The organism is Candidatus Pelagibacter sp. HIMB1709 (assembly GCF_052047635.1).
Classification (GTDB): Bacteria; Pseudomonadota; Alphaproteobacteria; order Pelagibacterales; family Pelagibacteraceae; genus Pelagibacter.
The window spans coordinates 173,014-257,651 of the sequence record NZ_JBNAJW010000002.1; the positions used below are offsets into that span (position 1 = coordinate 173,014).

At 29.3% G+C, this 84,638-nt stretch carries 89 protein-coding genes, 2 tRNA genes, 1 rRNA gene and 1 other RNA gene (1 of these 93 running past the window's edge); 23 read left to right on the forward strand and 70 right to left on the reverse strand.

From position 1 onward, the window contains the following. Both ACTTAR_RS07065 and ACTTAR_RS07070 read right to left on the reverse strand, forming a co-directional pair. A protein-coding gene (locus ACTTAR_RS07065) for an amino acid ABC transporter substrate-binding protein (RefSeq protein ID WP_440681101.1) crosses the window boundary here: on the reverse strand, window positions 1-38 show its 5' end (the start). The gene continues 1,201 nt to the left of window position 1, outside the view; 38 of the gene's 1,239 nt are visible here — the first part of the coding sequence; the start codon lies at window positions 36-38; its stop codon lies off the left edge, out of view. An 84-nt stretch (window positions 39-122) separates the two neighbouring features. Continuing rightward, window positions 123-737, reverse strand: coding sequence for a LysE family translocator (locus ACTTAR_RS07070; protein WP_440681103.1), 615 nt, complete (start codon window positions 735-737; stop codon window positions 123-125). A 124-nt stretch (window positions 738-861) separates the two neighbouring features. On the opposite strand from ACTTAR_RS07070, the gene ACTTAR_RS07075 reads away from it, so the two are divergent. Both ACTTAR_RS07075 and grxC read left to right on the forward strand, forming a co-directional pair. Next, window positions 862-1,158 (forward strand): TIGR03643 family protein, encoded by a 297-nt coding sequence (locus ACTTAR_RS07075; RefSeq protein WP_440698121.1) that lies wholly within the window; start codon window positions 862-864, stop codon window positions 1,156-1,158. 3 nt (window positions 1,159-1,161) lie between these two features. After that, window positions 1,162-1,419, forward strand: a complete 258-nt coding sequence (gene grxC, locus ACTTAR_RS07080) for a glutaredoxin 3 (protein ID WP_440681104.1) — start codon at window positions 1,162-1,164, stop codon at window positions 1,417-1,419. An 8-nt stretch (window positions 1,420-1,427) separates the two neighbouring features. On the opposite strand, the gene msrB is transcribed toward grxC, so the two are convergent. The 23 genes from msrB to hflK form a co-directional block, all read right to left on the reverse strand. After that, entirely contained in the window at window positions 1,428-1,802 is a 375-nt protein-coding gene (gene msrB / locus ACTTAR_RS07085) for a peptide-methionine (R)-S-oxide reductase MsrB (protein ID WP_428079619.1), read from the reverse strand. After that, on the reverse strand, window positions 1,803-2,696 hold the full coding sequence (locus tag ACTTAR_RS07090; protein WP_440681106.1) for a histone deacetylase family protein: 894 nt from the start codon (window positions 2,694-2,696) through the stop codon (window positions 1,803-1,805). It abuts the gene before it with no gap. A 2-nt stretch (window positions 2,697-2,698) separates the two neighbouring features. Next, window positions 2,699-3,649 (reverse strand): D-2-hydroxyacid dehydrogenase family protein, encoded by a 951-nt coding sequence (locus ACTTAR_RS07095; protein WP_440681107.1) that lies wholly within the window; start codon window positions 3,647-3,649, stop codon window positions 2,699-2,701. Next, window positions 3,642-4,544 (reverse strand): DMT family transporter, encoded by a 903-nt coding sequence (locus ACTTAR_RS07100; protein ID WP_440698122.1) that lies wholly within the window; start codon window positions 4,542-4,544, stop codon window positions 3,642-3,644. Before ACTTAR_RS07100 ends, ACTTAR_RS07095 begins: the two co-directional genes overlap by 8 nt. Further along, window positions 4,545-5,786 carry an NAD(P)/FAD-dependent oxidoreductase gene (locus tag ACTTAR_RS07105; protein ID WP_440681109.1) on the reverse strand — a complete coding sequence of 414 codons (1,242 nt, stop codon included), beginning with the start codon at window positions 5,784-5,786 and terminating at the stop codon, window positions 4,545-4,547. 62 nt (window positions 5,787-5,848) lie between these two features. Then, complete coding sequence (gene rodA / locus ACTTAR_RS07110; RefSeq protein ID WP_440681110.1) at window positions 5,849-6,976, reverse strand: rod shape-determining protein RodA; 1,128 nt, start codon at window positions 6,974-6,976, stop codon at window positions 5,849-5,851. Then, window positions 6,977-8,881 carry a penicillin-binding protein 2 gene (gene mrdA / locus ACTTAR_RS07115; RefSeq protein ID WP_440698123.1) on the reverse strand — a complete coding sequence of 635 codons (1,905 nt, stop codon included), beginning with the start codon at window positions 8,879-8,881 and terminating at the stop codon, window positions 6,977-6,979. After that, on the reverse strand, window positions 8,874-9,392 hold the full coding sequence (gene mreD, locus ACTTAR_RS07120) for a rod shape-determining protein MreD (protein WP_440698124.1): 519 nt from the start codon (window positions 9,390-9,392) through the stop codon (window positions 8,874-8,876). The genes mrdA and mreD overlap by 8 nt, the downstream gene beginning before the upstream one ends. A gap of 2 nt (window positions 9,393-9,394) precedes the next feature. Next, the gene (mreC, locus tag ACTTAR_RS07125) at window positions 9,395-10,240 is read right to left on the reverse strand and encodes a rod shape-determining protein MreC (protein WP_440698125.1); all 846 of its coding nucleotides are present in this window, start codon (window positions 10,238-10,240) and stop codon (window positions 9,395-9,397) included. 3 nt (window positions 10,241-10,243) lie between these two features. Next, a complete protein-coding gene (locus ACTTAR_RS07130; RefSeq protein ID WP_440681114.1) occupies window positions 10,244-11,278 on the reverse strand; it encodes a rod shape-determining protein in 1,035 nt (344 codons plus the stop codon). Next, on the reverse strand, window positions 11,278-12,849 hold the full coding sequence (locus tag ACTTAR_RS07135) for a 2-isopropylmalate synthase (protein ID WP_440681115.1): 1,572 nt from the start codon (window positions 12,847-12,849) through the stop codon (window positions 11,278-11,280). Before ACTTAR_RS07135 ends, ACTTAR_RS07130 begins: the two co-directional genes overlap by 1 nt. Before the next feature lie 101 nt (window positions 12,850-12,950). Next, entirely contained in the window at window positions 12,951-14,630 is a 1,680-nt protein-coding gene (locus ACTTAR_RS07140) for a dipeptide ABC transporter ATP-binding protein (protein ID WP_440698126.1), read from the reverse strand. Next, window positions 14,627-15,559 carry an ABC transporter permease gene (locus ACTTAR_RS07145; protein ID WP_440681117.1) on the reverse strand — a complete coding sequence of 311 codons (933 nt, stop codon included), beginning with the start codon at window positions 15,557-15,559 and terminating at the stop codon, window positions 14,627-14,629. Before ACTTAR_RS07145 ends, ACTTAR_RS07140 begins: the two co-directional genes overlap by 4 nt. Continuing rightward, window positions 15,552-16,535, reverse strand: a complete 984-nt coding sequence (locus ACTTAR_RS07150; protein WP_440681118.1) for an ABC transporter permease — start codon at window positions 16,533-16,535, stop codon at window positions 15,552-15,554. Before ACTTAR_RS07150 ends, ACTTAR_RS07145 begins: the two co-directional genes overlap by 8 nt. A gap of 62 nt (window positions 16,536-16,597) precedes the next feature. Next, the gene (locus tag ACTTAR_RS07155; RefSeq protein ID WP_440698127.1) at window positions 16,598-18,160 is read right to left on the reverse strand and encodes an ABC transporter substrate-binding protein; all 1,563 of its coding nucleotides are present in this window, start codon (window positions 18,158-18,160) and stop codon (window positions 16,598-16,600) included. Between the two features lie 80 nt (window positions 18,161-18,240). Beyond that, a complete protein-coding gene (gene ilvC, locus ACTTAR_RS07160) occupies window positions 18,241-19,263 on the reverse strand; it encodes a ketol-acid reductoisomerase (RefSeq protein ID WP_440681120.1) in 1,023 nt (340 codons plus the stop codon). A gap of 17 nt (window positions 19,264-19,280) precedes the next feature. Beyond that, window positions 19,281-19,829 carry an acetolactate synthase small subunit gene (gene ilvN / locus ACTTAR_RS07165; RefSeq protein WP_440681121.1) on the reverse strand — a complete coding sequence of 183 codons (549 nt, stop codon included), beginning with the start codon at window positions 19,827-19,829 and terminating at the stop codon, window positions 19,281-19,283. A 5-nt stretch (window positions 19,830-19,834) separates the two neighbouring features. Next, window positions 19,835-21,601, reverse strand: a complete 1,767-nt coding sequence (locus ACTTAR_RS07170; RefSeq protein ID WP_440681122.1) for an acetolactate synthase 3 large subunit — start codon at window positions 21,599-21,601, stop codon at window positions 19,835-19,837. Window positions 21,602-21,653: 52 nt separating this feature from the next. Next, window positions 21,654-22,562 (reverse strand): tRNA (adenosine(37)-N6)-dimethylallyltransferase MiaA, encoded by a 909-nt coding sequence (miaA, locus tag ACTTAR_RS07175; RefSeq protein ID WP_440698128.1) that lies wholly within the window; start codon window positions 22,560-22,562, stop codon window positions 21,654-21,656. Between the two features lie 2 nt (window positions 22,563-22,564). After that, complete coding sequence (locus ACTTAR_RS07180; protein ID WP_440681124.1) at window positions 22,565-23,980, reverse strand: Do family serine endopeptidase; 1,416 nt, start codon at window positions 23,978-23,980, stop codon at window positions 22,565-22,567. 1 nt (window position 23,981) lies between these two features. Next, the gene (locus ACTTAR_RS07185; RefSeq protein WP_440681125.1) at window positions 23,982-24,167 is read right to left on the reverse strand and encodes a DUF2065 domain-containing protein; all 186 of its coding nucleotides are present in this window, start codon (window positions 24,165-24,167) and stop codon (window positions 23,982-23,984) included. Between the two features lie 7 nt (window positions 24,168-24,174). Next, window positions 24,175-25,047, reverse strand: a complete 873-nt coding sequence (hflC, locus tag ACTTAR_RS07190) for a protease modulator HflC (protein WP_428079577.1) — start codon at window positions 25,045-25,047, stop codon at window positions 24,175-24,177. Window position 25,048: 1 nt separating this feature from the next. Further along, window positions 25,049-26,158 (reverse strand): FtsH protease activity modulator HflK, encoded by a 1,110-nt coding sequence (gene hflK, locus ACTTAR_RS07195; RefSeq protein ID WP_440681127.1) that lies wholly within the window; start codon window positions 26,156-26,158, stop codon window positions 25,049-25,051. Window positions 26,159-26,209: 51 nt separating this feature from the next. Between hflK and ACTTAR_RS07200 the strand changes: the two genes are divergently transcribed. After that, window positions 26,210-27,034, forward strand: coding sequence for an Mrp/NBP35 family ATP-binding protein (locus ACTTAR_RS07200; RefSeq protein ID WP_440698129.1), 825 nt, complete (start codon window positions 26,210-26,212; stop codon window positions 27,032-27,034). On the opposite strand, the gene thyX is transcribed toward ACTTAR_RS07200, so the two are convergent. Continuing rightward, window positions 27,015-27,962, reverse strand: coding sequence for an FAD-dependent thymidylate synthase (thyX, locus tag ACTTAR_RS07205; RefSeq protein ID WP_440681129.1), 948 nt, complete (start codon window positions 27,960-27,962; stop codon window positions 27,015-27,017). The two genes, ACTTAR_RS07200 and thyX, sit on opposite strands and share 20 nt — an antisense overlap. Window positions 27,963-27,966: 4 nt before the next feature. Between thyX and ssrA the strand changes: the two genes are divergently transcribed. Next, window positions 27,967-28,264, forward strand: a transfer-messenger RNA (tmRNA) gene (ssrA, locus tag ACTTAR_RS07210). Here ssrA and ACTTAR_RS07215 read toward each other — a convergent pair. The 5 genes from ACTTAR_RS07215 to ACTTAR_RS07235 are packed head-to-tail and all read right to left on the reverse strand — an operon-like array spanning window position 28,265 to window position 34,873. Further along, window positions 28,265-28,471: a DUF1737 domain-containing protein gene (locus tag ACTTAR_RS07215; RefSeq protein ID WP_440681130.1), complete on the reverse strand. Its 207-nt coding sequence runs from the start codon at window positions 28,469-28,471 to the stop codon at window positions 28,265-28,267. A 10-nt stretch (window positions 28,472-28,481) separates the two neighbouring features. Then, entirely contained in the window at window positions 28,482-31,142 is a 2,661-nt protein-coding gene (gene ppdK / locus ACTTAR_RS07220) for a pyruvate, phosphate dikinase (RefSeq protein WP_440698130.1), read from the reverse strand. After that, window positions 31,142-33,208, reverse strand: a complete 2,067-nt coding sequence (gene glyS / locus ACTTAR_RS07225; RefSeq protein WP_440698131.1) for a glycine--tRNA ligase subunit beta — start codon at window positions 33,206-33,208, stop codon at window positions 31,142-31,144. The genes ppdK and glyS overlap by 1 nt, the downstream gene beginning before the upstream one ends. Then, a complete protein-coding gene (locus ACTTAR_RS07230) occupies window positions 33,208-34,104 on the reverse strand; it encodes a glycine--tRNA ligase subunit alpha (RefSeq protein WP_440698132.1) in 897 nt (298 codons plus the stop codon). The genes glyS and ACTTAR_RS07230 overlap by 1 nt, the downstream gene beginning before the upstream one ends. Next, window positions 34,070-34,873, reverse strand: coding sequence for a S49 family peptidase (locus ACTTAR_RS07235; protein ID WP_440698133.1), 804 nt, complete (start codon window positions 34,871-34,873; stop codon window positions 34,070-34,072). Before ACTTAR_RS07235 ends, ACTTAR_RS07230 begins: the two co-directional genes overlap by 35 nt. A 114-nt stretch (window positions 34,874-34,987) precedes the next feature. Here ACTTAR_RS07235 and ACTTAR_RS07240 point away from each other — a divergent pair, with 114 nt between their 5' ends. Continuing rightward, on the forward strand, window positions 34,988-36,001 hold the full coding sequence (locus ACTTAR_RS07240; protein WP_440698135.1) for a polyprenyl synthetase family protein: 1,014 nt from the start codon (window positions 34,988-34,990) through the stop codon (window positions 35,999-36,001). Here ACTTAR_RS07240 and pdxH read toward each other — a convergent pair. Continuing rightward, entirely contained in the window at window positions 35,998-36,624 is a 627-nt protein-coding gene (pdxH, locus tag ACTTAR_RS07245) for a pyridoxamine 5'-phosphate oxidase (RefSeq protein ID WP_440698137.1), read from the reverse strand. The two genes, ACTTAR_RS07240 and pdxH, sit on opposite strands and share 4 nt — an antisense overlap. Before the next feature lie 33 nt (window positions 36,625-36,657). Between pdxH and aroC the strand changes: the two genes are divergently transcribed. Next, window positions 36,658-37,740: a chorismate synthase gene (gene aroC, locus ACTTAR_RS07250; RefSeq protein ID WP_440698138.1), complete on the forward strand. Its 1,083-nt coding sequence runs from the start codon at window positions 36,658-36,660 to the stop codon at window positions 37,738-37,740. A 4-nt stretch (window positions 37,741-37,744) separates the two neighbouring features. Here the strand turns inward: aroC and dxs are convergent, their stop codons facing one another. The 3 genes from dxs to ACTTAR_RS07265 are packed head-to-tail and all read right to left on the reverse strand — an operon-like array spanning window position 37,745 to window position 40,763. Next, window positions 37,745-39,661, reverse strand: coding sequence for a 1-deoxy-D-xylulose-5-phosphate synthase (gene dxs, locus ACTTAR_RS07255; RefSeq protein ID WP_440681140.1), 1,917 nt, complete (start codon window positions 39,659-39,661; stop codon window positions 37,745-37,747). Then, window positions 39,658-40,530, reverse strand: a complete 873-nt coding sequence (locus ACTTAR_RS07260) for a polyprenyl synthetase family protein (protein WP_440698139.1) — start codon at window positions 40,528-40,530, stop codon at window positions 39,658-39,660. The genes dxs and ACTTAR_RS07260 overlap by 4 nt, the downstream gene beginning before the upstream one ends. Further along, a complete protein-coding gene (locus ACTTAR_RS07265; protein ID WP_440681143.1) occupies window positions 40,527-40,763 on the reverse strand; it encodes an exonuclease VII small subunit in 237 nt (78 codons plus the stop codon). The genes ACTTAR_RS07260 and ACTTAR_RS07265 overlap by 4 nt, the downstream gene beginning before the upstream one ends. A 20-nt stretch (window positions 40,764-40,783) precedes the next feature. Here ACTTAR_RS07265 and ACTTAR_RS07270 point away from each other — a divergent pair, with 20 nt between their 5' ends. The 3 genes from ACTTAR_RS07270 to ACTTAR_RS07280 are packed head-to-tail and all read left to right on the forward strand — an operon-like array spanning window position 40,784 to window position 43,232. Beyond that, complete coding sequence (locus ACTTAR_RS07270; protein WP_440698140.1) at window positions 40,784-41,719, forward strand: L-threonylcarbamoyladenylate synthase; 936 nt, start codon at window positions 40,784-40,786, stop codon at window positions 41,717-41,719. Continuing rightward, window positions 41,716-42,444, forward strand: a complete 729-nt coding sequence (locus ACTTAR_RS07275) for an ABC transporter ATP-binding protein (protein ID WP_440698141.1) — start codon at window positions 41,716-41,718, stop codon at window positions 42,442-42,444. The genes ACTTAR_RS07270 and ACTTAR_RS07275 overlap by 4 nt, the downstream gene beginning before the upstream one ends. Then, window positions 42,441-43,232 carry an ABC transporter permease gene (locus ACTTAR_RS07280; RefSeq protein ID WP_440698142.1) on the forward strand — a complete coding sequence of 264 codons (792 nt, stop codon included), beginning with the start codon at window positions 42,441-42,443 and terminating at the stop codon, window positions 43,230-43,232. Before ACTTAR_RS07275 ends, ACTTAR_RS07280 begins: the two co-directional genes overlap by 4 nt. 1 nt (window position 43,233) lies before the next feature. Here ACTTAR_RS07280 and ACTTAR_RS07285 read toward each other — a convergent pair. After that, a tRNA-Arg gene (locus ACTTAR_RS07285) sits at window positions 43,234-43,310 on the reverse strand. A gap of 23 nt (window positions 43,311-43,333) precedes the next feature. Between ACTTAR_RS07285 and ACTTAR_RS07290 the strand changes: the two genes are divergently transcribed. Together ACTTAR_RS07290 and rpoH are read left to right on the forward strand one after the other, a co-directional pair. Continuing rightward, window positions 43,334-44,314 (forward strand): RluA family pseudouridine synthase, encoded by a 981-nt coding sequence (locus ACTTAR_RS07290; RefSeq protein WP_440698143.1) that lies wholly within the window; start codon window positions 43,334-43,336, stop codon window positions 44,312-44,314. Window positions 44,315-44,367: 53 nt separating this feature from the next. After that, a complete protein-coding gene (gene rpoH, locus ACTTAR_RS07295) occupies window positions 44,368-45,249 on the forward strand; it encodes an RNA polymerase sigma factor RpoH (RefSeq protein WP_440681149.1) in 882 nt (293 codons plus the stop codon). Here rpoH and ACTTAR_RS07300 read toward each other — a convergent pair. The 18 genes from ACTTAR_RS07300 to ACTTAR_RS07385 all read right to left on the reverse strand — a co-directional run bounded on the left by ACTTAR_RS07300 (window position 45,246) and on the right by ACTTAR_RS07385 (window position 61,177). Further along, a complete protein-coding gene (locus tag ACTTAR_RS07300; RefSeq protein ID WP_440698144.1) occupies window positions 45,246-46,538 on the reverse strand; it encodes an adenylosuccinate synthase in 1,293 nt (430 codons plus the stop codon). The genes rpoH and ACTTAR_RS07300 overlap by 4 nt on opposite strands. Next, window positions 46,538-47,350 carry a bifunctional hydroxymethylpyrimidine kinase/phosphomethylpyrimidine kinase gene (thiD, locus tag ACTTAR_RS07305; protein ID WP_440698145.1) on the reverse strand — a complete coding sequence of 271 codons (813 nt, stop codon included), beginning with the start codon at window positions 47,348-47,350 and terminating at the stop codon, window positions 46,538-46,540. The genes ACTTAR_RS07300 and thiD overlap by 1 nt, the downstream gene beginning before the upstream one ends. A 1-nt stretch (window position 47,351) precedes the next feature. Next, window positions 47,352-48,683 carry a phosphoglucosamine mutase gene (gene glmM / locus ACTTAR_RS07310; protein ID WP_440698146.1) on the reverse strand — a complete coding sequence of 444 codons (1,332 nt, stop codon included), beginning with the start codon at window positions 48,681-48,683 and terminating at the stop codon, window positions 47,352-47,354. Then, window positions 48,683-49,735, reverse strand: coding sequence for a dihydropteroate synthase (gene folP / locus ACTTAR_RS07315; RefSeq protein WP_440698147.1), 1,053 nt, complete (start codon window positions 49,733-49,735; stop codon window positions 48,683-48,685). Before folP ends, glmM begins: the two co-directional genes overlap by 1 nt. 4 nt (window positions 49,736-49,739) lie before the next feature. Then, window positions 49,740-51,647 (reverse strand): ATP-dependent zinc metalloprotease FtsH, encoded by a 1,908-nt coding sequence (ftsH, locus tag ACTTAR_RS07320; protein WP_440681154.1) that lies wholly within the window; start codon window positions 51,645-51,647, stop codon window positions 49,740-49,742. 63 nt (window positions 51,648-51,710) lie between these two features. Continuing rightward, the gene (tilS, locus tag ACTTAR_RS07325; RefSeq protein WP_440698148.1) at window positions 51,711-52,739 is read right to left on the reverse strand and encodes a tRNA lysidine(34) synthetase TilS; all 1,029 of its coding nucleotides are present in this window, start codon (window positions 52,737-52,739) and stop codon (window positions 51,711-51,713) included. Further along, the gene (gene ybgF, locus ACTTAR_RS07330) at window positions 52,699-53,706 is read right to left on the reverse strand and encodes a tol-pal system protein YbgF (RefSeq protein WP_440698149.1); all 1,008 of its coding nucleotides are present in this window, start codon (window positions 53,704-53,706) and stop codon (window positions 52,699-52,701) included. Before ybgF ends, tilS begins: the two co-directional genes overlap by 41 nt. Before the next feature lie 81 nt (window positions 53,707-53,787). Beyond that, window positions 53,788-54,348: a peptidoglycan-associated lipoprotein Pal gene (gene pal, locus ACTTAR_RS07335; RefSeq protein WP_440698150.1), complete on the reverse strand. Its 561-nt coding sequence runs from the start codon at window positions 54,346-54,348 to the stop codon at window positions 53,788-53,790. Between the two features lie 118 nt (window positions 54,349-54,466). Beyond that, window positions 54,467-55,804, reverse strand: a complete 1,338-nt coding sequence (gene tolB / locus ACTTAR_RS07340; protein WP_440681159.1) for a Tol-Pal system beta propeller repeat protein TolB — start codon at window positions 55,802-55,804, stop codon at window positions 54,467-54,469. Window positions 55,805-55,818: 14 nt separating this feature from the next. Beyond that, entirely contained in the window at window positions 55,819-56,685 is an 867-nt protein-coding gene (locus ACTTAR_RS07345; RefSeq protein WP_440681160.1) for an energy transducer TonB, read from the reverse strand. A gap of 5 nt (window positions 56,686-56,690) precedes the next feature. Beyond that, window positions 56,691-57,107 (reverse strand): protein TolR, encoded by a 417-nt coding sequence (gene tolR, locus ACTTAR_RS07350; RefSeq protein ID WP_440681161.1) that lies wholly within the window; start codon window positions 57,105-57,107, stop codon window positions 56,691-56,693. Further along, entirely contained in the window at window positions 57,108-57,782 is a 675-nt protein-coding gene (gene tolQ, locus ACTTAR_RS07355; protein ID WP_440681162.1) for a protein TolQ, read from the reverse strand. A gap of 70 nt (window positions 57,783-57,852) precedes the next feature. Next, window positions 57,853-58,341: a crossover junction endodeoxyribonuclease gene (locus ACTTAR_RS07360; RefSeq protein ID WP_440698151.1), complete on the reverse strand. Its 489-nt coding sequence runs from the start codon at window positions 58,339-58,341 to the stop codon at window positions 57,853-57,855. Next, complete coding sequence (locus tag ACTTAR_RS07365; RefSeq protein ID WP_440681164.1) at window positions 58,341-59,063, reverse strand: YebC/PmpR family DNA-binding transcriptional regulator; 723 nt, start codon at window positions 59,061-59,063, stop codon at window positions 58,341-58,343. The genes ACTTAR_RS07360 and ACTTAR_RS07365 overlap by 1 nt, the downstream gene beginning before the upstream one ends. A gap of 6 nt (window positions 59,064-59,069) precedes the next feature. Continuing rightward, window positions 59,070-59,873 (reverse strand): TIGR00282 family metallophosphoesterase, encoded by an 804-nt coding sequence (locus ACTTAR_RS07370; RefSeq protein ID WP_440698152.1) that lies wholly within the window; start codon window positions 59,871-59,873, stop codon window positions 59,070-59,072. Then, window positions 59,870-60,415: a 5-formyltetrahydrofolate cyclo-ligase gene (locus ACTTAR_RS07375; RefSeq protein WP_440681166.1), complete on the reverse strand. Its 546-nt coding sequence runs from the start codon at window positions 60,413-60,415 to the stop codon at window positions 59,870-59,872. The genes ACTTAR_RS07370 and ACTTAR_RS07375 overlap by 4 nt, the downstream gene beginning before the upstream one ends. 4 nt (window positions 60,416-60,419) lie before the next feature. After that, window positions 60,420-60,866, reverse strand: coding sequence for a cell division protein ZapA (locus ACTTAR_RS07380; protein ID WP_440698153.1), 447 nt, complete (start codon window positions 60,864-60,866; stop codon window positions 60,420-60,422). Then, window positions 60,854-61,177 (reverse strand): 5-formyltetrahydrofolate cyclo-ligase, encoded by a 324-nt coding sequence (locus ACTTAR_RS07385; RefSeq protein WP_440681168.1) that lies wholly within the window; start codon window positions 61,175-61,177, stop codon window positions 60,854-60,856. Before ACTTAR_RS07385 ends, ACTTAR_RS07380 begins: the two co-directional genes overlap by 13 nt. Window positions 61,178-61,230: 53 nt before the next feature. Between ACTTAR_RS07385 and tkt the strand changes: the two genes are divergently transcribed. From tkt to ACTTAR_RS07445, 12 genes are all read left to right on the forward strand, one after another. Next, a complete protein-coding gene (gene tkt, locus ACTTAR_RS07390) occupies window positions 61,231-63,183 on the forward strand; it encodes a transketolase (protein ID WP_440698154.1) in 1,953 nt (650 codons plus the stop codon). Between the two features lie 10 nt (window positions 63,184-63,193). Beyond that, window positions 63,194-64,201, forward strand: a complete 1,008-nt coding sequence (gene gap / locus ACTTAR_RS07395) for a type I glyceraldehyde-3-phosphate dehydrogenase (RefSeq protein WP_440698155.1) — start codon at window positions 63,194-63,196, stop codon at window positions 64,199-64,201. Further along, the gene (locus ACTTAR_RS07400; RefSeq protein ID WP_440698156.1) at window positions 64,201-65,376 is read left to right on the forward strand and encodes a phosphoglycerate kinase; all 1,176 of its coding nucleotides are present in this window, start codon (window positions 64,201-64,203) and stop codon (window positions 65,374-65,376) included. The genes gap and ACTTAR_RS07400 overlap by 1 nt, the downstream gene beginning before the upstream one ends. A 1-nt stretch (window position 65,377) precedes the next feature. Beyond that, complete coding sequence (locus ACTTAR_RS07405; RefSeq protein ID WP_440698157.1) at window positions 65,378-66,388, forward strand: class I fructose-bisphosphate aldolase; 1,011 nt, start codon at window positions 65,378-65,380, stop codon at window positions 66,386-66,388. Continuing rightward, on the forward strand, window positions 66,375-66,989 hold the full coding sequence (locus tag ACTTAR_RS07410; protein ID WP_440698158.1) for a thiamine phosphate synthase: 615 nt from the start codon (window positions 66,375-66,377) through the stop codon (window positions 66,987-66,989). Before ACTTAR_RS07405 ends, ACTTAR_RS07410 begins: the two co-directional genes overlap by 14 nt. Further along, window positions 66,986-67,546, forward strand: coding sequence for an elongation factor P (gene efp, locus ACTTAR_RS07415; RefSeq protein WP_440681174.1), 561 nt, complete (start codon window positions 66,986-66,988; stop codon window positions 67,544-67,546). Before ACTTAR_RS07410 ends, efp begins: the two co-directional genes overlap by 4 nt. 4 nt (window positions 67,547-67,550) lie before the next feature. After that, entirely contained in the window at window positions 67,551-68,291 is a 741-nt protein-coding gene (locus tag ACTTAR_RS07420; protein WP_440698159.1) for an inositol monophosphatase family protein, read from the forward strand. 113 nt (window positions 68,292-68,404) lie between these two features. Beyond that, on the forward strand, window positions 68,405-69,526 hold the full coding sequence (locus ACTTAR_RS07425; RefSeq protein WP_440698160.1) for a Wzz/FepE/Etk N-terminal domain-containing protein: 1,122 nt from the start codon (window positions 68,405-68,407) through the stop codon (window positions 69,524-69,526). Between the two features lie 136 nt (window positions 69,527-69,662). Beyond that, window positions 69,663-69,893: a 50S ribosomal protein L31 gene (gene rpmE / locus ACTTAR_RS07430; protein WP_440698161.1), complete on the forward strand. Its 231-nt coding sequence runs from the start codon at window positions 69,663-69,665 to the stop codon at window positions 69,891-69,893. Beyond that, entirely contained in the window at window positions 69,893-70,474 is a 582-nt protein-coding gene (locus ACTTAR_RS07435; RefSeq protein ID WP_440698163.1) for a cell cycle transcriptional regulator TrcR, read from the forward strand. Before rpmE ends, ACTTAR_RS07435 begins: the two co-directional genes overlap by 1 nt. A 63-nt stretch (window positions 70,475-70,537) precedes the next feature. Next, on the forward strand, window positions 70,538-70,732 hold the full coding sequence (gene rpsU / locus ACTTAR_RS07440) for a 30S ribosomal protein S21 (protein ID WP_075521090.1): 195 nt from the start codon (window positions 70,538-70,540) through the stop codon (window positions 70,730-70,732). A gap of 6 nt (window positions 70,733-70,738) precedes the next feature. After that, window positions 70,739-70,815 (forward strand) — tRNA-Met (locus ACTTAR_RS07445). A 6-nt stretch (window positions 70,816-70,821) separates the two neighbouring features. On the opposite strand, the gene ACTTAR_RS07450 is transcribed toward ACTTAR_RS07445, so the two are convergent. The 16 genes from ACTTAR_RS07450 to ACTTAR_RS07525 all read right to left on the reverse strand — a co-directional run. Further along, the gene (locus ACTTAR_RS07450; protein WP_440698164.1) at window positions 70,822-71,520 is read right to left on the reverse strand and encodes a transaldolase family protein; all 699 of its coding nucleotides are present in this window, start codon (window positions 71,518-71,520) and stop codon (window positions 70,822-70,824) included. 5 nt (window positions 71,521-71,525) lie between these two features. Beyond that, window positions 71,526-72,920, reverse strand: a complete 1,395-nt coding sequence (locus ACTTAR_RS07455) for an NAD(P)(+) transhydrogenase (Re/Si-specific) subunit beta (RefSeq protein ID WP_440698165.1) — start codon at window positions 72,918-72,920, stop codon at window positions 71,526-71,528. 3 nt (window positions 72,921-72,923) lie between these two features. After that, on the reverse strand, window positions 72,924-73,232 hold the full coding sequence (locus tag ACTTAR_RS07460; RefSeq protein ID WP_440698166.1) for a proton-translocating transhydrogenase family protein: 309 nt from the start codon (window positions 73,230-73,232) through the stop codon (window positions 72,924-72,926). Window positions 73,233-73,236: 4 nt separating this feature from the next. Continuing rightward, window positions 73,237-74,325 carry an NAD(P) transhydrogenase subunit alpha gene (locus tag ACTTAR_RS07465; RefSeq protein WP_440698167.1) on the reverse strand — a complete coding sequence of 363 codons (1,089 nt, stop codon included), beginning with the start codon at window positions 74,323-74,325 and terminating at the stop codon, window positions 73,237-73,239. Window positions 74,326-74,345: 20 nt separating this feature from the next. Beyond that, complete coding sequence (locus ACTTAR_RS07470; protein WP_075506037.1) at window positions 74,346-74,456, reverse strand: aa3-type cytochrome c oxidase subunit IV; 111 nt, start codon at window positions 74,454-74,456, stop codon at window positions 74,346-74,348. Window positions 74,457-74,460: 4 nt separating this feature from the next. Beyond that, window positions 74,461-74,586, reverse strand: a complete 126-nt coding sequence (gene ykgO, locus ACTTAR_RS07475) for a type B 50S ribosomal protein L36 (RefSeq protein WP_008545413.1) — start codon at window positions 74,584-74,586, stop codon at window positions 74,461-74,463. Beyond that, window positions 74,576-75,469, reverse strand: coding sequence for an NAD-dependent epimerase/dehydratase family protein (locus tag ACTTAR_RS07480; RefSeq protein WP_440698168.1), 894 nt, complete (start codon window positions 75,467-75,469; stop codon window positions 74,576-74,578). The genes ykgO and ACTTAR_RS07480 overlap by 11 nt, the downstream gene beginning before the upstream one ends. Window positions 75,470-75,478: 9 nt before the next feature. Continuing rightward, window positions 75,479-75,593 (reverse strand): 5S ribosomal RNA (rrf, locus tag ACTTAR_RS07485). A gap of 106 nt (window positions 75,594-75,699) precedes the next feature. Further along, window positions 75,700-76,950, reverse strand: coding sequence for an O-antigen ligase family protein (locus ACTTAR_RS07490; RefSeq protein WP_440698169.1), 1,251 nt, complete (start codon window positions 76,948-76,950; stop codon window positions 75,700-75,702). A 20-nt stretch (window positions 76,951-76,970) separates the two neighbouring features. Beyond that, window positions 76,971-78,947, reverse strand: a complete 1,977-nt coding sequence (locus ACTTAR_RS07495; RefSeq protein ID WP_440698170.1) for a polysaccharide biosynthesis protein — start codon at window positions 78,945-78,947, stop codon at window positions 76,971-76,973. A gap of 189 nt (window positions 78,948-79,136) precedes the next feature. After that, entirely contained in the window at window positions 79,137-79,670 is a 534-nt protein-coding gene (locus ACTTAR_RS07500) for a sugar transferase (RefSeq protein WP_440698171.1), read from the reverse strand. Then, window positions 79,654-80,628, reverse strand: coding sequence for an NAD-dependent epimerase/dehydratase family protein (locus ACTTAR_RS07505; protein WP_440698172.1), 975 nt, complete (start codon window positions 80,626-80,628; stop codon window positions 79,654-79,656). The genes ACTTAR_RS07500 and ACTTAR_RS07505 overlap by 17 nt, the downstream gene beginning before the upstream one ends. Window positions 80,629-80,667: 39 nt before the next feature. Further along, window positions 80,668-81,552, reverse strand: coding sequence for a glycosyltransferase family 2 protein (locus ACTTAR_RS07510; protein WP_440698173.1), 885 nt, complete (start codon window positions 81,550-81,552; stop codon window positions 80,668-80,670). 61 nt (window positions 81,553-81,613) lie between these two features. Further along, window positions 81,614-82,606 (reverse strand): NAD-dependent epimerase/dehydratase family protein, encoded by a 993-nt coding sequence (locus tag ACTTAR_RS07515; protein ID WP_440698174.1) that lies wholly within the window; start codon window positions 82,604-82,606, stop codon window positions 81,614-81,616. Between the two features lie 105 nt (window positions 82,607-82,711). Beyond that, window positions 82,712-83,824: a glycosyltransferase gene (locus ACTTAR_RS07520; RefSeq protein ID WP_440698175.1), complete on the reverse strand. Its 1,113-nt coding sequence runs from the start codon at window positions 83,822-83,824 to the stop codon at window positions 82,712-82,714. Further along, window positions 83,821-84,638: glycosyltransferase (locus tag ACTTAR_RS07525; RefSeq protein WP_440698176.1), on the reverse strand; the 818-nt coding region annotated here is incomplete at its 5' end. The genes ACTTAR_RS07520 and ACTTAR_RS07525, both read right to left, overlap by 4 nt.

Consider the following 84,638-nt stretch of genomic DNA (forward strand, 5'->3'; position numbering starts at 1 on the left):
GCAGAAACAAAACTTAAAATTATTTTATTTAACTTCATTTTATTTCCCCTTTAATTAATTAATACATAATTAAATAAAGAAATTTCATACAATGCAAGTGGCAATAAAGACTTAGTTTGGGTTTAATATTGTTGTGTAATAACAATAATTCCAGCAATAATTACTAAAACACTCGCTGAAATTGTATTAATCGTTTTAGGATTTGCTGTAATCCATTTAATTAATTTTTGCGCAAGTATTGCATAACCTATCAAAGATAAAAAATCTAATACAATGTAAGTTGAAATTAAAATTATAAATTGACCTAAAAGATTAGAACTAAAATCAATAAATTGTGGAAATATAAAAGGAAAAAACATCCATGCTTTAGGACTGGTTCCTGCAACTAAAAACCCATCTCTAAAAAAAGATAAATTGCTTTTTGTAATTTCTTCCTTGTCTTTTAAATTTTTTGGGCGGGACTTATAAATATCATAAGCAAGATACAAAATGTAAAGAACTCCAATCCATTTGAAAATATTAAGAATTAATGAATTTTCAGAAAAAAAAGAACCTAATACAAAAATTACTAAAGTTGCTTGAATTAAATTTGCAGTAACATCACCTAGCGCTGACCAAACACATTTTCCAACACCGTAATTCATTGAGTAAGAAATTATGACTATTCTAGGAGTGCCAGGAGTAATGAATAAAAAAATGATAATTTGTAAGTAAAGTATAAATTCTAATGGAAGCATATTTTTATAGAGAAGATAGTCCTTAAAAACCGGGAGCTAAAGATGGCTAAGAAGGACTATCAATATAATAATATCAGAGGGTAAAAAAAATGCATTAAATTTTTTTTTCAAATATAAAGGATTTATGAAAAAAAAAGGCTACACCCCTGTAACCAAAGTTAAAAATCCTGAGCCCAGTATTCATGATCCTGACTGGGTAATTTGGGCAGCATGGGCAGACCGGATTACTTTTGAGGAAATTGAGAAAAAAACTGGTAAGCGAGAATCTGATGTAATTAAAATTATGAGAAGATCTCTGAAACCTTCTTCTTTCAGATTATGGAGAAAAAGAGTAAATCAAAAAAGTATTAAACATAGAAAAAAATTTGAATATTCTAGAAAAGAAATCACTAGCAAAATTAAAAAAGGTGACTATCTATAGTGTATGAAAAAAATTACTATGTATACAGGTCCACTATGTAACTATTGTGAGGCTGCAAAAAGATTACTGACAAGAAACAACGCTCCATATAACGAAATTGATATTTCAAAAATTGAAGGTGCAATGGATGAAATGATTAAGAAAGCAAATGGAAAAAGAACAATTCCACAAATTTTTTTTGATGAGCAACATATAGGTGGCTATGACGAAGTTCGAGCACTAGAAAAAGAAAATAAACTTCAAGAGTTGCTAAAAAATTAAAATTATTCTTAAGTTTTTGGTTTAAAAACTAAACAGACACCATTGTTACAATATCTTTTTCCAGTTGGTTCTGGACCATCATCAAATATATGTCCATGGTGACCACCACATTTTTTACAATGATATTCTGTTCTTCCATAACCTAAATGATAATCTGTTTTTGTTTCAAATACATCTGGCAAAGACTCATAAAAAGATGGCCAACCAGATCCACTTTCATATTTAGTATTTGAATCAAATAATTTCTCACCACAATTTGCACAATGAAAACTTCCTTCTCTTTTTTCATGATTAAGCTCACTTGATCCAGCAAGTTCTGTACCCTCCTCAAACAAAATTAATTTTTGTTCAGCTGTAAGGTTAGGGTTAATTTTTTTTGTCATTTAAATATATTTAGCACAAGTTTGATGTAACATAGAGTGTAATTCTACTAATTTATTGAAATCTTTGTTGTATCCTCCTCCTAAAACACCGCAAAAAGGTATTCTTTGTGAATAAAAGTTTTCTACAATAAGTTCATCTCTCAATTTAACACCTTCGTCAGAAATTTTTAGTTTTCCTAATCTGTCATTAAAATGAATATCTACTCCTGCAATATAAAAAACAAAATCAAAATTTTCTTGATTTAACTCTTTTAGATAATGTTTTAACATTTTAATGTAAGTATCATCTTCCATATTATCTTCTAACTCTACATCTAAGTCACTAATAGATTTTTTTGCAGGATAATTGGTTTTTGAATGCATACTAAATGTAAAAACATTTCTATTTTCTTTAAAAATATCTGAATTTCCGTTCCCTTGGTGAACATCAAGATCAACTATTAAAATTTTATTTGCAAAACCTCTATTAAGCAAATAATGAGCAGCAACTGCTACATCATTAAATACACAGTAACCGGCACCACCATTGTAATTAGCATGGTGGCTTCCCCCTGCAGTGTTACAAGAAATTCCATAATTTATTGCAAGTTTTGATGCCAAAACAGTTCCTCCTGTTGCAACTAAAGATCTCTGAACAACACTGTCTACTAAAGGAAAACCTATTTTTTTAACACCATCTTTGTCTAAAGTTTTGTTTTTAATATCTGTTATATATTTTTCTGAATGAGCAAACTTTAATGTTTCAGATGAACAGGGATAAGGTTTATGAAACTTTTTGACCAAATTTATTTTTACTAAATAATTCGCAAGCTCACTAAATTTGTTTATTGGAAATTTATGATCATCTCCAATTTTTGCAAAATAATCTTCGTGATTTACAACTGGCAACTCCATGGTTACTCTAAAACTCTAATCGGCTTTCCATTAACACAAGCCTCTAATCCCTCGATCATTTGATTGTAAAAAATACTGTAATTTTCTGCTGTTACATATCCTATGTGCGGAGTTAACAGGGCATTAGGCAAAAATCTTAATTTATTATTTTCAGGCAAAGGTTCTTTTTCATAAACATCAATTCCAGCTCCAGCAATTACATTAGTAGACAATGCAATAATTAAATCGTCTTCATTTACTATTGGACCTCTTGATGTATTAATTAAAAAAGCTGTCTTCTTCATATTGTCTAACTCTTTTAATGTTATGCAATCTTTGTATCTTTCTCCTCCTTGAACATGAATTGAAATAACATCGGAGTTTTTAATCAAATCATCTTTACTGCAAGGAAGAACATCTAATTCTTTACATTTGTCTAAACTTAAGTTTTCACTCCACGCCATAACTTGCATTCCGAAAGCTTTTCCAATTTTAGCAACTTCACTACCTACTCTACCTAATCCAATTAAACCTAATATTTTTCCTTTTAATTCAACACCAATGGTAGTTTGCCAATACCCTTGGTACATATTATCAAGCTCTTCCTTGAAATTTCTTGCTAAACCAAGAATTAAAGCCCAAGTTAATTCAGGTGTTGGGTTGATATTTATTTCTGTGCCACAAACAATAATTTTTCTTTTCTTGGCAGCATCAAGATCAATAGATCGGTTTCTTAATCCGCTAGTAATAACAAATTTCAAATCATTTAAATTATCGATTAAATTTTTTGTAATAGGAGTTCTCTCTCTCATTATTAAAAGAGCTTCAAAATCAGCCAACTGTTCAATTGCATCTGCTTCATCTAAAAAGGGTTCACTAAAGATCTTGAACTCATATTTTCCAGATAGCTTTTCTAAATCAACAAATTCTTGAGCGACGTTTTGGTAATCATCTAATATAGCAACTTTAAGCATTTTTAACTTTCTTATTTGACAACAATATTCCTGTAATTATAAAGCAAGCGCCTAAAATATGATAAAACATAAATTTTTCACTAAAAAAAAACATAGCCATTATTGCACTTAAAATTGGCATAAGATGTAAAAAAACACCTGATCGATTAGCACCAATCATGGATATACCTTTGATCCATAATAGAAATGAAGCTAAACCTGGAAATAAAACAACATAGGATAATATTAGTATAAACGGTAATTCTAAATTTATTCTAAATCCTACTTGATATTCAATAAAATAAATTGGAATTAAAAAAATCAATCCAAAAGTTATGACTACTTGAAGTAATGACAACTGAGATAGTTCATATTTTTTTCCTTTAAGTAATGTAGAATAAAGTGCCCATGAAAACATGGCTACAACCATTGTTAAATCACCTTTATTAAAATCTAAATTTTTTAATATTTCAAAATCTGCTTTAGTTATAATCATCAATACACCTAAAAAAGAAAAAATTACCCCAATGATTTGAAAGATATTTGTTTTTTCAATTTTTAAAATTGATGAAAATAACATAATCATTACTGGTATAGTTGATATCATCAATACTCCACTGATTACTTGAGTAAAATTTAAGGAGTAATAAACAATAGAATTAAATATAGTAATGCTAGTAACGCCTAAAATAATAAACAATTTATAATTCTGAAATATATAATTTTTTTTGCTTAATATTTCTGGGATCGTAAATGGTGCCAAAATCATCCAGGCAAAAAACCAACGATAGAAGTTTAAAGAAAAAGGTGGAACCTCATAAAAACTAGCTAATTTTCCAACAACAAAGTTACCTGCCCAAAATGTAACTGTCAAAAATAGATATAGATACGCTAAATAATTATTATCTTGTCTCACCTAATTAAATCTTAGTGAGCTATAAGGTTTTAAATCCAAATTTGTATTTTCATTTGCAATCATTCCAGAGACGATCTTTCCAGATATTGGTCCTAAAGTCCATCCTAAATGATGATGACCAAAACAATAATAAACATTTTTATAATTTTTGGATGGACCCATTACAGGCAAAAAGTCAGGTAATGTAGGTCTAAAACCTAACCATTCATCCTCATGTTCAGGTAAATCACCAAGCATATATTTTGCATTATTGATTAAGTTTTTAACTCTAGATTTAGATAATGGATTATCTAAGCCTCCAAATTCAACAGTACCTACAACTCTTAATCCTTGCTCCATAGGAGTTATTCCAAATCCTCTATTAGAAAAAATTACAGGTCTACTTAATAAGTGATCACAATTCTTAAAATGAACATGATACCCTCTCTCAGTATCTAATGGAATTTTTTCACCAAGATTATCAGTTAATTTTTTTGAAAAAGCACCGCAAGCAATTACAATTTTATCAAAATTATAACTTTGAGTTTCGGTTTTAAACACAGGTTTTTCTTCATCAAAACTAATATCTTTGATGTTTACTTTGTTAAATTTTCCACCTTTCTTTAAAAACAAGTCAAATAATTTTAGAAGAATTCTTTTTGGGTTTCTTGCATGTCTTGCATAGGGATAAAATACACCTGCATGATAAAAAGGTTTTATATGCGGTTCAAGATCATGTATTTCAGCCTTATTAACTAATTGCTGCTTAACGCCTAATTCATCTCTAACTCTGATTTCTAGCTCTCTACTTTTCAAATCTTTGTCATTCCAAATATAAAGTATGCCTTTATTTTCTACTAAACCTTCTAGATCTATTTCATCAAATAACTCATCATAAGCCGGTAAGGCTAAATCTAAAATTTGATGCATGTTTTTAGCAGTATGCATCATCTTATTTTTTGTAGTGTTCATTATAAATTTTAAAAACCAAGGAATCATTTTTGGAACGTAGTTCCATTTTAAAGCAAGTGGTCCTGTAGAACTTAAAAGCATTGCTGGAACATCTGCTAGTACATCAGTTCTGTTAAGAGAAAGTGAAGCATAAGGTGAAAAGTGACCTGCATTACCATATGAAGCAGCTTGGCTTCCAGGATTGTCTCTATCAAAAATAGTTACATTGAAACCTTTTTTTTGGAGAAATAAAGCATTAGATACTCCTTGTATTCCTGCCCCAACTATTCCAATCTTAATATTTTTATTCATGGAATTTTTATATAAGAAAAAATTAAAAAATTAGAGTGACAAATTATACAGGCAATTAATTTTTACTGAGGAATTGTTTGTTTATGATTAATTTTTGCGCTTAATACGATACCAAAACCAATCATGGTAGCTAGCATCGAAGAACCACCATAAGACATGATCGGCAAAGGGGATCCTACTATTGGAAGTAAGCCAAGCACCATGGATAAATTTACAACTATGTAAATAAAGATTGCAAAAGCAAAACCGAAACAAAATAACCTAGCAAAATTACTTCTTGAAATTGCTCCAATTCTAATAATCCTAAAAATAATTATTGAATATAAAATTAATAAAAGAACAGAACCTATAAAACCGAACTCTTCAGAGAAAAGAGTAAAAATAAAATCTGTATGTTTTTCGGGCAAGAAATCTAAATAACTTTGAGTTCCTTTTAAAAAACCTTTTCCATCTAAACCACCAGATCCTATAGCTATTTTTGATTGTATAATTTGATAACCAGCACCTAATGGATCTCTATCTGGATCTAAAAATGTAAGTATTCTTAACTTTTGGTAAGGTTTAAGAAATGAAATAACAAAAGGCAATGAAATTAAAAAAACAATAAAAGAATATATAAAGTATTTTATCTTTACCCCACCTAGCCACAAAATTATAAGTCCACTTAGAACTATTAATATTGATGTTCCAAGATCAGGCTGGGAAAGTACCAGCATAACTGGAGCAACAATTATTGATAAAACAATTGCCATACTAAACAAAGAATTAACATTTTCTATTTTTAATCGATGGTAAAATTTTGCTAAACACAAAATAATAGCAATTTTCATTAATTCAGATGGTTGCAATACAAAAAAATAAAGATCCATCCATCTTTGTGACCCTGAGGATTTAATTCCAAAAAAAGAAACCCATATTAACAAAAGTATAACTGCCAAATAAATTATATAAGAAAAATTATACCAAAATCTTAAATTAAAAAAAGCTAGCACGATCATTACTGGGAAAAAAACTACCAGTTTAAAAAAATGATTTTTTGTATGAAATAAAATTTCACCACCATCTGTGGAATACATCACAAATAAACTAACCACAGATAATATAAGTACACAAAAAATTAAAAAATAATCTAATTCTTTTACTTTTTGAAAAAAAGTAATTTCATTATTTAATCTATCATGCTGAAACATTTAAATACTGATTTCCTCAAAATTAGACTGCTGGTTTCGCAATTCATGTCTATCAATAATTAGTTTAAAAAGCTCTTTAGCTATTGGTGCCGCTGTTCTGCTTCCAGAACCACCATGTTCAACTATAATACTAAGTGCATACCTTGGATTAACATAAGGCCCATACGCAACATATAAAGCATGATCTCTATCCTTATATGGAATTTGTTCAATATCTAAATCAAGTTCACGTTCTCGCTTACTAATTCTCTTAACCTGAGCAGTACCAGTTTTTCCTGCAAATTGATATTTAGGATCATCTATTCTAGATCTATAGGAAGTTCCAAATCTTTCATTTGTAGAACTAAACATAGTTTCTTGGATAATTTTTATATTTTTTTCATTTTTAAATAACTTTTTATTTGGATTTTTTTGTGCCTCTTCAAGCATTAAGTTTTTTGCTTCCTCAAGTGACAAAGGATTATTATTAACAACTATTTTTGGTTTAATTGGATATCCTCCATTAGCTATTTGTGCAGTCATCAGGCATAATTGTAAAGGTGTTGTTTGAATATAACCTTGACCTATACCTGTGATTAAAGTCTCTCCTAAAACCCACCCTTTACCTAAATTATTTTTTTTCCATTTTGTGTTTGGAAATAAACCTGATTTTTCTATTTCAAAATAATCTCCAAGAACTTTTTTTCCTAAACCAAATTTTTCAGCAGTAACATTTAATCTATCTACACCTAACAATCTTGCAACTTCATAAAAGTAAGTATCACATGATTGCTTCATTGCATTTTTTAAACTTACCACTCCATGTCCTTTTTCTTTCCAACAGTGAAATGTTTGTCCATATAACTCCATTTTACCTGTGCACTTTACTTTGAAATTTGTATCAACAACGTTGTTTTCAAGAGCCGATAATGCAACTATTGGCTTTATCGTAGATCCTGGCGAATATAATCCTGAAAGAGATTTATTAATTAGTGGTTTTAAAGGATTATTTCTTATCAGTTCCCACTCATCATTACTTATTCCGAACAAAAACAAATTAGGATTGTAAGATGGTGAAGAATACATTGCAATAATATCACCTGTAAAGATATCCATTACACTTATAGATCCCGCTCTATTATTAAGTAGTTTGGCACAAGATTTTTGAATTTCTGTATCAAGAGTTAATCTCACTCTAGATCCCTGTTCACCTTTTTGAAATTCTAGTTGATTTATTCTTTTACCATAGGCATTAACTTCATATCTTTGAATTGGATTTGTTCCAATTAAATAATTTTCCAATCTTTTTTCTAAGTTTAATTTACCTATTTTCATTCCTGGAACAAATCGCTCTGCAACAATATCATTGTTTAAAATTTCTTCTTCATTTGGTTGGCTGACATATCCTAGGACGTGAGTGTACATATCATTAAAAGGATAATTTCTAGAAATAGTCATTACTGGCTTTACACCAACTAAATCATACAAATAATTATTAATTTTTAAAAACTGACTCCAAGATAAGTTCTCAGAGACAATTATGCTTTCCCAAGGTTTGATCTTTTTTTTTGTTTTAATGATATTTTCAATTTTTTTGTCGCTTAATTCTAAAAGAGCTTTTAATCTTGAAATTAAATAATTAAAATTTTCTATTTGCTCTGGAATTATATGTAGTTGGTAAACTTTTAAATTTCCTGCAATAACATTGCCAAAATAATCAACTATATCCCCTCTAGTAGGTGGTAATTTCCATTCTCTAATTCTATTTTTATCAGAAAGGGTAAGGTATTTTTTATTTTCATTAATTTGTAGAGAAAATAATCTTGCCACTATTCCAGCGAATACAATAAATTTTGCAGCCCCAATAATAAACATTCTTCTATTGATAACATCAGTTTTTCTTATAATTGAGTTCTCTTTAATCATTTGGTTTTAATGAAATTTTATCGTTTATGAGATTAAAAAATAAATAAAATATTGGATAAAATATAAATGTAAATCCAGAATTAATTAAATAACGCATATAATCAACTTCAATTAAAAATATTAAATCTAGTATTATGACCTGAATAGAATTTACTAATAGAATGGCTACTATAAATGCAAACCAATCATTAATAAATTTGGGGCTTAATGTTATTTGTCTAATATATGAAGTAAAAACACAAATTAATAAATAACAGAAACTACTTATTCCAATAGGCAAACCAACTACTACATCATTAATTATTCCAGCTAAAAATACTGAAAAATATCCTAAATCTTCAGAACCTCTCAATGTCCAATAAAAAACTAAAATATAAACAAAATTAAATGAAAAATTATCAATTTTTAGATAATTTAAGTCAAACTCATTCAATACTGAAAAAAATAAAAAAAATAGTGGCAAGTATGAAATTAAAGATTTAAGAAAATTACTTTTATTTAAAGATGCCATAACTAATTTTTACCTAAATTAAATTTTACAATTTTTACATAATCCAACTGACTAAAATCTGAGAAAAATATTATTTTATTACCTGAGTCTTTATAAATTCTTCCAATAGGTATTCCAGATTTAAACATACCTCCTAATCCTGATGTATAAATTATTCGATCCTGTTCACTTAAATCATAATTGATGTCATCTTTGGTAAACTCAATAATTCCATAATCTTTTCCTGTCCCTGAAGACACAGCCTGAATAGAAGGAGGTTGAACAATAACTGGTATTTTACTGTTTAAATCAGACAAAAGTAGCGCTCTTGAATTTGTAAAATTGACTTCAATAATTTGACCAACAAGAAAACTATTATCTATTATAGCCATCCCCAATTTAACGTTATCTTTTGAACCTCTGTTTAAAATAACTGATTTTAAAAACGGGCTATCTTTATCGGTTATAACTTTAGCTAAAATTTCATTTGAGCTAACATTTTCATTAATTAAAGATCTTAACTTTTCATTTTCTTGCTTTAAATAATCAGCAGATAATTTATTCTGCTTTAAATCCTCTAGTTCTTTTTTAATACTTTTATAATCATCATACAAAGTCAGATGTTCAGATAATTTTATTTTGAGCTCCCCTAATTTATTTTCTGGTATAGAAACGAAATATGAGGATCTATAGATAACTTCGTTAATTCCTATTCTAATATTTTGAATTAACTTAAAATTTAAATTGCTTAATATTATTATCAATATTGATAAAAATATTAAGGTTATTAAAGAAAATTTTTGTTTATCTTTTTTTTTAAAAAATGCTGATCTTAAGGCGGTTACAAATTCATCTCTGCCTAAAGCCATCTTTTAATATTCAGATAACATAGTAGAGAAAGTTTCCTCTTGATCTAAAGCCTTACCTGTACCAACTGCTACGCATGATAATGGATCATCTGCAACATGGACTGGTAGACCAGTCTCTTTCGCAAATCTTTTATCTATATTTTTTAATAAAGCTCCACCACCTGTTAATGTTAATCCCATATCTACTAAATCAGCTGATAATTCAGGAGGTGTATTTTCTAATGCTTCTTTAATTGCATTAATCATTTCTTTCATTATGTCGTTAAGAGCTTCTGCGGTATCCTCTTCTGTAATATTTACTTCTTTAGGAGTACCTGATCTTAAATCTCTTCCTTTAACTGGATAAGTATTTGTTCCAGTTGGAATAGCTGTTCCCATTTCTTTTTTAATTTTTTCAGCTGTAGTATCACCTATCAATAAATTATATTCTTTTCTCATATAATTAACGATAGCAGTATCCATTGCGTCTCCTGCAACTCTCAAAGATTTAGAATATACTAAGCCACCTAAAGACATCACTGCAATCTCACTAGTACCACCACCTATATCAACTATCATTGAACCAGTTGCTTCTGAAATTGGAAGTCCCGCACCAATTGCTGCAGCAATTGGTTCTTCAATCAATTGGACTCTTCTAGCACCTGCTGCTAATGCACTATCTTGAATAGCTTTTCTCTCGACTGGTGTAGAGCCTGTTGGTACACAAATTAAAATTCTAGGATTTGCAAAAGTACTTCCTTTGTGCACTTTTTTAATAAAATGTTTAATCATTTCTTCAGTCACAATAAAGTCTGCAATAACTCCATCACGTAATGGTCTAATGGCACTAATGTTTCCTGGAGTTCTTCCAAGCATTGTCTTAGCTTCGTCTCCAACAGCTAGAACGTTTTTCTTGCCGCCTTGATCAACAATTGCAACAACAGAAGGTTCATTTAGTACAACACCTTTTCCTTTTAAAACTACTAAAGTATTTGCCGTTCCAAGATCGATCGCCATGTCTTGGCTCCAAATTTTTTTTACACTATCAAATAATCCCATTATATTCCTTTTACCTTTTGACTTTCTTGCTCCATAGGAGCTGTTTTATCTCGTTTAATTATCATTTTATTTAATGCATTAATATAAGCATTCGCTGATGCAACCAGCGTATCCGTATCAGCTGCTTGACCAACCGTTGTCTTTCCTTTTTCCTCAATTTTAACACTCACTGTAGCTTGAGCATCCGTTCCCTCAGTAACAGCATGAACTTGATATAATTGTAAATTCACATCGTGGGGATAGAGTGTTTTAATGCACTTAAATATGGCATCAACTGGGCCATCCCCAGTTTCAGTAGCATTTTTAATATCTCCATAAACATCAAGTGTCATTTCTGCTTTTTGGGGTTCGCCTGTACCAGCAAAAACCTTTAATGATTTCAAGCTTATAGCATTAACTTTATTATCAGTAATTAAACTATCATCCACTAATGCAATAATATCTTCATCATAAACATGCTTTTTCTTATCTGCTAAGACTTTAAATTTTGCAAATGCATTTGCCACAACATCATCTGTCAAATCTGGATAACCCAAACTATTCATTTTATCTTTAAAAGCATGTCTTCCAGAATGTTTACCCATTACTAAAGAAGTTTGTTTTACTCCAACACTTTCGGGTGTCATGATTTCATAAGTCTGTCTATTTTTTAACATTCCATCTTGATGAATTCCTGCTTCATGAGCAAAAGCATTTTTTCCTACAATTGCTTTATTGTATTGAACAGGAAAACCAGTAGCATTCGAAACAATTTTTGAAGCTTTGCTTAAAAGCGTAGTATTAATCCCTGTCTCATACGGCATTAAATCAGGTCTTGTTTTGATTGCCATCACAACTTCCTCAAGTGCAGCATTTCCAGCTCTTTCACCTAAACCATTTATTGTACACTCAATTTGCCTTGCTCCAGCTTGAACTCCAGCTAAAGAGTTAGCCACAGCTAAACCTAAATCATTATGACAATGGGTTGATAAAATTGCTTTATCTATATTTGGAACTTTATTTAATAAAGTTTCTATTATTGTAGTAAATTCAGATGGTATCGTATAACCAACAGTATCAGGAATATTAATTGTTGTTGCTCCATTTTTAATTGCTAGCTCTACTGTTTTGCACATATAGTCCATATCTGTTCTTGTTCCATCTTCACAAGACCACTCAACATCGTCTGTAAATTTTCTTGCATAAGCAACGTGTTTACCAATTGACTCATAAACATCCTCTGGAGACATATTTAGTTTATGTTTCATATGAAGAGGACTTGTAGAAATAAATGTATGAATTCTAAATCTTGGTGCATGCTTCAAAGCTTCATAAGCTCTATCAATATCTTTAACTGAATGTCTTGATAATCCTGCAGGAATAGAATTTTTTAAAATTTTACTTACTTCAGAAACCGCTTCAAAATCACCTGGCGAAGCTATTGGAAATCCTGCTTCAATAATATCAATACCTAACTCATCAAACACTCTTGCAATTTGAATTTTTTCTTCCAAACTCATAGATGCACCTGGTGATTGCTCACCATCACGCATAGTAGTATCAAATATAAAGACCCTATCTTTATCGCTCATAATAAAATTTTTAGAAAATCTATAATACAATCTATAAGAGAGATTGCAAAATAATTAGTAAAATTGATCCTTTTTGACCAGATATTTTAGTTTGGTTGAAATTAATTATAAATAGACTCAATTTTAGGCATTAAATGTAAAAGTTCTTTTGTGTATTCATGATTGGGGTTTTCGAACAAATCCTCAGTATTAGAAACTTCGCATAATTTGCCATCTTTTAATACACCTATTCTATCACACATTTGTCTAACAACAGGTAAGTCGTGACTGATAAACAGAATAGTTAAATTCAATTGCTCCTGAAGATCTTTTAACAAATTTAATATTTGAGCCTGGATACTAACATCTAATGCAGATGTAGGTTCATCGCAAACTAAGAGCCTCGGCTGAGTTGCTAAAGCTCTTGCAATCGAAATTCTCTGTCTTTGGCCACCAGAAAATTCATGTGGATACCTATCTGCAGATTTTTGAGTCATTTCAACAGAGTCCAATAAATCGTAGACGTAATTATTTAGGTCAGAATTAGATATTGAAGGATTGTGAAGTGTAATTGGCTCAGAAATAATATCTTTTACTTTCAATCTACCATTTAGTGATGAATAAGGATCTTGGAAAATCATTTGTATTTGTTTTCTAAATTTCATCAGTTCTGATCTATTTTTTATTTTTGTAATACAAGTACTATCAAAAAATATATCTCCTGAAGAAGGTTTGAATAAATTTACAATCATTTTTGCAATTGTAGATTTGCCACTTCCACTTTCACCTACAAGACCAAAAGATTCACCTTCTTTAATTTCAAATGAAACATTATTTACAGCTAACACAGAATTTTTAGAATTTTCTGTAAAAAAATTATCGTCAAAACTTTTATTTAGATTTTTTACCTGTACTAAGTCTTGTTTGGTTATTTCTTTTTTAGTCCATCTATTCAATATTTTAATATTATTTTCTTTATTTTTGCTTTCTTTTTCTACTATTACAAATCTTGAAATTTTCTTATTGGTAGGTGGAACTGAACTTACAAGACTTTTTGTATAACTTTGTTGAGGAGTTGTTAATATTTTTTTTGTTTCACCAATTTCGACTAAATTTCCACTTTTCATCACAGCTACACGATTAGCTGTTTCAGCTATAACACCCATATCATGAGTGATTAAAATCACAGCTAAGTTTCTTTCTTTTGTGAGTTTTTTAATTAAATCTAGAATCTGTGATTGAATAGAAACATCTAAAGCTGTTGTGGGTTCATCTGCAATTAATAATTCCGGCTCACAACATAACGCTAAAGAAATTACTACCCTTTGTCTCATTCCTCCTGAAAATTGATGAGGGTAATTATTAAATCTTTTTTCAGCATCTTTAATTCCAACTTCTTTTAATAGATTAATAGATTTATTTTTTGCTTCCTCTTTGCTTAAATTTAGATGAGTTTGTATAGTTTCAATTAATTGGTCACCAACTGTTAATATTGGATTTAAAGATGTTTGTGGATCTTGAAATATTAATCCAATTTTATTACCCCTATATTTAATGATACTTTCTGAATTTTCATGAATATTTAAATCTCCAAGTATTACGGAGCCACTTGAAACATTTCCTGGCTCATCAATTAAATTAATTATAGCGTTTCCAACGGTACTTTTTCCAGAACCAGACTCACCGACTAATCCTAAAATTTCACCTTTATTTACCTCAATATTAACATTTTTAGCCGCGTAAACAGTCTCTTTACGCATTTGGTAATCAACACTTAGATTTTTAATTTTTAAAAAACTCATTTTTTTAATTTTGGATTTAAAGTATCTCTCATCCAATCTCCTAATAAATTGATTGAAAAAGCTAAAATTACCAAAAAAATTGCTGGGAAAAATGTAATCCACCATTCTCCTGAAAATAAAAAATCATTTCCTAATCTTATTAATGTACCTAAAGAAGGAGTTGTTGGAGGAACCCCAACACCCAAAAAACTTAAAGTCGACTCTGCCAAGATAGCAAGAGCTAAACCAATTGTACCAATAACCAAAACTGGTCTCATAATATTCGGTAGAATATGTTTAAACATAATTACTATATTTGAAACACCAATTATTGTTGAAGCAGATACATAATCTTTATTTTTTTCTACCAAAGTTGCTGCTCTTGATACTCGTGCAAACTGTGGCCATTCTGAAATCCCAATAGCAAATATCAAAACATAAATAGCCATTTCATCATGCATTTCTCTTGAAATTAACCCTCTTGCTATTCCATCAACCAAAAGCGCCATCAATATACTTGGCACTGTCAATTGAACATCAGTAAGTCTCATTACTACCATTTCATATTTGCCGCCAAAATATCCAGCTGTTAATCCTAAACCAACTCCAAGAATTAAACTAAATATAATCGCAGCAAAACCAACAATAAGAGATATTCTGCATCCATATAAAATTGTTGATAACATATCTCTTCCTTGACCATCGGTACCTAAAATAAATTGTGCCAAACCATCATCCGTCCAAGATGGAGGTGTAAATGCATCCATCAAAGATAAAGATGATGGGTCAAAAGGCGTATAAGGTGTTAAAAACTCTATAAAAAATGAACAGAAAAAAATTATAAATAAAATAGCTGAAGATATAATTGCTGTAGGGGATTTTATAAAGCTATGATAAATATCGCTATCCTTAATTCTTTCCCATCTTGTCAAATTTAAATTATTATCCACTTACAGAATCTCCTTTAACTCTAATCCGTGGATCAATAAAATAGTATAAAATATCAACTATGAAATTTATCATTACAAAAACAAATGCGATGAAAACTAGATATGCAGACATTATTGGTATGTCTACAAACTGAACAGCTTGTATAAACAAGAAGCCCATACCAGGCCATTGAAAAACCGTTTCAGTTATAATTGAAAAGGCAATTAGAGTTCCTATATTAATTCCAGCAATCGTTATTACTGGTATCAAACCATTTTTTAATGCATGTTTGTATTTAATGCTATCTTCACTAATTCCACGTGCTCGAGCAAATTTTATGTAGTCAGTTTGTAAAATTTCCATCATTTCAGCTCTTACTAACCTGATAATGTATGTCATTTGGAAAAGGCTTAATGTAACTGAAGGAAGAATTATTGCTTTAAGACCTGAAACTGTTAAAAAACCAGTTGTCCAAAATCCTAAATCAACTACTTCTCCTCTACCAAATGATGGAAGTATTCCTAAAATCACAGCAAATAAGTAAATAAATAATATCCCTATTACAAATGTGGGTAGTGAAACTCCAAGCAAAGAAACTGCCAAAACGAAGTCACTCAAAAAACCCTTTCTATTTATACCTGTGTAAACTCCTAAAAGAGTTCCTGTCACCAATGCTATCAAAGCAGAAATTACAACAAGTTCAATGGTAGCTGGCAGTCTCTCAACAATGAGTTCAGATACGGGTCTTCTTAATTGATAAGAAATTCCAAACTCTCCTTTGGACGCATTAATTACAAATCTTGAAAATTGAACATGAATTGGATCCATTAAGCCTAATGTTTCTCTTAATTCAGCTCTCTCTTCATCTGAGGTTTCTTCTCCAACCATGTTATTTATTGGATCTCCAACAAAATTAAATAAGGAGAAAGAAACAAAGGCAACAACTAGCATCACCAAAGCTGATTGAAATAATCTTTTAAAAAAATAATTTATCAATTTGAGAGGATTTTAAATTTATAAGCCCCTTATAAATTTAAGGGGCTTATAATAATTTTTATTTAATTTACGCTAGCAGCTCTAAATAACGGTTCATTATTAGGTCTGATAGGAACATTCACGTTGCTTTTAGACGCCCAAGAAATTACTTGGTGGTGTAAAGGAAGATATGCAATATCATCTTTTACAATTTTCCAAGCATTTGCAATTGCGGCATTTCTTTTATCTAAATCAACCTCACCTTCCATAACTCTAATTGCAGCATCTACATCAGCGTTACTGAAGTTAACTTTGTTCCAACTTGCACCTGTTTCATATAAATAATGAAATACATAATGACTGTCTAAAGTTGGTACACCCCATCCAAGCATATAAAAATCACCTTGATCATCTTTTAGCTCTTTGAAGTGTTTACTTTTAGTTTGAGCAAACAAGTTAACGTTAACTCCAATTTTACCCAACATACCAACAACAGCTGTACAGATTGCTTCATCATTTACATATCTATCATTTGGACATCTTAGCTCAACATCAAATCCATTAGGATATCCTGCACTAGCTAAAAGTTTTTTTGCAGCATCAACATCATAAGGTAATCTTTTATCAAGTTCTGCTGTGTAACCATTTACACCTGGAAATGTAATTATTCCAGCTGGCTCACTTAGACCTCTCATTACTTTTTTCTTGATAGCCTCAATGTCAATTGCTTGATAAAGTGCTTGTCTAACTTCTTTTTTCTTGAAAGGATTATCCCCAGTATTTCCGGTTCTTAATTTATCTGCAGCTTGATCCATTCCTAAAAAGATTGTTCTCATCTGTGGTGTACTCACAACTTGATGTCCCGAAGAAGAACCAATTCTTTTTAAATCCTGAACAGGTGCATCAGTCACTAAATCAATCTCACCAGACAGTAAGGCAGCTACTCTTGTTGCAGCATTTTTAATTGGAAGTAATTCAATTTGCTTTATGCCATCATCTTCCATTTTACCCCACCAATGTTTATTTCTTTTAAACACTGTTTTTGTATTTGGTTCTCTCAAAGTAATTCTAAAAGGACCAGTTCCTAAAGCATTAGTTGCTGAAAATGTTTCTTGTCCTGCATCCCAATTTTGTGGAGACATTGCAAAGTTTTTCTCAGACCAAGCTCTAGACATTATAAATATGTTTGATAATTGATTTAAAAGTATAGGGTTTGGTTTGCTTGTTGTAATTTTAACAGCATATTCTCCAACTGCTTTCACATCAGAAATTGTGCTAATATATTCTTTAAAATCAGATGTTCTTTGTTTAGCTCTTAATATACTAAATACAACATCAGCTGATGTCATTTTTGAACCATCAGAAAATTTCACATCTTCTCTTAAGTTGAAGATCCAAGTATTAGGATCAGTTGCTTTCCATTTTCTTGCTAACGCTGGTTCAATTTTCATATCTACCGCTCTTTGCACAAGAGCTTCATAAACTTGTCTAGATACCTGAGTAGTAGGACCCTCGTTTTGTGCGTGTGGATCTAGTGTAAGACTGTCTCCTTGCATTGACCACTTGATAGTTTTTGCCCATGCTGAAGAAAATCCAAATACTAGAACTAGTGATAGTAATATCCTTACTAAATTTTTAGTCTTCATAATTAACCTCTTTCTTAAATTTATAAAAAAATTATAAGTGAAAAAAAAAGATTATTACAGATATAAATTTACGCTAAAAACTAACTTTTATCGCTATCTACTAATTTCTTCTTACTTATCCAAGGCATCATGGCTCTTAACTCTGCTCCTACTTTTTCTACAGAATGTTCAGCCAATTTTGCTCTAGTTGCTAAGAAGTTTTTTTGACCATTTTTGCATTCATCCATCCATTCTTTGGTAAATTTACCTGATTGGATATCAGCCAAAACTTCTTTCATTCTCTTCTTGGTCTCTTCCTTATTGATAATTCTTGGACCAGATTGATATTCTCCATATTCAGCTGTATTTGAAATAGAATAATTCATATTTGCAATTCCACCTTCATAAATCAAATCAACAATTAATTTAACTTCATGTACGGTTTCAAAATATGCCATTTCTGGTTCATACCCAGCTTCAACTAAAGTTTCATATCCATTTTTAATTAGTTCAACTAAACCACCACATAAAACAGTTTGTTCACCAAATAAATCTGTTTCAACTTCATCCTTGAAAGTAGTTTCAATTATTCCTGATCTTCCTCCGCCTACTGCTGAAGCATAGGAAAGGGCTAAATCTCTAGCTTTACCAGATCCATCTTGATGAACTGCAAACAAACATGGAACTCCACCACCTTTTTCATACTCACTTCTTACCAGGTGGCCAGGTCCTTTTGGAGCAACCATAAATACATCTAAATCTTTTCTTGCTTTAATTAAATCATAATGAACATTTAAACCATGAGCAAAAGCAATACTTGTGCCTTCTCTAACTCTTTGTTCTATATGATTTTTATATATTTCAGCTTGTAGCTCGTCTGGAGTTAATATCATTACAACATCTGCCCATGCAGCTGCATCAGATAAGTTCATTACTTTTAACCCTTTAGACTCTGCTTTAGCAACACTTGATGAACCTTCTCTTAGTGCAACAACAATTTCTTTAACTCCACTATCCTTTAGATTAAGTGCGTGAGCATGTCCTTGACTTCCATAACCAAAAATTGCAATTTTTTTATTTTTAATTAGATCTACATCTGCATCTTTTTCATAAAACATTTTCATAGTTTATCTCCTGTTAATTAGTTAAATATTTTTGCACCTCTTGTCATTGCAACGGCCCCTGTTCTTGAGGTGCTTATAAGTCCTAAGGGTTTTAATTTTTTACTCATTTTATCAATCTCTCTTCTAAGTGCTGTTATTTGAATAACAGCAGATGATTTTGTTTCATCCAATACTACTGGGTTAAATTTTTTACAAGCATTTAAACATTTTTCAATTTTATTTTTTGTTCCAACTATTTTAAATAGTGCCATCTCTTTAAAAATTACGTCTTTATCGTCTCTTTTAAATTCAGCAACTTTGTGTACAGGTACTAATTTGGTTAATTGCAGTCTAATCTGGTCAATTACCTGTGGTGTTCCAGTTGTTACAATTGTTATTCTTGATATGTTTTTAATAGCATCAACTTCAGCTACTGCCAAAGACTCAATATTATAACCTCTTCCAGAAAATAGACCGACTACTCTTGCAAGAACACCAGCTTCATTATCTACCCAAACAACAAAAATATAAGTATCTGATTTTTGTTTTATAGATGGAGAGCTATAAGCTGACTTTGATTTTGGCATTTTGATTAAACTAAGGCTTTGCCTTTTCCTTTAATTTTATTCTCTTCTTGATCGTTTGGTCCAAGTATCATTTGATTATGAGGTTTACCAGAAGGTATCATTGGAAAACAGTTTTCATTTGGATCCACATGACAATCAAAAATAACAGGGCCATTATGGTCGATCATTTCCTGAATTTTTTCATCAAGCTCTGATGGATCATTAGCCTTAATTCCTTTACAACCATAAGCATCAGCCATTTTCATAAAATCTGGAAGTGCTTCTGAATAACTCTCAGAATAATTCTTTTCATGAAGCAGCTCTTGCCACTGTCTTACCATTCCCATGTACTGATTGTTCAAAATAAATATCTTTATTGGTAAGTTGTATTGAACAGCCGTAGACATTTCTTGCATTGTCATTAAAACTGATGCTTCTCCTGCAATATCAATAACTAATTTTTTTGGGTGAGCTACTTGAACTCCAACAGCAGCAGGTAATCCATATCCCATAGTTCCCAATCCCCCTGAAGTCATCCATCTATTTGGTTTATTAAATTTATAATGTTGAGCAGCCCACATTTGGTGCTGACCCACTTCTGTTGTCACATAAGTGTCTTTATTTTTGGTTAACTCATAAAGTCTTTGAACAGCATGCTGAGGTTTTATGCTATCGTCACTGTTTATAAAATTTAAAGAATTTTTATTTCTCCATTTTTGGATTTGTTCCCACCATTTTGCAATATTAGGTTTATTTGATTTACCATTGCCATTTTTCTTTTTAACAATTGTTTTATTTACTTTATCAATTACTTTTGTAACATCACCTACGATTGAAAGATCTACTTTAATAATCTTATTTATTGAAGATGGATCAATATCAATATGAACTTTTTTTGAATAAGGAGAGAACTTATCAATTTTTCCAGTAATACGATCATCAAATCTTGCACCAATATTAATTAATAAATCACAGTCATGCATTGCATTGTTTGCTTCATATGTTCCATGCATTCCTAGCATTCCTAAAAACTGATTATCATCTCCAGGATAAGCACCTAAACCTTGTAAAGTTGAAGTAATTGGAAATCCAGTTAGTTCAACAAATTTTCTAAGAGCTTCACTTGCTTTTGGTCCTGAATTAATTACACCCCCACCACTATAAATTATTGGCTTCTTTGCTTTATTAATTAAATTAATTAATTGGTCAATTTCATCAGCTGAAAATTTGTTGTGAGATTTTCCATTTAAACTTTTTTCTTTTTTTGGTTTTTTATATTTTGCTTTTGCAAACTGAATATCTTTTGGAATATCAATTAATACTGGACCAGGTCTTCCAGTTGTTGCAACTTTAAAAGCTTCATGCATAACATCTGAAAGATCATTAATATCTTTTACTAACCAGTTGTGCTTTGTGCATGGTCTTGTAATTCCTGTTGTGTCACATTCTTGAAATGCATCTGTACCAATAAGATGTGTTGGAACTTGACCCGAAATACAAACCATTGGAACTGAATCCATATAAGCATCAGTTAAAGCAGTGACTACATTAGTTGCACCTGGACCTGATGTAACCAAAACAATACCGGGTTTTCCAGAAGATCTTGCATAACCTTCAGCTGCATGACCTGCACCCTGCTCATGTCTTACAAGAATATGTTTAATGGATGGATGATTTTTTAATTCATCATATATTGGTAGTACAGCACCACCAGGATAACCAAAAATATGGTTTACCTTTTGGTCTTCAAGACACTTAAATACTATTTCTGCTCCAGTTAATAATTTTGGCATTTCGCAATCTAGCTGAAGTTGTGCTAATTGGTCAAGGTTAAGTATGGAAAATTTAAATTTTTTTTAAAAATTTATTTATCTCAGATGGGTTTAATTTTATCCAATCGCTCATGTGTCCACGAGCCCATGTGCTTTGTCTTTTGGCATATTGTCTAGTTTTTATTGAGATTTTTTCTTTGATTTGATCAATTTTTTTTTCTTTAGCTAAATATTCCTGAATTTCATTTATTCCAATTGCCTTGCTTGCAGTCATCTGCTTATTAATTTTTAGTTTTAAAAATCTTTTAACCTCATTCACAGCACCCATTTTAATCATTTTTCTGGTTCTTTGATGAATTCTTTCAACCAACTCATCACGTGGATAATCAATGTAAATTTTGAGAAAATCCTCGTCTAAATAATTTGATTTAGTATTTTTAAACCAATCATGAAGAGATTTTTTTGTAAACTTTTTAACTTCAAAAGCCCTAATTGATCTTTGGGTATCAGTTGGATTAATTTTATATTTCGATAGAGGATCCAGTTTTAATAATCGCTTATAGAATTTATTTTGGCCAATTTTTTTGTTTAGATTTCGAATTTGATTTCTAAACCTTAGTGGAATGTTTGGAATCTGAACTAAACCATCAGTTAGTGCTTTGAAATAAAGTCCAGTTCCTCCAACAAGAATTGGAATTTTTTTTCTTTTTTTAACTTCAATAATTTTTTTATTTGCAATTTTAAGCCAATCACCAGTTGAAAAACTTTTCTTTGCATCTTGGGAACCATATAGATGATGTTTAATTGATTGATAGTTTTTTGGGCTAGGTCTTGCAGACAAAATTTTAAGTTGCTTATAAACTTGCATGCTGTCTGCATTAATAATTTCTCCTTTAATTTTTTTTGCAAGCCTGATTGCAAAACTTGATTTTCCAGATGCGGTGGGTCCTGAAATTAAAATTATCTTGGATTTAAAATCCATTATTAATCTAATTTAACACCAATATATCTTCTTTGATTTTGATTGTTATAAATTGCAATTAAAATAGTTTTTTGATTTGAGTTTATTGTTTTTTGAACAATATCTCTTAAATCATCTGCTGATTTAATTTTTTTCTTTTGAACTTCAATAATAATACTATTGATCTCAATTGAATTTACTAAAGGACTATTATTAGCCATATTAGTAATTACTAAACCAGTTGTTTGGTTTGGTAATTTTCGATTCTTTATATCTTCTTTGTTTAAAGGTCTCACTGATATTCTTAAACTCTCAATAATTTCATCTAAATTATTTTCATCTTTTTTTGGATTTTCACTTACTTTGAAATCATCTGAGGTTTCTAATCTTCCTAACAAAACTTTTTTAGTTATTTCTTTTTTATTTCTCCAAATTTTTACATCTACATTTTTTCCAACTTCTGTTCTTGCAACAATTGTTGGCAACTCTTTCATTTGCTTAATCTCAACTCCATTAAACTCTAAAATTATATCTCCAGCCTGAATGCCAGCTTTTTCGGAAGGACTGTTTTCGGCAACACTTGCAACTAAAGCACCTCTTGGTTTATCAAGTTCTTCAACCTCAGCAATTTCTTTAGTTACATCTTGAATTCTCACACCTAACCAACCTCTTTTTGTTTCACCAAATTCAATTAGTTGTTTAATTACTTGTTGAGCACTATTTGATGGAATTGAAAATCCTATACCAATAGAACCATTTCTTCCTAAGATAGCTGTATTAATTCCAATCACATTTCCTTCCATATCAAATAAAGGTCCACCTGAATTACCAGAATTAATTGATGCATCTGTTTGAATAAAATCCTCATATCTTGATAACCCAATTGATCTGTTTCTTGCTGAAATAATTCCAGCAGTTACTGTTCCACCAAGGCCAAATGGATTTCCAATAGCTAACACCCAATCACCAATTCTTGCTTTATCAGAGTCTCCAAAGCCAACTGGTTTGAATTTTTCCTCTGTTTCTAATTGTAATACTGCAATATCCATTAAAGGATCAGCACCAAGAACTTTTGCTTTATATTCTTGGTCGCCATTGACTCGGACAATAATGTCATCAGCATCCTTAATTACATGATTATTTGTTACCACTATTCCTTTTTCATCAATAATAAATCCAGATCCTAAAGCTGCAGATTTTCTTTCTTGAGGAGTTCCAAATTCTTTAAACATATCCCCAAATGGAGAACCTGGAGGAAATTGAAATGGAAAAGGATTGCTATTAGTAACTACAGTTGTTGAAGTAGAAATATTTACTACAGATGGCATCAGTTTTTCTGCAAGATCTGCAAAAGATGCTGGAACGGATTTAGAGTTTGACTGTAAAGTAAAACTTAAGGAAAAAATAATTGTTAAAAATATTAATCTTATTTTTTTCATATTAACTTTTTACAAAATAAATAATTACAAAACCAATAATTGCAAAGATTAGTCCACCTGATCTTAATTGACTATCTTTTACAAGATCTAGCTTCTTTAACATACTTTTCATTTTTGATGGAAATAAGGCATATAAAATTCCCTCTACAAATAAAAAAAGACCAAAGGCTATGACTAGCTCATTCATCTAAATTCTATTGTTTGATTTCAGGTTTTATATTTCCAAAAAATTTAAAGAATTCACTATCAGGAGACAAGATTAAAGATGTTTCTCCCCCAATTAAAGCTTTTTCATATGCTTGCATCGCCCTATAAAAAGCAAAAAACTCAGGGTCCTGACCAAAGGCATCTGCAAAAATTTTATTTCTTGTACCATCACCTTCCCCCTTCATTATCTCTGACTGTTTTTGAGCATCTGCTAAAATTACTGTTACTTCTTTATCTGCAGTTGATGTAATCGTCACTGCCATTTCTGCACCCTGTGCTCTAAATTCTTTTGCTTCTCTTTCCCTCTCAGTTTGCATTCTTCTATAAATTGCATCACTGTTTGCTTGTGGAAGATCTGCTCTTTTAATTCTAACGTCAACAATACTTATACCAAAATTCTGTGCTTCATTATTTACACCTTCTTTGATCAATTCCATTTGCTTAGATCTATCTTTAGACAATAGAGTTTGCAACTCTTCCTGACCTAGAACATTTCTAATTCTTGAGTTTATAATCGTTGACAACCTTGATCTTGCAACTCTTTCGTCTCCAACAGAAATATAAAATTTCAAAGGATCAACTATTTGAAATCTTGCAAACGCATCTACAATTAATCTTTTTTGATCAGATGCTATTACCTCTTCTGGTGGGGTATCTAAATTTAAAATTCTTTTGTCTAGGTAAACAACGTTTTGAATAAATGGAATTTTAAAGTTTAAGCCTGGTTTCATTATAATTCTTTTTGGATCACCAAATTGAAGAATTATTGCTTGGTTTACTTCTTTAACTATAATTATTGATAGAAACGCTACAACACCAATTAAAACTAATATTCCAGCAACTATTTTTCCAGCTTTCATTTTAATTTGTCGCTTTCTTTTTTAATTCAGGTAGGGGCAAGTATGGTACCACACCTGAACCTGCATTTTTTTCTATAATAACTTTGTCAATATCTGCTAGTACTTTTTCCATAGTTTCTAAATACATTCTTTCCTGAGTAACTGCTTTTGCATTTTTATATTCATTATAAATTGATATAAATCTACTTGCTTCACCTTCTGCTTTAGCGACAACCTCTTTTTTATAAGCTTCTGCAGCTTGTAAAATTTTTTGCGCTTCCCCTCTTGCTCTTGGAATTACATCATTTGCATAAGCTTCTGCCTCGTTTTTAGATCTTTCCATGTCTGCTCTTGCAGCTTGAACATCTCTAAATGCATCAATTACTTGATCAGGTGGGTCAGCTTTTTGTGTTTGAACTTGAGTTATCTGAACTCCACTTTCATAATCATCTAAAATAGTTTGAATAATTTCTTGTGTTTCAATCTCAATACTAGATCTACCTTCTGTTAGTATTGGTTGGATATCACTTTTAGCAATCACTTCTCTCATTGCTGTTTCTGCAGCAGCTTTAACTGTTCCTACAGGATCTTGAATTTTAAATAAAAAGTTTCCAGCATCTTTAATTACCCAAAATACAGAAAAATCTATGTTTACGATATTTTCATCTCCAGTAAGCATTAAACTTTCTTGAGGAACATCTGCAACTCCTCCACCTGTAGAAAAACCGCTGTCTCGCTCAGATCTAAATCCAATATCAATTCTATTTACTTTAGTTACTTTTGGAGTTTGAACAGTTTCAACAGGAAAAGGAATATGGTAATTCAATCCAGGTTGAGTAGTTTTTACAAATTTTCCAAATCTTAACACTACACCTTGTTCATCAGGCAATACTCTATAAAGTCCACTAGCAAGCCATACAAAAAGTAGAATTAACAAAATTAAACCGACAGATTTTCCACCTGAAGATTTTCCTCCTGGTAAAAACTTTTTTATTTTATCTTGAAATTCTCTTATGATTTCATCTACGTTTGGTGGTGTTGGACCTCTACCTGAGCCGTTACCACTTCCACTACCACCTCCAGGAGGTGCTCCCCATGGGCTTCCGCCTCTCCCTCTGAAATCATCTGACATATGTCAAAGTATATAGTGTCTTTATTGCAAAAAACAAGTAAGGATAGGAATATGCCTGATAAAAAAACTGAACTAAGTGACGCAATGAAAAAGAAGGTGGAGCCTAGAGTTTTTACTAAAAATCCAATTTTAGGAACTAAGTTTACGATTGCAATCTCAAGTGCAAAAGGTGGTGTAGGCAAATCTACATTTGCAACGAATCTTGCCCTAGCTTTAAAAAAAGTTGGATGTAAAGTTGGATTGTTAGATGCTGATATTTACGGCCCTTCCATTCCAAAAATGTTCAACATCAATGAGAAACCAAAAAGTGATGGTCAAAAATTAGATCCTATAACAAAATATGACATTCAATGTATGTCGATAGGATTTTTAGCAGATCAGCAAACTCCAATGATTTGGCGAGGTCCAATGGTAACAAGTGCAATTAAAACCTTTACTCAAAAAGTTAATTGGAAAGATTTAGATTTTATAATTGTTGATATGCCACCAGGTACTGGAGATACTCAATTAACTTTTTCACAAGAAATCAAAATGGATGGTGCAATTATAGTTTCAACTCCACAAGAAGTTGCTCTTCTGGATGTGAAAAGAGGAATTAAAATGTTTGATAAACTTGGGGTAAAAATTTTAGGTTTAGTTGATAACATGAGTTTTTTTGTTGGAGATGATGGCAAGAAGTACAAAATATTTGGAGAAGGTGGAGTTAAAAAAACTGCTGAGGAATTTCAAAAAGAATTTTTAGGAGAAATACCGATTAATCCTGAAGTTGGTAATTCTGGTGATCAAGGAAAACCTATAGTCGAGTCAAATCCTGATCATGAAATTTCAAAAATATATTTTGATTTTGCTGAAAAGATTAAATTAACTTATCTTTAAGATCAAAAGCAATCATTAGTTCATTCCATTCTCTTTTTGAAAGACCTGAGCTTTCAACATCTACGTTTTCACCTTTGATAAGTTTTTGAATAATAACCTTTCCTTTAGCGGAAACTTCAGTTCCTCCTACCCTGTAATCCATAAATGCATCATAAGTAATTGGTACCCATTTTTTAACTGTGTCTAACATTATATCTGCATATACTCTTATTTCATACTGGGCATGACTGTCAGCCCTTAATCTTAAAAAATTCATTAAATTTAGAAGATCAGTTTTCCAATACCATTGAGTGTAAGTATTTAAAGTCAAATTCATTCTTGCCAGCTCTCTTGCCAATCCTTTTTTATTCTCATCAATTGTTGAACCATCATATCTTTCATTTAGCATCGTCTCATAATTATCATAGGTTCTCTCCGCATCACTTTTTAAAAGTTCTAAAACTTCTTCTGCCTGTTTTCCTTCAAGAACATCGCCTCTACCTTGTCGATTACTTGTAGACTGTGCTGCTAAATTTTCTGCAGATGGTAAATAAAATTCTTTATCAAGAATTGAGTATCTTGCAGAATATTCATTTACATTTGCAGTTCTATGTCTAATCCATTGTCTTGCTATAAATATTGGAAGTTTTATATGATATTTAATTTCACACATTTCAAATGGTGTACTATGCCAATGCCTCATTAAATATTTTATCAAACCTTTATCTGTAGAAACTTGTTTTGTACCTTTTCCGTATGAAACTCTCGCAGACTGAACTATAGAGGTATCATCGCCCATATAATCGACAACTCTAACAAAACCGTGATCTAATGCTGGCAAAGCTTCGTATAATATTTTTTCAAGCTCTGGAGCAGTAACTCTTTTAGTTTGATTGCTTTGGGATTGCTGGTTTTTTATTTCTTCTGATTGTTCTTTTGTTAATTTCATGATTGTTATTGAATCTGTTGTAATTACTTTTATATTATTAATGTTGGATTTCCAACTACGACGATAAACGAATTTCGTAATAACCATTGCGGACGTGGGGGCAGTACCCACCACCTCCACCATTACAACTTACGGGGGTGAACTAGAATCGACGGGTGACTAAAGGCTATTCTTTCGTTCGGGATTGTTCCACCGTAACGGGCTAATTTATAATTGCTAACGAAAGTTACGCACTTGCTGCATAATTAACTTAGTTAATTAAGCACGGGGTCCGGGGCACCTGGCAACAGAACGCCCCTACTTTAAATTGATGATAAATTAATTTTTTTTGAGTATTTTTTTTTAGGTGAATTTTTTATTACTGCTTGTCCACAACGCATAACACCTCTCTTTTTATCAAAGATCATTTTTGGCTCGCCATATAAAGTCCAACCATTTGACAAAGCTTCAGTCACACGGTGACAAAATTTTGATGTGTCATCATCTGTAATAAATCTATATCCTTTCATAAAATTCTCTCTATTTATCTTTTAATTCGGCTTGTGCAGCAGCCAATCTTGCTACTGGAACTCTGTATGGAGAACAAGAAACGTAATTTAATCCTGCTTTTGAGCAAAATAAAATACTATTAGGATCACCGCCGTGTTCTCCACAAATTCCAAGTTTTATATTTTTATTTTGACTTTTTCCCTTTTCAACAGCTATTTTTATTAAATCTCCAACTCCATCATCTATCGAAATAAACGGATCAATTGAAAAAATTTTATTATCTATATAATCATTTAAAAATTTTCCACTATCGTCTCTGCTTATTCCAAATGTAGTTTGAGTTAAATCATTAGTTCCAAAGCTAAAAAATTCAGCATGTTTTGCAATATCTTTGGCTTTTATAGCCGCTCTTGGAAGCTCAATCATCGTGCCAACTATAAATTCAATTTTTAATTTATGTTCTTTTTGAACTTCTCTTGCTACTCTAATTACCAAATCTTTCATTATTTTTATTTCTGCCTCAGTTGAAACTAACGGAATCATAATTTCTGGAAAAGCAGATTTAATTTTTTTTCTTTTAAGTTCAGCTAAAGCTTCAAATATTGCTTTACATTGCATCTCATATATTTCAGGGAAAGATATTCCAAGTCTACACCCCCTATGACCCAGCATGGGATTTTGTTCATGCAGTTCATCAATTCTAGATTCTACTTCTTTTACTGGAAGATTAACAATATTTGCTACTTCATTAATCTCTTTATCTGTTCGAGGCAAAAACTCATGAAGTGGTGGATCTAACAATCTTACTGTAACTGGTAATCCACTCATAATTTTAAATATTTCAATAAAATCCTTTTTTTGATGAGGTAAAAGTTTTTTTAATGCAATTGATCTATCTTCTTTAGTTTTTGATAAAATCATTTCTCTTACTGATAAAATTCTTTCTTCATCAAAAAACATGTGTTCTGTTCTGCAAAGACCAATTCCTTCAGCTCCAAAATCTTTTGCTGTTTTGGTATCCTTGGGTGTTTCAGAATTTGTTCTAATATTTAATTTTCTAAAACTATCTGCCCAAGTCATTATTTTAGAAAAATCTCCAGATATCTCTGGTTTAACTGTTGCAACACTTCCTAATATAATTCTACCGGTTGATCCATCTATAGTAATGACATCCCCTTCTTTAATTTCCATTGAAGATGTTTTAAATGTCTTCGTCTCATAATTTATATCAATTTCACTTGAGCCAGATACGCATGGTCTTCCCATTCCCCTTGCAACTACTGCAGCATGACTAGTCATTCCTCCTCTAGCCGTCAAAATTCCTTTTGCAGCATGCATTCCTTGTATATCTTCAGGTGACGTTTCTACTCTTACTAGGATAGTGTCTTGCATCATCGAAGTTAATCTTTCAGCTTCCTCTGAAGTAAATACAACCTTTCCACTTGCTGCTCCTGGTGAAGCAGGTAAACCATTTGCTATTACATTGATTGTACTCTTTTCATCAAGTGTAGGATGTAAAAGTGTATCTAAAGAATTTGGATCAATTCTTAATACTGCTTCTTTTTTTGATATTAATTTTTCCTTAACCATATCAACTGCAATCTTTACCGCAGATTTTGCAGTTCTTTTTCCTGATCTGGTTTGAAGCATCCACAGTTTATTATTCTCAACCGTAAATTCTACATCTTGCATATCTTTGTAATGTTTTTCCAATTTTTTTAAAATTTTTTTTAATTCTTTGAAAACTTTAGGCAAAGACTCCTCCATTGAAGGTTCTTCAACTTTAGCATTTTTTCTTGCCTTCTTAGTTATATATTGAGGTGTTCTTGTGCCAGCAACAACGTCCTCACCTTGTGCATTAATTAAGTACTCACCATATATTTCATTGGATCCATCTGATGGATTTCTTGTAAATACAACTCCGGTAGCACAATCATCACCCATATTACCAAAAACCATTGATTGAACGTTGACTGCTGTTCCCCATTCTGCTGGTATTTGGTTTAATTTTCTATAGACTTTTGCTCTATTACTTTCCCATGATAAAAATACAGCGCTAATTGCTCCAAATAGTTGTTGAAATACATCTTGGGGAAATTCTTTTTTTGTTTTTTCTTTTACTGTTCTTTTAAAATCCTCAATTAAACCATCCCAATCATTTTCATCTAAGTCTGTGTCTAACAAAACACCTTTTGTTAATTTATAATTTTCAATTAACTCTTCAAAATGATAGCTCTCTACACCCATCACAACGTTTCCATACATTTGAATAAATCGTCTGTAACTGTCTTTGGCAAATCGCCCATTGGAAGTCTTCAAAGCTAACGCGTTTACTGTTTTGTCATTTAAACCTAAATTAAGAATTGTATCCATCATTCCTGGCATAGATACTCTAGCACCTGATCTAACAGATAATAACAAAGGATTTTTTAAGTCTCCAAATTTTTTAGAAACATCTTTTTCTATAATTTTTAATTCTTTTTTAATTTGAGAAATTAAATCGTTATTCAATTTTTTCTTATCTTTATAAAAAATCTCACAAACTTTAGTAGATATTGTAAAACCAGGAGGAACTGGCAAACCCATTCTACCCATTTCAGAAAGGTTAGCACCTTTTCCACCTAAAAAATTTTTGGGATTTTTAATACTTTTAGATTGTTTCGAATTGAAGTTTAATATTAGTTTCGTCATTAGCTGGACTCGATTAAAGAAAAGTTAACATAATTGTCGAATGTTTTACACATCATTTGAATTAGTTCTAGCCTATTTTTCCTAATTACTAGATCATCCTCATTCACAATTACATTATCAAAAAAATCAAATACCTCTCTTTTAATACTTGCTAAATTGTCCAATGTTTGAACAAAATTTTCATCATTATTAATACTTGAAAAATATTTCCTCAATTCATTAATTTTTTTAAATAAATTTTTTTCAAGCTCAGTTTTAAAAATACCAGGGTCGGTTGTATTAGATAATTCGATTTTATCTTTTTTAAGTTCACTTTCTAGAATATTTGATGCTCTTTTATAGCTTGAAATAATATCTATTCCGTTTTGTTTATTGATTATTTTATTTAAATTTTTTGCTTTATTAAAAATAATTACAGATTGATCTAAGTTAGAAGAATTTATTGAAGCTTGTATTATATCGTTTCGGATATTTTCCTCCTTCATATAATATTTCAATCTCTCTAATAGAAAATCTAGTAATTCTTTTTGTAAGGATTTATTCTCAAATTCAAATCCTTGATCCCGGTACAAACTTGAAGAATAATTTATTAAATCTCTAATTTTAAAATCTTTTTTATTTTCAATGATAATTCTAACAATCCCTAATGCCAATCTTCTTAAGGCAAAAGGATCCTTGGAACTTGTTGGTTTTTGGTTTACACCAAAAAATCCAACTAAAGTATCAATCTTATCAGCTAAGGATAAAGCAATGCTATAAGGTTTTTTTGGAATTTTTGTTCCAGATCCAACAGGTAAATATTGCTCACTAACAGCAAGTGATATTTCTTTATCAAAACCTTGCACATTTGCAAAATAACCTCCCATAATCCCTTGAAGTTCTGGAAATTCACCAACCAATTCAGATAACAAGTCTACTTTGCTTATCGATGCTGATAATTCTACTTTTTCTTTGCTAATTAACAACTCATCAGAAATAATAGCACCAAGCTTTCTCATTCTTTGAGCTTTATCAAAATAATTTCCAAGACCTTTGAAATAATTCATTAATTTTAAATCAGAAATTTTTTTGACCATGTTTTGAGCTTTATCTTTCTGCCAGAAAAATTCTGCATCACTTAATCTTGCTTCAACCACTCTTTCATTTCCTAATTTAATTAATCCTTTTTTATCTTTATTGTTTGCAACTACCAAAAATTGATTTGTAATGTTTCCTTTTTTATCAAAAGTAGGAAAATACTTTTGGTGATGTTGCATGGTTAATATTAAAATTTCTTTAGGTATATTTAAAAATTTTTTATCAAATTCACAAATAATTACATTTGGTTGGTCAGTTAAATCGACTACTTCCTGAAGAAGCTTGTGGTTGTTGTCAATATTTATATTTCTTTTTTTTAAAATAATATTGAATTTTTTTTCTATTAAATCTTTTCTCTCAGTGTGATCAATAAGTATATCCATTTTTTTAAAAAAATTTTTATAAGATTTAAAGTCTGAAAATAGTTTTTTCTTTTCTTCAAATTCTTTATCAACAAATGTTGAGTTAGATGAAATGAAATGATGAAATTTAAAATTTAGTTTTTTTTTATCAAAGATGGACAAGATAGATTTTAATGGCCTGCCCCAAAATAGTTCATAATTTGACCATTTCATTGACTTTTTCCATTGAATTTTACTCAGTATTTGAGGTATTGCTTCCTCTAGTAATGTATGAGTATCTAATTTTTTTGATCTAGTTTTATAAAAATAGAACTCACCTTTATCTGTTTTTTTTATAAACAACTCTTTTTTTGAAACACCATTTGATCTTGCAAATCCCTCCAACGCAGCATCTGGAGACTTTGTATTCGGACCTTTTATTTCCTCAGATTTTAAAATTATCTTCTTTTCAACTCCCTCAAACAAAATTAATAGCCTATTAGGTGTTGAGTAAGATGAATTTTTTTTAAATTTAATAGATTTTTCTAAAAAAAATTCATTAAAACTTTTTAGTAAATTTTCTCTTAAATTTTTTTGTAAATTTGAAGGTATTTCCTCACTAAACAATTCTAAGAAAAATTCAGACATTATTTTTGACTATCTAACCAAATACTAGCAGCTGATTTTGTAATATCTCTTATTCTTGCAATATATCCTGCTCTTTGAGCAACGCTAATTGCTCCACGTGCATCTAATATATTAAATACATGACTTGCTTTTAAACATTGATCATAAGCTGGTAATGAAATTTTTTTTTCAACTAATGACTTTGCTTCCAACTCGTGCATATCAAACATTTTAAAAAGTGACTCTACATTCGCATGTTCAAAATTATATGCCGAAAATTCTCTCTCAGCTTGATGAAATACTTCTTTATATTTTACACCATCATCATTCCATAACAGATCGTAGACATTTTTTTGTTGCTGAATAAACATACATATTCTTTCTAATCCATATGTAATTTCTACAGAAACTGGTTTGCACTCAAATCCTGCCATCTGTTGAAAATAAGTAAATTGAGTAATTTCCATGCCATCACACCATACCTCCCATCCAAGACCAGCAGCACCCAATGTTGGACTTTCCCAGTCGTCTTCTACAAATCTAATATCATGATCTGAATGATCAATTCCTATAGATGATAAACTATTGAGGTAAAGTTTTTTAATATTTTCAGGTGAAGGTTTTATAAGAACTTGAAACTGATAATAATGTTGAAGTCTATTTGGATTATCTCCATACCTTCCATCTGTAGGTCTTCTTGATGGCTGCACATATGCTGTCTTCCAAGGTTTAGCCCCTAATGATCTTAATGTAGTTGCTGGATGAAATGTTCCTGCTCCTACTTCCATATCATAAGGTTGGAGAACTACACATCCTTTTTTACTCCAAAACCTTTGAAGATTTAAAATTGTATCCTGAAATGTAAAAATTTTCTCTTTTGATTTAGAAACCATATCTTTGCCAGATCGATCTTTCATCTAAAATATTTGCAAATTGGTCAATGTGATTTGAAGATGAAAGTTTTTGACTTAACCATCCTTTTGCTTTTTCAAATTTTTTAATTACGACATCTTCACCAAACTTTTCTTTTAGGATTTCATGAGCATCTCCTATACCATCTATTAATCCTAATTTCTTAGCTCTAGAACCTGACCAAAATTCACCAGAAAATAACTCTACTTCTTTTTTATTTAATTTTGCTCCACGACTTTTTTCAACTACATTTATGAAATCTTGATGTAAATCTAATTGAATATTTTTAAGTCTTTGAATATCTTCTTCCTTTTCTTCCATAAAAGGATCAAGTGTGCTCTTATTCTTTCCAGCTGTGTGAACTCTTCTCTCAACACCTATTTTCTTAATTAATTCAGTAAAACCAAATGATGAATATATAACCCCTATAGATCCAATAATTGAACTTGAATTTGCATAAATTTCATCTCCAGCACATGAGATAAGATATCCCCCGGATGCAGCAACATCTTCTGCAAAAAAAATAACTTTCTTATTACTTTTTTTAGCTTGCTGACGAATAAAACTATAAATTAAATGTGACTGTACAGGTGAACCTCCTGGAGAATTGATTGATATTGCTACTACAGCAGCTTTTTTTAGTGAAAAAGCTTTTTTAATAATTTCTTCCTGTCCTGCAAAATCAATACCTTGCTTAAATTTACCGACATTACCAATGACGCCATTTAATTTAATATGTGAAACTATTTTTTTCTTTTTTAAAAAGGAGAACATATTTATCTCTTACAGAATATTTTATTGATTATAAAGACTACTTATAATTGAAGAAATAGGTGCGTCAAATGATAAGTAATAAATATAGCTTATTTATATTAATTTAAAATTAATATGGGAACTGTAGTACAGCTTAAAAACCAGATAAACAATTCATATTTCCAATTAAAGGATTCTGTTGAAGAAAAACTAGCTTTGACTGAAGAAAGAATTAAATCCAAATTAATTAGTGATATTCAATTAGTTCAAAAAATGACTAATTATCATATAGAAACCGGTGGCAAAAGACTTAGGGCTTTATTGACATTAGGAAGTGCAAAGTTATGTGGTTACTCAAAAGGTTCGAGAGACGTAAATTTAGCGGCTTGTGTAGAACTTATTCACAGTGCAACTTTGATGCATGACGACGTTATCGATGAAGGTGAGATTAGAAGAGGTAAAGAAACTTTAAATAAAATTTGGAGTAATCATTCCTCGGTTTTAATTGGAGATTATCTGTTAAGTAGATGCTTTGAGATGATGGTGGAAGATGGAAACTTAGAGATACTAAAATTATTATCATCAACTTCATCTAAAATCGCCCAGGGAGAAGTATTACAACTACAACATAATAATGAAGTTGATATGCTTGAAGAAACATATCTAAAAATTATCTCTGCCAAAACTGCAGAACTATTTGCTGCTTCAACAAAAGTAGGTGCAATTTTAGCTGAAGTAGAAAATAAAGAAAAAGATGCGCTAGAATTTTATGGAAGGAATTTAGGTTTAACTTTTCAAATTGCAGATGACACATTAGATTATAATTCTGAATTAAAGTTATTTGGAAAAAAAATAGGAAAAGATTTTTTTGAAGGAAAGGTGACTTTACCAATAATCTTGCTTTACCAAAAATTAGAAAACAATGAAAAAAATAGACTGAAAGAAGTATTTAATAAAAAAGAGAGAACAAAAGAAGATTTTAATAATATTATATCTTTGATTAATAAATATAAAATTATAAATGAATGCTACCAAAAAGCTCAGCACTATATTAATTTAGCATCAAATTCTTTAAGTGTGTTCAAGGATAGTAAAGAAAAAGAAATTCTTAAAAAACTTACATCTTTCAGTTTAGCAAGAAATTTTTAAGGACTTAATAAAGATTTATTCCATAATCCATTCTGGCTTTTTGTATAGAGCAATCTTTCATGAATTCTATTTTCTCCATCTAGCCAAAACTCTATATTTTGTGGATTTAAATTCCATCCAGACCAGTGTTTTGGTCTAGGAACTTTTGTTTCATCAGAATATTTATTTTTATACTCATTAATTGAATTTATTAATTCATCTCTATTTTTTAATTCTTGGCTCTGATTTGATGCCCATGCACCAATTCTACTTTCATATGCTCTCGAAGAATAATATTCATCTGCAACATCATCAGAAACTAATGATACAGTCCCAGTAATTCTTACTTGTCTTAAAAGACTTTTCCAATGAAAACACATTGAAGCGTTAGGATTTTCCTTTAGTTCATTACCTTTCCGACTATTTAAATTAGTATAGAAAACAAATCCATCTTTATTAAAACCCTTAAGGAGCACCATTCTGACGGATGGAACATTATTTTTATTTGAAGTTGCTAGTGCAACTGCATTTGGATCGTTTGGTTCAGTCTGTTTAGCTTTTTCCATCCATATTTCAAATAACTTAATTGGGTCATCTAAATTCAAAAAACAGTTATTGATACCAAGTTGGTTTTTTTCATTCATAATTTAAACAAAATAATCTATATATTATAGATAATGTCATTTAACACATTTGGAAAGCTATTTCGTTTCACGACTTGGGGTGAATCTCATGGTCCTGCTATTGGCTGCATAGTTGACGGCTGTCCTCCAAACATAAACCTAGATGAAAAAGATATTCAATTAGAATTAGACAAAAGAAAACCTGGGCAATCAAAATTTACTACCCAAAGAAAAGAGGACGATAAAGTCCAAATACTTTCAGGTGTATTTGAAGGAAAAACTACTGGCACACCAATTTCTCTAATTATTTACAATAAAGACATGAGATCTAAAGATTATGGAAATATAAAAGATAAATTTAGACCAGGTCATGCAGACTTTACCTATTTCAAAAAATATGGAATTAGAGATTACAGAGGTGGAGGAAGATCTTCAGCTAGAGAGACAGCTTCAAGAGTTGCAGCTGGTGCTATAGCTAAAATAGTACTTCAAAAAAAATTAGGAAAAAAATTTAAAGTTATAGGTGCTGTCACTCAATTAGGAATCTTAGGATGTGACACGTCAAAATGGAATGATAAAATTATTTCAAAAAATCCATTCTTTTGTCCAGATAAGTCTATGATTAAATTATGGGAAAAATATTTACTTGGTGTAAGAAAGTCAGGGTCATCATGTGGAGCTGTAATAGAAGTTAGAGCGAGAGGTATTCCTGCAGGTCTTGGTGCGCCTATTTATGCAAAATTAGATTCTGATATTGCATCAGCTTTTATGAGCATTAATGCAGTTAAAGGGGTAAATGTTGGTGCTGGGATGAATTCTGCACAACTAAGTGGTGAGCAAAACTCTGATGAAATATCATCAAAAAATAATAAATTAAAATTTAACTCTAACAACGCAGGCGGTATTTTAGGTGGAATTTCTTCAGGGCAAGAAATAATAGCATCATTTGCAGTTAAACCGACATCTTCAATTTTAACTACAAGAAAAACGATTAATAAATTTGGAAAAAATACCACAATATCCGTTAAAGGAAGACATGACCCGTGCGTAGGAATAAGAGCTGTTCCAGTTGGAGAAGCTATGATGAATTGTGTATTATTAGACCACTATCTAATGAATTTGGCTCAGTGCGGATAACTAATTAGTTTTTAACTACTCTAATTGAATCCTTATTAAATAAAACTTCTAACACTTTTTTTATTATTTGGGGACTATTCAGTCCAGCAATATCATACATTTTTTTTGGGTTATCTTGCTCTATAAATTCATCTGGAAGAGTCATGGATCTAAATTTTAAACCTTTATCGAATATCCCTTTTTCAGCTAATAAATTTTTAACATGTGAACCAAATCCTCCTATAGAACCTTCTTCAATTGTAATCATTAATTCATGTTCTCTTGCAGATTTTAAAATTAAATCTTCATCTAAAGGTTTAGCAAATCTTGCATCTATGATTGTTGTTGAAATACCCTTTGCTTTCAATTCTTCTGCTGCTACTTTGCATTCTTCAAGTCTAGTTCCTAAACTCAATAAACAAACTTGGGTTCCTTGTTGAATAATTTTTCCTTTACCTATCTCTATTTTTTCCTCTATTGAAGGAAGTTCAACTCCAATACCTGTTCCCCTTGGATATCTTATTGCACAGGGTTTATCATTAATATCAACCGAGGTATTAATCATTTTTACTAACTCAGCTTCATCACTAGCTGCCATCACAATAAAATTTGGTAAAGTTGACAAATAAGTAATATCAAAAGACCCTGCATGCGTTGATCCGTCTGCACCAACTAGTCCAGCTCTATCAATTGCAAATCTTACAGGAAGACTCTGTATTGCTACATCATGAACAACTTGATCATAAGCTCTTTGAAGAAAGGTAGAATAGATTGCTGCATAGGGTTTATACCCTTCTGTTGCAAGACCTGCTGCAAAAGTAACAGCATGCTGTTCAGCAATACCAACGTCAAACATTCTTTTAGGAAATTCCTTTCCAAAAATATCCATACCTGTTCCACCTGGCATTGCTGCAGTTATTCCAACAATTTTACTGTCTTTTTTTGCATGTTTGACAAGTGTATTCGCAAAAACTTTTGTATAGGCTGGTAAATTAGAACCGCTCTTTTGTTGCTCTCCAGTTTCAACATTAAATTTTGATACTCCATGATAGTGATCGCTGGCTTTTTCAGCATATGAGTATCCTTTTCCTTTTTGAGTTTTAATATGTATCATAATTGGACCTTCATGCTTTGAGTCTCTAGCATTTCTTAAAATAGGGATAAGTGTGGAAAGATCATGTCCATCTATTGGTCCTGCATAATAAAAACCTAGTGAGCTAAACAGTGTTCCACCTGTAACAGCTGAACGAAAAAAATCTTCTGCCTTGCCAGCTTTAGCACTAAATCTTTTTGAAAAAGCTGAGGTGATTAATTTTAAAGTTTCTCTTAAGCTAAAATAAATTTTTCCAGTAAATAGCTTTGCTAAATATGTTCTCATTGCACCTACTGGTTTTGCAATAGACATATCATTATCATTTAATATAACGATCATTTTAGTTTTAGATGCACCAGCGTTATTCATAGCTTCGTATGCCATACCAGCACTAATTGCACCATCTCCAATAACAGCTATTACATTTGAAGATTTATTTTCTAATTTATTTGCTTCAGCCATACCAAGTGCAGATGATATAGATGTGGAACTATGGGCTGCACCAAATGGATCATATTCACTCTCAGATCTTTTGGTAAAACCTGATAAACCATTACCTTGTCTTAAAGTAGTAATTTTTTCTTTTCTTCCTGTTAAAATTTTATGTGGATATGCTTGGTGTCCTACATCCCAAATTAATCTATCATTAGGGGTGTCAAAAACATAGTGTAGAGCTACAGTCAACTCAACAACACCTAGACCTGCCCCTAGATGTCCCCCAGTTTTAGATACTGCTCTAATCATCTCTTTTCTAACTTCGTCAGCTACTTGTTGTAAATCATTTTCAGAAACTTTTCTTAAATCAGATGGAAAATAAATATTATCTAAAAACTTGTAATTATTTTTCATTTATTTCTATTCAATATAAATTCTAATGTATCATTTAATTTTTTTGATTTTGAACCATAAATTTTTAAATTTCTATTAATATCTGAAATAATCTTAACACAATATTTGGTTGAAGCATCATAGCCTAGCAAACTTATAAGCGTAGCTTTGCCTTTTTTTTGATCTTTTTTGGTTTTTTTCCCAGCAATTTTAGAATTACCTTTAAAGTCTATTAAATCATCTGCTATTTGAAAAAGAAGACCAATATCAGAACCAACACTCTCAAAAAATTTAATTTCCTTTACACTTTTCTCTTTAATGATTGCTGGGACCGCACAACAGAAACTAAAAAGTTTTCCTGTTTTTTTAATCTCCATATCTATAATTTGTTTTTTTGAAACTTTTTTTTTTTCAAAATCTAAATCTAAATATTGACCACCCGCTATACCCAAATGTCCTGAACATATAGAAAGTTTATCTACTAATTTAACTTTAATTTTATCGCTCAAATTTAACTTTGAGCTAGTTAAAATTTCAAAAGCCATTGTTAATAATGAATTTCCTGCAAGGACAGCTGTTGACTCGCCAAATTTAATATGAGCTGATGGTTTGCCTCTTCTCATATTATCATTATCCATACATGGTAAATCATCATGAATAAGAGAATAAGCATGAATGCATTCCACAGCCGCTCCTATAGTAATTAATGTTTTGTAGTTAATTGAAAATAACGATCCAATATCAATTAATATTTTAGATCTAATTTTTTTTCCTCCAGGAAACAGTCCATATTTCATTGCATAAATTAATTTAGAATTTCCTTGTTCCTTAATGTATCTTTTCAAGAATACATTTGTATCTTTTGCAATTTTACTAAGTTGATTTTTCACTTTCTCTTAATAATTTCCTTAATTTTTTTATTTGTATTTTCACTAATAGATTTAAAATTTTTCTGAAATTTTTTTTCAATTAATTTATTTAATTTTAATAGCTCTTGATAACTCTCTACAGAGTTGTTTAAATCATCCTTTTCCTCTAATGATTTTATTATTTGATTTGCTTCATCTGTCAATTCCTCGATCGTTCTATTATTATAATCGAGTGGTAAATTTTTATCTTTCATATATTAATCATTACTATTACATGAAAAATATTCAATCAAATATCAAAAAAGCAAAAAATTACTTGGATAAGAGTCATTGTATAGCTGTCCCAACAGAAACTGTTTATGGACTTGCTGGTAATGCATACTCGGACAATGCTGTTAAAAAGATTTTTAATCTAAAAAAGAGACCTGCTAACAATCCATTAATTGTTCACTATTATAATTTAAAAAAAATTTCAGAAGATTGTGAGATAAATGATAGTTTTGTTAAACTTTATAAAAAATTTTCTCCAGGGCCTATAACATATATACTTAAACTTAAAAAAAATTCCAAGATATCAAAGTTAGTTACTAATAATAAAAAAACAATTGCTATACGATTTCCAAAACATCCTTTATTTAGAAAATTACTTAAAAATTTAGATTATCCAGTTGCAGCACCAAGTGCTAATATTTCTTCCAGATTAAGTGCTGTAAAAGCAGAAGACGTCAAAGAAGAATTTGGCAGAAAAATAAAATTTATTTTAGATGGTGGTGTTTGCAAGATAGGTGTTGAGTCCACAATTATAAGCATAATAAACAAACCTAGAATACTTAGATATGGGGGATTAAGTGTTTCAAAAATCAAAAAAACTTTAAATCAAAAAATAATAATTAATATAAATTCAAAAAATAAAATTTCTCCCGGTCTTTTTCCTTTGCACTACTCACCAGGAATACCTTTAAGAATGAATGTGAAAAAAAATAAAAAAAAAGAAGCTTTCATACTCTTAAAAAAAAGAGAAAATGTATCTAAAGATGTTTATTATTTAAGCAAAACAAATAACTTAAATGAATCTGCTAAAAACCTGTATAGTGTTTTGAGGAAAATAAAAAATGATAAATATAAATCAATAGCTGTAGAAAAAATACCGAATAAAGGAATTGGTAAAACAATAAATGATAGACTCAAGAGAGCATCGAACTTCAAATGAAAAACTCAATAGAAGTCATAAGTCTTTCAAAATCATTTAAGACTAAAAAAGCAGTCAATAATATAAATTTTAAAATTAATGAAAATGAAATAGTAGGACTGTTAGGACCAAATGGTTGTGGAAAAACAACAACCATTGGAATGATATTAGGATTATTAAAACCCTCAAGTGGCCAGGTATTAATTAATGGCAAAAATATTGAAAATAATAAAATCTCAATTCTGCACAAAATGAATTTTATTTCTCCCTATATTGAATTACCTAAAAAATTAACTGTAAAGCAAAATCTTATTGTATATGGGAAGCTATATAATATTAAAAATTTGAAAGAGAGGATTATTTTTCTTTCAGAAAAATTAAGATTAGAAGATCTATTAGATAAAATTACTGGAGAACTGTCATCAGGTCAAAAAAATAGGGTCAGTCTTGCGAAAGCATTAATTAATGATCCAACTGTTCTCTTATTAGATGAACCAACTGCTGCTCTAGATCCAGAAACAGCAGATTTTATAAGAACCTTTTTAGAAAAGTACAAAGAAGAAAAAAAAATATCTGTTTTATTGGCTTCTCATAACATGGATGAAGTAAAGAGATTATGCAATTCAGTTATGATGATGAAAGATGGTAATATCGTAGACAGTGGAACTCCAGAAAATTTAATAAAAAAATATGGACAAAAAAACCTGGAAGAAGTTTTTTTAGAAATTGTTAGGAAAGACAAATGAATATTACAAGAATATATGGATTATTTTTAAGGCATTTTTATTTAATTACTAGATCGTTCCCCAGAATACTTGATTTAATATATTGGCCTTCTATCCAGATAACTCTTTGGGGTTTCATTTCAAATTTTTTTGCAGCACACAGTTCATACTATAGTGGAGCTGTAGGAGTTATTTTGTCTTGTGCAATTCTTTATGATTTTCTTTTTAGAACCAGCATAGGTTTTAATATGTTATTTTTAGAAGAAATTTGGAGTAGAAATTTTACTAATTTATTTATTGCTCCAATGAAAATTAGTGAAATAATTACTGCACTTTTGATTACTGCTTTAATACGAGCTTTGATTGGATTGATACCAGCAATATTATTGACATCACCATTATTCGGCATATCCATATTAAACTTGGGATTGCCGTTAGCTTTTCTTTTTTTAAGTTTGTATATTTTTGGTATCACTTTAGGTCTTTTTGTTTCGGCTGGATTGCTAAGATTTGGACCATCATTTGAGAATATCGCCTGGTCTACAATGTTTTTACTAGCACCTTTTGGTTGTATATATTATCCAGTTGAAATTTTACCTGAAATATTTCAATACATAGCATTTGCATTGCCGTTGGTTTATATATTTGAAGAAACCAGAAATATATTGGTTAATGGAACTGTAAGCTACGAAAATATTCGTATCGCACTTTCACTAAATGCATTTTATTTCACAGCTGCTGTAGCAACTTTTTATTTTTCGTTTGATAAAGCTAGAGAAAAAGGGACTTTAATTAATATTGGAGAGTAAATGGTGCGCCTGCAAGGAGTCGAACCCTGAACCTCCAGAGCCGAAATCTGGCGCTCTATCCAGTTGAGCTACAAGCGCATATAGTATTAATATTATATTTTATGGAAAAAAGCATTAATTTTATAGTTGAAGAAGAGGAAAAGAATTTAAGAGTTGATGTATTAATTAACAAAAGAAATGAAATTATTAGTAGGACCAGAGTTAAAAATTTAATTTTAAAAGAAAAATTAAAACTAAATAATGAAATAATTAAGAGCCCATCAAAAAAAGTTTCGATTGGTGACGTGGTAAATCTTACAATTCCAGAGCCAGAGATTGCATCTTTAAAACCTTATGATTTTAAATTAAATATTGTTTATGAAGATTCAGATTTATTAGTAATTAATAAACCTGCAGGAATAATAATGCATCCTGGGGCAGGCAACTATGACAAAACAATTGTAAATGCATTAATGCATTACGACAAAGAATCTTTGTCAACAATTGGGGATGAATTAAGACCTGGAATTGTTCATAGAATTGATAAAAATACCTCAGGTTTAGTTGTGATAGCAAAAAATAATGAGACCCATGAAAATTTATCTAAACAATTCAGCAACCATACAATTATTAGAGAATACCAACTTTTAATATGGGGAAAACTTAGACCATCTTTTGGAAGAATAGAAACATTTATAACTCGTAGCTCAAAAAATAGACAACTTATGGAGGTGAGCCGCTCTAAAGGTAAGAAAGCTATAACAAATTACAAAACAATTGAAATTTTTGAAAATAAAAAAATTCCAACATTAAGTTTAGTCGAATGTAAATTGGAAACTGGAAGAACTCATCAAATCAGAGTACACATGAACTATAAAGGTAATAGTTTAGTTGGTGATGAAAAATATAAAAAAAAATATAAAAAATTAAAAAATGTCGATTTTGATATTCAAAACTCAATTACAAGTTTAAACAGACAATTTCTACACGCAAAAACTTTAGGCTTTGTTCATCCTAGAACTCAGAAAGAGTTGATTTTTACCTCAATTTTGCCTCAAGAACTAAATAGTATTTTAAAAATGCTAAGAAATACTGAAGAATAAATTATTGAAAATTAGGTATAATTAACTAAATAAACACTGCTATGAGCACAACTATGAGCAATAATCTACCTGCACTTTCCAATGAGGGTGGTCTTTCTGCATACTTGGAGCAGATTAAAAAATTTCCAATGTTGGCTGCAGAAGAAGAATATATGTTAGCTAAAAATTGGAGGACAACTGGAAATGTAAAAGCGGCAGAAAAACTAGTTACAAGCCATTTAAGGCTGGTCGCGAAAATAGCTATGGGTTACAAAGGGTATGGTTTACCAGTAAATGAAATGATTTCTGAGGGAAATGTCGGTCTCATGCAGGCTGTTAAAAAATTTGAACCTGAAAAGGGTTTTAGATTAGCGACATATGCAATGTGGTGGATTAAAGCATCTATCCAAGAGTATATTTTAAGATCTTGGAGTCTTGTAAAAATTGGAACTACTACAGCTCAAAAGAAATTATTTTTTAATTTAAAGAAAATAAAAAATCAAATATCTCCTGAAACTGAAGGTGATTTAAGAGATGAGCATGTAAACCATATTGCTAATAAACTTGATGTAAGCAAGGAAGAAGTTGTTTCAATGAATAGAAGACTTTCTGGAAAAGAATTTTCATTGAATGCTCAAGTTGGAGAAGATGGAGATGAATGGCAAGATTGGTTAGTTGATAAAGAACTTGATCATGATTTAAAATTTGCTCAACATGAAGAAATGGAAAATAGAAAAGATCTCTTAAAAGACTCTATAAAAATTCTTAATGATAGAGAAAGAGAAATTTTATATTCGAGAAGACTGAATGATGATCCAACCACCCTGGAAGATTTAAGTAAGCAGTATAAAATTAGTAGAGAACGTGTTAGACAGATAGAAAATAAAGCATTTGAAAAACTTCAAAAACAGATGCTTCTTTTAGCTAAATCTAAAAACCTATTACCTGCAAATTAAATATCAAAAGGATTTTCAATTAAAATTGTATCTTCTCTTTCAGGACTCGTGGATACGCTTGATACTTTTGCACCAATAAAATCTTCAACTGCAAAAATATATTTTTTTGCATTTTCTGGTAACGAATCCATATTTTTAATTCCACTTGTAGAAACATTCCATCCTGGAAAAATTTTGTAAACAGGTCTAATTTTAATTTGATCCTCTACAGCTGCCGGCAAATAATCTATTGTTTTTCCATCAAGTTCATATGCTATACACATTTTAATTTCATCTAATTCATCAAGAACATCTAATTTGGTTAATGCTATACCATCAATTCCTGAAACTTTTATTGTTTGTCTTACTAAAACTCCATCAAACCAACCACATCTCCTTTTCCTACTTGTTACTGTTCCAAATTCTTTTCCTCTTGTTCCTAGCAATTCACCTACATTGTCAGTTAATTCAGTTGGAAAAGGACCTTCTCCCACTCGAGTAGTATAAGCTTTGGTAATTCCTAGAACATAATTAATAGAGTTGGGGCCACATCCAGTTCCTGTAGCTGCACTAGATGCAACTGTATTTGATGAAGTTACAAAAGGATATGTTCCATGATCAACATCTAACAAGATTCCTTGCGCTCCCTCAAATAATATTTTCTTTTTTTGTTTTTTGAATTGATCAATTTTTAGCCACACAGGTTGTGAAAATTCTAATATTTTAGGTGCTATTTTAAGTAATTCAGATTTCAGCTGATCTTTCTCAAAAATTTTTTTTCCTAAACCTTTTCTTATCGCATTATGATGAACTAGAACTGCTTCTAATCTCTGATCTAAGTTTTTTTCAGATCTTAGGTCCATTACTCGTATAGATCTTCTTCCAACCTTATCCTCATAAGCAGGTCCAATTCCTCTTCTTGTAGTTCCTATTTTACCTTTTCCTGCAGCATCTTCTCTTATCTCATCCATTTCTCTATGAAATGGTAGAATTAAATTTGCAGATTCTGATATAATAAAGTTATCTGTGTTAACTTCCACACCTTTAGATTTAATTTCTTCAATCTCATCTAATAAAGCCCATGGGTCTACAACTACTCCATTTCCAATTATTGAAATTTTTCCTTTTCTGACAATTCCAGATGGAAGCAGTCTTAATTTGTATGTTACTCCATCAATTACAAGTGTATGTCCTGCGTTATGCCCTCCTTGAAATCTAATTACAATATCTGCTTGCTCTGATAACCAATCAACTATTTTACCTTTTCCTTCATCACCCCATTGAGATCCAACAACAACTATATTTTTCATTATTTAAATTTTTTATCTATTTTTATTGAAATTAGATGGTTTATTGGGCCATGTCCTTTTCCATATTTAGGGTTAGAATTAATTGCAGAATTTACATACTTAATTCCAAGCTCACAAGATTTCTTTACAGTTTTTCCACATGATAAAAATGTTGTTATTGCACTAGATAAAGTACACCCAGTTCCGTGTGTATTCTGTGTATTATGTCTTTTGTTTCTAAAGATTTTAAGTTCATCCTTACTTACAAAAACATCCTCTACAAATTTGCTTTCTAAGTGACCACCTTTAATAAGTACATTTTTTGCTCCAAAATTAATTAATTTATATGCTGCATAAATCATTTCTTCTTTAGATTTTATTTTAGTTTTAGTAAGAATTTCTGCCTCTGGTATGTTGGGTGTGATAAGCAAAACTTTTTGTATTAATTTTGATTTTAAAAGATCGATTGCTTTACTATTTATTAATTTAACGCCACCTTTAGCAACCATTACTGGATCTAAAATTATTTTTTTAACTTTGATTTTATTTAAAGATTTTAACACAGACCTGATTACCTCAGGGGAATGAAGCATACCAATTTTTATTGCATCTGGTCTTATATCATTAGAAGTAAAAACAATTTGATTTAAAATTTCTCTTGGGTTAATTGCAACAATTGATTTTACTCCTGTAGTATTTTGAATTGTTACTGCTGTAATAGCTGTCATTGCATATGACCCTAAAGCTGTAATAGTTTTTATATCAGCTTGAATTCCAGCACCACCTGAGGAATCAGATCCTGCAATAATTAAAATTTTTGATTTTGGTCTCAAATTATTTTATTTTTTTTTGTATAATATTTAAACACTTAGATAAAAGAATTTTATTTTCACTTTCACCCATTAATCTTATTTTTGACTCTGTTCCTGATTTCCTTACTAAAATACGTCCATGACCTTTTATCAACTTCTCTGCAATTTTAATTTGTTTTTTAACCTCAGCATTTTGAATTATATTTTTATTTTTTACATCTATATTTATTAATATTTGTGGAGTTTTCTTAAATATATTAAAAAAATCACTTGCTCTTTTTCCTTTTCTTAATGCAAAAAGAGTCTCCAAGGCCACAAGCAAACCATCTCCTGTTGTAGCGAATTTACCTAATATAATATGTCCAGATTGCTCGCCACCTAAATTAAATTTATATTTTTGCATTTTTTCTTTAACATATCTATCTCCTACATCTGCACGAATAAATTTTATTTTCTCAGATTGAAAATATTTTTCTAAAGCAAAGTTTGACATCAGTGTCCCTACAACACCACCTTTTAGCATTTTTTTATTTTTCCATCTTGTTGCTAAAGCAGCAATAATTTGATCTCCATCTATAATGTTGCTTTTTTCATCACACATAATAATTCTGTCAGCATCACCATCTAAAGAAATTCCAATATGTGCATTATATTTTCTTACTGCAGATTTAATTTTATTTGGAAAAGTTGAACCACAATTCTTATTTATGTTTAAACCATTTGGTTTAACTCCTATAGCTATAACTTTTGCACCTAAAGATTTTAGTAATTCAGGTCCCGCTTTATAGGCAGCACCATTTGCACAATCGATTACTATTCTTAAACCTCTTAAATTAAATTCTTTATTAAAATTTTTTTTTAAAATTTTAATGTATTTTTTTGTACCAGTCTCTAATCGTTTAACCCTACCTAACTTTTCAGGCTTTGACAAATTGTTCAAAATATCTTTATCAATAATTCTCTCGATTTTCTTTTCTATTTTATCTGATAATTTCATTCCATCGGGACCAAATAATTTCAATCCGTTGTCATAATGTGGATTGTGTGAGGCCGTAATCATAATGCCCAAATTAGCTTTCATCTCTTTAGTCATCATGGCTAGACCATTTGTTGGCAAAGGTCCTAAAGTAAATACATGCATTCCAGCAGAAGCTAGACCTGCTACCAATGCAGGTTCCAAAGTATACCCAGATAATCTTGTGTCTTTAGCAATAATTGCTATTTGTTTTCTTCTTTTTTGAGATTTGAAGTAAGTTCCACTCGCTAAACCAAATCTAAAAAACATGTCCCCATTAATCTTTCGTCCATTAATAGGTCCTCTTATTCCATCGGTTCCAAAGTATTTTTTTGTCATTAATTTTTTATGATTTCTTTATAAGTTTTTATACTTTGCATAAGTTCATTTACATCATGAATTCTTAATATTTGTACTCCTTGAGACATTAAAAAAATTGAAGATGCCAATGTTCCACCTATTCTAAATTTACTATCGTTAATACCTGAAATCTCTTTAATAAATCTCTTTCTTGAATTACCAACAAGTATAGGAAAACCCAGTGAATGAAAAATAGAAATACCTCTAATCAAATTCATATTATGTTTCAAATTTTTTCCAAATCCAATACCAGGATCTAAGATAATATTATTGTGCCTTATTCCTTTCGATCTTATTAGTTTAATTTTCTCTTCGAAGAAATCATAAACATCTAACAATTCATTCATGTACTTTGGATTTTTTTGCATATTATCTGGATTACCTTGTGTGTGTTGAATGACAAAAGGAATTTTATAATTTTTCAAAACATTAATAGTTTCAGAATCATAACTTAAACCCGAAACATCATTGATCAACTTAACACCTAATTTAATACCTTTTTTCATGATTTTAGATTTTCTTGTATCTAAAGATATTGGAACTTTTTTACTTAATAAATTTAATATTTTTTTAATCCTATTCCATTCAGTTTTATCATTAATAGATTTTGACCCTGGCCTTGTAGACTCACCCCCAATATCAATTAAATTACTTCCTTGATCAAATAATTGAATAGCTCGTTCAGTTGCTTTTTTTTTTGTATTATATTTTCCACCATCAGAAAAACTATCTGGTGTTAGATTTAATACACCTAAAATATTTGGAATTTTTTTAAAATTAAAGTTTGAAAAATTTTTTTTACTTGATTTAATTTTTTGAATATCAAATTCAACTTTTGCTTTTAATGACCTTGGTAAATTTTTAATTTGATTAATAAATATTTTTTTTTTTGATTTTCTTGTAATTATTTCAATTTGATCGAAAGATATTTCTTTTATTTGACTTAAGGGAATTGCTTTTTTTTTATTTACTAATTCTTTTGATTGATTTCCATAGTAGAAATTACACGCTCTAGTGTAATGTCTATGCATGGATTTAATGTACTATTTTTGGCTTTAAACCCATCGCTCCTAAAGCTGAGTCCTGATCATCTTTTTGATCAGTATTTTCTAAAACTTTATCTTTAGGGTATAAATTTTTATTAATTATATTTTCAATTTCTTCACCTGTTAAAGTTTCATAAGTAATTAGAGCTTTTGCAATTTTATGAAGATCTTCAATTTTTTCTGTTAATATTTTTCTAGCTTCATTGTATCCCTCATCAACTAATTTTCTTATCTCTTTATCTATCTTTTGAGCAATGTCTTCTGATACTGATTGAGTTTGAGTCACTGATCTTCCCAAAAATACCTCTTCTTGATTTTCACCATACTCTACTGGTCCCATTTCTTCACTCATTCCATATTTAGTTACCATTGCTCTAGCTAATTGTGTTGCTTGGCTAATGTCAGAACCACTTCCACCTCCAGCGCCTGTAGAAATATTATCTTTTCCAAAAATTAATTCTTCCGCAACTCTACCTCCAAAACAAACAGCCAGTCTTGCTTTTAGATATTTAATTGAATAACCATGCTTATCTCTTTCTGGTAGATTCATTACCATTCCCAAAGCTCTTCCTCTAGGTATGATTGTAGCTTTATGAATAGGATCATAGCTTGGCATATTAAACGAAACCAATGCATGACCTCCTTCATGATATGCTGTTAATTTTTTTTCATCTTCAGTCATAACCATTGATCTTCTCTCAGCACCCATCATAACTTTGTCTTTTGCTTCTTCAAATTCTAACAATGTAACGATTCTTTTATTTTTTCTTGCAGCCAAAAGAGCAGCTTCGTTAACTAAATTAGCTAAATCTGCACCTGAAAAACCAGGTGTTCCGCGTGCTATAGTTCTCAAATTTACATCTGGTGATATTTTGATTTTTTTGACATGCACTTTCAAAATTTTTTCTCTACCAATAATATCTGGGTTTGAAACAACAACTTGTCTGTCAAATCTTCCGGGTCTTAGTAATGCTGGATCAAGTACATCAGGTCTATTAGTTGCAGCAATAATGATAACACCTTCATTGGTATCAAAACCATCCATCTCAACCAATAATTGATTTAAGGTTTGTTCTCTCTCATCATTACCTCCACCAAGTCCAGCTCCTCTACTTCTTCCTACAGCATCAATTTCATCAATAAAAATTATACAAGGTGAATTCTTTTTTCCTTGCTCAAACATATCTCTTACTCTTGAAGCACCTACTCCAACAAACATTTCAACAAAATCAGATCCTGAAATTGTAAAAAAAGGAACTCCTGCTTCGCCAGCTATTGCTCTCGCTAATAAAGTTTTACCTGTTCCTGGAGGACCTACGAGCAATGCACCTCTTGGTATCTTTCCTCCTAGTCGACTAAATTTTTTTGGATCTTTTAAAAATTCTACTATTTCTTCTACTTCTTCTTTCGCTTCCTCAACGCCAGCAACATCATTAAAAGTTACTTTACCCTTCAACTCGTTCATCATTTTTGCCTTTGATTTACCAAATCCCATGGCACCACCTTTTCCACCTTGCATTTGTCTCATAAAAAATATCCAAACAGCAATTAAAAGAAGCATTGGAAACCAGGAAAGAAGTACGCCAAATAAAGAAGGCATTTTTTCCTCTAAAGGTGCAGCAGATATACTTACACCTTTTTCTGATAACTTTTCTATTAAATTAGGATCGTTAGGTGCGTATGTAGAAAAAGTATTACCATTAGAATAAACTCCTTTTATATTATTTCCTTGAATTTCAACTTTTAATACTTCACCATTCTCCACAGAAGATAAAAAATCTGAAAAAATTATTTGATTTCCTCCTCTAATATTAGATTGAGGATTTTTGAACATATTATAAAGACCAATAGTTAAAAAAACTATTATTCCCCACATAGCTAGATTTTTTAAATTCATATAGTTAAAATAAGAATTATTAGCCAATTAACAAGTGACAAAATATCAGTTATTTCTTTTACTTTAGGCCTCTTTTGTCACAATGATTGTATTATTAACTTTCTTTAACAAACAATTCCCTAGAGTTATTTTAAAGGGATTAGGTTTGTTAACGAGTTCTATTATCATATTAATTTTTTTTCCTCTAACTGGATAATATTTATGACCTACAGATTTTATAATTTGTATCAAAGATCTAAATACTATTTCCTCTGGCTGATTAAAAAAATTTTTATTCAAAAATATCGAATCTTTTTCATCAAACCCTACACTGTTATCCCTAATATTTTTTTCAACAAAATAACTCATTGAAAAATTTGCAAATTTTAGATTTTTTATAGTTAAATTAAATTTATCTTTATCAAAGCCTTGAAATTGGAGATTCTGTATTAAATTTCTAATATAAGTTCTCTTATACTTATCATTTTTATTTGATGGATCCTCAACATATTGTTCAAAAATATTTTTTGACATAAATATCAGATCTTTCTTAGAAAATTTAAGTAAAGGTCTAATCAAATTAAGTCCTTTATAATCAGATTGAGCATCAAAAGAGACCAGTCCATTTAGGCCAGAACCCCTGGTCATTCTAATAAAGAAATTTTCAATTAAATCATCATTGTGATGGCCTAATAAAATATTCTTTATATTCAATTTTTTTGCTTGACGGATTAAAAGATTGTATCTTTTAAACCTTGCTGATGACTGAATGTTTTTAATAGGTTTTTTTCCATTCCACTTAAGGACATTTAATTTAATCAAATAATCTTTTAATAGATTCTTAACAAACTTTGCTTCCTCTGAGGAATTTTTCCTTAATTTATGATCAACTAAAAAATAATGTGCTTTAATCGAATTTTTAATTGCATAAATTTTTGTTAAAAAAGCAAGAGCTAAACTATCTGGTCCTCCTGATACAGCTACTAAGAAATCATCTTTTAATCTAAACTCTTTTTCAAATTTTTCATAAATTTGAAAAATTTTTTTATCTTTTAGTTTATTGATTAAAATCCTATGAGTCTTGTTTGATGCAGTCAAATTTCTTAGACTCATATTTTGCTTTTTGTAATACAGATTGATTAGCTTTTGGATATTGCAATTCTACACCATTTATCATTTTACAACCTTGGTCTTTCTCACCAATTTGAACCATTGAAACTCCAAGTTTGAGTAAATTAATTGGAGCCTTTTTACCTTTGGGGTATTTCTGATAACCTTCTAAATATGCAGATGCTGCATCAGTGTAAAGTTGTCTAATTCTAAAAGTTTCTGCATACCAATATTGAGCACTACCAGCCAACTCATCATTGGGATGAGTTAATACAAACTCTCTAAATGCTTTTTCCGCTGTTCCGTAGTCTCCAACCTTTAAAAAACTTGTTGCGAATTCATATTGTTTTCTAATTGACAAATCCTGAGGTAAAATTTTTTCTTCATTCTCAAAAATTTCTGTAACTACCGAAGCAGTTGTATCAACTGACTCGATTTTTTGTGATGTATCAGATGTTTCTGTGTCTTTATATGTTATCGAGCCTAGAAGCTGTGGTTGAGAACTTCCAGGTAGCATCTTGTTTTCCTCTACTTTGGGTTTTGAGCTTAATTGTTTAGCGGCATTAGTGTTAATGTTACTTAAATCGGTTTCTATTTCTTGAAATCTGACTTGTGTATCAGCTTGAATTTTTGTTAATCTATTTGAAAGTTTATCTAATTTAAAATTAATTTCCTCAAATTTATTTGTTAGTTCCCTAAATTGATTTTCAACCTCAGACAACTTAAGTAAATGTCGTGTTAAGACATCTTCAGAATTTGTATCATTTTCAACAAAATTTTGATCATTTGCTTTTGTTTTAATTTCAATTGAACCTGAGTAAACTGCTCTTTCAAGTGTTTTAAGATCATTTTTTATAATTTCTAATGTCTCATAAATGTTATGATTATCTGCAAAAGAAATGTTGGTTGTAAATAATATAGTAAAAAAGAAAATGAATTTAAAAGATAGAATTTTAAATTGATTTTTCATTTATAAATAACTTTATGTATTAAAATGGCAAAAAAAAGACCCCAAAACTTTTAATAGTATTGGGGTCTTATAATTTTAATTTTAGTTTGCTTTAACAGTTACTGATCTTCTGTTTTTTGACCATGCTAATGGGTTAGAACCTGAATCTACTGGTCTTTCTTTTCCATAACTTAAAACTGTTATCCTGTCAGAAGATACACCGTAAGTCATTAAGTAGTCTTTAGCAGCATTTGCTCTTCTCTCACCAAGAGCTAAGTTGTACTCTCTAGTTCCTCTTTCATCTGCATGACCTTCGACAACTACTGTAACGCTAGGATTTTGTCTTAACCAAGCAGCTTGGGCTCTTAATGTTTCTCTTGAAGCAGTTGTAAGTATTGACTCGTTTGTCGCAAAGAAAACTCTATCAGGAACACCATCAGCCAAATATTTTACCGATTCTGTTCCCACATATACATCGCCTTGCATTTGTCCCGCAATTTTTTCAATTTTAGTTACCTCCTCTTTTTTCTCTTCTTTCTTAGGCTCTTCTTTTTTAGGAGGCTCCTCTTGTATTGCTACTTCTTTTTTTGTTGCACACGCAGATAAAACTAGGCATGCCGTTAATACCAATAATGTATTTTTAAAAATTTTGCTTAAATTCATTAAATTGCTCCTTGCTGCTAAATTCAATTTTACACTTTTTCACAACTAAATAGATGTTTCAAGTATAAAAATCAAGAAATTTAGTATTATTCAATTAGAGGTATACCTTTAATTTTTATTAATTGCTTAATAAAGATGACCATGATGGGTCAGAGGCATCTGTGGGCGTAATTATTTGTCGTTCATTGTAGCCCGTTAAATCAATTGACCATAATTTTGCGGTAAAACCCTCACCTTTCGAATCTGTTTTAGTTTCTCTATAAAATATTAGAACTCTTCCATTAGGTGACCAAGACGGTGCCTCTTGATAATAGTTTTCTGTTAATAATCTTTCACCACTTCCATCAGTTCTCATAACTCCTATATAAAACTTGCCTTTGTGTAATTTTGTAAATGCAATTAAGTCTCCTCTTGGTGACCATACAGGTGTACCATACAAGCCATTTCCAAAAGAAATTCGTTTGACGTCACTGCCATCACTTTTCATAATATAAATTTGCTGATATCCACTTCGATCTGAGTTGAATGTAATATATTTTCCATCAGGGGAATAGGATGGTGAAGTATCAATTGAGGGATGATTGGTAATCCTCTCTACTATTCTATTTTCTAAATCCATTGTATAAATATCTGACTTACCATCGTTCGCAAAACTCATAATAATTTTTTTTCCATCAGGAGAAAATCTAGGTGCAAAAGTCATGCCAGGAAAATCTCCAACTACTTCTTGGGTTCCAGTTTCAATATCTAATAAATATACTCTCGGAAGATTTCTAAAATAAGATAAATATGTCACCATTTGACTCGTTGGATTAAATCTTGGAGTTAAAACCAATTCGTTTCCTAATGTTAAAAATTTATTATTGAATCCATCTTGATCCATGATTGCTAATTTTTTTATTCTTTGAGTCTTTGGGCCCTCTTCTGCTACATAAATTATTCTGGTATCAAAATATCCTTTCTCACCAGTCAATCGCTCATAAATTTTATCTGAAATAATATGACCTACTCTTCTCCAATTTGTTGGAACAGTTGTAAATGCTAAAGCCATCATTTCTTTAGCAGCAAGTACGTCCCATAATCTAAACTCAACTCTCAACTTATCATTTTCAAAACTTACTTTCCCGGTAACAAGTGCTTGGGCTTTAATTAGATTCCAATCCTCAAATCTAGGCTTTAAATGAGCTATGTCTGGAGCTTGCAAGAAAGCATCTTTATTTAATGGATTAAACAAACCTGAGGTTCTTAAATTATTTTCAACTATTAGTGAAATTTCCTCTCCAATATTTTCTTTTTCAAGAACTTTTTCAAAGCTTAATCTTGATTGTTCATTTATAGATAGAGGTGATATTGCTAATGGTAGAGGGTTTAAGTTTCCTCTAGTAATATCAACTTCAATTAGAGCAAAAGATTTTAAGGGAATAAAAATTAAAATTAAAAAGAATATTCTTATCATATATCTCGTTTATATTAGCCTTCTAACATTTCTCTTGCATCAAAATTTAATTGTAACTCTTTCCACCTTTCATAGCCAGTGCTAGGGACTCTCAAAGGTTGACATAATTTTACTGCTCTCAATGCACTTTCAGCCAAAACCTTATAAAATCCTTGTCCAGGCTTGTTCATTCTTGCATGATCTAAAATTTCTGTTTTAGTAACTGATCCATCTGGTTTTAATTCCAATTTAATTCTTACCAATAAATTTTCATTGTATGGTAAACCCAATGGTATACTCCAACAACCAAAAATTTGAGCTTTAAGAGCATCCTCTTCACTTAAGGTGAGGCCGGTGCTTTCAATATTTTTTACTTTATCTTGAGTAATATCATCATTATTTTTTTTAATTGTCTCAGCAGCCTCCTCTTTTGACTTATCAATCAAAGCTGCAATATTATTTGGATCAAATAAATCTTTTTTTTCAAATTCAGATACTTGTTTAACTTTAGTATCTACTTTGTCAGGGTTCTGTTTTTTCTCTTCTTTTGTTTCAATTTTTTTTAAATTTTTTTTTGGTAAAGGAACAGCTTCTGGATTTTGTTTTTCAATTTTTTTTTTAGTTTTTTCAGAAGAAACTACAGTTTTAGTTTTGTTTTTTTTTACTTTTTTTGGAGGAGCTTGTTCTGAAACTAATTTTTTTTCTTTCTCTTTTACTTTTTCTAAAGTTTTTTTTGCCTTTGGTGCATAAGGAATATTTGTCTTTTCAGCTATCTGAATTAGTTCAACAGATACTATGGGAGGAATATCAAGTGGTTTTTTAGCTAAGAATGGCAAACTTAAGGCTGTTACTAAAATTAATGCAGCATGTAGAATTGAGGAAACTATTATACTTCCATTCACACTTACTACCTTTGCTTATAAGGTTCTGAAATTAATGCTACTTTAGTAAAACCTGATCCTGACAGAAGTCCCATGATTTCAAGAACTCTACCATAATTAATAGTTTTATCACCTCTAACATATATTCTAGTATCAGTTCTATTTTTTGAAACTGCTAAAACTTTTGCAATAATATTATCATATTCAACTTTGGACTCTTGAATAAATATTTCTCCTTTTGCATTAATTGATAAGGTTAAAGGTTCTGTTTCTTCTGGCAATGAATCTGCAGAACTTTCGGGTAAATCAACTTGCACACCTACTGTCAATAAAGGAGCTGTTACCATAAATATTATTAACAATACCAACATAACATCCACAAAGGGTGTGACATTGATTTCACTCATTGGTTCTTTTGAAGAGCGATTTAACTTAAAAGCCATTTAAATAATTGTTAAAAATCTTTTGGAAAAATTCTCTAACTTTTCAGAATATTTTTTTGAGTCATTATTAAATTTATTGTAAGCAACTACTGCCGGGATTGCAGCTAAAAGTCCTAAGGCAGTAGCAAATAAAGCCTCGGCGATACCAGGTGCTACAATCGCTAAACTTGTATTTCTAGAAATTGCAATCGATTGAAAAGAATTCATGATTCCCCAAACTGTTCCGAATAATCCAATAAATGGCGCTGTTGAACCAACCGTTGCTAAAAAGGTAAAACCTTTTTCAATTTTTGTCATTTCTTTTTCCATTCCAGCCTCTAAAGATGCACTCATTCTCTCGCTCAGATTATTTCTTGATTTCTTTTTCAATAAACCTTCCATTGCACTTTGAAATACTAGAGACATAGGATCGTCAAGTTTACTAGGTAAGCTATTGTAAAAAGTTTCTGCAGACTTAGAATTCCAAAATTTCTCCTCAAACTCCTCGGACGATTTGTTAATTCTTTTAAATAACCTGTATTTATCAAAAATAATCGCCCAGGAATAAACTGAACAAAGTATTAAAATTATCATTACAGATTTTACAATTATGTCTGCTCTAAAAAATAAACTAAATAAGGAGAAGTCTGTGTTAGTTCCTAACTCGACTGCTTTTGACGCGATATCTGCTTCCATAATTACTAATCACACTGAAATGTGTCTTTATTTTGACTCTTATTTAGTAATTATATAATCAAAAATTTAATTAGAGACCTATTTTTGGTAAGTTTTCATAAAAATATTTTGCTATCAAAATTGCATCTGCCTTATTAGAATCTTTTTTTTTAGAGACTTCAGAAGCAATATATGGATACATTTCAATTACCTTAGTTCTACTAGCATCCTTCTCAGAATTTAATAAGTTAAAATGTTTTTTCCATTTAACAGGCCTCACTAAATGTAAAGATAACTTTAAAGCAGCACAAACTCCTTTAATTACTCCAAAAGATTGACCAAAACTAAACATTCCTGTTACTCCTTGACCGGGCATAGCACTCACACTCTCTAAAATTACCTTATCCTCAAAATTTAATTTTTGGTTAATTAAAATATTAGCAAGTTCAGCTGCATTAATTTGTCTTTTTGATTTAGTACCATCAATCATGATCGGCATATCACAGATCATTGTAATTTTACCATCTCTTAATACACAAATTGCTCCGCTTACACCAGGATCTATGCCAACTATAGTCATTAATAAATCATTTTTGAGTTTGTAAATATATTTTGAACATCATCATCTTCATCTAGCTGTTCTAAAAACTTAATCATATTTTCTTTGCCATCCGAAGATAAATCTAAAGTATTTAATGGCACCCACTCTATATTAGTGGAAATAAAGTTGCTTATATTTTCTTCTAATTTTTTCTTAACTTCATAAATTTCATTTATCTCTGTATGTATTTCATGATGATCTTCTTTCGATAAACAATCTTGTGCACCTGCACTTATTGCTAGATCTAAGATATCATCATTACTAATTTCTTTTTTTTCAATTTTAATAACACCTAACTGTTTAAAGTTATGAGAAGCAGATCCTTGGGTACCTAAACTACCTCCAGCTTTTTGAAACATGGTTCTAATGTTAGATGCTGTTCTATTTTTATTATCAGTCAAAGTTTCAACAATAACTGCAACTTTTTCTGGTCCAAAACCTTCGTATCTTAAGCTTTCAAAATTTGAACCTGTTGCAGCAGATGATTTATCAATTGCTCTTTCAATATTATCTTTTGGCATATTTGCTGATCTAGCGGCCTGGACAGCTGATCTTAATCTTGGGTTCATTGCTGGATCTTTATCACCAAGTTTTGCGGCAACTGTAATCTCTTTTGATAATTTTGAAAATATTTTAGACCTTTGTTTATCAGCCTTTCCTTTTTTATGTTTAATTCCAGCCCAATGAGAGTGTCCAGCCATAATAAATTAAAAATTTTTTAATTGGTTTCCAAATATATAACTTTGTACATTATTTGCTAAACCAGTATTTATATCACAATCTACAATAACTCCAGATAAAGTAGCATCACCTGTTGCAGGAAAATGTTTTACTGAATTTTTTTTTAAAAATCTATTAAGTGAATTTTCTTTGTTCATTCCAATAACAGAGTCATAATCTCCACACATACCTGCATCAGTTTGATAGGCAGTACCACCTTTTAAAATTCTAGCATCATTTGTAGGTATATGTGTATGTGTACCTACCACTAAAGTTGCGTGACCATCAAAAAAGTGACCAATAGCATTCTTCTCACTTGTTATTTCTCCATGAAAATCAATTATCAATAAATCATAGTCATGTTTTAACTTATTTTTTTCTAAAAATTTTTGAGAAATTTCAAATACATCTTCACATTTTTTCATAAAAACGTTTCCCATTAAATTCAAAACTCCAACTTTTACGTTATCTTTTGAGTGATATACATGAAATCCTTTACCTGGTGCTGGCTCAAATAAATTTTTTGGTCTTAATAATCTCTCTTCAGTATCAATATATTTCATTATATCTTTTTGATCCCAAACATGGTTTCCCGTTGTAATAACATCTACTCCACATGCAAAAAAATCTTCACATATTTCTTTTGTTAAACCAACTCCATGAGCAGCAGCATTTTCTCCATTGGCAATCACAAAATCTATGTCTTTTAATTTTTTTTCACTCATCAAATTACTAACAAGTTTTGAGCAACCTGTTACTCCTACAACATCACCTAAAAATAATACTCTCATTCAAATATTTCTTTTTCTGTTATAATATAATCTAATTTCTTATCAAATTTAGATATGGGAATTTTTTTTACTCTTTGATGTGAAAAAGCCAAACCAATATTCACTGTTTTTTTAATCTTTGTAATTTTTTCTAAATAACGGTCATAAAATCCTCCGCCATAACCCAATCTATTAAGATTTCTGTCAAATGCTACTAAAGGAATAAATATTATATCTGGATAAACTTTTTTTGAAGATGAAGGTTCAGATATTCCATATTTATTTATACTAAAAGGATCACTCATTGAATGCTCAAAAAAATTCATTTGATTATTTTTTTTTATAACAGGTAATGAAATTCTAATGTTTTTTTTTTCAAAGAAACTCAAAATGTCAGAATCATCAATTTCAAAATTACAAGGATAATAACCACCTATACTGTTAAATTTAAAACCTTTATTTTTAAAAAATAAATTAATTATCGAAGGAATAATTTTTAAATTTTCGTTATAATTCTTTTTTCTAATTTTTAAAATTTTTCTTCTTAACTTTGATTTTGTCACTAAATTATTGAGAAATATTTTCTAATTTTGCTTTTTTTACAAAATTTGAAATTTCATCAGCAGCTTCATCAATCAACTGCTCATATTTTTTTTGATTTTCTTCAATTTCGTTTTTGAAATTTTTATGATTTAAATTTAATTCTTTAATCTCTGAATCTTTCTGATCTTTATATTCATAAATTAATGATTTCAGCTCCTTAAATTTATTAGTCAAATCGTAAAGTTCCTTCTTTTTTTGATCTACTTTTTTTTTTGTTTCGTAATATTCATCCATAATTTTAACTGCGGTAATTAAAAGAAGCTTATTTTCCCCTAGATTTCCAAGATCATCTTTAAGCTGGTTAAATTTTTGATTAATATGAAATAATAATTCTTCTAAATGCTCTTCCTGTCCATCATCACAGGATAATAAAAACTCTTTGTTGTTAAATTTAACTTTTACATTTGCCATTTATCAATTTCCTCTAATAAAGTATCTGTTTCTTGATTTAATTCATCTATTTTTTCAGAAAATTCTATTTGCTTTCTTTGCTCTAGTTTCTCTTTATCTTTTATTTCTTTAAGTTTTTTTGACAAATTTTCATGTTCTTCTAATAAATTTTTGTATTTATTTTCAAGTTCATTTTTTTCAATTTCTAATTGATTTTTTTGCAAATTTAAATTCTCAATATTTTTTTGTAAATCAGGATTGCTAAGATCCAAATTTTTTAATTCCTCCAAAGCTATATTTAATTTTTTTTCTTTTTCGTTTATAGAATTCATATATATATGTTTATATTATAAAATAGAATCTTCTTAGTCTAGTCAGGATAATTTTGAGTAAACTACACAATCAATTAGCTAATTGCATTAGATTTTTATCAATCGATGCTATTCAAAAAGCAAATTCTGGACATCCGGGGATGCCAATGGGTATGGCTGATGTTGCAACAGTATTGTTTAAAGATTATTTAAAATTTAATCCAAAAAATCCAGATTGGTTAAATAGAGATAGATTTGTTCTTTCAGCTGGGCATGGTTCGATGTTGTTATATTCTCTACTGCATCTAACAGGATATAAAAGCGTTTCAATTAATAGCATAAAAAAGTTTAGACAACTTAATTCTGTTTGTGCGGGTCACCCAGAATATCATCCAAAAACTGGCATTGAAACTACCACGGGCCCTCTTGGACAAGGAATAGCTAATGCTGTTGGTTTTGCAATCGCTGAAGAAATTTTAAAAAAAAAATTAGGGGAAAACTTAATTAATCATAAAACTTATGTTTTAGCTGGTGATGGTTGTTTGATGGAAGGAATTAGTCATGAGGCAATGAGTTTGGCTGGTCATTTAAAACTTAAAAATTTAGTAATGCTATTTGATAATAATAAAATTTCAATTGATGGTCCAACTAGTCTTGCGGTATCAGATAATTTTAAAAAAAGATTTGAAAGCTATGGTTGGGATTATATTTTAATAGATGGTCATAATGAAAAACAAATCAATAGAGCTTTAAAAAAAGTTCAAAATGCAAAAAGACCAACTGTTATTTCTTGCAAAACAAAAATAGGATATGGTTCGCCAAATAAATCTGGTAAATCATCTTCGCATGGCAGTCCGTTAGGACTAGAGGAAATTAAGCTAGTCAGAAAAGTTTTAAATTGGAATTATAAACCTTTTGAAATTCCAAATAAATTATTGAAAGAATGGAGAAAAATTGGAGACAAAGGTCAATTTATTGAGAAAAAGTGGAATAAATTATTTAAAAAAAATAAAAAAAAATTCAACCAAGTTGCAAAAAATAACTTTAAAAACATTCTTGATGCAGAAAAGAAAAATGCTTTAAAAGAACTTAAGAGCTTGGCAACAAGGAAATCCTCTGAACTAACTTTAAATGCATTAACTAATAAAAATAATTGTCTTATTGGAGGATCTGCAGATTTAGCTGGATCTAATAATACTAAAACAAAAAAACATAAGATTATTGAACCAGGAAAATTTGATGGAAATTACATACACTATGGTGTTAGAGAACACGCAATGAGTGGGATAATGAATGGAATTGCACTACATAGTAATTTTATTCCTTACGGTGGAACTTTTTTAATATTTTCTGATTATTGCAAACCTTCAATTAGATTGTCAGCTTTAATGCAGCAAAGGGTAATTTACGTTATGACCCATGACTCCATTGGTCTTGGAGAAGATGGTCCAACACATCAACCAATAGAACAATTATCAGGCTTACGATCAATACCAAATTTGAATGTTTTTAGACCAGCTGACAGAGTTGAAACAATTGAATGCTGGGAACATGCCTTAAAAAGTCCAAAAACTCCAAGTATTTTATCTTTAACCAGACAAAATTTAAATCCAATTAGAAAAAAATATTCACCAAAAAATAAATGTTCACTTGGAGCTTATGAAATTCTTAGAACTAATAAAAAAATTAAATTAACTATTTTTGCTAGTGGCTCAGAAGTTAATCTTGCAATCGAAATAAGTCATAAATTAGCCAAAGAAAAAATCTATAGTAAAGTTGTATCAGTGCCATGTATGGAACTTTTTGATCAACAATCAAATTCTTATAAAAAGAAAATTGTAAATGAGACAAAATATAAAATATCAATAGAAGCTGGTTCGAGTGATTGTTGGAAGAAATACATTGGCGAAAGTGGAAAAATTTTTGGAATTAACGAATTTGGTAAAAGTGCACCTTACAAAGTAATTTATAATTACTTTGGACTAACAAAAGAAAATATAACAAAAGAAACAAAAAAATTAATATAGAAATAATTCTGTGACTATAAAAATTGGAATAAATGGAATGGGTAGAATTGGTCGAATGGTAGTTAGATCAATAATTGAAAGTCAAAACAAAAATTTACAAATTAAACATATCAATAACAGATCAAATTCAGAGGCTACATGCACACTAATTAAATACGACTCTATTCACGGAAAATTTAATGCAGATGTAGGATTTGATGAAAATCACTTAATTATAAACAAAGATAAAATTTCATTTTCTCAAGAATCTAATATTGAAAACATTAATTGGAAAAAATTTGATGTTGATTATGTTTTTGAATGCACAGGAAAATTTAATTCTAAAGAAAAACTTATAGCTCACATAAATAATGGAGCTAAGAAAGTGATTGTATCAGCTCCATGTAAAAATGCAGACAAAACAATTGTCTTTGGGGTAAATGAAAAAAATATGTCTAAAGATGATCTCATAATTTCAGCAGCTTCATGTACTACAAATTGTTTAGCACCAGTAGTTCATGTATTAAATGAAAACTTTGAGATAGAAAAAGGTTTTATGACTACAATTCATGCTTTTACCAGTGACCAAAGAATTTTAGATAATTCTCATAAAGATCCTCGAAGAGCAAGAGCAGCTAGCCAATCTATTGTGCCAACATCAACTGGGGCATCCAAAGCAATTGGTGAGATAATCCCAAGTTTAAAAGGGAAATTAGAGGGTGTAGCTATGAGAGTTCCAACACCAAATGTTTCTCTTGTAGAATTAGTTTTTTGTACCAAAAAAAATATTGATATTGAAAAAATAAATAATTCATTTGAATTAGCTTCAAAAAATAAACTCAAAAATATATTAGAATTTACTCGAGAAAAATTAGTGTCTATTGATTTTAATCATCATTCTGCCTCAGCAATTGTTGATAGTTCATTAACAAATGTTGTGGGAAATAATATGGGAAAAATTTCTGCTTGGTATGACAACGAATGGGGTTTTTCTAATCGTATGTGTGATATCGCTGAATATATAGATCAAAACTCTTAATGAGAAGTATTTTAGGGCAGCACAATCTTGAAAATAAAAAAATAATTTTAAGATTGGACTTAAACGTTCCGTTAATTGATGGAATAATTACAGATACTACAAGAATAGATAAAATCGTTCAGACTATTAAATTTTTATTAGAACAAAATTCTAAAATAATTATTTTATCACATGTAGGAAGACCTAAAGGCAAAATTATAGAGGAGCTTTCATTAAAGCCAATTGGAGAAGAATTAGAAAAAAAATTAAATGAAAAAGTAAAATTAATAAAAGATAATATTTATAAAATTGATAAAAATTTTATTGAAGGTTTTAATGAAAAAATTCTACTTCTAGAAAATATAAGATATTATCCAGAAGAAGAAAATAATGATGAAAAATTTGCAGAACATTTAGCAAGTCTAGGTGATATTTATGTCAATGATGCTTTCTCATGCTCTCATAGGGCTCATGCTTCAGTTTGTGAAATTTCAAAATTTTTACCTTCATTTTCAGGTTTACAATTAGATTTAGAAATTGAGGCTTTAAAAAAAATTACTTCTAATATTACAAAACCTGTTACATGCATTATTGGAGGATCTAAGATTTCAACAAAAATTAATGTTATTAAAAATTTAATATCAAAGTTTGATAATATTATAATTGTTGGAGGTATGGCTAATAACATTATTGATTATCAGGGAAATAATATTGGAAAATCGATTAAAGAAGAAAATGTGAATTCAATTGTAAATGAAATAATTTCGCTTTCAAAAAAAGAAAATTGTAAAATTATTTACCCTGAAGATGTTGTTGTTTCCAATAATTTAAATGGCCTACCTAAAATAAAAGAATTAAGTGAAATTAATTCAGATGAAATGATTTTAGACATAGGACCAAAAACAATTAAAAAAATTTCTGAAATTATAGATATTACTAAAACAATATTGTGGAATGGGCCCGCTGGATATTTTGAAAATCCTGATTTTGCAAATGGCAGTATTGAAATTGCAAAAAAAATAATTGAAAATAATAAAGAAAATAAAATTTATTCAGTTGCTGGTGGTGGTGATACTGTATCATTACTGAATAGTTTAAATGCTGTTGAAAATTTTAATTTTGTTTCAACTGCTGGTGGAGCTTTCTTAGAATATCTTGAAGGGAAAGAGCTTCCTGGTATAAAAGCTCTTAATTAATATGTCTGAACTTAACAAAATAGCCCTTAAAATACTCGCTAATGGTAAAGGAATACTTGCGGCTGATGAAAGTAATGGCACCATGACTAAAAGACTTGAAGCAGTTAATGTTCAGTCAACCCCAGAAAATAGACTAGCATTTAGAGAAACACTTTTAAGTTCTGAAAGCATGAATGATTGTATAGGTGGTGTGATTTTATTTGATGAAACTATTAATCAAATAACAAGTACAGGTAAATCTATACCAGATGTAATTTCAAGCACTGGTGCTGTTCCTGGAATTAAAGTGGATACAGGTGCAAAAAATTTAGCAAACTCACCTAAAGAAAAAATTACAGAAGGCCTCGATGGGCTAAGAGAAAGATTGAAAAAATATTATGAACTTGGTGCAAGATTTACAAAATGGAGAGGTGTTTATTCTATAAGCGAAAAATACCCAAGTAAACTTGCAATTCATTCTAACGCACATGCACTTGCAAGATATTCAGCCTTAGTTCAAGAATGTGAGATGGTTCCAATAGTTGAACCAGAAGTTTTAATGGATGGAGATCATTCTGCTGAAGACTGTCTAAATAAAACTTCTGAGGTTATCAAAAAGTGTTTTGAGGAATTAATCTTACATGAAATTGATTTATCAGGAATTATTTTAAAACCTAATATGATTTTAGCAGGTAATAATTCAAAAAATAAAATTTCAAATGAAGAAGTTGCAGAAAAAACACTTGAGTGTCTTAAAAATTCAGTGCCGTCTGAAGTTCCGGGTATTGCTTTTTTATCAGGGGGTCAGTCAGAAATAGAGGCAACTGAAAATTTAAATTTAATTAACAAAAAAAATTATACTAATTTTATCATGACCTATTCTTATGGAAGAGCCTTACAGCAAAGTGCACTTAAATTTTGGTCAACAGATACAAAAAATATTATTGGAACTCAAAATGTTTTCAACCATAGAGCTAGAATGTGCACATTAGCTGCACAAGGAAAATGGACAAGCGAACTTGAGAATAAATAAAAAAAAATTTATTTATCTCATCTCTCCAAATAAAATTTATTCAAATTTTTACCAGGATCTTAAACAAGTATTTAAAACAAATAAGATAAGTTTTTTTCAAATGAGATTGAAAAAATATTCTTACAAAAAAAAATTATTAATTGGAAAGAAAATTAAAAAAATATGTAAAATAAATAGTGTAAAATTTATTGTTAATGATGATCCTATCCTTGCAAAAAATTTAAATGCAGATGGATGTCATTTAGGTCAAAAAGATATAAACATTAAAGAAGCAAGAAAAATTATTGGTAATAAAATTATTGGAATAACTTGCCATAATTCAATAAAACTAGCAAAATCAGCAATTAAAAATAATGCTAGTTATATTGCATTTGGGGCATTTTTTGCCTCCAAAACAAAAAAACCACTTTTTAAATCAAATATAAAAACATTAAACAAAGCAAAACAATTAACAAATATTCCAATAGTTGCCATTGGTGGAATAAATTCAAATAATTATAAAAAACTTTTATTGAATAACGCAGATTTTTTAGCTATCTCAGGCTACATTTGGAATAATAAAGAATACAAACCTATAAAAGCAATAGAAAGTTTAAAATGAAAATAAATGCAAGTGAAATAAGAGTTGGAATGCTTTTAGAATATAAAAATGATTTATGGCAAGTATTAAAAACTCAACACGTCAAACCTGGTAAAGGAGGTGCATTTGCACAAGTTGAAATGAAAAGTGTTGGTAAAAATACTAAACTCAATGAAAGATTTAGATCGAGTGAAACAGTTGAAAAAGCATCATTAGAAGAAACAAAATTTAATTATTTATATGAAGATGAAAGTAATTATTTTTTTATGGAACCAAAAACTTTTGAACAAATAGAAATTAAAAAAGAAATAGTAGGAGATCAAGGAAAATTGTTAACAGAAAATCTTGAAGTCTCTGTTAGTTTTTATAATGAAAATCCAATTTCAATTGAATTACCTAATCAAGTACAATGTAAAATAGAAACAACTGATGCTGCTCTTAAGGGTCAAACAGTATCTTCTTCTTATAAGCCAGCAACACTTGATAATGGATTGAGCATTCAAGTACCTCCCTTCATTGAGGCTGGAGACGAGGTAATAGTAGATACAAGAAATTTAGAGTACGTTAAAAAAATCTAAATCAATGATTTCTATTTCTTCAAATTTAAACATCATGATTAAAGCTGCTGAAAAAGCATCAAAATCTGCTATTCGTGATTTTGGAGAAGTTGAAAAATTACAAGTTTCTAAAAAAGGACCAAGAGATTTTGTAACCAAAACTGATAAACTGGTAGAAAAAATCTTAATAGAAGAACTAAGTAAAACCAAAAAAAATTATTCTTTTCTCTCAGAAGAAGTTGGTTCAATTAAAAATAAGGATCAAGAAAATATCTGGATCATAGATCCAATTGATGGGACCACAAATTTTCTTCATGGTATTCCTCATTTTGCAATTTGCATAGCTCTACAATCAAAAAATGAAATTGTAAGTGGATTAATTTTTGATCCTATTAAAGATGAAATGTTTTTTGCAGAAAAAAATAAAGGTGCTTATTTAAATAATCATAGATTAAGGGTTTCAAAAAAAAATTCTATCGAGGATTGCTTATTTTCAAGTAACCATGAGGGTGTAAAATTTAGTGATTTAAATATGCGCTATAGTGGGTGCGCTGCTTTAGATTTAGCATATGTAGCCTCAGGTAGATTAGATGGTTTTTTTCATAACAAAATTAATTTATGGGATGTTGCTGCAGGAAAATTGATAGTTGAAGAGGCGGGTGGAATTGTAAACAATATTAATGAATATAGAGTAAATAATATAGATATAAGGGCAGCCAGTAGCGTAATTTATGACGATATGTTAGGAAATTTAAAAAAATTTTAATCTTTGAGCATAAATTTTAATAAAATTAAATTATGATGATTGTATAAATTATAAACACTTAGTTTTGTATTTATTGATAAAAATCAGTAATTACATTAAACAAATATTATTTTATGAAAAAAAAACCCTTCAACGATGAAATAAATTTAGCTGATCTAATTTTCTATTTGTGGAACAATAAAATTAAAATAATTATAATTACAACTACATTTATTTTTTTAGGATTTTTTTATTTTACTTCTTTAGAAAAAAAGTTTTTAGCAAAAACTGACATAAAACCTATTTCAACTTTCGAATCTCAAAAATATAGATTGTTCAATAGTTTGGCTGGGAAAGAAATAATAAATATAAATCCAACAATCCTTTTTAATTTATTTTTAAATAAAATTCAAACTACAGAAATAATTGAAGAAGCAATATCAAAGTTTAATCTAGTAAATAAAGATAAATTCCAAAATCAAAAAATCTATGAAGAAGAAATTCAAAAGACTGCAATATTAATTATTGATAGTATGTTGCCTCCATCAAATGATGAAGAAAACGAAAGTAAAAAAATTTTAAATTGGCAATTTAATTTTGAAATATACGATAAAACAAATTGGAGAAATTTTTTAGAATACTTAGAAAAAAGAGCCAATGAAGAAATTAGAATAACTTTAATAAATAGATTTAATACAGAAATAGAAATTTTAGAAACTAATTCAAAATTTAATATAGAAGATATTGAACAAAGTATTGCAAATGCATTGGATGATTACAAAACCTCAATTATTAATAGATTAGCGTTTCTTGAGGAACAAGCTGAAATAGCTCGTACATTAAATATTGCAAAAAATACTTTGGAAGCAGAAAATTTCCAAACCAACAACGCCATTGTTACTAATATTAAGTCTGAAAATTCATATTATTTAAAAGGATATGAAATGATAGAAAAAGAAATAAGCTTAATTAATTCTAGAGAGAATGAAAAAGCATTTATTTCAAATATATTAGAATTAGAAAAAAATAAACGCTCTATTTTGCAAAATAAAAGCATTGAAAGAATTAAATTACTTTTCCTTGAAACACCTATAAATAATACAAATAATTTTAAAGCAGCTAAAATTGAATATATTGCAACTATATACGATCAGCAAGTGTCATTGTCAAAAATTCTTGTAATTTCAGCTATAGCAGGATTGCTAATTAGTATTATTTATATATTTACTAAGAGTATAATTGCTTCACGTAAATAAAATTCTATTAAAAATACTTGGTTAAAAATTTTTGTAATGATCAAGTAATGTAAATACTTGATTTTTGTGTTAAATTTTATCTTAATTTTAAAAACTTTTAATTGTTTTAGTAATTTCTTTTGCTATAAGTTTCGCCATGAAAAAAAATATACATCCAAACTACCACTCTATTAAAGTTGAAATGACTGATGGCACTCAGTTTGAAACTAGATCTACTTGGGGTAAAGAAGGAGAAGTTTTAAAATTAGAAATTGATCCTAAATCTCATGCAGCCTGGACTGGTGGAAAACAGAAATTAATGGACAAAGGTAGAATTTCAAAATTTAATAAAAAATTCCAAAACTTTAAAACAAGTAGCAAAAATTAATGTCAAACGCACCTTTAATGCCTATGGCGACAGCTGTATGGCTAGTAGATAATACAACACTCAGTTTTAAACAAATTGCAGATTTTTGTAAGTTGCATGAAGTTGAGGTTCAAGGAATTGCTGATGGAGAAGTTGCAAAAGGAATAAAAGGATATAACCCAATTATTTCAGGTCAGTTAACTCGAGAAGAAATTGAGTTATCATCGAAGGATAATGATAGACCATTACAGATAAAAAGCACAGATGTTGAAGTTTCCGGAGAAGACAAAAAAATTAAAAAATATATTCCACTTTCAAAGAGACAAGATAAACCAGACTCAGCCTTATGGTTAATTAGACAACATTCAATTTTAAAAGATTCACAAATTGCAAAACTAGTTGGGGTAACTAAAAACTCTGTAACTTCAATAAGAAATAAAAGTTACTGGAATTATAATAGTTTAACTCCAAAAGATCCTGTTGCTTTAAATTTATTTTCTCAAAAAGATTTGCTTGATGCTATTGAAAAAGCAGAAAGAAGAATAGTAAGAGAAAAAAAACAAAAAGAAAAAGCTAAACTTGCACAACAAGCAAATAATTAATGAATAAAACTTATAGACATAAAAATATAAAAGTGTTATTTACTCACTTTTTTGGAGGTAGTTATTAAAATAGAAGTTAAAGATAATAATGTTGAACAAGCTCTTAGAGTTTTAAAAAGAAAACTTCAAAGAGATGGTTTTTTTAAAATAATTAAGTTGAAAAATACTTATGAAAAACCATCTGAAAAAAAGAAAAGAATTCTCCAAGAAAATATTAAAAGAGTTAAGAAGCTTAACAAGCTTAAAAACAGAATTTAATTATACCGCGGGGTGGAGCAGTCTGGTAGCTCGTCAGGCTCATAACCTGAAGGTCGGCGGTTCAAATCCGTCCCCCGCAACCAATTCTTTTAGATTTTAAAATTAGACTTTTTACTATCAACAAGAAATGCTTTAACAGTTTCTTGTGTTAATTGATCAAACGACTTTCCAAATTTTTGAATTTTTTCGATAATTGAAGGTGGGATTGTTATGATGTGGCAGCCCAATTGTTTTGCTTGTAAATAATTATATGGCTCTCTTACACTTGCCCATAAAATCTCAACATTTTTAAATTTTTTTGCCAACTTTATACTTTTTACAAACTCTGGAACTGGATCTTTTCCAGTATCTCCTGTTCTACCAGCAAAAATTGAGATAATTACTCTTGTTTTTTTATTTAAAACTTTTAAAATTTTCTCTGTTTGTCTAGCAGTGTAAACAGCTGTAATATTTAATTTGATATTACTATTATTTAGCTCTTTTATAACATTACCTGTAAATTTATTTTTTGAGTTAACTACTGGAACTTTAACATATACATTTTTGCCCCAACTATTAATTTTTTTTCCCTGTTCAATCATTGATTGTTCATCATCAGCAAATACTTCTAAAGAAATGGGTTTGTTTCCACAAATTTGAAGTATTTGTTTTGAGTATGATTTATAATCTTTTGCTCCAGCTTTTCTCATTAAGCTTGGATTTGTTGTAAAACCTTTTACAATTTTAAATTTATTAAATTTTTTTATTGAAGATAAATCTGCAATATCACAAAAGATTTTTGTATTCATTAAATCTATAAGTTTTTAGTAATATCTTCTGTCATTTTTTTAGCATCTGCAAACAACATCAAAGTATTTTCTTTATAAAATAGATCATTATCAATTCCAGCATATCCGGGTGAAAGACTTCTTTTTACAAATAAAACAGATTTACATTTTTCAACATCTAAGACTGGCATTCCATAAATTGGACTTTGGGGATCTGTTTTTGCAACTGGATTTGTTACATCATTTGCACCAATTACAAATGCAACATCTGCATTTGCAAAATCATTATTTATCTCTTCTAATTCAAATACTTCATCATATGGAACATTTGCTTCAGCTAATAAAACATTCATATGTCCAGGCATTCTACCTGCAACTGGGTGAATTGCATATGATACTTTAATATCATTTTTCTTTAATGTATCGACCATTTCTCTTAACGCATGCTGAGCTTGAGCTACTGCCATTCCATAACCAGGAACAATTATAACTGAAGATGCATTTTTCATTAAGAAAGCTGCATCATCTGCGTTACCACTTTTAACAGGTCTTTGTTCTTTATTTTGACTTTGAGAAGTTTGGTCTGTTGCACCAAAACCACCTAAAATAACATTAAAGAATGATCTATTCATTCCTTTACACATTATATATGAAAGTATTGCACCAGACGACCCAACTAATGCACCTGTAATAATTAAAGCAGTATTTTCTAAAGTAAATCCAATTCCAGCAGCAGCCCAACCTGAATAAGAATTTAACATTGAAATTACAACTGGCATATCTGCACCACCAATTGGAATAATAATTAAAAATCCAATTAAAAACGAAACTGCTATTAATATCCAAAATAAATTAGCAGATTGTGTTGAACAAAGATAAATTGTTAATATTACAATTAATACTAATAATAATGCATTTAAAAAGTGTTGACCTTTAAAAGTAATAGGCGCACCTGACATTATTCCTTGTAATTTTAAAAAAGCTATAACAGATCCAGAAAAAGTAATTGCACCAACAGCTGCTCCAATTGCCATTTCTATTAAACTTGCAAGCTTAATATTTCCAGGTGTTCCTAAATTAAATGCAGCTGGGTTAATAAATGCCGAGATTGCAACAAATACTGCAGCTAAACCAACTAAGCTATGAAATCCAGCAACCAATTCTGGCATTGCTGTCATTGGAATACGATATGCAATAAATGCCCCAATACTTCCACCAATAGCTAAAAATATTAAAACATAAATAAACCCAGAACTAAAATTTCCAACAGACAAGAATGTTACCGTCACAGCTATTAACATTCCAATAATTCCAAATAAATTTCCTTGTCTTGAGGTTTCAGGAGATGACAAACCTCTTAAAGCTAAGATAAATAATACGCCAGATACCAAATATAAAATTGCAGATAAATTTGCAGACATAAATTATTTATCCTTTTTCTTTTTTTTATACATAGCAAGCATTCTTTGAGTGACTAAAAAACCGCCAAAAATATTAACCGCTGCTAAAATAATCGCTAAAAATCCATAAATACTAGATGAAGAAAACACTACTCCCTCACTCCCCGATAATGCTGCAATAATTGCACCTACGATAATTACTGAAGAGATTGCGTTTGTAACTGACATCAATGGTGTATGTAACGAGGGCGTTACACTCCAGACCACATAATACCCAACAAAAATTGACAATATGAATATACTTAATCTGAATATAAAAGGATCTATTTCCATAATACTATTTAATAAGTGTTTTCTCTATTATTTCATCTTCTAAATTAATATTTAGTTTCTTATTTTCTTTATCATATAAATTAGAGATAAAATTAAATACATTTTTAGCATACAAATTAGAAGCTGACACAGGTAATTTGTTTAATATATTTGCCTCCCCTAAAATTTTAACACCATCTTTTTCAACAATTTTATCAACTTCAGTATAAGAAGTGTTTCCTCCTTGAACAGCTGCTAAATCATAAATAACTGAACCTGGTTGTAAATTTTTAAACATTTCCTCTTTAATAATTTTTGGAGCTTCTCTACCTGGAATTAAAGCAGTACAAATTATTATATCAATTTTTTTTAATGTCTCTGTTAATAATTCTTCCTGTTTTTTTTTAAATTCATCTGAAGCCTCTTTTGCATAACCACCTTCTGTTTCTAAATTTTCTGATCCTTCAACAGTTAAAAATTTACCACCTAAACTTTCTACTTGTTCTTTAGATGCCATTCTGACATCAGTTGCAAAAACAACAGCACCCATTCTTTTAGCAGTTGCAATTGCTTGTAATCCTGCAACCCCTGCTCCAACCACTAATACTTTGGCCGCTGGTATTGTTCCTGCTGCTGTCATCATCATTGGAATTGCTTTTTCATAAACTTGGAAAGCCTCCACTACAGCTTTATAACCAGCAAGGTTAGCTTGTGATGATAAAATATCCATTGATTGTGCTCTTGTTATTCTTGGTAGCAACTCTAATGAAAAACAATTTATTTTTTTAGATTTTAAATTCTCTAATTTTTCTTTATTTAAAAAAGCATTTAATGAACCGATCAAAGTTTGATTTTCTTTAAATAGTGACAACTTTTCATCTTCAGGTAATCCTAATTGAATAACAATTTCAGAATTTTTTATTATTTCATCTTCATTATCTAAAAAATTAACTCCTAAATTTTTATAGTCTTCATCACTAAACCCTAAGTGATTTCCATAACTATTTGGTAAAGTTAAATTAAATCCTAAACTAATATATTTTTTTGCAATTTCAGGAGTTATAGCTATTCTTTTTTCAATATTATGGTTTTCTAAAATTGAGGCTAAATTCATAAAAAGTATAATTTAAAAAATTATAAAAGAAATATTGCCATTAAAACTAAAACTGTAATTACAGCAACTGTTCCCCATAACACAAATTTGGTAAAATTATTCCAAGTATTTTTATGGTTTTCATTATCCATAAAACTATTTCTGTCTTGCTTTAAATTTTGGGTTTGTTTTGTTGATGACGTAAACTCTTCCTCTTCTTCTAACCAACTTAGAGTTTAAGTCTCTTTTTTTAATAGATTTTAATGAACTTTTAATTTTCATAATTGTGGCTCTTAATAAAGGAACTTACATAATCTTTCAATTGTAATTTTCCATATTTTTGTATTATTTTGTTATTACTTGATATTTTTGTCAAAGCAGATGCAAATCTTTCACCTAATCTTGGTTTTAAGAACTTAATTTTGCTTTTAAACATTTTTGCAACTTCTAGTATTGAATATGAGTTTTTATTACTAATACTATAATATTTACACTTATTTGCTTTGAAAGCTTCATAACAGATTTGAACAGTGTCATTTATATGAGTAAATCGTCTTGTCTGAGAACCAGGTTTAACAACAGTTAAAGGTTTTCTATGTTGATGTTGATTTTCAAATATACCAATTACTGTTGCCATGTCTCCAACTTTAATTTGTCTTGGTCCATAAACATTATAAAAAAAAATAACTTCAAATCTAAAATTAAACCAATTTTTTAAATTTTCTAATAATTCTAAATTTTTAGATTTTGTAAAAGCATATGGAGAAAGATTTTTATCATTTCCTTTATTTCCCAAACTCGCAGAAGTTGCTGAATAAATTAATTTTATATTGTTATCTAAGCAAAATTTAAAAACTGCTTTTGAACCAATTGTATTTGATTGATAACATTCATCAAATTTTTTAAAACTTTGAAAAATTCTTGCAAACTCTCCGAAATGAAAAATAGTATTTATTTTTTTTTTATATTTGTTAAATATTTTATCAATATTTGAAGTCTCGCCTTTTAGGTAATTAACTCTTTTATGATTGATATGATTTTTTTTTGATCCTGATGAGTAATTATCTAAACTTATAATTTTATATTTTGTTTTCTTTAATAATAATTCAATCAGATTTGATCCAACAAATCCTGCTCCACCAGTAACAATTATGTGATTTTTCATTATAGATATGCCTGGCAATGTCCTACTCTTCCATGTCTTAAGACAAAGTACCATTGGCGCTGAAAGGCTTGACTGCCGAGTTCGGAATGGGATCGGGTATTACACTTTCGCAATAATCACCAGGCAAGATTAAATACTAAAAAAACATTAACATGTAAAGATTAATCTATTGATCTTTCCTCAAAAAAACTCAATTTTTAAACAATAAAATCATCTCCATACCTATTTATTTATATTATAGGTTTTTTTGAATAAATAGATTGAAGATAAAAACCTATAGGTAAGCTATAAGTTATCATTAACCAATTATTAAAAAAATTACCATTTGGGGTTAAAGGCCAAACTGTAATTAAAATACCCGCTAATAAACAAACTTGGTAATCTGTTAAAGGTCGTTTTTTTTTAAATATTATAGATTTAAATTGTCTTAAAGATATAAAAACGACATAACTTAAAGCACTAAACAAAAATAAAAATCCTATTATTCCAGTTTCTGCCAATAATTGAATATAAAAATTATGTGGATGGGTCTTACATGGAGTAACTCCTGTTGCATATTTTTCATCTGCACAAATTATTCTAAACATTTTTGGACCATGACCAAATAAAGCCTTATCTTTAAACATATTATAAGCTGTTTTAATTAAACTATCATACTCAGAGGTAAAAATTACTGCTTCATTTGAACTTTCCATTAAGCCCAGATTTTTGGCAGGGTCTATAAACATTCTCTCATTTAATTTTGATGAATTTAAACTCAAAATCACAACGCATATAATTGCTATAATAAATGTTATTAATCTAAATTTTTGATACTCTTTAATTAGTATAATAATAAATACCGTTGATAAATTTAAAAAGAAAAAAGCACTTCTTTCTCCCGACATAAAAATAAGTACATCTACTAAGATAAATAAAGCCCCTATAAAATAAATTTCATATTTTTGTTTTTTCTTTATTAAAAACAAAGCAAATAATAAAGGAAACAATCTTGATAAATAGGAGCCCATAATCAGTTCATCTCCAAAAAATGATGAAACACGAACACCTGATATTTTAAATCCTACTAAATTAGTGCCTGTAAAATATTGAATATAACCATCAATTACTAAAGCTGAAAAGCATAAAACTAATGCATAATAAAAGTAACTTAAGATATTTTTATCTCTGTCAATTAAATACCAAATAAAGCAACTAAACACTCCTATTCTAAAATAAAACAATGAGCTTTCAAAACTAAACATCATATCTTTTGCTACAAATACACTTAGTAAAATACAATAAATGCAAAAACTAAAAAAAATGATAAAAGGTTTATTGTTAAAGAAACTAAATTCTTTATTTTTAATTACATAAAATAAAAAAAATAAAGCTGAAAGACTTACAATTAAATCTGGAAAAAAAGGTCCCCAAATTAAAAAAGGGATAATCAATACTATTATTAAATTAATTAATTGTAAATTTGAATATTTAAGTTTCATTAAATTTCTAAGTTATAAATTTACTTAGTCTTAATTCTTATAACTTTATTTTGATCAGTGTTAATAGTTTTTGATGGGATTAAATCATTCTTTAAATTAGATTGTTGTTCATAAAAATGATCTACAATCTCTGAATTTGATTGATATGAAGAAACTAAAGTTGACAGGATATGTTTAACTTCCTCTACATTATTTTCCTCAACTAAATTGGATAAATGATCAAAATCTATTTTTAGTTTGTTGAAAGGAATAAAGGGATCATGAGCTTTTTGAATTTTTTCATGGTAAGTTTTTTGAGGGTTGTCTCCTAGTAATAATTCTTCATATAGTTTCTCACCTGGTCTAAGGCCTGTTATTTTTATCTCAATATCTCCATCTAAATTTTTATCATCTTTAATTGAAAGACCTGAAAGTTTTACCATTTTTTCAATTAAGTCTTTAATTTTAATACTTTCCCCCATATCCAAAACAAACACTTCACATTTTTCAGCCATAGCCCCTGCTTGAATAACTAATTGGGAAGCCTCGGTTATAGTCATAAAATAACGGGTTACTTCAGGATGAGTTAGGGTCACAGGGCCCCCTTCTTTAATTTGTTGTTTAAATTTTGGAATAACAGAACCTGAAGATTCTAATACATTGCCAAATCTTACAATTGCAAATTTAGATCTTTGATTTTGATTGTCATAGAGAGATTGAACACAAATTTCAGCAACTCTTTTAGTGGCTCCCATAATATTTGTTGATCTAACTGCTTTATCACTCGATATTAAAACAAAATTTGAGACATTATATTTAAGCGTAGCTTCCGCTAAATTAAACGTTCCAAACACATTATTTTTTACACTTTCAGTAATATTTTCTTCAACTAAGGGCACATGTTTATAAGCTGCTGCATGATAAACGGTATCTAAATTAAAAGTGTTAAACACATGTTCAATTTTTGCTTTATTTTGAATATTTATTAGTAAAGAAATAATTTTTACACTTTTATTTATTTCTTTTAATTCTTCACTTATTTTATAAAGAGAAAACTCGTTTAATTCGATAAGGATTAGCTTTTTAGGATTTAATTTAATGATTTGTCGAGATAACTCTGAACCGATAGAGCCACCTGCTCCTGTAACCATTACAGCTTTTGAAGTTATATTTTTAGATAATAACTCTAAATTGGGTTTAACCTGTTCTCTATTTAAAAGATCATCAATTGTTAAATCTTTGATATCTGATACAGATACTTTGCCTTCAACAATATCTTGAACACTTGGGAGTGTTTTAACAATTACTTTTTGATTATTTAAATTATTAATAATTTGATTTCTTTTTTGCCTACTAATTGAAGGAAGGGCCAGTAAGACTATTTCTATATTTTTTGTATTAATTAATTTATCAATATTTAAAGGATCATAAACCATTTGACCTAATATGATTTGTCGATGAAATTGAGAGTCATCATCTAAAAAACCGACCACTTGCATCTCAGGATTACTTTCTAAGCTAGTTAATAATTGCCTTCCAGCACTCCCTGCTCCATAAATCACAACATTGGTTTTATTTTTTGTTTTTTTAAAATTGGATAAAAATAAATATTTAATACTTATTCTTGTAGCTGAAATTGCTAAAAATAATAAAATAGGTTGAATAATACCAATAGATCTTGGAATACCTTGAATTCCATAAATACTAACCACTGCAAAATACAATAATGCATAAACAGAAGTTGCAACAAACACTGTAAATATTATTGAGGAACCTTGAAAACGAAAAATAGTTTTATACAACCCCATTAGCCAAAATATTGGAATTGCAAGCAGTATTGAAATCTCAACTGCTAAGGTTGTTACATTATTAATTTTAACAAATTCCTCTAATCTTAAATAAAATGCTAGCCAAGTACATAAAATACACAAACCTATATCTATTAAAATTGCTATTATTCTTTTTGTATAGCGGGGAAGATTAATAATATTTTTAGATACTTCTTTTAAAACTGACATGATCTTAGTTTAATAATAATAATAAAGGAGAAATATCAAAAAACAATAATAATGAATTTTATAAAAATATTAGTCATAATAGTTATACTTTTTTTGTTTATTAAACATCCAGCCTTGAGAATGACCTAATTTATTTTATGAATTATAACATGTGGATCGACAAAACCCATCTTTCAATTAAGATCTTTTTTATTGGATGATTTTAAAGATTGTTTTAATAATATAGTAAAAATATTTATATAAGCTCATATTCTTAATCATTTTTTGATCAGTTTTAGCAAGGAGTGATGGAGTTTTCATATTAATACCTGAGATTTGAGCAAGTCCAGTAATACCAGGTCTTACTTTAAACACGCCTCTTTTTTTGCGCTCATTGATTAATTTTCTTTGATTAAACAAACAAGGTCTTGGACCAACTAAGCTCATATCCCCAAATAACACATTCCATAACTGTGGAATTTCATCGATTTTGGTTATTCTTAAAAAATTTCCAAATGGGCTTAATTGAATATTTTTTAACAAATGTGTTCCAACAGACCTCACTTGAATTGGCATAGTTCTAAATTTAATTAAAGAAAAAAATTTAAGATTTAAACCAACTCTTTTTTGTACAAATATAGGTGAAGTATTCTCAAAAAAACCAATTAAAAATATTAAAATTAACAAAGGTGATAAAAATACCAAACCTATTAGTGAAAATAAAATATCAAAAACCCTTATCATTTTCCTTTATCATTCTCCTTATTCCTTCTTCGACACTAATAGGTGGAGACCAATTTAAAATTTTTCTTGCATAACTGCTGTCTACCTGTAAAGATCCAGTTATTCTTTCAATCTCGCTTTTCCTGCCCAAAATATATCCAAAAAATTTTAGTAATGAGACTGGAAAAGGAAATAGTTTTGCTTTGCAACCCATAACAGATGCTGTTTGTTTTATCAAATCTGGAGTAGATAAATCCTTATCATCAGAAATTAAAAAAGTTTTTCCAGAGGCATTATGATTATCAATGCAATGGACTACAAAATCAATTAAATTATCAATTCCTATCATCGAACGTCGATTATTTATTAGAGCAAAAGGCAACGGTAAACCATAAGAAATTAATTTTATAAGTCGTGATAAATTTCCTTTAACTCCTCTGCCATAAACCAAAGGCAGGCGAATTATCACTACTTCTAAACCAGTTCTAGCTGAAATTTTCTTTATCTCTTTTTCTGCTTCATACTTTGATACTGCATAAAAATCCTCAGGAACTTCATTATCACTATATTTAAATATTTTTTTAAATTTATTATCAGTTAATCTCTCATTATTATTTTGATAAGTTTTTTCTCCATTAACTTTAATTGTGCTTAAAAAAATAAATTTTTTTACTCCTGCATTTGCAGCTTTTTGAGCGATGTATTTAGTGCTTTTAGTATTTGCTAAAAGATAATCCTGTAATTTATATTTTTTATCCATTTTATGAGCCATACCAGCACAATGAATAATACAATCAAATCCATTCAACAATTCCTCCCAATTTAAATCTAACCTCATATCACCAACAGATATATATTCTTTTCTGATATCTTTGGAAGTTCTCACAAAACCTCTAACGAATCTACCTGAATTAATCAATTTGTTGCAAATTGAATTACCAATAAAACCATTTGCTCCAGTTACACAAATTTTATTCATCCTTTATGTTTAGCTAGCAATATAATTAGCAAATTTCTTCTAATAATATAATCTACCATTGGTCTTTTTTATATATTTTATTGTTGAATTAGAAATTACAGTTCTTTTATATTTTTTTTTCTCATTCAAATAATAAATATAACTATCTAAAATGACATTAAATGAAAGGGTAGAAACAAAAGTTTTAATAGTCCACAATATATTCGAAACTATAAGGTGCTTTAATGGTAAATATCTAAAATTTATTATCATCCTATGTTTTAAGTTTAGTTCATAAACTTTTTTCGTTGATAATCTTGTATTGTTATCTCTATAATGAATTAATGTAATTTTGGGATCAAACAGCATCAAATAACCTTGATCAATAATTCTATAACTCAAGTCAATTTCTTCCTGAGCATAAAAAAACTTTTCATTAAATTTAAAATTTTTAAAAACCTCTTTTTTGATTGCAAATCCAGCACCTATAAAATAACTTATTTTTAAAATTTTATTAAATTTTAAAAGTTCATATTTTGTTTGAGGAAACTCTCTTTTAATTACTTTTTGTAACGTTGAGTCAATAATTTTAAAATTTAAAATTCCTAAATTATTAATTTTTAAAAAAATCTTTTTTAATCTTACAAAAGACTCATAAATATTGTTTATGATTGCATCATCATCTATACAAACTAGTAAATCAGCATTACTTTTTTTAAAAATAATATTTCTGGCCCCAACACCTAAATTTTTTTCATTAAATATGATATCAATTTGACCAAAGCTACTAAAATTTTTTTTTAGCTTTTTTACACAATCTTGATCAGAACCATTATCAACCAAAATAATTTTTGAAAATAAATTTTTTTTTTCTAGAAGCTTATTTAAGTTTTTGGATAAGATTTCATATCTATTACAAGTTAAAATTCCAATATCAATTTTCATAATATAAATATATAGTTAATTAAAGTTAACAATGAATAAACATAAAGAACTTTGAAAATTCTTAATATTTCCTTGTGTATTTTTGATGATTATTATTTTCAGTTATCTGTTTAAAAATCCAGTGATATGTTTCGTTAAGCCCATCAAATAATTTTATTCCTGGTTTCCAATTAATATCATTTAAAATTTTTGTGTTATCACTAGATCTTCCTCTGACTCCCTTTGGTTTATTTAGTTGATAATTCTTTTCAACTTTATATTTGGCTATATCTGAAATTATATCAATCATTTGATTTATTGACACTTGTTCATCACTTCCAACATTGTACGGCTCAATACTATTTGAATTGAATATTTTTGTTGTACCTTCTATGCAGTCATTAATATACATAAAACTTCTTGTTTGATTTCCATCTCCCCATACATCAATAATTTTATCATTATTTATTTTCGCTAGTGCAATTTTTCTACAAATTGCAGCTGGTGCTTTCTCTCTTCCACCATCATAAGTTCCCATAGGACCATAAACATTATGGTATCTAACTACTCTTGTTTCTAAACCAAAATCCTCTGTAAAATGTTTACACATTCTTTCACTAAATAATTTTTCCCATCCATAACCATCTTCTGGGTCAGCTGGATAAGCATCTTCTTCTTTAAGACCTGGAACAAATGAATCATTTTGTTTACTTGCGTTATAAACGCATGCGCTTGAGGAAAATAAATATTTTTTTACATTAAATTCAATACAAGCTCTTAATAGATTTGTATTAATTAAAACTGACAACATACACTCGGCCTTATTGTTTTCTATAAAACCCATACCACCCATATTACATGCCATATTATAAACATAATCTGCACCTTCGCAGACTTTTCTACAATTTTCATATTCTTTTAAATCTAAAGAGTAATTTTTATTCTCATCAAAAATTTGAAACCAAAATTCTTTAGGTTTTATATCAGCACAAACAACTTCGTGCCCTTGGTTCATCAAATCTTTTACGAGATGACCTCCAATAAATCCACCTGCTCCACAAATTAAATACTTCATAAGTTAAGACTAATAAATTAAATCTAGAAAACAAGATTAAATTATTAATTATTTTTGAGATTATCTTTAATAATTAAAAAAATATTTTGTAATACCATTAACTGATCATTTTAGCAATTTATTAACTAGTTGCAAATATTCTTTAAAATTTTTTCTGTGATCAAATCTCCACAAATGTTTTTTTGAAATTTCTAATTTATTCTTTATCATATTTTTATTTTCAATTTTATCTACAATATTTTTTGCAATGAGGTTTGGGTCAAGGGTTTTAAAAATTATACCCCCCTTACCATTCAATAAAATTTCACTTGGTCCACTTGGATAATCATAACAAATAGGTAAACAATTAAGGGAAATAGACTCTACTAATATGTTGCAAAAACCCTCAAACTTAGAGGTAGAAATTATGAAATCTGAGCTTTTGTAATAAGGATAATGGTTCGATGTAAATTTTTTTAATTTAATGTTTTGTGTTAGTTTCCTTTTGAATATGTAATTTTTAAGTTCTTTTTCAATATTTCCTTCTCCAATAATTGTTAATTTGGCGTATTTTTTTTTTTTTATTTTTAAAATTTCATCAATTATATCCACAGCTAAAAAAGGTCTTTTTCTTTCAACTAGCCTAGCTATATAAATAAAATTATAATCAAAGCTTTTATCTTTTATGATTTTGAATTTTTTTGAATACTTATAAATTTTTTTAAAATCAAAAAAATTATAAATTGTAATAAAATTTACCTTAGCTATTTGAGAATAATCTTTGCTCAATTTTTTTGATATACCTATGCAATAATTTGCATTTCTATACAATTTCCTTATCAAAAAATAATAAAATTTTTTAGAAAAATAATTTTTTAAATTTAATTCATGTGGATGATTTCTCTCAATTATAATAATCTTAAAATATAAAATTTTTTTTAAAATTAGTAAAAAAATATTCATATTAAATTGATTTGAGATAACCAAAAAATTATTATATTTTTTTTTGACATGAAATAAATAACTTAAAATATGAAAGAAATTAAATCTTAATCTTTTATATGGAAAGACTTTAACATCAAATTTATTTAACCTTGTAAAATCAAATTTGTTCTCAAAATTAGAAGCAAAAGTGATTTCGTAACCATTTTTTTTTAAATTTTCTGCTAAAAAAATTGTAGAGTTTTCTACTCCACCCTTGTTAAAATTTTGATGAAAAATAATTATTTTTTTTTTCATTTAATTAAATTTTCATATTTTTTAAATACACTATCAGAATGGTAATTTTTGATATGCTTAGGATCAATTTCAAATTTTTTTTGATACCATTTATAATTTCTTATTACCTTAAAAATAGTAGATGCCAAAAGATCTGAATCATTTTGTTCAATTAATAATCCAAACTTACCATTTTTTAAAACTTCTCTGGGGCCTGTTTTGCATTTAGTGCTAATAATTACTTTTTTATAACAAATCATCTCTAACAAAGAATTTGGCATACCTTCGTATAGTGACGATGCAATAAAAATATCAGACTTATTTAATAAATTTACAGGATTACAATTTCCTACTAGCTTTACATATTTTTGTAATTTCAACTTTCTAATCATAAATAACAAGTCTTGCTTTAGCTCACCATCCCCTAAAATTCTTAATCTTAAATTGTTTATTTTGTAGTGATTTATTAATTTTGATATAGCCAATATAGTTAATTGATGATTTTTTTGGATTGTTAGTCTTCCAACACTTGTAATGTTCCAAAGTGAAATTTTTTTATTTTTGATTTCTTTAAAACTTTTCTTAATTAAAAAATCTTCTATCGCATTAGGTATCCAAATATTTTTGAGATTATATTTCTGTTTTAAAATTAGAGAAAGTTCTTTTGATGGACAAATAATTTTATATGAAAAAAATCTATAAATATTTATTTTAAATAAATTCACAAAAAATTTATAAATTTTTTTTTCATATTTATTGTAACCAAGATAATTTGATAATCTAATTATGATTTTTTGGTTAAAGAAAATCTTAATCAGTAATATTAAAACATGAG

Coding starts and splice junctions, on each gene's coding strand:
- msrB (WP_428079619.1), bottom strand. CDS start 1,802: ATGACAAAAAAAATTAACCCTAACCTTACAGCTGAACAAAAATTAATT.
- dxs (WP_440681140.1), bottom strand. CDS start 39,661: ATGAAAAATAATTACAAGTTTTTAGATAATATTTATTTTCCATCTGAT.
- tilS (WP_440698148.1), bottom strand. CDS start 52,739: ATGAGTCTAAGAAATTTGACTGCATCAAACAAGACTCATAGGATTTTA.
- ilvC (WP_440681120.1), bottom strand. CDS start 19,263: ATGAAAATGTTTTATGAAAAAGATGCAGATGTAGATCTAATTAAAAAT.
- folP (WP_440698147.1), bottom strand. CDS start 49,735: ATGCATAGACATTACACTAGAGCGTGTAATTTCTACTATGGAAATCAA.
- glyS (WP_440698131.1), bottom strand. CDS start 33,208: ATGTCTGAATTTTTCTTAGAATTGTTTAGTGAGGAAATACCTTCAAAT.
- ACTTAR_RS07505 (WP_440698172.1), bottom strand. CDS start 80,628: ATGAATAAAATTTGTGTAACTGGAGCAAATGGTTTTATTGGTAATTCA.
- pal (WP_440698150.1), bottom strand. CDS start 54,348: ATGAATTTAAGCAAAATTTTTAAAAATACATTATTGGTATTAACGGCA.
- ftsH (WP_440681154.1), bottom strand. CDS start 51,647: ATGAATTTAAAAAATCTAGCTATGTGGGGAATAATAGTTTTTTTAACT.
- ACTTAR_RS07385 (WP_440681168.1), bottom strand. CDS start 61,177: ATGAATTCTATAAACGAAAAAGAAAAAAAATTAAATATAGCTTTGGAG.
- ACTTAR_RS07405 (WP_440698157.1), top strand. CDS start 65,378: ATGTCTGAACTTAACAAAATAGCCCTTAAAATACTCGCTAATGGTAAA.
- hflC (WP_428079577.1), bottom strand. CDS start 25,047: ATGAAAGCTGGAAAAATAGTTGCTGGAATATTAGTTTTAATTGGTGTT.
- mrdA (WP_440698123.1), bottom strand. CDS start 8,881: ATGATTAAAGAGAACTCAATTATAAGAAAAACTGATGTTATCAATAGA.
- rodA (WP_440681110.1), bottom strand. CDS start 6,976: ATGTTTCAGCATGATAGATTAAATAATGAAATTACTTTTTTTCAAAAA.
- ACTTAR_RS07155 (WP_440698127.1), bottom strand. CDS start 18,160: ATGAAGACTAAAAATTTAGTAAGGATATTACTATCACTAGTTCTAGTA.
- pdxH (WP_440698137.1), bottom strand. CDS start 36,624: ATGAATGAAAAAAACCAACTTGGTATCAATAACTGTTTTTTGAATTTA.
- ACTTAR_RS07290 (WP_440698143.1), top strand. CDS start 43,334: ATGGAAAAAAGCATTAATTTTATAGTTGAAGAAGAGGAAAAGAATTTA.
- ACTTAR_RS07265 (WP_440681143.1), bottom strand. CDS start 40,763: ATGAAAGATAAAAATTTACCACTCGATTATAATAATAGAACGATCGAG.
- ACTTAR_RS07460 (WP_440698166.1), bottom strand. CDS start 73,232: ATGGAAATAGATCCTTTTATATTCAGATTAAGTATATTCATATTGTCA.
- ACTTAR_RS07400 (WP_440698156.1), top strand. CDS start 64,201: ATGAGAAGTATTTTAGGGCAGCACAATCTTGAAAATAAAAAAATAATT.
- ACTTAR_RS07215 (WP_440681130.1), bottom strand. CDS start 28,471: ATGAAAGGATATAGATTTATTACAGATGATGACACATCAAAATTTTGT.
- ykgO (WP_008545413.1), bottom strand. CDS start 74,586: ATGAAAATTAAAAGTTCATTAAAATCTATTAAAAAAAGAGACTTAAAC.
- mreD (WP_440698124.1), bottom strand. CDS start 9,392: ATGGCATCTTTAAATAAAAGTAATTTTCTTAAATCTTTAATTTCATAC.
- ACTTAR_RS07435 (WP_440698163.1), top strand. CDS start 69,893: ATGTCAAACGCACCTTTAATGCCTATGGCGACAGCTGTATGGCTAGTA.
- efp (WP_440681174.1), top strand. CDS start 66,986: ATGAAAATAAATGCAAGTGAAATAAGAGTTGGAATGCTTTTAGAATAT.
- rpoH (WP_440681149.1), top strand. CDS start 44,368: ATGAGCAATAATCTACCTGCACTTTCCAATGAGGGTGGTCTTTCTGCA.
- miaA (WP_440698128.1), bottom strand. CDS start 22,562: ATGGATTTTAAATCCAAGATAATTTTAATTTCAGGACCCACCGCATCT.
- ACTTAR_RS07455 (WP_440698165.1), bottom strand. CDS start 72,920: ATGTCTGCAAATTTATCTGCAATTTTATATTTGGTATCTGGCGTATTA.
- ACTTAR_RS07420 (WP_440698159.1), top strand. CDS start 67,551: ATGATTTCTATTTCTTCAAATTTAAACATCATGATTAAAGCTGCTGAA.
- ppdK (WP_440698130.1), bottom strand. CDS start 31,142: ATGACGAAACTAATATTAAACTTCAATTCGAAACAATCTAAAAGTATT.
- ACTTAR_RS07070 (WP_440681103.1), bottom strand. CDS start 737: ATGCTTCCATTAGAATTTATACTTTACTTACAAATTATCATTTTTTTA.
- ACTTAR_RS07075 (WP_440698121.1), top strand. CDS start 862: ATGAAAAAAAAAGGCTACACCCCTGTAACCAAAGTTAAAAATCCTGAG.
- ACTTAR_RS07105 (WP_440681109.1), bottom strand. CDS start 5,786: ATGAATAAAAATATTAAGATTGGAATAGTTGGGGCAGGAATACAAGGA.
- ACTTAR_RS07180 (WP_440681124.1), bottom strand. CDS start 23,980: ATGAAAAAAATAAGATTAATATTTTTAACAATTATTTTTTCCTTAAGT.
- grxC (WP_440681104.1), top strand. CDS start 1,162: ATGAAAAAAATTACTATGTATACAGGTCCACTATGTAACTATTGTGAG.
- ACTTAR_RS07380 (WP_440698153.1), bottom strand. CDS start 60,866: ATGGCAAATGTAAAAGTTAAATTTAACAACAAAGAGTTTTTATTATCC.
- ACTTAR_RS07200 (WP_440698129.1), top strand. CDS start 26,210: ATGCCTGATAAAAAAACTGAACTAAGTGACGCAATGAAAAAGAAGGTG.
- ACTTAR_RS07140 (WP_440698126.1), bottom strand. CDS start 14,630: ATGAGTTTTTTAAAAATTAAAAATCTAAGTGTTGATTACCAAATGCGT.
- ACTTAR_RS07495 (WP_440698170.1), bottom strand. CDS start 78,947: ATGTCAGTTTTAAAAGAAGTATCTAAAAATATTATTAATCTTCCCCGC.
- rpmE (WP_440698161.1), top strand. CDS start 69,663: ATGAAAAAAAATATACATCCAAACTACCACTCTATTAAAGTTGAAATG.
- ACTTAR_RS07450 (WP_440698164.1), bottom strand. CDS start 71,520: ATGAATACAAAAATCTTTTGTGATATTGCAGATTTATCTTCAATAAAA.
- ACTTAR_RS07275 (WP_440698141.1), top strand. CDS start 41,716: ATGAAAAACTCAATAGAAGTCATAAGTCTTTCAAAATCATTTAAGACT.
- ilvN (WP_440681121.1), bottom strand. CDS start 19,829: ATGCCAAAATCAAAGTCAGCTTATAGCTCTCCATCTATAAAACAAAAA.
- tolR (WP_440681161.1), bottom strand. CDS start 57,107: ATGGCTTTTAAGTTAAATCGCTCTTCAAAAGAACCAATGAGTGAAATC.
- ACTTAR_RS07130 (WP_440681114.1), bottom strand. CDS start 11,278: ATGGGATTATTTGATAGTGTAAAAAAAATTTGGAGCCAAGACATGGCG.
- thyX (WP_440681129.1), bottom strand. CDS start 27,962: ATGAAATTAACAAAAGAACAATCAGAAGAAATAAAAAACCAGCAATCC.
- glmM (WP_440698146.1), bottom strand. CDS start 48,683: ATGACAAAAAAATACTTTGGAACCGATGGAATAAGAGGACCTATTAAT.
- ACTTAR_RS07300 (WP_440698144.1), bottom strand. CDS start 46,538: ATGAAAAATATAGTTGTTGTTGGATCTCAATGGGGTGATGAAGGAAAA.
- ACTTAR_RS07490 (WP_440698169.1), bottom strand. CDS start 76,950: ATGAAACTTAAATATTCAAATTTACAATTAATTAATTTAATAATAGTA.
- ACTTAR_RS07425 (WP_440698160.1), top strand. CDS start 68,405: ATGAAAAAAAAACCCTTCAACGATGAAATAAATTTAGCTGATCTAATT.
- ACTTAR_RS07280 (WP_440698142.1), top strand. CDS start 42,441: ATGAATATTACAAGAATATATGGATTATTTTTAAGGCATTTTTATTTA.
- ACTTAR_RS07235 (WP_440698133.1), bottom strand. CDS start 34,873: ATGTTCTCCTTTTTAAAAAAGAAAAAAATAGTTTCACATATTAAATTA.
- ACTTAR_RS07470 (WP_075506037.1), bottom strand. CDS start 74,456: ATGGATAATGAAAACCATAAAAATACTTGGAATAATTTTACCAAATTT.
- hflK (WP_440681127.1), bottom strand. CDS start 26,158: ATGTCAGATGATTTCAGAGGGAGAGGCGGAAGCCCATGGGGAGCACCT.
- ACTTAR_RS07095 (WP_440681107.1), bottom strand. CDS start 3,649: ATGCTTAAAGTTGCTATATTAGATGATTACCAAAACGTCGCTCAAGAA.
- ACTTAR_RS07170 (WP_440681122.1), bottom strand. CDS start 21,601: ATGCCAAAATTATTAACTGGAGCAGAAATAGTATTTAAGTGTCTTGAA.
- aroC (WP_440698138.1), top strand. CDS start 36,658: ATGTCATTTAACACATTTGGAAAGCTATTTCGTTTCACGACTTGGGGT.
- ACTTAR_RS07360 (WP_440698151.1), bottom strand. CDS start 58,341: ATGACTATAGTTGGCATAGATCCTGGTGTAAGCGGAGCAATTTGTGTA.
- ACTTAR_RS07090 (WP_440681106.1), bottom strand. CDS start 2,696: ATGGAGTTGCCAGTTGTAAATCACGAAGATTATTTTGCAAAAATTGGA.
- ACTTAR_RS07480 (WP_440698168.1), bottom strand. CDS start 75,469: ATGAAAAATCACATAATTGTTACTGGTGGAGCAGGATTTGTTGGATCA.
- ACTTAR_RS07240 (WP_440698135.1), top strand. CDS start 34,988: ATGGGAACTGTAGTACAGCTTAAAAACCAGATAAACAATTCATATTTC.
- ACTTAR_RS07515 (WP_440698174.1), bottom strand. CDS start 82,606: ATGAAGTATTTAATTTGTGGAGCAGGTGGATTTATTGGAGGTCATCTC.
- ACTTAR_RS07370 (WP_440698152.1), bottom strand. CDS start 59,873: ATGAGAGTATTATTTTTAGGTGATGTTGTAGGAGTAACAGGTTGCTCA.
- ACTTAR_RS07230 (WP_440698132.1), bottom strand. CDS start 34,104: ATGAAAGATCGATCTGGCAAAGATATGGTTTCTAAATCAAAAGAGAAA.
- ACTTAR_RS07520 (WP_440698175.1), bottom strand. CDS start 83,824: ATGAAAAAAAAAATAATTATTTTTCATCAAAATTTTAACAAGGGTGGA.
- tolB (WP_440681159.1), bottom strand. CDS start 55,804: ATGATAAGAATATTCTTTTTAATTTTAATTTTTATTCCCTTAAAATCT.
- ACTTAR_RS07185 (WP_440681125.1), bottom strand. CDS start 24,167: ATGAATGAGCTAGTCATAGCCTTTGGTCTTTTTTTATTTGTAGAGGGA.
- ybgF (WP_440698149.1), bottom strand. CDS start 53,706: ATGAAAAATCAATTTAAAATTCTATCTTTTAAATTCATTTTCTTTTTT.
- ACTTAR_RS07365 (WP_440681164.1), bottom strand. CDS start 59,063: ATGGCTGGACACTCTCATTGGGCTGGAATTAAACATAAAAAAGGAAAG.
- ACTTAR_RS07135 (WP_440681115.1), bottom strand. CDS start 12,849: ATGAGCGATAAAGATAGGGTCTTTATATTTGATACTACTATGCGTGAT.
- ACTTAR_RS07510 (WP_440698173.1), bottom strand. CDS start 81,552: ATGAAAATTGATATTGGAATTTTAACTTGTAATAGATATGAAATCTTA.
- ACTTAR_RS07270 (WP_440698140.1), top strand. CDS start 40,784: ATGAAAAATATTCAATCAAATATCAAAAAAGCAAAAAATTACTTGGAT.
- mreC (WP_440698125.1), bottom strand. CDS start 10,240: ATGGCTTTAGGCAGAGATGAATTTGTAACCGCCTTAAGATCAGCATTT.
- ACTTAR_RS07500 (WP_440698171.1), bottom strand. CDS start 79,670: ATGATAAGGGTTTTTGATATTTTATTTTCACTAATAGGTTTGGTATTT.
- ACTTAR_RS07465 (WP_440698167.1), bottom strand. CDS start 74,325: ATGAATTTAGCCTCAATTTTAGAAAACCATAATATTGAAAAAAGAATA.
- tolQ (WP_440681162.1), bottom strand. CDS start 57,782: ATGGAAGCAGATATCGCGTCAAAAGCAGTCGAGTTAGGAACTAACACA.